Source organism: Streptomyces sp. NPDC057010 (genome assembly GCF_042673805.1).
Lineage (GTDB): Bacteria > Actinomycetota > Actinomycetes > Streptomycetales > Streptomycetaceae > Streptomyces.
Map to the genome: position 1 here is coordinate 36762 of NZ_JBHUSC010000002.1, position 111880 is coordinate 148641.

The window sequence follows — 111880 nt, forward strand, 5'->3', positions numbered from 1 at the left end:
GACTGGCGCTGCTCATGGCGGCCCTCCGTACGGCGAGGTCGTACGGCGGAGGCCGCCGCGGAGCCGGAGGCGGAGGCCGCCGCCGAGGCGCAGGCCGCCGCGAAGCCGGAGGCGGAGGCCGCCGCCGAGGCGCAGGCCGCCGCGAAGCCGGAGGCGGAGGTCGCCGCCGAGGCGCAGGCCGCCGAGGCGGAGCCCGAGCCTGCCGCCGAGGCCGCGCCGGAGGCGGACGCCGAGGCGGCGTCGGAGCCGTCGGCCAAGGCCGGCGAGGCCGGGGCCGAGAGCGCCAAGTAGTCCGTACCGCACCGGAACGGCCGGTCCCCCGCTCGGGGGGCCGGCCGTTCCGGCGTTCGGGGCCCGGCCGTCAGGCCTGGCCGGAGCCGGAGGTGCGGTTGCCGCGCAGCACGGCGAAGCCCAGCCCCGCCGCACCCACCGCGGCCATGCCGCCGCCCGCGGCGAGCAGCACCGGGGTGTCGCCCTTCGGCGGGGTGACCCCCTCCGCGCCGGCCTTCACGCCGCCCTTCGGCACGACCCGGTCGGCGACCGGCTTCTTCGGCTGCTCCTTCGGGCCCACCGTGTACTTCTCGATCAGCCGGCCGTCGAAGCCGTACACCCAGCTGCTCCCGCCGCCCTTGCCGTCGATGACGACGAACTTCACGCGCTTGCCGTCCCGGACGAGCTTGTACGTCCAGCCGTCGTTCAGCGTGCTCGGACGCTTCAGGTCGATCGTGCCGAGGGCGTACCCGTTCGGCATGGAGATCTCGACCCGCTTGCCGTTCGGGCCGTCGACCAGCTTGGCGATCCGCCCGTCGGGCATGGTGATCCGGACCGAGCTCTCCTTCTTGACCTCCGGCTTGACCGGCGGCTTCGGCTTGTCCGCGCCCTCCATCCACGAGGTCACGGTGCCGTTCGGATGGAGCACGACGTGCAGGCCGTTGTTCTGCCCGTACGCGGCCCCTCCGCCCGTGCTGACGAGCGTGTCCAGCTTGGTGGAGCCGGCGAAGATGTCGGCCTCGAAGTGGTTGTCGGCGATCTTGTAGACCTTGGCGACGGACCCGTCCGCCAGCTTCACCGTGGTGACGTACGCGCGAACGCCGTGGCCCGGCTTGACCGGCGGCTTGACGGGCGGGGTCGTCGGCGGCACGGACGGGTCGACCTCGGGCTTGACCGGCGGCTCGACCGACGGGTCCACCGACGGCTGCTCGACACCGGGCAGCACCTGCGGCTCCGGCACGGTCGGGGAGTCCGCGAAGGCGGACCCGACCGGAACGGCCAGGACGGCGGCCGCACCGGCGACGACGGCTGCGGTACGGAGGGTGGTACGGCGGGTGCTGCGCATGACGGGGCTCATCTCGTGCTGTGCGGTGGCGGGGTGGCTACGGATACGAAGCTACGGACCCGATATGTGCGTAATCCGTAGGGAACGTAACGAAGAGCCCCAGACTCCGGCACAACCACGTAAACCGGACTCGACCCGCCCATCGCCCCGGGGTGGGGACAACCCCCCGGGGTTCCCCTAGGGGATGTCACAGGTCAGCCGCAAAGGCCACGAATCCGGCCGCCCGGCCACCGGGCCCCGCCGGAGCAGGTACTTTCGATCACGTGGCTGGATTCAGGATCGGACGGGGCCGGGACAACAACCGCACCCCGCAACAACCCCCGCGGCAGCAGCCGTACGGACAGCAGCAACCGCCGCAGGCGCCGTACGGGCAGCAGCCCTACCCTCCCGCAGGCCCGCCCCCGCAGCAGCAGTGGCCGCAGCAGGGCGCCGGTGGCCACGGTGAGCCCGAGTACTTCGACCCGTACGGTCAGCAGCAGCACGCGCCGCAGCCCCCGTACGGCCACGGAGGCGGCGCGGGCCCCGGAGGCCACGGGAGCTACACCAACGACAACAACCCGGGCCACACTCAGGTCTTCGCCGTCGGCGAGGACCCGTACGGCCAGGGCGCGACCTACCAGGCGGGCGCGGCGGCGGCCGCCCCGGCCGGCCCGCGGCTGCCGTGGAAGGAGCTGCTCCGCGGCATCGTGACGCGGCCGGGTCAGACCTTCCTCCAGATGCGCGACCACTCCGTCTGGGGGCCGGCGCTGACCGTGACCTTCCTCTACGGGCTGCTGGCGGTCTTCGGCCTCGACGACGCCCGCAAGGACGTCATCAACGCGACCCTCTCGAAGGCCGTCCCGATCGTCCTGTCGGCCGGCGTGGCCTTCCTCATCTGCGGCCTGCTCCTGGGCGCGGTCACGCACACCCTGGCCCGCCAGCTGGGCGGCGACGGGGCCTGGCAGCCGACCGTGGGCCTGTCGATGCTGGTCATGTCGCTGACGGACGCCCCGCGCCTGGTCTTCGCCGTGTTCCTGGGCGGCGACAACGGACTCGTCCAGGTCCTGGGCTGGGCCACCTGGGTCGCGGCCGGCTTCCTCTTCACCTCGCTGATCGCGAAGTCCCACGACCTGCCGTGGCCGAAGGCGCTGGGCGCCTCCGCGATCCAGCTGATCGCCCTGCTGTCGATCATCAAGCTGGGCACGATCTAGGCGCCTGCCGCCCCGCCGACACGGAAAGGCCCGCCGCGCAACACCGCGCGGCGGGCCTTTCCATGCATGCCGGGGGGCTCAGGCGTCGAGGACCTGGCCCTCACGCTTCACGACGGGCGGCTCGACGGACCACGGGAAGTTGATCCACTCGTCGGTCTTCTTCCACACGTACTCGCACTTCACGAGGGAGTGGGACTTCTCGTAGATGACGGCGGACCGCACCTCGGCGACGTGACCCAGGCAGAAGTCGTGGACGAGCTTCAGCGTCTTCCCGGTGTCGGCCACGTCATCGGCGATGAGGACCTTCTTGTCGGTGAAGTCGATGGCCTCGGGCACGGGTGCCAGCATGACCGGCATCTCCAGGGTGGTGCCCACACCCGTGTAGAACTCGACGTTCACCAGGTGGATGTTCTTGCAGTCGAGCGCGTACGCCAGGCCGCCGGCCACGAACACCCCGCCCCGGGCGATGCTCAGGATGATGTCGGGCTCGTAGCCGTCGTCGGCGATGGTCTGCGCGAGCTCCCGCACAGCCCGCCCGAACCCCTCGTAGTCGAGGTTCTCTCGTACTCCGTCACTCATGCTTCGTGCCTCACCTGGGTGCGGTGGAAGTTCTGGAAGGAGCGCGAGGCGGTCGGGCCGCGCTGCCCCTGGTACCGGGACCCGTACCGCTCGCTGCCGTACGGGAACTCCGCGGGCGAGCTGAGGCGGAACATGCACAGCTGCCCGATCTTCATGCCCGGCCAGAGCTTGATCGGCAGCGTGGCGAGGTTCGACAGCTCCAGGGTCACGTGCCCGGAGAACCCCGGGTCGATGAACCCCGCGGTCGAATGGGTCACCAGCCCCAGCCGGCCGAGACTGGACTTCCCCTCCAGTCTGGAGGCGATGTCGTCGGGCAGCGAGATGACCTCGTACGTGGAGGCGAGCACGAACTCACCGGGGTGCAGGATGAAGGCCTCGTCCCCCTCCGGCTCCACCATCCGGGTCAGGTCGGACTGCTCGACCGCGGGGTCGATGTGCGCGTACCGGTGGTTCTCGAAGACCCGGAAGAACCGGTCGAGACGCACATCGATGCTGGAGGGCTGCACCATCGACTCCTCGAACGGGTCGATGCGAACCCGTCCGCTGTCGATCTCGGCCCGGATGTCTTTGTCAGAGAGAAGCACGTCCCGAGGATACGCAGAGCGCGCGGGCCACCCCCAATCGAGAGCGGCGCCCGCGCGCCCGTCCGCTGTCTGCGCTACCGCTTGACCGCCGGCCCCACGGGCACGGCCTGCCGCAGCCGCGCGCACCGCGGACACCGCAGCAGCCGCCCGGGGCCGATCCGGCCGGCACCGAGGTGCTGCAGCGGGAAGGAGGCGGTATTGAATACGTGCCCTTCGGCACAACGGACGACGGTGTGCTCCATCGAGTCCCTTTCCCCAACGAGCGATACTGCGACGAATCGCCACATTAGGGGATGATCGGGACCTGCTCCAGCCGCCGCTCCGCACCCACACGGTACGCCCCAACTCCCGCACCCACACGCCCCGGTGCACCCCGCACACAACAACGACCCCGCGGCAAATTCACCGGGGGTCGATCATGAGGTAGAGTGAGCAACGATACGGATCCAGGCATCTGGACGACCGTGCGGATGTAGTTTAATGGTAGAACATGAGCTTCCCAAGCTTATAGCGCGGGTTCGATTCCCGTCATCCGCTCTTGATAGAAGGCCCAGGTCAGCGACCTGGGCCTTCGTCATTGTCTAGACCTCCCGAGGCCTGTCATGCCCTCCACGTGCCCCAACTCCGGCGAACGCCCTGGCCGGAGGCCCTTTGGCGCACCACATGCACCACGCGGGCAGATTGCTGTCTCGGATTGCGAGACGCATTGCAAGTGATCCGCGTCACAATCCAGCGCGGATTCACGCATTCACCATCCAAAAGGCAGCAGCCAACCGCCGCCCCAGGAGCGTCAGTTAATGAAGCCGGACCGAGCGCCCGCCCGCCGCGCCGCACGCCAGGGGCGGACCAGGCCCGACCCCGAGGGCAGGGCCCGGCGATTCAGTAGATGATCACGAATAGCGACCAACTGGTGACCTGTTGTCAGTGGCGAGTGCTTTCATGGGTCGGTTACGCAGGGAGGCGTAACGCGACTGTGAGGGGGATGCATCTGTGCCCTGGATCAATGACTACGTGCGGTCGGACGGAACCCCGGTCAAAGGACACGTCCGGCTCCCGGCCGGCGCACGACGCGAGACCACACTGCTGGGCCTGTTCGTGATCGGAGCGTTCATCCTCGGCAACGGCACCACGACCGCGGGGGCGGGTGTCGGGACCGGGCAAGAGTTACCCCGGCCGCAGTCGACGGTGGTCTACCCGATCAAGTGGCCGGCCTGGGAGAAGCGGACGCAGCCCCAGCCGACACCCACTGTCTCCTACCCCATCGTCTTCCCCAGCACGGGAAGCGAACGGTGACCCGGCGCCCGCCCGTGAGGCGGCGCAGGCGCAGTGGACCCACGCGTCGCCGCAGGAACTCGGGCTCGGAAGGCTTGGTCTTCCTCGGGCTCGTTGGACTGGCGGCCGTCAGCCTGATCGCGGCGCTCCTTAACTGGCTGGCCGCCCGCCCATGGCTCGTGGCCCTCCTACTCCTGGCCGCAGCCGGCGCAGGCGGCTGCTGGCTACTGCGACGACAGGAGGTAGCCCGCTGGGAACAGGTGCGTGCCCAGGGCCTGCGCTACGCCGTCGAGCACCTCGACAGCCTCCACCACAACGACTTCGAGTTCGCCGTCCGGGACCTCATGCACCGCGACGGCTGCACCGATGCGATGAAGGTGGGCGGACGGGGTGACAACGGAGCAGACGTAAAGGCCACCGACCCCTACGGCCGCCGCTGGGTGATCCAGTGCAAGCACCGCAAGGCCGGCTGGTCCGGATCCGCGGTCGGCACCCCCGACCTCCAGGTCCTCAACGGCACCGGCCGCCAGATACACGGCGGCGACGTCCTCGTCATGCTCACTAACGGCCGCTTCTCCAAGCCCGCCCTCGACTTCGCCAAGTCCCAGCGCCTCCACCTCGTCGACCGCCACCTCCTCGCCCAGTGGGCCACCGGATCCCGCCCCCTGTGGGAACTCCTCCACTCCGTCCCACCACCCCGCAAGCCTGCCTCCCTCTCCTGACCACAGGGAGAGGGACAGCGCGATCGCCTCGACAGGCCGGGGCGTGGATACACCGATGGGGCCAGGCACGGCGTGCCTGGCCCCATCACGGGGACCTCCCGGGCGGTCTCGGGGACCAGCGTCCTCTCGTACGCGGCGGCGACTGCTGCATCGCCACGGTGCGCTCATTCCAGGCCGGTGGCTTCGAGGTGGGCAAGGAAGGCAGCGATAAGCCGGGGCCGTGTCACTTCGGGAACAGTGGCGTCAGGCAGATCCTCTTCCAGCCCCCACGCGGTGTTGAACGTCATCGCCACACCTTCCGGGACGACGTGCTCCCGGAGCCAGCCGACGAAGTTCGCAGCCGCCTGGGCGGTGGAGTCGAGGATCGAGATGCCTTCCGGCTGGACGCGTGCGTACCCTTCGAGCTCTTCGCCGTCGAGGGTGATGCCGTAATGCATGGCCGAGCCTCGGATCTGCCCGCCCTCCTGGATCCGGATGAACTCGTCCGGATCGCGCTCCAGGAGCCTGGCCTTCAAGCTGTCATAGGTCAGTCCCCAGGTCTGCCCCTCTATGGGGGTGAAGACGTACATGGTGCGCAGTTCGGCGAGCTGGGACGCGTCCACGGGTGTACTCCTTGGCGGTGCAGGGTGGGTCAGGGAACGTAGCGGGCATAGCCCTTGACGCCGTATGCCGCCATCATCACGCGCCAGTAGGCGACGGAGTCGGGATTGTTGGTGACCGTCTCCACTCCGCGCATCTCGGTGTTGCGGGGGTCGTTCAGTGCGGCAGCGTACTTCTGCAGCTCGTTCCGGTCGGGGTCGAAGAGGAACTCCTTCTTGCCTGTCTGGTGATTGGCGCGGAGTTCATCGAGTGACCGGTAGCACTTCTTGCCCGGGTTGTTGACGTATTTGGCCTCAACGGCCATCCCGTCGCTGTCGCGGAAGCCGTCGACCATCAGCGTGGTGCCCTTGCCGGTGCCGGGGGCAATAGGGACTTCGTACTCGGGATAGCCGGCCACGCGCAATTGATAGGCGACCTCGGCGGGCCTGCCGCCCGAGACGTCGCCCGCACGCAACGAGTTCAGCCAGGTCTGGAAGTTCTGCTGCTGCGGTGGCGTGAGGGGAGGGAACCGCGGGTTGGGCGGCGTCGGTGGCACTATCGGCTGGACCCGAGGCCCATTCGCGGGGCGGTACGCCACCGGGACAAGGAGGGGCGTACGGACGAGGGGCGCCAGGAAAGGCGGCAGCGATGGCAGGAAGCCGCCGCCTTCGGGCTGTGGCATGGGGACGCGGGCCCGCGAGCTGTCCATGGCGGGCGGGATCTTGCCCAGACTCGCGATGCGCATGTCGCCGGAGACCAGCTCGTGCAGCCCGCCGTCATGGCCGTCGCCGCCAAAGCGGGCGCGGTCCCAGGGGAGCAAGGTGTCACCCATGATGGGATTCGACTGTTCGGGGATGCGCTTCGATGCCGTTTCCACGTGGTCCGCGTACGCCTCACACGCGTTGGCGATCATGCGGCAGGCGGTGGGGAGGTTCGCCATCAGAGTCTCTTCGCCACCCACTTCGCTGGGTGGCGGCGTCTTTCCCACGAACAGGTTGAAGAACTGCTCCACCGCGGTCGCCGTCTCGCCCTGTTGGTTGGCGGTTGCGGTCTTCCATGCTGTCCCTGAATCCCAGTAGGCGTCTTCAAGGACCTTGGCGGCCGAATTCCAGACAGCTGCTGTCTTGCGCAGCTTGTCGCGTTGCCCGTGGAAGCGTTTGTCGAGCAGGTACTGGTCGGTCCAGCTCGTCTCGCCGACGACCTCGGGAAGGTCCTCGGCCTTGTGACTGGCACGTGGGTTGCAGTCCGGGCCGGACGGCTGCGGGCCGATACCGGGGGCGGCCGGGCTCTGATCGAGGAACGACGCAGCGATCTCACTGTTCTGCCGGACGAAGTCCTCGGCGGCCTTGAGAAGGGTACCGGCTCCGTTCGCCATGACTTGGTGCGCGCGGCCCGCCGAGGCAAACACGGTCGCCACCGCCGGCTTGTACACAGCAGCGAAAGCCCGCCCGGCGCCGTCGTCCCCCGCCATCCCACCATGCTGGCTCAGCTCGGTGAAGAGCAGGCCCACCATGTCGTAGATGAGGTCCCGGAGATCCACCATGGACCATGACGCGTTGACGAAGTTCTCTGTCCGGTGTTCCAGCTCCAAGGCTCCCCCTCCTGGTGCCTGACGGCTCTGGAACCGTACACGTGTGCTCTGCCCAGCCCCTGGCGCCGGGATGGGTTTCCGCCATCCCGGCCCAGATCATCAGGCTTCGCGGACCTGCCTCGGCGAGGGCTTCGCCTTGTCACGGGCTGCTCGGACCCGCGCGTCGATGCCCCCTGCGACCTCCTGCTGACGTTCGTCGTCGGAGTGCTGGTAGACCATCGCGGCCTTCTCCGAGGACTGGCCCGCGCGGACCATCGTGTCCTTGAGCGTCGCGCCGGACTGCGTCGACAGGGTGTGGCCCGTGTGGCGCAGGTCGTAGCCCCGGAAGCCTTGCAGCAGTTCCTCGCCCCGTTCATGGAGCAGCTCACCACGAAGAACCTCGGCAATGCCGTCGAGCTCATGACCGAGGGCGAGAGGGTCGAATTCGAGCGGCTGCTTGGCCTCATGATCGAGCCCCCTCGCCGCTTCACCGCGTACACCTTCTGACCAACGCTGCCCGCCGGGGCCAACGCATTTCAGCGTTGGCCCCGGCGGCATGTACGCATGTTCGTGCGGCTAGACCTGCGCACTCCTGGCCTCTCGCCGCCGCGCCACGTAGCGGAGCAGGGCCCAGATCGCGGAAGTTCGCTTTCCTCCGCGATCAGTACCGGGACTGCCTTCACCGCGCGGGCTTCAAGTACACGCTCCACTTCGAGATGGTGGACGAAGGCGGACGGCTTCTGTACTTGATCTTCGGCACCAAGAACGACAAGGGTCTGGAGAAGATGAAGGACGCCATGTGGGGAGTCGACCCCAACCACGGCGTCCGCTACCGCGACCCCAAGGACCCCGACCAGCAGCAGCTTGAACTGGAGTGGGACCCGGACACCGCAGCACTGCGCCGGATCCTTCGAGAGCACGTCGCTGCCGCACCCGAGGGCCTGACGATCACAGAACTCCAGCGATTCACGCTCCTCGAAACCGTGTACCGGCCAGCCCAGGTGATCAGTTCGGTCCGTCAGCTGCGCGACTCCAAGGCTGTCGCCACAGACACCACTCGCGTCACACGCACGACGCTCGTGCTCCCGCCTCAGGCCAAGTCCAGTCAACCGCCGGAGCAGGACGGGTTGTGGTGAGATGACCACCGCGTACTTGCGGGAGCAATCCGACTCCAAGCACAGCCTTCAGGGATGACGGCTCGCAGGGGACCGGACCGATCCGATCACCGCTGGATGCGCCACCGCGACGGGCGTGCCCCCACCGTGCCCTTGAAGGCGGTCAACAGCGGTCAGAATCGGGGCACGGAGAGCCCGCGAAACCTGCTCGCTCGGTCCTGTTTACGCAGGTCAGAAGCCTTTTCGATGCGTTCCGCGCAGTACATTCCCAAGCTTATAGCGCGGGTTCGATTCCCGTCATCCGCTCTTGAAATAAGGCCCAGGTCAGCGACCTGGGCCTTATTCATTGTGGCCCCACCCGTCGCGGGGCCGGCGCCGCCATCGCGCTCAGTCTCCGGGAACGACGAGCCCCGACTCGTACGCCACGATCACGAGCTGCGCCCGATCGCGTACCCCCAACTTCCCCATGATCCTGCTCACATGGGTCTTCGCCGTGAGGGGACTCAGGGCCAGCAGGTCGGCGATCTCGGTGTTGTTGAGGCCCCGCGCCACGAGGGTGAGGACTTCCCGTTCCCGCGCGGAGAGCGGGTCGAGGACGGTGGGGGTCGGGGTGGGGTCGGGGGTGCGCAGGACCCGGGCGATCAGTCGGGCCGTCGGACCCGGTGAGAGGAGCGATTCGCCACCGGCCACCGTGCGGATGGCGGCCAGGAGGTCGGCCGGCCTGGTGTCCTTCACGAGGAAGCCCGAGGCCCCGGACCGTAGCGCTTCGACGACGTTCTCATCGGTGTCGTACGTCGTGAGGACCAGGACCTTCACCCCTGCCAGGTCTTCGGCGGAAGCGATGAGCCGGGTCGCCTCGATGCCGTCGGTGACCGGCATCCTGATGTCCATGACGACCACGTCGGCCCGCTCGGAGTGGGCGAGTTCCACGGCTTCGCGTCCGTTGCCCGCCTGTCCGACGACCGCCATGTCGGGAGCCGACTCGATGAGCATCGCGAAGGCGGACCGTACGAGTGTCTGGTCGTCGGCGAGCAGCACCCGGATGACGCGGTCGTGCCCGGCGGGTGGTGTGGTCACGCGGATGCCTCCAGGGAATGGGGTGCGATCGGCAGACTCGCCGCGACTTCGAAGCCACCGCCGGAGCGGGGGCCCGTCCGCAACGTCCCGCGGACGCTGCGGGCCCGCTCGCCCATGCCGATGATGCCGAAACCCGGGGCGGGGGAGTCCGGTCCAGGGCCTCTGCCGTCGTCACTGACGGTGACCAGGAGAGACCCGTCAGCCGCCGCCACCCGGACCTGGACGGTGGTGTCGGGGCCCGCGTGGCGGACTGCGTTGGTCAGCGACTCCTGGACGATCCGATAGGCGGCGGCCCCTACGGCCGGCGGGACGTGGACCCCATCGGTGTCCAGGGTGAGTTCCGCCTCGGCCGCACGGACCAGGTCGGGCAGCCCGGCGAGGTCCGGCAGCGGCCCGCGCTCGTCGGCACGGAGCACGGTCAAGGTGGTACGGAGCTCCGCGCGTGCCTCCCGGCAGGTGTCGGCGATGGAGTCCAGCGCCTCGGCGATCGCCGCCCGGTCGAGCCGGTCCGGGTCGACGGCGAGGACATGGGCGGCGACCGAGGTGCGGACACCGATCAGCGTGATGCTGTGGGCCAGCAGGTCGTGCAGGTCGCGAGCGATCCGCAGACGCTCCTCCGCGATCTTGCGGTCGGCGTCCTGTCCGGCCCGGGCGCGCTCCTCGGCCAGGTACCTGCGGTAGTTGCGGACGGCGACGCCGAGTACGAGGGCCGCCACCAGCCAGCCGGAGGTGCGCAGTACGTCCAGGGCGCGGTGGACGCCGTTGGACGACATGGCGGTCACCGCGAAGCCCACGACGCACGCGCCGACCGTCACCGTCCGGCGGACGGTGCCGGTGACGGCCATGGTGTACAGGGCGAGCATGCCGGCCGGCACGGGGGCGGCGTGGGCGTTGTCGAGCAGTTGGTACGGGGCGATGCAGGCGACCACCGCGATCAGCACCCCGAGCGGATGGCGCCGCCGCCACACCAGGAGCAGGGTCCAGCAGGCCAGCAGCGTCCAGCCCGGTGCGTCCGGCCTCAGCGCGGTGTCGGCGTACGCCATGACCGCGGAGAGGGTTCCGACACCGGCCGCGATCACCGCGTCGTTCCGCGTCCGGTGCGGGGCCGCCAGGGGGTCCTGGTGCAGTACGCGCAGCACGTGCTCGGCCCCGCTCGGAGGTTCCTTCACTTCTGCCATCCGGACATCGTCGCTCTCATCTGCGATCGCCGACCAGTGCCGGGGTGGGCCCGGCAACGAGGGTCGAGGTGCCGGAGGCCCGGCCCGGCCACCACACCCTGCGGCCGAGCAGCACACTGGCGCTGGTCACCAAGTACGTGCGGACCAGGAAGGTGTCCAAGATCACCCCGATCGCGACGACCGTGCCCATCTCGACGAACATCACCAGTGGCAGCGAGGCGAGCACCGCGAAGGTCGCCGCCAGGACGATCCCGGCCGAGGCGATCACTCCGCCGGTGCTGCGGAGCGCGATCAGCGCGGCTTGCCTCGGCTCGGCGCCGCCCCGGGTCTCCTCACGGGTTCGGTGCATCAGGAAGATGCCGTAGTCGACGCCGAGGGCGACCAGGAAGACGAAGGTCAGCAGAGGCAGCCCCGGATCGACGCCGGTGAAGCCGAACAGCGGGCCGAAAACCAGTCCGCCGATGCCCAGCGCCGCGCCCCACACCAGCACGACGGCGGCGACCAGGAGCAGCGGGGCGACCAGGCTGCGCAGCAACAGGATGAGGACGAGCAGCACCGCGGCCAGGACCAGCGGGATGACGATCAGGCGGTCGTGGGAGTTGGTGGTGGCCAGGTCGAGTTGCCGGGCGCTGGCGCCGCCCACGTGCGCACCGTCGAGTTCGGCCCGCAGCCGTTCGATGGTTGCGGTCTCCCCCGCGGACTCCGGTGTGGAGCCGGCGGTGACGGCGATCTCGGTCCAGCCTCCGCCGCTGCGGCCCCGCTCGGCGCTCGCGACACCTTCGACGGACCTGGCCACGGCGAGAATCCGGTCGGCGGCGTCGGTGGGCGCCATGACCTCGATGGGCCGACTGCTGCGATCCGGGAAGGCCTTGGCCAGTGCTCCCATGGCAGCGATCGACTCGGGCTTGCTGGTGAAGCTGTCCTCCCTCTTGAGGGCGCCGGGCAGGTTGAGCACTCCGAGCGCCAGCGCGCCGAGCAGTACGACTCCCGTCACGAGCACGGCGACCGGCCGCTTGCCCGCCGAACTCCCCATCGCGGCGAAGACGTTCGGTCCACGCTGCTTGGGTTCGCTGCCGTAAACGGGAATCAGTGGCCAGAACACCCGCCGTCCGAGCAGCACCAGGACCGCCGGCAGCAGCGTCATCATCGCGACCAGCGCGCACAGCACGCCCACCGCTCCGACCGGGCCGAGGCCACGGATGTTGTTGAGGTCGGCGGCGAGCAGACAGGCCAACCCCGCCACGACGGTCCCACAGGAGGCCAGCACGGCCGGCCCGCAACCGTGCAGCGCGGTGCGCATCGCATCGTACGGAAGCGGCGTGCGGCGGAGTTCGTCACGGTAGCGGGCTACGAGCAGCAGTGCGTAGTCGGTGCCGGCGCCGAACACCAGGACCGTCATGATCCCGGCGCTCTGGCTGGTCACGGTGAGGCCGAAGCCGGAGGCAAGCCCGTACACGGCGGCCCGCGCGCAGACGGCCCCCGCCCCGACCACCACCAGCGGCACCAGCCAGAGCACCGGGCTGCGGTAGGTGAGGATCAGGAGCAGGGCCACCACCAGGCCGGTCGCCAGCATCAGCGTCCCGTCGATGGAGCCGAACACCTCCTTGGCATCGGCTTCGACAGCGCTGTCGCCGCCGACCCACACGGCCAGCCCGTCGGTGCCGCGCGCGTGGGCCCGTACGTCCTCGACGAAGGCCTTCTTCGCGGCGTCGTCCGTGCCGGGCGCGGCCGTGGACACCGCGTACATGAGAGTGGTGCCGTCTGCGGATGGAACGCCGGGCCCTCGGAGGGTCGCGCCGAAGTCCCGGGGATCCTTCGACGTGGCAAGCAAGGCAGGGGACTTGGCGGAGCCGGTATCCGTGGTACCCGCCGGGACCGTGACCGCCGCGATCTGCCGTTCGGCGGCGTCCCGGTCGGCGGCGGTCAGCCCGCCGTCGCGGTGGTAGACGAGCAGCACGCTGGTCGCCTCGCCACCGGGCAGCTCCTCCTGGAGCCTGGCCACCTGCGTCGAGTCGGCGCCCGACGGCAGATAGTCCGCCGCCCGGTCACGCTGGACGTCCGCGAGCCTGCCCGCGAACGACCCTGCGACGGCGATCACGATCACCCACAGCGCCAGTACGCCCCACGGAACCGCCCGGCGGCGTCGCCCTGTTCGCGCTGTTCGCCCTGTCTGCCCCATCTCGGGCCCCTCCGCATGGACTCGGACCGGCGGCCCCGATGGCCCGCCCGGTTGCATCCAGCGTCCCGTCTTCGACGCGCCGCCCCGTCACACCGACGCAGGAGATCACGCCTACTCCCCCGGGTGTCCCGGACCCTCCCGTACTCCCCCGGGAGTAACGCTGCGCGTCATCGCGGGGGAGCGCGCCTGCTGCTGTCCCGGGCGGACGGCGTCGCCTCCTGCGCCAACAGGGCGTTCCCGGCGTGCCATAACGTGCCAGTGGGGGCGGTAACCAGCGGTCAACAGGGGGCGCGCCGAAGCAACCGCAACGGCACCACCAGCACGCCGCATCCACCATCTCGTCGAGGCGGCGGCGCATCGGACTTGGCCTCGCCGGGCGCGCTTCCCTGCTGGTAACCATGCTCGGCCTGACCACCGTGATGCAGTGGAAAGCGTCGGCCGCGAGACGCTGTCCACCTACACCGGCCCCATGCAGCCTGTTTCCTTCTCCCGTATCGCTCTACTACGACCGGAGAAATGATCCTTACGCCGTTCGGTTCGACGCGGGTCCAGAGATTGGGATTCGCGGATCGTCGATGTCGACCGCGATCTCGACCCCCGAGGTGGAACTAAAGGTAGCGATGTTTCCGGACAGCTGAATCCGATCAAATGGATTGGATTCCATAAAGAACATTGCCCAGACCAACGCACGGTCAACGGTCAAACGTGCAACGAACCCCTCCGAACCGTACGAACCCTCGCCGCCCCACAGCAGGCCCCTATCTCCCAGGTCGACAGCGGCAAGCCCATCGACCGAAGACACCCAGGACGGATCGCCTGCCAGCATCTCATTGAGATCGAAGGGGGCGAGCACCGTGAAACCCATCGGTGCGGCGCGGTCGAGGGCGACATCGTAAGAGTGCCCGTCGGCGTAGTGAAGTGCGTCCTTGATGGGAAGCTCAAAGTCTTCCCACAGGCCCTCGATCGTGGTCATCTATTCTTACACTTCCCGTTGCGCACGTGCTCTGGCCTCTCCTGGAGCCCAGTCGGGGGAACTGGCCCACCTAGTTCATTTCTGTTCCGCGAAGAATTCATGCGCCTCTTGAATTGGTCCGCCCAGGTCCGTCCGGTCGTCGAATCAGGGTGAACTGCGTTCGGGTCGACGCGCTCGATGATTACCGGCCTACCCACTTCGCGCGCCGCGTCAAGCCTTCGGTTGTCGTACGACACCAGCTGACGAGTTGATGTCTTCGGGGTTGGCCCTCTGTTCCATTCCGGCAACCCGTGTGGGCGTCGCCGGCGGACCGCCAACGGACTGCGCGCGGCCATACGGGCCTCACCATCGGGCGCTATGAAGCGGGACACGACCGTCAAAAACCGGAATACATTGGGCAACACCCGCCACCTACAACCTCGTTGGGTGAGAGGTGGCACACCGCCGACCCACGTGAGGACGTCTCGGGCACCCTCACCAGGTCGGTGGATCCCGCTTCCCCATGCCCGTAACGACGGACGAAGGAGGACGAGATCACGCCTGCTCCGATGACTTGAACCGATGCCGCTTGCACTCGCAAAGTAACCTCGCCGACGTCTCCGGCGAGGTCAGCGAGAGGCGAGCCGGGCGCTCCGAGAGGCGCTTCGTACCGCGTACGTTGACCCACCGGTCTCGGGAGGCCGGTTGCCTGGTGCTACCCCCGGGCCGCACCCTCGGAAACAGCTGTGGCACTCAGCCGACGTTCATGGTGCCTCGCGGCACGTCAGTTTGATGCCGCTCCCCGTGCGGGCGTGGCGGCAGGGGTGAAGATACGGTCCAGGTGATGGCCGAGCACCGCGATCGCCGACTCCGGGCTCCGCTGGCCCACGAGGATGCTGGTGCCCATGGTCGCCGCCATCGCGAGCAGGCTGATCGCCTCGGTGCGCGCGTCGGCGTCCGGGTCGGCCAGGCCGGCCCCCTGCGCCTGCGCGAGGAGTCCGGTCATGGCGTTCTCCGCGGCGTCGGGGTTGTCGATGAAGGGCTGGGCGGCCAGCGCCTGGTCGGTCACCGACAGGATCGCGTACGAGCTGTACAGCAGGTGGAAGGTGCGGCTCTCGTCGTCGGTCGGCAGCGAGGCCAGCAGGAGGGCTTCGATGGTCGCGCGCGGGCCGGGGTCCGGGCCGACGGCGGCCAGGCGGGAGCCCACCCGCGCCGTGAAACGGCCGGTCAGGTGCTGGAGTCCGTAGAAGAGCAGCTTCTCCTTGGTCTCGAAGTAGTACTGCACCAGCCGCAGCGACACCCCGGCCTCCGCGGCCACGTCGCGCATGCCGACGGCATGCAGCCCGCGCCGCCCCGCGACCCGGATGAGCGCCTCGGCGATCTGGGCGCGCCGCTCCTCGTGATCCACACGCTTCGGCATGTTCCCGTGTCTCCGCCCGTCGATGGGGGCTCGCGCTCCGCTGCCCCCGAACACCTTCATGATACCGATGTACCACATTGGTGGTACGGTCGTACCACGAAGAATGGATCTTCCCAGGAGGTGCCGCCGTGCCCGAGAACACCGCCCGCGTACGCCGCGATGTCGGCCGCTACGTCAGCGACGCCCTGCGCGACCGCTACTTCGCCGCCGCCGACGTCCTCTTCGCGATGGGCGCGCCGGTCCGCTCCGAGACGGACGTGGAGACGAGCTTCGGCACCACCCACGTCTACCGGTACGGTCCCGCGGACCCCGCCGCCGAGTCCCGGACACCGATCGTCCTGATCCACGGCGCCGGTTACGGCTCGGCCATGTGGTACCCCAACACCCCCGGGCTCAGCCTCGACCGCCCCGTCTACGCCCTCGACACCCCCGGCGACGCGAACCGCAGCATCCACCGCGAGCCCATGTGGCAGCCCGAGCGCGCCGCCCAGTGGATGGACGAGGCCCTCGACGCCCTCGGACTGGACCGGGTCCACCTCGTCGGCTCCTCCTACGGCGGCTGGCTCGTCCTCAACCAGGCCCACCGGCGGCCCGGCCGGCTCGCCTCGGTCACCGCCCTCGACCCCGGCGGCCTGGAGAAGGTCGGCCTGCGCTTCTTCGCCTGGGTCTTCGTGAGCCTCTTCGCCACCTTCGCCCCGAAGGCGCTGCGTCCCCGGCTCGCCAAGTGGCTGGACCAGCCGGTGATCGCCGTCCCCGAGATGCGCACGTGGATCCAGCTGGGCGCCCGCGCGTACCGGATCCGCCGCCCCGCACCCCTGCCGCTCGCCGAGGACGCGCTGCGATCCATCCGGACCCCGCTCTACGTCGTCATGGGCAAGCACAGCCTGCTCGTGCACCCCAAGCGCCAGCTGGAACGCGTACCGCGCCTCGTCCCGGGAGCCCGCGCCGAGATCATCACCGCGACCGGCCACGGCCCGCAGATCGACCACCCCGACGTGGTCAACGCCCGGATGCTGAGCTTCATGGAGGACGTCGACTCCCTCGACCCCGCCACGGTCGGCGGCGCGTAGGGCTACGACAGGGAGCAACGCCGCCAGCGTGCGTTCAGTCCAGGCCGAGGGCTTCGAGGTGGGCGAAGAACGTCGCGACCAGCCGAGGGCCTGTGACGTCAGGGACCGGCTCGTCCGGAGCGTCCTCCTCAATGCCCCAGCCGGTGTTGAAGGTCACGGCCTTGTCCTGAGGCACGACCTGGTCCCGGAGCCAGACGACGAAGTTCGCCGCTTCTTGCGCGGTGCACTTCTTCACCGCCACCCCACCCGAGCGGGAGCCCTTCGCCGAGCAGGTCGGGGAACGGGCCATGGCCTGCCGTCCGATCGGCCTGACAGGGGGTGGTGTGCGTTGTCAGGGGGCTGTCAGCGGGGGGCGGCATCGTCAGGGGCGTCGAGAACGGCGGGGACCTGACGAGGAGTTGTGGGACATGGGGTACGCGATCCGGGCCGAGGGGCTGGTCAAGAAGTACGGCGGCTTCACCGCGCTGGACGGGGTCGACCTGGAGGTTCCGGCCGGCAAGGTCGTCGGGGTCCTGGGGCCCAACGGGGCCGGGAAGACCACCACCGTGCGCATTCTGGCGACGCTGATGCGGCCCGACGGCGGGCACGCCACCGTCGGGGGGCACGACGTCGTCAAGGACCCGGTCAGGGTGCGGCAGCTGATCGGGCTCACCGGGCAGTACGCCTCCGTGGACGAGACCCTGTCCGGCGCCGAGAACCTGGTGCTCATCGGGCGGCTGCTCGGCCTGTCCCGGCGCGATGCGAAGGCGCGGGCCGCCGGGCTGCTGGAGGACTTCTCCCTCGCCGAGGCGGCCAGCAAGCCGATCGCCACCTTCTCCGGCGGCATGCGGCGGCGGCTGGACCTGGCCGCCTCGCTGGTCGGCCGGCCCCAGGTGCTCTTCCTGGACGAGCCCACCACCGGCCTGGACCCGCACGCCCGGCAGGAAGTCTGGGACGTCGTCCGGGACTTGGTGGACGGCGGGTCCACCGTGCTGCTCACCACCCAGTACCTGGAGGAGGCCGACCAGCTCGCCGACTCCATCACCGTCTTCGACAAGGGCCGCAAGGTCGCCGAAGGCCGGCCCGGTGAGCTCAAGCGCCGTGTCGGCGGGCAGATCCTCCAGGTCCGGCCCACCGTGGCCGCCGATGTGCCGCTGGTCGCCGGGATGCTGGCCGAGCTGACCGGGCACGCCCCCGCCCAGGACTCCGGCGTACTGACCGTGCCGGCCGACGACCCGCTGGTCGTCGCCGCGGTCGCCCGCCGCCTGGACGGCGCCGGCATCACCGCCGACGAACTCGGCCTGCGGCTGCCCAGCCTGGACGAGGTCTTCCTCGCCCTGACCACCGAAAACCAGCCCGTCGCCGCCTGAGCCCCTGACTCTCCCGAGAGGACCCCGTCATGAGCACCCACACCCTCGGTCCCGGCCGCATCGGCCTCGCCCAGACCGCCCGGCACAGCCTCGCCCTCGCCGGCCGCGGCATCAGCAGGTTCATGAAGTCGCCGATCCAGCTGGTCGACGTGATCCTCACCCCGGTCATCAGCCTGCTGATGTTCGTCTACCTCTTCGGGGAGGCCATGTCCGGCGGCGACACCGACGGCTACCTGCGGCTCGTCACCCCCGGCGTCATGGTCATGGCCGTCTTCCAGGCCAGCGTCGGCATCGGCGCCTCCCTCTGCGCGGACGCCAGTACCGGGATCTTCGACCGGTTCCGCAGCATGCCGATCGCCCGCTCCAGCCCCCTGATCGGCGCCGTCCTGGCCGACATCGTCCGCTACGTCGCCTGCCTGGGCACCCTGGCCGTCCTCGCCCTGGTCATGGGCTACCGCGTAGAGACCGGCCCCGTCGCCTCGCTCGCCGCGCTCGCCCTGCTCATCGGCTTCGCCCTCGGCTTCTCGTGGATCTCCGTCTACCTCGGCATGCTGATCAAGAACCCCGCCTCCGTGCAGGGTCTGATGACCATCCTGATCCTGCCGCTCACCTTCGCCAGCAACGTCTTCGTCCCCCGCGACACCATGGCCGGCTGGCTGCGGGCGTGGTCCGACGTCAACCCCGTCTCGCTGGTGGCCGACGCCGTACGCGGCCTGCTCAACGGCGGTCCGGTCGCCGGCTCCCTGGCCGGCACCTTCGCCTGGACGGCCGGCGTGATCGTGGTCTTCTTCCCGCTGGCCATGCGCGCCTACCGCAAGAACGCCGGATGAGGCGGAGACGACGAGCCCCGCAGGGTCTCCGCCTCCAGCCACCGCAGCGCGTCCTCACGGGAGTACGCGGCCCCCGCCTCGAACGCCGCCTTGAAGCCCTCCTCGCCCAGCACCGCCACGATGCGGTCGACCAGCTCGCGCCACTCCGGCTCCCCCCAGTCGAAGGCGCCGCGCATCACCTGGCTCATGCCGAGCGACATGGCCCCCTCCTCGGGCGCGCCCTCCAAGGTCCGCAGGCCCCCGAGCAGCTCGGCCACCCAGGCGAGCGCGGCGCCCGCACCCTGCCCGAGCAGGGCGCCTGCCGCCTCGGGCAGCAGGGCCCTGGCCCGTACGGCGTCCCCCTCGGCGAGCCGGTTCTCGATGCGGGTGCTGACGATCAGGTCGCGGGCCGTCTCCCTGAGGGAGGGGCGCCGGGCGCTCAGCGCCTCGAGACGGTCCAGGGTCGCGTCGGACCGCACCAGGTCACCGGCCCTGCGGTGCACATTGGCCAGGCCCACCAGGATGTTGGCCTCCAGGCGCAGCTGTCCGCGCTCGCGGGCCTGCCGGTGGGCGGCGTGCAGATCGCGGAAGGCGCCCGCCAGGTCGCCGCTGCGCCGGCGCTCGCGGGCCAGCCGGGCCTTGCTGAGGTAGAGGTAGTCCTCGGTGCCGAGCTCGGAGCTGAGGGCCACGGTCCGTTCGAAGGTGGCGATGGCCTGGGGGTACTCGCCGCGCAGGGAGTGGTCGCGGCCGACCGGGAACAGGCTCATCACGAGCCCCCAGCGGTCTCCCACCTCCTCGAAGCCGCGCAGGGCCTCGATACGGGACTGCGCGCCGGTGACCAGGTCGCCCTGTTCGGTGAGGGCGAAGTCCCGTGCCAGGTGGGCACTGGCCCGCACCCAGGGGTCGGGCGAGTCGAGGGGATCCCGCTCCGCGGCCGCGCCCGGCTCCGACGCGTCCGCGGAGAAGGAGACCCGGGACATCCGCAGGAGCAGCAGGGCCGGATGGAACTCGCGGGCCGTCGCCGACTCGCCCTCGGCGGACGTACGCCCGGCGGCCTCGGGCAGGTGCGTGTCGAGCCGGGTGCTCATCCCCCTGATCCCCCAGTACCAGAACATCGCCCTGGCGAAGCGTGCGGCCAGGTCACCGTCCCCGGCGTCGACGGAGCGCAGCGCGAGGACGAGGTTGTCGTGCTCGGCGTCGAAGACCTCGATCGCGCGCAGCTGTTCGCCGGTGCGCAGACGCGGCTCGTGTTCCTCCGCGAGGGCCAGGAAGTAGGCGGTGTAGCGCCGGATGACGGCATCCCCGGGCTCGGCGGCGGCCAGCTGCCTGACCGCGTACGCCCGTACCGTCTCGAGCATCCGGTAGCGCGGCTCGGCCGCCCCTTCCTCGACGGCGGTGACCAGCGACTTCTCGACCAGGGCGTCCAGGAGGTACGGGATGTCGGCGGCCGGGAGCGAGGGGTCGGCGCAGACCGCTTCGAGCGCGGGGACGGTCGCGCCGCCGGGGAACACCGACAGTCTGCGGGCGAGGATCCGCTCGGGTTCGTCGAGCAGGTCCCAGCTCCACTCGACGAGCGCGAGCAGGGTGCGCTGGCGGGGCAGGGCGGTGCGGCTGCCCGAGGCGAGGAGCCGGAAGCGGTCGTCGAGGCGGCGCGCGATCTGCTCGACGCCCATCGAGCGGAGCTTCGCCGCGGCCAGTTCGAGGGCGAGCGGCATCCCGTCGAGCCGCCGGCAGACCTCGACCACGGCGTCGAGGGTCGAGTCGTCGAGCGTGAAGTCCGGCCGGACCCCGGCGGCCCGGTCGACGAAGAGGCGGACGGCGGGCGACTGCGCGGCCTCGGCGGGCTCCGGGGATCCCGTCGGCACGTCGAGGGGCCCGAGGTGGCACAGCGACTCGCCGGTGATGGCGAGGGCCTCGCGGCTGGTGGCCAGGATCCGCAGCTCCGGTAGCTGGTCGAGGAGTTCGGCGGCGAGTTCGGCGGCCGCCTCGACGAGGTGCTCGCAGTTGTCGAGCAGGAGCAGGGCGTCGCCGCTGCCGAAGAGCGCGGCCATGCGCTCGACCGGGGTGGCCCGCCGGCCCGGCCCGGTTTCGTACAGGCCGCCGTCGGTGGAGCCGAGGGCGCCGAGTACCGCGTCGGCGAGCCGGTCCGGTGCGCTCACACCGGCGAGCGGGACGAACCAGACCCGGCCGCGCGCGTGGGCACGGTCGCGGGTGGCCGCCTCGAGGGAGAGCCTGGTCTTGCCCGCGCCGCCGGGGCCGACGATGGTGACGAGCCGGCCGTGGCTCAACTGGGCCGCGAGCCGGTCCAGTTCGCCGTCGCGGCCGACGAAGCTGGTGAGCCGGGCCGGGAGGCGGCTCGGGGCGGCCTCGGCGCGCTCGGCGGGGGTTTCCAGCTCGCCCCGCAGCAGCGCCAGATGGATCTCGCGCAGCTCGGCCGAGGGATCGACGCCGAGTTCTTCGCCGAGCCGCTCGCGTATCGCCTCGTACACCGCGAGGGCGTCGGACTGCCGTCCGGCCGCGGACAGCGCCCGCATCCGCAGACCGGCGACCCGTTCGCTCAACGGGCGCTGCGCTCCGGTGGCTTCGAGGTCCGCGAGCACCTCTCCGTACCGTCCGAGCCGTAGCTCGGCATCGCAGTGGTCCTCGGCCGCGGCGGCCCGCAGGTCGTGGAGCCGGGTCGCCACGGGCCCGGCGAACGGTGCGTCGAGGACGTCGGCGAGGGCCGCGCCCCGCCACAGCCCGAGCGCCGCGCCGAGCAGCGAGGCGGCCTCGCCGGCCCGCCCGGCCGCGAGCTCCCGCCTGCCCCGGGCGGTCAGGTCCTCGAAGCGGTGGACGTCCACGTCCTCGGCCCGCACCGAGATCCGGTAGCCGCCGGAGGCGGACTCCACGGCCGCGGAGCCGCGCAGCGCCCTGCGCAGCCGGGACACCAGCGCCTGCAGCGCGTTGGCCGCGTCGGAGGGCGGCTCCTCCCCCCACAGGCCGTCGACGAGCGAGTCGGCGGCCACCGGGCGGCCCCCTTCGAGGGCGAGCCTGGCGAGGAGCATCCGCAGCCGTACGCCACCCACCTCGACCGGAGTCGCATCGTCGGCGTACACCTGAACCGGTCCCAGCAGTCCTACGCGCACCACGGCGCCCTCCCCCTCGAGACCGACCGGCCCCCCGTGTCGATCAACCTCAAACGCCGGGCCAGCATCACCCACTTGATCCGGCCGGTAAAGCCCGAACAACCATGTGACCCGGGTCACACCGCCGGATGCGGGTGCGACCGATGAGTTGCGGGCGCCGCCGGCGTCTACCCCTGCGCAAGCAACCGGGCGGACAAGAGGAGCGGATCCACATGCGCATCGTCATCAGCGAGTTCATCAGCCTCGACGGCATCGTCCAGGCGCCCGGCGGCCCCGAGGAGGACACCGACGGCGGCTTCGCACACGGCGGCTGGTCGCACCCGTTCTTCGACCCGGAGGTCATGGGCGCCTCCATCGGCGAGGCCATGAACACGACCGACGCGCTGCTGTTCGGGCGCCGTACGTGGCAGACGATGGCCGCGGCGTGGCCGGAGCGGGCCGGCGACCCGTTCGCCGACCACATGAACTCCGTCAGGAAGTACGTGGTGTCCGAGACCCTCGGCGAGTCCGACCTGACCTGGAACAACTCCTCCCTCATCCTCGGCGACAAGGCCCTCGCGCGGATCCGGGAGCTGCGCGGGGGCCCCGGCGGCGACCTGTCGGTGCTCGGCAGCCCCACCCTGGTGCGCGCCCTCCTCGCCGAGGGCCTGGTCGACGAACTCCGGCTGATGATCATGCCGGTGCTCCTCGGCGGCGGGAAGACGATCTTCCCGGAGGACGGCGCCCTGCGCACGCTCGAACTGGTCTCGACCGCCGTCGCCGCCACGGGGACCCAGGTCTGCACGTACCGCCCCGTCGCCGGCTGAGCCGGGAATCAGGGCTCCAGCTGGTCGGTGAACCGCTTCAGCGCCTTGGCCCCCCGCGGGTCCAGCAGCGGCTGCAGGGCCCGGTCGACCAGCCGTACGCCGGGGACGCGCAGGGCGCCGAAGAACGCGAAGCGGGTGCCCTCGCCCTCCGGTACGGCGGCCAGGCCGCCGAGCACGAACCGGCTCTGCATGAGGCACCAGCCCGGCTTCAGGGAGATGTCGAAGCGCGCCCGCATGCCCAGCGGGCTGCGGGCCCTGGCTTCGAGGCGCTCCCCGTCCCCGTCGGCTTCGCGCGCGGTCACGGTGAAGGCGCTGATGTCGGTGATCAGCCGGGGCATCTGGGTCTCCAGGTCGGAGGCGAGCGCCCAGACCCGGTCGAAGGGTGTCGTGAGCAGGTGGTCCGCGAAGGACGCGCCGGGGGTGGTGCGGGCGATGACCCGCAGCCTGCGGACGGCGTCGAGTTCGGCCACGGGCCAGGTGTCGTTCATCGTGCCCATGCCTTCCGGAAGTTGCGGCGCGCCCGGAACAGCCGGGTCCGTACGGTGGGTTCGGGCACGCCGAGCAGTGCGCTGACGGCATGCTCGTCGAGCCCTTCGAGGTCCCGCAGGACCAGGACGGCGCGGTGCGCCGGGGTGAGCCGCGACAGCACGTCCCGTACGTCGGCGGCGAGCTGGGGGTCGTCGCGCGCGGGGACCTCGTCGAGCGGGTCGGCGACCGTACGGGCGCTCGCGCGGGCGATCCGTACGGCCTCCCGTACGGCGATCACCCGCACCCAGCCGAACAGCGCGGTGGGCTCTCGGAGTTGGCCGATGCTGCGGAAGACGACGATCAGCGCCTCCTGGGTGGCGTCCGGCCCGTCCTGGAGCGCGATCGGCCCGCACAGCCGCCCCACGTAGGGGGTGAGGAGGTCGAGGAGCTCCTGAACGGCCATCCGGTCGCCGCGCTGGGCGGCCCGTACGAGCGCCGCGTGGTCCGCCTGCCGCTCGGCTGCCTGCGTGGCGCCGGTCACCGCTGACCGAGGCGGGTGAGGAAGGGCGTCACCGTGTCGACGAAGGTGTTTTTCCCGGGCTCCGCGAACAGCGGGTCCAGGTGGGTCATGGCCGGGTTCTCCGCGTACGTCGCCGAGGTGATCCGCGACTGCTCCACGACCCAGCGCGCGGCCGTGTTGGCGGTGCCGTGCGTCAGCCCGGTCTGGAAGGAGTACAGCGGTACGTCGATCTCCCGGGTGTGGCGGAGCCGCAGGCCCAGCCCGCGCGCCACCTCGGTGTCGGCGAAGGGGTCGGCGGCCTGGAGGTCCAGGGTGAGCCGGTTGGGCCAGTACCACTGCCAGACGGAGGGGGCCGGGCCGGCCAGCGCGCCGGCCAGGGCGGTCGGGGAGGTGAAGGCGGGATTGATGCTGACGTCCGGGACCAGCGGGTGGCTGACGTAGAGCCATTCGAGCAGGCCGGCGTTGGTCACCTCGCCCGGCGGGCGCAGCCAGTCCGGCAGCTGTGCGGCCAGCGTCGAGGGCCGGTCCGGGGCGGCCACCGCGTAGGCGCCCGCCAGCTGCTGGAGGATCGGGTACGTCTCGGGCCGGCCCATCGCGGCCGACTCGTCGAAGACCTCGCCGGCGGCGATCCGGGCCCGCCAGGCGTCCGCCTGGCCGGCGCTCACCCGGTAGGTGATGCCCTCCCCCGCGAACGCGTCGTGCACCCCGCCGTCGATCATGACGAGGCCGGACAGGTCGCGGTAGCCGGGCCGGCCGTCGAAGTCCCAGCCGGCGTAGGCGAGTGCGGTGGTCGCGCCCCAGGAGTGCCCGCCCAGGACCACCTGGCGGCGTCCGCCGTCCCGCGCGGCGAGGACGACCTCGCGCAGGTCCGCCAGCTCGACGGCCAGCCCCCACTCGCCGACGTACGGCACGCTCTGCGGGGTCTGGGCCCGGTAGTGCCCGCCCAGGTAGTGCTCGGCGGCGCGCTCCACCGGGCGGCGGAAGCCCTCCAGGTCGGCGAGGTCCTGCTCGCGGCGGTCGACGACCCACACCTGGGTCTCCGGCAGCCGGCCGGCCAGCTCCCGGGCCAGCGGGGCGAGACTGCCCGCCGCGGCGAACTGGCCGGGGGCCAGCACCAGGACCTGCCGGGCGCGGGTGGAGCCGACCTTCAGCACGTGGACGCGGTCGCGTGCCGCCGGGCCGGGCGCGTCGGCCCCGGCCATGGTCACGTAGGCCTCGCGCACGTCACCCGGCCGCCCTGCCGGGGCGGCCGCCGCCGGGGCGGCGGCCACGGCGAGCACCAGCCCGGTGGCGACCGCACGGAACAGGCTCCTGGCCGGGCCCGCACCCGTCCGCCGTGGAACTCTCATCGCTTCCTCCTCGTGTTCGTCTCGTGCAGGAAGAGGAACCGGCCCGCCCGGACATTCCCCGTGAGCTGCGTCACGTGTCCGCGCTCCCCTGTCCGGGCGGACCGGAGTTCTGTGCCGGTCAGAGACCGGTGAGGTGCTCCGGCCGGACAGGCGTCCGGTTGAGCTCCAGGCCCGTCGCGTTCCGGATCGCCGCGACGACCGCCGGGGTGGACGACAGGGTCGGGGCCTCGCCGATGCCGCGCACTCCGTACGGCGCGTTCGGGTCCGCCAGTTCGAGGTAGTCGACCGGGATCGTCGGCGTGTCGAGGATCGTCGGGATCAGGTAGTCCGTGAAGGAGGGATTGCGCACCTTCGCGGTCTTCGGATCGACGATGATCTCCTCCATCACGGCGACGCCCAGGCCCTGGGTGGTGCCGCCCTGGATCTGGCCGACGACGGAGAGCGGGTTGAGGGCCTTGCCGACGTCCTGGGCACAGGCCAGTTCGACGACCTTGACCAGGCCGAGCTCGGTGTCGACCTCCACCACCGCGCGGTGCGCGGCGAAGGAGTACTGCACGTGGCCGTGGCCCTGGCCGGTGACCAGGTCGAAGGCCTCGGTGGGGCGGTGGCGCCACTCCTCCTCGACCTCGACGGCCTCGTCCTCCAGGACGTCCACGAGCGTGGCGAGGACCTCGCCGCCGTCGGTGACGACCTTGCCGCCCTCCAGGTGCAGTTCGGCCGTGGCCCACGCCGGGTGGGAGGCGCCGAACCTGCGCCGGCCGATCTCCAGGACCTTCCCGCGGAGGATCTCGCAGGAGTTCTTGATGGCGCCGCCGGTCATGTACGTCTGGCGGCCCGCGGAGGTCGAACCGGCCGAGCCCACCTGGGTGTCGGCCGGGTGGATGGTCACCTGCGTGACGCCGAGCTCGGTACGGGCGATCTGCGCGTGGATGGTGACGCCGCCCTGGCCGACCTCCGCCATGGCCGTGTGGACCATCACGACGGCCTCGCCGTTGATGACCTCGATGCGCACCTTGGCGGTCGAGTAGTCGTCGAAGCCCTCGGAGAAGCCGACGTTCTTGATGCCGACCGCGTAGCCGACGCCCCGCACGATGCCCTCGCCGTGGGTGGTGTTGGACAGACCGCCCGGCAGCGCGCGGACGTCGGCGCCGTCGGTGGTCTCCCACTGCCGCTCCGGCGGCATAGGACGCTCCTTGACGCGGCGCAGCAGCTCGGCGACCGGGGCGGGCGATTCGACGGGCTGGCCCGTCGGCATGAGCGTGCCCTCCTCCATGGCGTTCTTCTGGCGGAGTTCCACCGGGTCCATGCCCAGCTTCGCCGCGAGCTTGTCCATCTGGGCCTCGTACGCGAAGCAGGCCTGGACGGCGCCGAAGCCGCGCATGGCGCCGCAGGGCGGGTTGTTGGTGTAGAGGCCGATCGCCTCGATCTCGACGTCGTCGATGACGTACGGGCCGACGGAGAGGGAGGCGGCGTTGCCGACGACCGAGGCCGTGGACGACGCGTAGGCGCCGCCGTCGAGCACGATCTTGCACTTCATGTGCGTGAGCTTGCCGTCCTTGGTGGCGCCGTGCTCGTAGTAGAGCTTGGCCGGGTGCCGGTGGACGTGCCCGAAGAAGGACTCGAAGCGGTTGTAGACCATCTTCACCGGCTTGCCGGTGCCCAGCGCGAGCAGGCAGGCGAGGATCTGCATGGAGATGTCCTCGCGACCGCCGAAGGCGCCGCCGACGCCGGCCATCGTCATGCGCACCTTCTCCTCGGGCAGGCCGAGGACCGGGGCGATCTGGCGCAGGTCGGAGTGGAGCCACTGGGTGGCGCAGTACAGGTCGACGCCGCCGTCCTCGGCGGGGATGGCGAGGCCGGACTCCGGGCCGAGGAAGGCCTGGTCCTGCATGCCGAAGGTGTACTCGCCCGTGACGATGACGTCGGCCCGCTTGGCGGCCTCGGCGGCGTTGCCGCGGATCACCGGCTGGCGGTGGACGATGTTCGGGTGCGGGACGTGCCCGGAGTGGTGGTCGTCGCGGTTCTCGTGGACGAGTACGGCGTCGGGAGCGGTCGCCGAGGCCTCGTCGGTGACGAGGGGCAGCTCCCGGTACTCGATCTTGATCTTCGCGGCGGCGCGGCGCGCGGTCTCCGGGTGGTCGGCGCCCACCAGCGCGACCGGCTCACCGTGGTGCCGGACCTTGCCGTGGGCCAGGACCGGGGTGTCCTGGAACTCCATGCCGTAGTACTTCATCGGGGCCGGCAGGTCGTCGTAGGTCATGACGGAGTAGACGCCGTCCATCGCGAGGGCCTCGGAGGTGTCGATGGACACGATCTCGGCGTGCGCGACCGTGGACCGCAGGATCTGCCCCCAGAGCATGTCCTCGTGCCACATGTCCGAGGAGTAGGCGAACTCGCCGGTGACCTTGAGGGTGCCGTCCGGGCGCAGCGTCGACTCGCCGATGCCGCCCTTGGTGTGCTTCTGGGTGACGTTGGCGGGGACGCCCGTGGTGGTGCCAGCCATGCTCAGACCACGCCTTCCTGGAGTCGTTGGATGCGTAGAAGTAGACCGAGCGATCCGGCCGGCGAGGCAGTCACCGAACCCACAGAACCGGCTTCTCCGTCGTCTGTGGACCACCGTGCTTTCCCACCGTCTCACGCCTGTGAACTGCGATGATGTGCCCTTCGGAAGAAGATTGACCTCTTGGGGGCGTGAGAGGGTGTCGGCCATGCGGCTACGTGAACTCCTCGACGAGCTGGGCCTGTTCCTGCTCGTGGGCCAGGACCGGGACCCCGGCGGCGACGCCCGGGACCGGGCCGTGCGCGCCGTGCTGACCACCGACCTGGCCGACCCCGGCCGCTTCCTCGCCGGCGGTGAACTCGTCCTCACCGGGCTCGCCTGGTGGCAGGAGGACGGGGACGCCGAGTCGTTCGTACGCGTCCTGGACCGGGCGGGCGTCGCGGCCCTCGCCGCCGGCGAGGCCGAACACGGGCACGTCCCGGACGACCTCGTCCGCGCCTGCCGGCGCCACGGCCTGCCCCTCCTCGCCGTACACCCGGACATCTCCTTCTCCACGATCACCGAATACGTCCTGGGCCGGCTGCACCGCGGGCGCGTCGGCACCCTCACCGACCTGGTCGAACGCCATCGGCGGCTGCTCACCGGAGAGGGTTTCCCGGATGCGGTGCTGGAGCTCCTGCAGCAGAGCCTCGGCCTCGACGTGCGCGTCCTGTCCGCGACCGGACGCCAGGTCGCCGGGGCCCGCCCCGCGCTGCCCGCCAGGACGGCGGTGGCACTGGCCGGGAGGTACCTGGCCGCGCGCCGTGCGGGCGGGGCCGCTCCCCACCGGGTCACGGTCGGGGAGCGGCACTACGCGCTCGTGCCGGTACGCAACCCACCCGACCCGTCGGCTCCGTCGGACGCGCCGCAGGACGCCGCCGAGCTGGGCGACTGGCTGCTCATCGTGGAGGCCGATCCGTCGAACCGGCCACCGCCGGACGCCGAACTCCTGGACCGGATCGTCGAACTGGTCGCCGACGCCCGCTCCGCACACGAGCGGACGAAGGCGGCGCTGCACGACCTGGCCCGCCGCGCCCTCGACCTGCTGGACAGCAGCGTCCCGGCGCAGGAGATCCCCGTCCGGCTGCGCGGCACCGCGCAGGGCGTCGTCAGCGGGCAGGACACTTGGCCGCGCTGCCAGTTCGTGGTCGCCAGGGGCGAGCGGCGCGGCGCCGGCCCCCTCCCCGCGGCGGCGCTGCGCGTGCTCCTGGAGGAGGCCCTGATCCGGCCGGACGGCCCGGTGCCGGTCTCGTCGCAGGACATCGCCTCCACGGTCGACGGCGACCAGGCCGTCCTCCTGGTCCTGGTGCCCGACCCCACGGGCGCGCTCCCCGGACCGGCCCTCGACTGCGCCGCCCTGCAGCGGAGGCTCGCCGCGGTACTCGCGCGCTGGCTCGGCCCGTCGGGCAGCGTCTTCGTCGGCCTCGGCTCCCCGGTGGCCGCGCCCGAGCACGGCCGGCGGGCGCTGGAGGAGGCCCGCAACGCCCTGCGCGTCGCCGCCGAAGGACCGGAACGGGTGAACGTGCGCGGCCCCGACGACCTCACCTCGCACGTGCTGTCGCTGCTGCCCCTCATCCCGGCCGAGACCCGCCGCGCGTTCGCCGCCCGCCTGCTCGGCCCCCTGCGCGACCACGACCGGCGCCACCGGACCGACCTGCTGCGCACGCTGGAGGAGTTCCTGGAGCAGGACGCCTCCTGGACCGCGTGCGCCGCCCAACTGCGCCTGCACGTCAACTCGTTGCGCCACCGCATCGACCGCATCGAGCAGCTCACCGGCCGGGATCTGGCCCGGCTCGAAACCAGACTGGACTTCCTCGCGGCCCTGCGGTGCGACCGGTCCGCCGGCCGGTGAGGAGCGGCCGCCGGCACCATTCATATGCTTTTCCGGCACGCATATCGATTACCGCTATCGGTGCGAAATGAGCATGAATTCAGCCGTTTGCCGATTTTCCCGTGCTACGGTTCCGCCACATTCATTCCGAAGGAGAATTCAGATGGCTTCCGGCACGGTGAAGTGGTTCAACGCGGAAAAGGGCTTCGGTTTCATCGAGCAGGAGGGCGGCGGCGCCGACGTGTTCGCCCACTACTCGAACATCGCCACCACCGGCTTCCGTGAGCTCCAGGAAGGCCAGAAGGTCACCTTCGACGTCACCCAGGGCCACAAGGGCCCGCAGGCCGAGAACATCGTTCCCGCCTGATCACGCACGGGGGGCGGGCCCCGCGGTCTTCACCGCCGGGGCCCGCCGCAGTTGCTAGAGTGCCTGCCCATGTCGATTCCTGATGACCTGCTCATCGATATCGCGGCCAAGGTCGAGTCGGAGCAAACCAATCAGATGTCCCTCACGGTGGTGGTCCACGGCGCCGTCATCACCGGCCGCCTCGCCCCCGAGAGCGTCTGGCGCCAGCGCGTGGCCGAGGTCCTTCAGGACTCCGCCCGACTGGGCCCGTTCGCCGAGGTCTTCAGCGCCTCGGGACCGGCTGCCGACGCCCCTTCCCATCTGCACTTCCACGTGGCGCGCATCCTCCAGGGCACCCTCGGCATCCCCGAGACGGGCGGCATGTACCGGATCGCGATCCAGGACGTCGACGCCTGGACCGTCGGGGACTTCAGCTACTCCGACCGGTAGTCACCGCCGCTCCCCCGCCCCCGCCCGGCCCCCGCTCAGCCCTGCCTGAGGTCCTTCAGGGCGGTGTTCAGCTCCAGGACGTTGACGCGGGGTTCACCCATGAAGCCCAGGGTGCGACCCTGCGTGTGCGCGTCGACGAGCCGCCGCACCTCGGCGACGGGGAGGCCGTTGAGCGAGGCCACCCGGTGGACCTGGAGGTCGGCGTAGGCCGGGGAGATGTGCGGGTCGAGGCCGGAACCGGAGGAGGTGACGGCGTCGGCCGGGACCTGTGAGACCTTCGGGGCGTAGCCGGGGACGGTGTTGTCCTTCAGCACCTTCGCCTTGGCCTCCTCGACCGCCTTCACCAGATCGGGGTTGTCCGCCGCCTTGTTGGAGGCGCCGGAGAGCAGCAGCTCGTACTGCGTGTTGACGCTGTTCCTGCCGAGCCCTGCCGAAGGGCGGGGCTGGAACCAGTGCAGGTCGTCCCCGTAGCTCTGCCCGATGAGGGCGGAGCCGACGACCCTGCCGCTCCCGTCCTTGATCTCGGAGCCGTTGGCCTTGCCGCCGAACGCGGCCTGGGCGATGCCGGTGACGGCGAGGGGGTAGAGGACGCCGCACAGGACGGTCAGCACGAGCAGGGCGCGCAGGCCGGCGCCGAGGAGGCGGGCGGTGTTCGTGACGGAGTTGTTCATGGCGGGTCACCCAATGCCGGGGATGAGGGAGATGAGCAGGTCGATGAGCTTGATGCCGATGAACGGGGCGATGAGGCCGCCGAGTCCGTAGAGGGCGAGGTTGCGGCGCAGCATCCGGTCGGCGCTGGTCGGCCGGTACCGCACGCCCTTGAGAGCCAGCGGAACCAGGGCGATGATCACGAGCGCGTTGAAGACGACCGCCGACAGGATCGCGGACTGCGGGGAGTGCAGGCCCATGACGTTGAGCTTGTCGAGGCCCGGGTAGACCACGGCGAACATGGCCGGGATGATCGCGAAGTACTTCGCGACGTCGTTGGCGATGGAGAACGTGGTCAGGGCGCCCCGGGTGATGAGGAGCTGCTTGCCGATCTCGACGATCTCGATGAGCTTGGTCGGGTCGGAGTCCAGGTCCACCATGTTCCCGGCCTCCTTGGCGGCCGAGGTGCCGGTGTTCATCGCCACGCCGACGTCCGCCTGGGCGAGGGCCGGCGCGTCGTTCGTACCGTCGCCGGTCATCGCGACGAGCTTGCCGCCCGCCTGCTCCCGCTTGATGAGCGCCATCTTGTCCTCGGGAGTGGCCTCCGCGAGGAAGTCGTCGACGCCCGCCTCCTCGGCGATGGCCCTGGCCGTGAGCGGGTTGTCACCCGTGATCATGACGGTCCTGATGCCCATCCGGCGCAGTTCGCCGAAGCGTTCGCGCATGCCCTCCTTGACCACGTCCTTGAGGTGGACGACACCGAGGACCCGGGCGCCCCCGCCGTCCTCCACGGCGACCAGCAGCGGCGTACCGCCGGCGGAGGAGATGGCGTCGGTGAGCACCTGCGCGTCCCGGGCGACCCGGCCGCCGCGTTCCTCGACCCAGGCGACGACGGAACCCGCCGCCCCCTTGCGGACCTTGCGGCCGTCGACGTCCACGCCCGACATACGGGTCTGGGCGGTGAAGGCGATCCACTCGGCGTGCGCGAGCTCGCCCTGCCGGCGTTCGCGCAGCCCGTACGCGTCCTTCGCGAGGACCACGATGGAGCGGCCCTCGGGGGTCTCGTCGGCGAGGGAGGACAGCTGGGCGGCCTCGGCGAGTTCGGCCGCCGTGGTGCCCTTGACCGGGACGAACTCGGAGGCCTGGCGGTTGCCGAGGGTGATGGTGCCGGTCTTGTCGAGGAGCAGCGTCGACACGTCACCGGCGGCTTCGACGGCTCGCCCGGACATCGCGAGCACGTTGCGCTGGACCAGCCGGTCCATGCCGGCGATGCCGATCGCGGAGAGCAGCGCGCCGATGGTGGTCGGGATCAGGCAGACCAGCAGCGCGGCCAGCACGATCATCGACTGCTCGGCGCCCGCGTAGACCGCGAAGGGCTGGAGGGTGACGACCGCGAGGAGGAAGACGATCGTCAGCGAGGCCAGCAGGATGTTGAGGGCGATCTCGTTGGGGGTCTTCTGCCGCGCGGCGCCCTCGACCAGGTTGATCATGCGGTCGATGAAGGTCTCGCCGGGCCTGGTCGTGATCTTGATGACGATCCGGTCCGAGAGGACCTTCGTGCCGCCGGTGACGGCGGAACGGTCGCCGCCCGACTCCCGGATGACCGGGGCGGATTCGCCGGTGATGGCGGACTCGTCGACGGAGGCGACGCCCTCGACGACATCGCCGTCGCCGGGGATGACGTCGCCGGCCTCGCAGACCACCAGGTCGCCGATACGGAGTTCCGTGCCCGGTACCCGCTCCTCCGCGGGGCCGTTCAGCCGCCGGGCGACGGTGTCGGTCTTGGCCTTGCGCAGGGTGTCGGCCTGGGCCTTGCCGCGGCCCTCGGCCACGGCCTCCGCGAGGTTCGCGAAGACCGTGGTCAGCCACAGCCAGGCGGTGATCGCCCAGCCGAACCAGTCCGTCGGGTCGGCCAGCGCCAGCAGGGTGGTCAGTACGGAACCGACCTCCACCACGAACATCACCGGGGACTTGACCATCACCCGGGGGTCGAGCTTGCGGACCGCGTCCGGGAGGGAGCCGACCAGCTGCTTCGGATCGAAGAGACCGCCGCCGACCCGGCCCTGCTCCGGCTCCGTGCGGCCGGTCGGGGCGTCCTGGTGGGGCGCGCGGGTGGGGGTGATGGTGCTCATGAGGCGAGCCCTTCGGCAAGCGGACCCAGCGCGAGGGCCGGGAAGTAGGTGAGGCCGGTGACGATGACGATGGTGCCGACGAGCAGACCCGCGTAGAGCGGCTTGTCGGTGCGCAGGGTGCCCGCGGTTTCGGGGACCGGCTGCTGCTGCGCCAGCGAGCCCGCGAGGGCCAGGACGAAGACCATCGGCAGGAAGCGGCCGAGGAGCATGGCCAGGCCGGTGGTCGTGTTGAACCACTGGGTGTCGGCGTTCAGGCCCGCGAAGGCGGAGCCGTTGTTGTTCCCGGCGGAGGTGTAGGCGTAGAGGATCTCCGAGAAGCCGTGCGCGCCGCCGTTCGCCATCGAGTGGGCGGGGGTGGGCAGGGCCATCGCCGCGGCCGTGAAGCCGAGGACCACCGCGGGGGTGACGAGGATGTAGCAGGCGGCGAGCTTGATCTCGCGGGTGCCGATCTTCCGGCCCAGGTACTCGGGGGTGCGGCCGACCATCAGGCCCGCGATGAACACCGCGATGACCGCCATGATCAGCATGCCGTAGAGGCCGGAGCCGACACCGCCGGGCGCGATCTCGCCGAGCTGCATGCCCAGCAGCTGGATGCCGCCGCCCAGGCCCGTGTACGAGGAGTGGAAGGAGTTCACCGCGCCGGTCGAGGTCAGCGTCGTGGCGACCGAGAAGATCGCGGAGGCTCCGATGCCGAAGCGGGTCTCCTTGCCCTCCATCGCGCCGCCCGCGGCCTGGAGCGCCGGGCCGTGGTGGGCGAACTCGGTCCACATCATCAGCGCGGTGAAGCCGAGCCAGATGGTGGCCATCGTCGCGAGGATCGCGTAGCCCTGCCTGACCGAGCCGACCATGCGGCCGAAGGTGCGGGTCAGCGCGAAGGGGATGAGGAGGATCAGGAAGATCTCGAAGAGGTTCGAGAAGGGGGTCGGGTTCTCGAAGGGGTGCGCGGAGTTGGCGTTGAAGTAGCCGCCGCCGTTGGTGCCGAGCTCCTTGATGACCTCCTGGGAGGCGACGGCGCCGCCGTTCCACTGCTGGGTGCCACCCGTGAACCGGCCGACCTCGTGGATGCCGGCGAAGTTCTGGATCACCCCGCAGGCGACCAGGACGACCGCGCCGATCACCGCGAGGGGGATCAGGATGCGGAAGGTGCCGCGGACCAGGTCGGCCCAGAAGTTGCCGAGTTCGCCGGTGCGCGAGCGCGCGAAGCCCCGTACGAGGGCGACCGCGACGGCCATGCCGACCGCCGCCGAGAGGAAGTTCTGCACCGCCAGGCCGCCGGTCTGCACGACGTGGCCCATGGCCTGTTCACCGGCGTACGACTGCCAGTTGGTGTTCGCCACGAACGACGCGGCGGTGTTGAAGGCCTGGTCCGGCTCGATGGAGGCGAAGCCGAGGGAGCCGGGCAGGCTGCCCTGCAGGCGCAGGAGCAGGTAGAGGAAGAGGACGCTCACGGCGGAGAAGGCCAGCACCGAGCGCAGGTAGGCGGGCCAGCGCATCTCGGCGTCCGGGTTGGCGCCGACCGCCTTGTAGATCCACTTCTCGGGCCCGTAGTGCTTCTCCGAGGAGTAGACGCGGGCCATGTACTCGCCCAGCGGGCGGTAGGCCAGGGCCAGTGCGGCGACGAGCGCGAGCAGCTGGAGCACCCCGGCGAGGACGGGACTCATCGGGGCTCAGAACCTCTCCGGGTACACGAGGGCCAAGACGAGATAGCCCAGCAGGGAGACGGCGACCAGCAGGCCGACGATGTTCTCGGCGTTCACAGCTTGGTCACCCCCTTGGCGACGAAGGCCACCAGCGCGAAGAGCGCGAGCGTGGTGACGACGAAGGCCAGATCGGCCATCGTGAGCTCCCGGAGGTGCGAGGGACGTGTTTCGGACACCTCCGAGTGGAACGCCGTTTTTCCCGCCGACGGGCCCCTTTGACGCCTCCCATACGCCCGGGACGGCTCCTTTGACGCATCCCTGACGGAAACCGCTGAGGGCGGATCTTCGAAGAGATGTGGGGGTACGTGGCGGTTCGTCCGGGTATATCACCTGGGACAGCGCGACGACGCACCCCCGGGCCCGCACCCCTGCCCCCCGGGGCCGCACCGTCGGAGGAGCGCAGGCCATGCACCGTACAGACCTCACAGACGTGACGACCCACGAGGCCAGAACCCTGTCCGTGTCCCTGTTCCGGAGGCTGGCCGAGCTGAAGGAGGGCAGCGCGGAGTACTCGTACGTCCGCAACACCCTCGTCGAGCTCAACCTCAGCCTCGTGAAGTACGCCGCCCGCCGCTTCCGCGGCCGCAGCGAGCCGATGGAGGACATCGTCCAGGTCGGCACGATCGGCCTGATCAAGGCCATCAACCGCTTCGACCCGGAGCGCGGGGTGGAATTCACCTCGTTCGCGATCCCGACGATCACCGGCGAGATCAAGCGGTTCTTCCGGGACACCAGCTGGGCCGTGAAGGTCCCGCGGCGGCTCCAGGAGCTGCGGATCGACACGGCGAAGGCGCACGACGCCCTGGAGCAGGAACTGGGCCGCGAGCCGACGGACAGCGAGCTCTCCTGCCACCTGCACGTCACGCCCGAGGAGCTGTCGGAGGGGCGGAAGGCGGCGTGCGCGTACTCCGCGCGCTCCCTGGACGCGCCGGCGCAGGAGGACGGCGGCGATCGCGAGACCTACGCGGAGCGGTCCTCGATCGGCGAGGAGGAAGAGGCGTACGACCGCATCGAGTGCCTGGAGTCCCTCAAGCCGATGCTGGCGGGGCTGAGCGAGCGGGAGCGGACGCTGCTGACGCTGCGGTTCGGTCAGGAGCTGACACAGACCGAGATCGGCGACCGGCTGGGCCTGTCCCAGATGCACGTGTCCCGCCTGCTGACCCGGACCCTGGCCCGCCTGCGCACCGGTCTGCTCACCGACGACGAGACGGACGGTACGGCGCCGCCCGCCCCTGCGCGGGCCGCTAGCCCGACGGGGGCAGCGGGTGGCGGGCAGGTACCTCCAGCCAGACCGTCTTGCCGGGCCGGCCGTCCGCGGAAGGCACCGAGCCCCAGCTCCGCGCGAGCCGTTCCAGCACGATCAGCCCGTGCCCTCCCGGCAGCGCGCGGTCGCCGGGTGCCCGTCGGCGCGGGTGCTCGGGACTCCCGTCGCTGACCTCTACGCGCAGCACCTCGGGGGTGTGCCGCAGCACCAGTTCGTGGGGGCCGCCGGCGTGCAGGCAGGCGTTGGTCACCAGCTCGGAAACCAACAGCAGCACGTCGTCCTCGGCCTCCGGCCATCCGGCCCGCCCCGCCCACTGCCAGTCCGCCAGTGCCCTGCGGGTGAAGTCCCGGCAGCGGCTCACGACCCCGGTCGTGGCGCCGCCCAGGACCAGCCGCCGCGTCTGCTCGGTCACAGGGCCTCCCGCCTCCTCGGCCGACGAGGCCCATCCTAGGGCTCCGGCCGTCACTCGACCCTTCCTGAAATTCCACATCTCGGAAATCAACTTCCGCGATACGGCAAACACCCGGCGGCTGCCCTGGTCAACGCCGCATACGCGCCGCATACACGACCGGGGACGTCCTGACCGTCGACGGCGGACGCCACATCGTCCGAGTCCGGCATGCGGGACGTGCCCCGAAGGCGCCCCCGGATCCACATGCCGGACTACTACCCTCGTTTCATGAATGCAGAGTCCGACGCCCTCGCCGCAGTGAAAGCCGCCGACCGGAAGCACGTCTTCCACTCCTGGTCGGCGCAGGAGCTCATCGACCCGCTCGCCGTGGCCGGGGCCGAAGGCTCGTACTTCTGGGACTACGAAGGCAACCGCTACCTCGACTTCTCCAGCGCCCTCGTCTACACCAACATCGGCTACCAGCACCCCAAGGTCGCCGCGGCCATCGCCCGGCAGGCGACCGAGCTGTGTACGGTCGCGCCCGGCTTCGCCGTGGACGCCCGCTCCGAGGCGGCCCGGCTGATCGCCGAGCGCACCCCCGGCGACCTGGACAAGATCTTCTTCACCAACGCCGGGGCCGAGGCCGTCGAGAACGCCGTACGCATGGCCCGGCTGCACACCGGCCGGCCGAAGGTGCTGTCCGCGTACCGCTCCTACCACGGCGCCACCTCCACCGCGATCAACCTGACCGGCGACGCCCGCCGCTTCGGCAACGACTCGGCGACCGCCGGGGTCGTGCACTTCTGGGGGCCCTTCGCCTACCGCTCGCCCTTCTACGCGACGACGCAGGCCGAGGAGTGCGAGCGCGCGCTGCGCCACCTCGAGGACACCATCGTCTTCGAGGGCCCGCAGTCCATCGCCGCGATCATCCTGGAGACCGTCGGCGGCGCCCCGGGCGTGCTCGTGCACCCGGACGGCTACCTCGCCGGCGTGCGCGCGCTCTGCGACCGCTACGGCATCGTCTTCATCCTCGACGAGGTCATGGTCGGCTTCGGCCGCACCGGCGCGTGGTTCGCCTCCGAGCACTGGGACGTCACCCCCGACCTGCTCTGCTTCGCCAAGGGCGTGACCAGCGGATACGTGCCGCTCGGCGGGGTCGCCATCTCCGGCGCCATCGCCGAGACCTTCGCCCGCCGCCCCTACCCGGGCGGCCTGACGTACTCCGGGCACGTGCTGGCCTGCGCGGCCGCCGTCGCCACGATCAACGTCATGGAGGAGGAGGGCATCGTCGAGCAGTCCGCCCGCACCGGCGCCGAGCTGCTCGGCCCCGGGCTGCACGCGCTCGCCGAGCGGCACCCCTCGGTCGGGGAGGTCCGGGGCCTGGGCACCTTCTGGGCCCTGGAACTCGTACGGGACCGTGCGACGCGGGAGCCGCTGGTCCCGTACAACGCCGCCGGGGCGGACAACGCGCCCATGGCCGCCTTCGGCGCCGCCTGCAAGAAGGGCGGGCTCTGGCCGCTCCTCGCCGGGAACCGCATCCACGTCGCGCCGCCGTGCAACATCGCCGCCGACGATGTCGCCAAGGGGCTGGAGGTCCTCGACGAGGCCCTCTCGGTGGCGGACGCGCACATGGTCTGACCTGCGTGAATGGAGGGTCGCCCAATCCGTGGGTGCCTGTCTTGGATGTTCCGCGCCATTACGAACACCACGTGAACATGCTGAAATCCGACAGAGCACCTACGGACCGGGATGCACGTCAGTCCCGGGGCGGTCCTCCGTGACCGAACGGCGGGGAGCGGGCCGACCGCTGGACGCCGGGCGTACGGGATCCAGTCAGCCGGACTCCGTGTACCCGAAGGAATACAGCCATGAGCAAGCACGTCCTGGCACAGAACCAGTACGGCAAGGCCGAGAACCGCATCGTCAAGGTCACCCGCAAGGGCAACGACGGTTCCTGGCACGAGATCCGCGACCTCAACGTCTCGGTCGCGCTCCGCGGCGAGTTCCGCGACGTCCACCTCACCGGTGACAACGCCAACTGCCTGCCGACCGACACCACCAAGAACACGGTGTACGCCTTCGGCAAGGAGCACGGCATCGAGTCCCCCGAGGCCTTCGGCATCCTGCTCGCCAAGCACTTCGTCTCCTCGCAGCAGCCGATCCGCGAAGCGCAGATCCGCATCGAGGAGTACGCCTGGGAGCGCATCCCGGTCCCCACGCGCAAGGAGCAGCACTCCTTCGTCCGCAAGGGCCAGGAGGTGCGCACCGCGCAGATCACCTACAGCGAGACGACCGGCCTCCAGGTCATCTCGGGTCTGAAGGACCTGACCGTGATGAACTCGACGAACTCCGAGTTCCACGGCTACATCAAGGACAAGTACACGACCCTCCAGGAGGCGTACGACCGCATCCTGGCGACCAAGGTCACCGCGCGCTGGGCGCACTCGGCGCTGGCCGCGGACGACACCTCCTACGACTGGGACCAGTCGTACAAGAAGGTCCGCAAGAACATGCTGGAAGCCTTCGCGGAGACCTACTCGTACTCCCTGCAGCAGACCCTGAACCAGATGGCCGAGCGGGTGCTCGACAACTGCCCCAAGGTCAACGAGGTGCGCCTCAACCTCCCCAACAAGCACCACTTCCTCGTCGACCTGGAGCCCTTCGGCCTCAAGAACGACAACGAGGTCTACTTCGCGGCGGACCGCATGTACGGCCTCATCGAGGGCACCATCCACCGTGACGGTGTGCAGCCGGTGATCGCGACCTCCGACTGGATCGTCGCCTGACCCGCTGCCACCGCAGCCCAGTTCGGCCCGGACCGCGTCGCGGGGTCCGGGCCGTTCTGCTGCCCGTGGAGTTCCGGCGGCCTACTCCGGCCGGCCCACGAGGAGGTTCCAGCGGCCCGAGCGCCCGGTGAGGGTGGTGACCGACCCCGGCCGCACGTCCAGACGCCAGAAGGCCGCGGCGGGCAGCTCCAGGGCGTGCACCACGGCCGCCCGTACGACGGCCTGTTCGACCTCGGCCCGGTGGGTGGCCGCGGCCAGGCCGTCCAGTTCCGCCCCGACGCGGGCGATCAGCGCCTCCACCGACTCCCCGCCGGGCGGCGCGTAGCGGGGATCCGTCAACCAGGCGTGTACGCCGGCCGGGTCCGCCTCGGCGACCTCGTCCAGGGTCCGGCCCGCCCACTCCCCCGTGTCGAGGCCGCGGAAGCCCTCGTACGCCGGGCACGGCTCCCCGTGGCCGAAGCGAACGGCGGGGGTCTGCGCGGCCTGCGGGGGTCTCACCAACCGGACTCGTACCAAAGGGGTCTTCATAAGGGGAGCGTAAGCGCGGTACGGTCTCGGACGACATAACTAAATGACGACGTACGACGGAAGCATCGGTGAGAATCCGGCACGGTCGCGCCACTGTGAACCCTCCCGGAAGGGGGAGGCAAGTCAGACCCGCCACCGTCGTCGCGAGCACCACTGACCGGGACGCGTGTTCCCTCTGGAGGTTCTGCCATGGCCCACTCCGCCGTGCCCGCTTCGGCTCCTGCCGTCACACCCATTTCGCTCTCCGCGCTCGCCCCCTGGGCGGCCTTCGTCGCCGTCCTCACGCTCGTCCTGCTGTACTTCGTCGGCATCGAACAGGGTGCCACCGCGGTCTTCCAGGGCGAGAACGTCCACGAGTGGCTGCACGACGGACGCCACCTCCTCGGCTTCCCCTGCCACTGATCCCGCCTCTGCCTCCGCAAGGGATCGACAACGTGAACACTCTCTCCCCGCGCGTGCTGCTGGTCCGGGGCATGCTCGCCGGCCTGCTGGCCGGCGTGGCCGCGTTCCTCGTCGCCTACCTCCTCGGTGAGTCCAAGGTCGACGCGGCGATCGCCATCGAGGAGGCCGGCCACCTCGCGGCCGGCCACGACCACGGCGCCGAGGACGCCCCGGTCAGCCGGGCCCTCCAGGCCACGGCCGGCCTCGGCACCGGTGTCCTGCTGTACGGGGTCGCGCTCGGCGGCATCGCCGCGCTCGTCTTCTGCTTCGCCCTGGGCCGTATCGGCCGCTTCGGCCCGCGGGCCACGGCCGCGCTGGTCACCGGGGGTCTGTTCGTCACCGTCACGCTGGTGCCGTTCTTCAAGTACCCCGCCAATCCGCCGGCCGTCGGAGACCCCGACACGGCCGCCCGGCGGACCGCCCTCTACCTCCTGATGATCGCTCTGAGTGCGCTGCTCGCGGCGGGCGCACTGATCGTGGGCCGCAGGCTGGCCCCGAAGCTCGGCAACTGGAACGCATCGGTCGCCGCCGGTGCGGTCTTCGTCCTGACCGTCGGGATCTCGTACGTGGCGCTGCCCGGCATCAACGAGGTGCCGGAGGACTTCCCGGCCGCGCTGATCTGGCAGTTCCGCCTCGCGTCCCTGGCCATCCAGGCGGCACTGTGGACGACTTTCGGCCTCGCCTTCGGGCATCTAGCCGAACGCGCCCTTGTGCCGGCCGCCGCACCCAAGGAGGCTGTTCAGCCGACCAGTTGATGAAGAGGGGGCCGGTGGTACATGCCGACGGCGATACGGGAATGGCGTGGCTGGACGGGCGCGGGCCCGTTCTGGCTGAGCTCGTTCCTGCTGCTCCTGGCCCCCTTCACCGCGATCACGCTGTTCGGCCAGATCGGCGTGATCGCGGCCTTCGCCGCCCTGGGCGGCCTGGCCCGCCACCTCTGGTTCGGCGACTACGGCCACCCGGCCGTCCACCTCGCGGCCGCCCTGATGGGCGTGGCGGCGGCGACCCTGATCGCGGTATGACCGCGCCGGGTGCGCGACCCCGCCACGGCGTTGCCGTCTCACCCGTTCGGGCGTAAGCGCCCCCGGCCCCGGGCCGCCCTGGGCGAACCGCTGTCAGCTGCGAAGACTTCCCCCTCGTGCGACGACACGCCCGTGACGCCCCGTCAGCCCTGCGTGTTTCACGGAGTGCGGACGGGCAGTGGAGGTGTCCACTGCTCACATGACCCGGCCGCACGAGCCGGACAGGAGGGAATCGCATGCCTCGCGCCTCGGGGGAACCGTCCAGCGGTGGCTGGGGGAAGGTGGCCGTCGTTCTGACGGTGGTTCTGCTGGCCACCGGAATCGGTGTGTTGCTCCGCACCGAGGGCGCCAAGCCCGTGGCCTCGGCCACGGACGACGCACTGCCCTCGCGGGCACTGGGGCTGTCCGACCACCGCCGTCTCGTGCGGCAGCTGGAGGAGTCCGGCGAGCACCGCCCCGGCCAGGGCGCCCGCTCGCCCCGGACGGCCGCCGGTCCGCTGCGGGGAGCCGCGCAGCCGCTGCGGGCCGCGCCACCGCTGCGGCTGCGCATCCCGAGCCTGGGCATCGACGTACCGCTGGCGGCCGGCGAGCACGAGGAGGCCTCCTGGGACGCGGGCACTCCGGCACCGGGCGCGGCGGGCACCGCCGTGATCAGCGGATCGGGGCTGCGCCTGACCGGGCTCCAGCGGGGCCGGACCATCGAGATCCCGCGCGCGGACAGCCGTACCGCCGTGTTCACCGTCGTACGGATCTCACCCGGCAAGGCCGGCGGCCGGGAGGACCGGGCCGGGCGGGCCCAACTGCGGCTGATCGGTGGCGAAACCGCCGTGCTCGCCCGGCTGACGGGACAGCGGCGGGGCCGCTGAGCGTCAGCCGTGGGGGGTGAGTTCGTCCCCCGGTCGGGGGCTTCTCGTGATCGGTCCGGGAGTGGCCCGGCGTGGCGGGGCAGACCCCTCGCATGAGCGGGAGGCAGCGCGCACGGACGGCACTGACCAGGGCCCTGACGATGGCCTGCGTCGTGCTGCTGTGCGTGTTCGGTGCCGGTCCGGCGGCCGCGATGGCCGCCGATTCCCGGCCCTCCTCCACCGCGCCCGCCGAGCCGACCGAGGGCCAGAACGACCCCGGCCCCGCCGACCCCGAGGTACGGGCCGCCGTACGGACGGTCCTGCGCGGGGTGCTGCCCGGCGTACGGCGGACACCGCTCCCGGTGTTTCACGTGAAACAGCCGGACCCTGCGCCGTGCGCGCCCCCGTCGGAGACGGCCGAACCGGCGCTGTCCCTGCGGGCGGTGCGGAGTGTGGTCCTGCGCTGCTGAGAAGGCCGAGCAGCGCAGACCCCCACACCCCCTTGAGCACCGTGAGGTTTCGCCATGCCCATCGACCCGTACGCCGCCCTGAACGCCATGCTCCGCGCCGAGGCCGCCCGTTTCACCCCGCCGGTCCGCCGGCCCGATCCGGCGGAGGCGGCGGAGTCCGCCGGGTCGGCCGCGTCCACCGCGTCCGAGTGCGAGCCGGAGAAGGCCGCGCGCCCCGCTCCCGCGGACTCGGCCGCGTAGCCCGGACGTGAAGGGGCACCGGTTCCCGCGCCCCTCGGCAACGGAGAGTGGTCACGTGAGGTTCGACCACGGGGCGCGGGAACCGGCGCCACTGACAGTCTCCGCCGGGCGGCCTACCGGCCGCTTCGGGCAGAGGTACCGGCTCGGCCCGGCCGAAAGTACCGCCGGGCCGGGCCGAAGGTCGCCGCCTCAGTCCTCGCTGGTGTAGTAGCGGTAGAACGCCACGCCGCCGACGCCCAGGGCCACGAAGAAGCCGATCACGGTCGCCCGGAGCACGGACGAGTTGGTGAGGCTGTGCAGGTAGCCCACGGCGATGCCCGCGAAGACCCCGTACGCCGTGGCGTGCAGTTCGCGGTTCATCCGGGGGCCGATGCGGGCCAGGGCGAACATGCAGGCGGCGAAGAGGACGCCGCACAGGATCCCGTAGAAGACGTTTCCGGCGTCGACGGGGCCCATCTGGCGCTTGATGAAGGCGGCCCAGACCCCGTAGACGAGTCCCATGAGCAGGGGCCTGGCGTAGGCGCTCTTGCCGAGGTGGGTCATGTCCGCCATCTGCCGGTGCTGCCGCCGCGGGGCGGTGGGTGCCGCATGTGCCATGACGGGCTCCTCTCTCCCATCATCCAGGGCACACCCGGCGCCCCCGGGCGGCAAGTGGATCACCCGCGCACGGCGACCGCGTCGATCTCGAAGAGCATGCCGGGCAGGGCGAGGGCGGTGCGGAGGTTGGCGAAGGCCTGCTCGCGCACCGGAAGGCCTCCTCGGGCCCCTCGACCGCGGGGGCAAGGGCGACGCGTCATCCACCCGCCCGCAGCAACACCGCTGGCGTGCGGGCCCGTACCGGTTTTCCCTGGTGACGTGCGCACCATCCTGTCGGCGGTTCTCATCGTGCTCGTGGCCCTGCTGGTGCCCGCGAGCGCCATCGCCTACTGGGCCGACCGCGAGCTGGGCGACGCCGACCGCTACACCGCCGCCATGTCCCCCCTCGCCCGCGACCCGGCCGTGCAGGGGGTCGTCGTCACGCAGGTGGGCCGCGCCCTGTCCGACCAGATCGACGCGGGCCCCTTCCAGGTCGGGGTGGACGCCCTGCTCGAAGAGGCCCTGCACTCCTTCGCCGGCACCCCCGCCTACCGCACCGCCTGGGACGCGGCCAACCGCGCCGCCCACGCCGCCTTCCTCGACGCGCTCACCACCGGCCACGGCGACGCCCTCACCATCGACCTCGCACCCGTCATCGACCAGGTCAAAGGGGAACTCGTCGACGACGGCGTGCCCTTCGCCGACCGCATCCCGGTGACGCACTTCTCCGTCAAGGTCATGGAGTACGACAACCTGGGGGCGCTCCGAAGGTGGTTCCGCATGCTCCAAGTCGCCGGCATCTGGCTCCCCGTACTGACCGTGGTCCTGGCCGCGGCGGCCATCGCGGTCGCCGTCCACCGGCGGCGCGCCGTCATGGCCACCGGGCTGGGCCTCGCCATCGGGGCCGGACTGCTGGGGATCGCCGTGGACGTGTGCCGCCGGCTCGCCCTCGACGATCTGCCCGCCGACATCGACCGGCGGGCCGCCGGAGCCGTGTACGACGCGCTCACCTCGTTCCTGCGCACCACCGCCTGGGTGGTGCTGGCCATCGGCCTCGCCGCCGCGCTCGGCGCCTGGCTGATGGGCCGACTGCGCCGCACCCCATAAGCTCGGAAGGTACCAACGCACGCGGAACGACGCAGAACGACGCAGAAGAACGCAGAACGCAGAAGAACCGATTCCCAAACGGCGGCACGGAAGCGGAATGAGCACCGAACAGATACCGTCCGGGCGAAGCGGGAACCATCCGCTGGCGCCGCCCGCCTGGCTGCTGCAAGGACTGCGGCCCAGCACCGCGCCGATCCCCTGGGCCGCCGTACTGCGCGCGGCGGTGGCACTGGCCGCGCCCCTCGCCGTCGGATTCGCCCTGAACGAGCCCGAGTACGGTGCGCTCGTCTCGATGGGCGCCCTCTCCGGGGTCATCGGCGACACCGCCGACGCCTACCGGATGCGGATCCTCAACATCGCCGTCCCCCAGCTCTTCGGCGCCGTCGGCGTCGCGCTGGGCACCCTGGTCTTCGGGCACGGCTGGCTCGCGGTCGGCGCCCTCACCCTCATCGCCCTGATCTCCGGGATGATCTCCTCCATCGGCACGGTGGCCTCCGTGTCCGGGCTGCTGTTCCTCCTCAACGCCGTGGTCGGGGCCGGGCTCCCGCTGCCCCGCCCCTGGTGGACGGCCCCCCTGCTGCTGACCGCGGGCGGGCTGTTCGTCCTCGTCCTCACCCTGCTCGGCTGGCCGCTGCGCGGCCGGCAGCCCGAGCGCGCCGCCGTCGCCGCCACCTACCGGGCTCTGGCCGACACCCTGGAGGCCGCCGGCGGCCCCGCCTACGAGGAACGCCGCCACCAGGTCACCCAGGCGCTGAACCAGGCCTACGACCTGGTGCTCGGCCGGCGGGCCCGGGTGCACGGCCGCAATCCCTCCCTGGTGCGGATGCTGGCCCAGCTCAACGTGGTGATCCCGCTGGTGGAGGCGGCTCCCGCCGCGCACCTGCGCGGCCGGCCGCTGCCGCCGCAGATCCCGGCGGCCGTACGGGACCTGGCGACCGCCGTCGAGGAGGGCCGCACCGGTACCCCCGTCCTGGACCTGCCCGCACCGCACACGCCGGCCGAGCGGGCCGTCGACTCGGCCCTGCGGCACGCGGCGACGATCGTGCACCTCGCCGAACCCGACCCCTACAACGTCGACGACCGGCTCGGCCGGCCCGCCGCCCTGCGGGTCCGGGCCCGGCGCGCGGTGCGGGACATGATGATGTCCGGGGCCTCCTGGCGGTACGGGCTGCGCCTGGCCCTGTGCATCGGCCTGGCCCAGTCCCTCGTCTCCCTCGTCGAGGTCGAGCGGTCCTACTGGGTCGCGCTGACCGTCACCTTCGTCCTCAAGCCCGACTTCGGCTCGGTGTTCTCCCGGGCCGTGCTGCGCGCACTGGGCACCGCGGCCGGGCTGGTCATCGCCGCCGCGGTGCTGTCCGAGGTACCGCGCGGCTGGTGGGACGTGCCGGTGATGATGCTCCTGGCCGCCCTGATCCCCGCCTTCTCCGCCAAGGGGTACGCCTTCCAGACCGCGGCGATCACCCCGGTGATCCTGCTCCTCTCGGACCTCCTCAACCACCAGGGCTTCGACCTGATCCGTCCCCGGCTGCTGGACAGCCTCATCGGCTGCGCCATCACCCTCCTCGCGGGCTACCTGCTGTGGCCCGAGAGCTGGCACACGCGGATCGGGGACCGGCTCGCGGACACCGTGGAGGACGCGGCGCGGTACGTGGAGCGGGCGTTCGGCGCCGATCCGGAGACGGAGGCGGAGCTGCGTGCGGCCCGCGTGGCCCGGCTGGCCGCGAGGCGGCGGATCTACCGCGACCTCTCGGGGGTGCGCAGCGAGTTCCAGCGGGCGCTGACCGAGCCGCCGCCCACGGGGGCGCGGGCGGCGGCGTGGTGGCCGCTGGTGGTCGCCGTCGAGCGGATCGTCGACGCGACCACCGCCGCCCGCGTCCGCGTCAACCACGGCGCCGACCCGCCCTCCGCGGCGGAGGTCGCCTCCGTCACCGCCCAGCTCCGCGGCCTGGCGGAGGCGGTCCGCACCAGCACCACCCCCGCCGGCGCGCCGGCGCCGTCCCCCTCCGCCACCTCCGGCGTCCTCTCCCCGCTCCGCCAGGAGGTGACGGCGGCCCAGGCCCTGGCCCACCCGACCTGACGGGACTGCGCTCCGGACCCCGCGGCGGCCGTCGCCCGGATGGGTCTGGGGTCGCGCCCCCGCCGCGGGAGCGGGGGAGCATCGGAGCATGCGCATGCGCAGCCCCCGGCCCCTGGCCGGAACCGCCCTCGCCGTCGCCCTCGTGGCAGCGACCGGCTGCGCCGACGTCCAGGGCCTGCGCAGCCAAGGCGACCTCGGCACCGTGCACGCCCCCCAGAGCCTGTGGAAGGACATCCGCCCCGCCCCGCCCGACCCAGGACAGAAACCCGGCACCGCCGCCGTCATCCCGGGCCTCCCCAAGGTCGCCAACCTCAGCATGCGCGGCGTGCGGGCCGTGGACGTCCTGCGCGCCGACGTCACCGCCGCCGTCGCCCAGGACCGCGGCACCGGCCGCCTCGTCGACCCCCGCGCCGTCCAGCGGATCGCGCTCTGCACACAGGCTGTGGACGGCGGCCCCGACTGCCCGGTGCGCCCCGGCGTCCTGCACGACCTGACCGGCAACGGCAGGGAGGAGCTGATCACCGCCCTCGACATCGACGGCCGCCTCAGCGAGCTGCGCGTCTACACCGTCCAGGACGACGGCTCCATCGCCCGCGTCCTGTCCCGCCGCGCGGTCCTGGAGGGCGTGGAGGTGGCCGCCGAGCACCTGGCGGTCCGCGAGCCCACCTCCAACCCCACGTACGTCGCCGTCTCCGACTACGTCTGGGACCCGAAGGCCGGGATCATGAACCTCTCCCAGCTCACCCTGGACGACTGCCCCGCCCTCTCGGACACCTCCGCCACCGGGCACGGGCCGCGATGCGCGCGCTGAGCAGCCTGCGCTGGAAGATCGCCCTGACCACCACCCTGGTCTGCTGCGCGGTCGCCGCCGCCCTGGGGATCCTCGTCCACAACGTGGTCGCCCGGCAGATCGTCGGAGAGGTCCGCAGCAAGGTGAACACCGAACTCGACCACGCCCTCGGCCACTACGAGTACGGCACCACGCACGGCGACGTGAACATCGCCCTCGATCCGCCCGACCTCCCCCGCCCCCTGCGCGACCTGGTCGCCCGCGGCGACACCGGCAGCATGGTCGGCGAGCACGGAGGCAAGCCCGTCATGTGGGCGGCCGCCCCCGCCGACCGGACGGCCCTCGCGGTCTGGATCCCGTACGAGAACACCCGCGACCGGCTGCGGGACATCGACACCGCGATCCTGGCCTCCTCGGCGCTCGCGGCCGGAGTGGTGGCCCTGGCGGGCCTGTTCCTCGCCAACCGGATCAGCCGGCGGCTCGCGACCACGGCCGCCGTGGCCCGCCGGATCAGCGCCGGGGACCTCGACGCCCGCGTGGACTTCCCCGCCGACGGCGGCATCGAGGACACCCGGCCCGCCCGTTCCCGGGACGAGGTACGGGACGTGGCGCAGGCACTGGACTCGATGGCCGGGTCCCTCCAGGACCGGCTGGAGGCCGAGAAGCGCTTCACGGCGGACGTCGCGCACGAGCTGCGCACCCCGCTCACGGGCTCGCTGGCCGCGGCCGCGCTGCTGCCTGAGGGCCGCCCCAAAGAGATGATCAAGGACCGGCTGGACGCCCTGCACCTGCTCACCGAGGACCTGCTGGAGATCTCCCGGCTGGACTCGGGCGTCGAACGGGCCGACCTGGCCCGGGTGGAGCTCGGCCGGGCCGTACAACGGGCGGTCGCCGGGACGGGACTGGCCGCCGAGGTCACGGTGGTCCGGGACGCGACGGTGCTCACCGACCGGCGCCGGCTGGACCGGATCCTGGCCAACCTGCTGGCCAACTCGCACAAGCACGGCCGGCCGCCCGTCGAGGTGACCGTGGAGGGCCCGCTGATCGTGGTCCGCGACCACGGGCCCGGCTATCCGCCCGAGCTGATCGAGCAGGGCCCGCAGCGGTTCCGCACCGGCGATCCCGGCCGGGGACGCGGCCACGGCCTGGGGCTGACGATCGTGGCCGGCCAGGCGGCGGTGCTGGAGATCGCGTTGAGCTTCACCAACGCCCCCGACGGGGGCGCGGTGACCACCCTCCGGCTCCCCGTCGGCAGGCTCCACGCCTGAGGGGCATGTTTCACGTGAAACATGCCCCTCAGGTCAACTCGGGCTCAACCGGTCCGGTCAGACACCGATGTTGCGGCCGTCCTTGCGCCAGACGGACACGACCGCCGGGCGGACGATCTTGCCGGGGCCGTCGGGCCACACCGACTGCGGCTTCTCGACGGACGCGCGGTCGATCTCGCCCGGGTGCTGGACGGCGACCAGGACGCGCTTGTCCTGGACCAGCGGGCCGCAGGTCTCCGCGCCGCGCGGCACGGTCAGGAACTGCTTCAGCTCACCGCGGCGCTCACCGGCGGTCGCGACGCCGAACAGGCCGTCGTGGGAGCCGAGCTGGTTGCCGTCCGTGGAGATCCACAGGTTGCCGTGCGGGTCGAAGGTCACGTTGTCCGGGCAGGAGATCGGGCTGACCTTGTCCTTCGGGAAGCCCGCGAAGTAGGTCGCCGGGTCCTTCGGGTCACCGGCGACCAGGAAGAGGCGCCAGGCAAAACCGTCGCCGGCCGGGTCGTCGAAGTTCTCGGCGAGCTCCAGGATCTGGCCGTGCTTGTTCAGGTTGCGCGGGTTGGCCTCGTCCGCCCCGGCCTTGCCGGGCTTGCCGCGGTCGGCGTTGTTCGTCAGCACGACGTAGACGCGGCCGGTGCGCGGGGAGGGCTCGATGTCCTCGGGGCGGTCCATCTTGGTGGCGCCCACCTTGTCGGCGGCCTGGCGCGTGAAGACGTAGACCTCCTCGGCGGTCATGCCCTCGACGTGCGAGACGTTGCCGGACGCCGAGGCGGTGGCCAGCTTGATCCACACGCCGGAGCCGTCGAACTCGCCGTCGGAGGGGAGCTTGCCGGAGCCGTCGATCTCGGCGGCCGGGGCGTCACCGGTGAGCTTGGCGACGTAGAGGGTGCCCTCGTCGAGCAGCGTGAGGTTGTGCTCCTTCGCCGCGCGTGAGTTGCCCTTCTTCATCTGCTTCGAGGAGACGAACTTGTAGAAGTAGTCGAAGCGCTCGTCGTCGCCCATGTAGACGACGGGGCGGCCGTCCTCGGTCAGGCGGGGCTGGGCGCCCTCGTGCTTGAAGCGGCCGAGCGCGGTGCGCTTGCGCGGGGTGGAGTTCGGGTCGTACGGGTCGAGCTCGACGACCCAGCCGAAGCGGTTGACCTCGTTGGGCTCCTGCGTGACGTCGAAGCGCTTGTCGAACCGCTCCCACTTGCGCTCGGTCTCGCCGGTGGTCACGCCGTAGCGCTTCAGGCGGGCGGCCTGGACCGGGTCGGTGACCTTGCCGGCGTTGGCGAAGTACTGGTTGATGTTCTCCTCGCCGTGGAGGGTGGTGCCCCACGGGGTGGTGCCGCCGGAGCAGTTGTTGAGCGTGCCGAGGACCTTGGTGCCGGTCGAGTCGGCGGAGGTCTTCAGCAGGGCGCTGCCCGCGGCCGGGCCGGTCAGCCTGAACTCGCTGGTGGCGGTGAGGCGGCGGTTGAGCTGGTGGCGGGTGACCGCGGTCAGCTTGCCGCTGCGGTGGTCCTCCTGGACGACGACGACACCGAGGCCGTGCGCGGCCCAGGCGATCTCGACCTGCTCGCGGGTCGGGTTGGCCGGGTCGTAGCCCTTGAACATGAGGTTCTCGTCCGTGTACTCGTGGTTGGCCACGAGCAGCTGCTGGCGCTCGTACTCGCCGCCGAGCGGGAGCAGGCTCAGGAAGTCGTTGTTGTACCCGAACTGACCGGCCTGGGCGGCGGCGCTCTGCTTGTCGGAGTTGAAGGCCGGAGCACCCTTGACGATCGGGTCGCCCCACCGGATGACCACGTTCTGGTCGTGACCCTCGGGGACGGTGACCTTGTCGTCGGTGTTCGGCGCGATGGCCTTGAAGCGCAGACCGCGGGCGGCCTCGCCGCTCTTGCCGGCGGCCTCGGCCTCGCCGGCCGGGGTGGCGTTGGCGGTCTGGCCGGGGCCGCTGAGGGCGACGGCGGTACCGGCCGCGGTGGCGACCGTCACGACGGCGGCGGTACGCAGCATCGAGCGGCGGGAGTAGGCGCGGGCTATGACATCGCCCACGTACTCGTTGTCGCTGGTGTTCGGCACCTCGTGGAAGCAGGCGTCGCCACAGCGGTAGCGGCAGGTGAGAGCGGAACGGCCGCCCCCATGCGGGTTGCCGATGAGCGGCAGGAGCTTGCGCACGAGTGTCCTCCGAGTAGCTGCATGAGCGCCGACAACGTGTCGGAATCGATCCAGCGCGACGGTAGGCCCGGGTTGCGCCGGGGCGGCGGCGGAGGGATGAACGCACGATGAACCCGGCACGTCGGAGGGGCAGTTCGGTGGGCGGTGCGGGTGGGGTGGACGGCCGGACGCCACGAAAGGCGCCCCTGCCGAAGTTCCAGCCGGGCGGCCGATAACCTTACGTGTCCACTCTGGGCAGGGATCATCCGCGCAGCACGGACAAATGACGCACGCACTCATGCGAAAGGCCTGGCCCATGGGTATTCGGAGCTTGTTGCGCAAGGTGTTCGGACGGTCGGCGGATTCCGTTCCGGAGACGTCGGACGCCCCTTCTGCGGCCCTGCCGAGCCAGACGGAACGCACCCCGCTGGACGCGGCGGCCGAGCTGGTGGCGGCGTCCTTCGACAACCCCACCGTTCCGCCGCAGTCCACGCCGCGGGACCGCGAACCCGGTACGGTCCTCACGGCCCCGGCCCCCGACCCGGCCCCGGCACCGGCCGCGGACCCCACGGTCCCGGAAGCCCGTCGCCCCGTCCCGGCGACCCCCGCACCGGAGCCCGAGCCCGCGGCCGCGGCCCCCGAGGCCGAGCCGGAGGCACAGCCCGAGGCCGTCGAGGCCGAGGTCGCCGCCCCGGAGCCGGAGCCGGTGGCCGCCGAGGCAGAGGCTCCTGCCGAGGACGCCGAGGCCGAGGCCCCGGCCCCGACGCCGGTGGCCGCCGAGGCGGAGACTCCTGCCGAGGACGTCGAGCCCGAGCCCGTGGCCGTGGCCGCCGAGGCCCCCGCGCCGGAGGTGCAGGACGAGCCCGAGGTGGAGCTCGTCACCGCCGCCGAGCCGGAGCCCGTGGTGGCCGAGGCCCCGGCGGAGCCGGAGCCCGAGCCCGAGCCGGAGCCGGTGGCCGCCGAGGCCGATGCCGCCCCCGCGGCGGAACCGGAGCCGGAGCTCGCGGAGCCGGAGGGGCCCGCGCACAGCGCCGCGGGCGTTCGGCGGCGGGCGCCCGGCGTGGCCGGGCCCTACAAGGCCGCCGGGCAGGTACTGCGGGGCAAGGGGAAGGCCGGGGCGCGCGCCAAGGTGTACCTCGTGCTGGACCGGTCCGGCTCGATGCGCGGCTTCTACAAGGACGGCAGTGCCCAGCACCTCGCCGATCACGCCCTCGCCCTCGCCGCCCACCTCGACGACGCGGCGACCGTGCACACGGTGTTCTTCTCCACCGAGGTGGACGGGACCGCCGAACTGACCCTGGACGACCACGAGGGCTGGGTCGAGGCCCGGCACGCCGAGCTCGGCCGCATGGGCCGCACCAGCTACCACGTGGCCGTCGAGGCCGTCGTCGAGCGCTACCAGAAGGACGGCGGCGAGGGCCCGGCCCTGGTCGTCTTCCAGACGGACGGCGCCCCCGACAACCGCCAGCCGGCCCGCCAGGCGATCACCGACGCGGCCACCGCCGCCCCCGGCATCCACTGGCAGTTCGTGGCGTTCGGCGACCACGACTCCAAGGCCTTCGACTTCCTGCGCAAGCTGGACGCCGAGAACGCCGGCTTCTTCCACGCCGGCCCGGCCCCCGCGGAGCTGACCTCCGCCGCGCTCCTCAAGGGCATCCTCGAGCGCTTCTGAGCAGGGAAAAGCGGAAGGGCCCGGGATCGAGGATCCCGGGCCCTCCCGCCGTCCGTGTGGCTCGCGCCTAGCGCGCGGCGTCCGGGTGGACGGCCTCGGCGATCGGCTTCGCGTCCGCCGCCTTCGTCTCCACCGGCTTGCGCAGCGCGATGTTCAGCTCCCGCAGACGGGTCTCCTCCAGCACCGTCGGCGCGCCCATCATCAGGTCCTGCGCGTTGCCGTTCAGCGGGAAGGCGATGGTCTCGCGGATGTTCGGCTCGTCGGCCAGCAGCATGACCATGCGGTCCACGCCCGGGGCGATGCCGCCGTGCGGCGGGGCGCCGAGGCGGAACGCGCGCAGCATGCCCGCGAACTCCCGCTCGACCGTCTCGGCCTCGTAGCCGGCGATCTCGAAGGCCTTCAGCATGACCTCGGGCTCGTGGTTGCGGATGGCACCCGACGACAGCTCGATGCCGTTGCAGACGATGTCGTACTGCCACGCCAGGATGTCGAGCGGGTCCTTCTCCTCCAGGTCCTTCATGCCGCCCTGGGGCATGGAGAAGGGGTTGTGCGAGAAGTCGATCTTGCCGGTCTCCTCGTCCTTCTCGTACATCGGGAAGTCGACGATCCAGCAGAAGCGGAAGACGTTCTCCTCGAAGTGGCCGGCGCGCTTGGCGGCCTCGACCCGGACCGGGCCCATGATCTTGGAGACCTCGTCGAACTCGCCCGCGCCGAAGAAGACGGCGTGGCCGGGGACCAGGCCCAGGCGCTCGGTGAGGACCTTGACGTTCTCCTCGGTGAGGAACTTGGCGATCGGGCCGGTCAGGGCACCGTCCTCGCCGACGCGGACCCAGGCCAGGCCCTTGGCGCCCAGCGACACCGCGAAGTCGCCCAGCCCGTCGAAGAACTTGCGCGGCTGCGCGGCGGTGTCCGGGACGGCCAGGGCACGCACGTGCTTGCCGGCGAACGCCTTGAACTCCGAGCCCTCGAAGACGTCGGTGATGTCGACGAGCTCCAGCTTGGCGCGCAGGTCGGGCTTGTCGTTGCCGTACTTCAGCATCGACTCGCGGAACGGGATCCGCGGGAACGGCGAGGTGACCTCGCGGCCCTTGCCGAACTCGGTGAAGATCTCCGTCATCAGCCGCTCGATGGGCTGGAAGACGTCCTCCTGCTCGACGAAGGACATCTCGACGTCGAGCTGGTAGAACTCGCCCGGCGAGCGGTCGGCGCGGGCGTCCTCGTCGCGGAAGCAGGGCGCGATCTGGAAGTACCGGTCGAAGCCGGAGATCATCAGCAGCTGCTTGAACTGCTGCGGGGCCTGCGGCAGGGCGTAGAACTTGCCCGGGTTCAGGCGGGACGGGACGACGAAGTCACGGGCGCCCTCGGGGGAGGTCGCGGTGAGGATCGGGGTCGCCATCTCGTTGAAGCCGAGGGCCACCATCTTCGAGCGGATGGAGGCGATCACGGCCGAGCGCAGCATGATGTTGCGGTGCATGCGCTCGCGGCGCAGGTCGAGGAAGCGGTACTCCAGGCGCCGCTCCTCGTTCACACCATCGTCGGTGTTGATGGTGAAGGGCAGCGGGGCGGCCGCGCCGAGCACCTCGACCTCGGCGGCCTCGATCTCGATCTCACCGGTGGGCAGCTCGGGGTTGATGTTCTCGGCGCCGCGCGAGACGACCTTGCCGTCGACCCGGACCACCGTCTCCTTGGAGAGCTTGTCCAGGGCCTCGGCGGCCGGGGTGCCGGGCCGGGCGACCAGCTGCGTGATGCCGTAGTGGTCGCGCAGATCGATGAAGAGGATGCCGCCCAGGTCTCGACGATTGTGCAGCCAGCCGCTCAGCCGGACGTCGGTGCCGACGTCAGAGGCGCGGAGCTCGCCGCAGGTGTGGGACCTGTACCGATGCATCAGTCATCCAGTTCTTCGCGATACCAGGGTGGATTCAACCGTCCCAAGGTTACCGTCCGGGCGGAGCACCGCGCTGGCACGCCCGGAGCGGGCGCCGAACAGGCACGTCGGTGGGATGACCTGTAAAGATGACCGGGTGCGCACCGAGGACGTCCTGACCGCCATCGCGACGGGCCTGTGGCGATGGGACAACGCCTCCGGGACGGTCACCCTCGACAGCGAGGCCGCCCGGCTCCTCGGGCTGCCCGCGGAGCCCGTGGTGCTCCCGGAGGTCGCCGTGCGGTCGCGGTTCCACCCGGTCGACTGGAACGAGATCAACGGCATCGTCAACCTGGCCGTCGCCGAGGACACGCTCGCCGAGGCCCGGCTGCGGATCATGGACGAGGACGGGCGCGTCCTGCGGACCGTGCGCAGCCGCTCGAAGCCGCTGGAGAACCGCGCGCCCGACGGCCGCCTCGACTACGAGCTGATCGGCACCATCCAGGAGATCGCCGAGCCGCAGCCCGGCACCACGGCCGCGCACACCCCGATCACCGGCGACTGGCGGCGCTCCCGCGAGGCCTTCCTGCTCGACGCGGGGCGGGCGCTGGCGGAGGCCCGTTCGACGGCGGAGGTGCTGCGGGTCGCGGCCTCGCTGTCGATGCCCGGTTTCAACCCGGACGGGCTGGCCGTCTTCGGGGTGTCCGGGGACCGGCTGTCGATCATCGGGCACCACGGGCACGACGCCGGGGACGAGAGCCCCTTCGCGGACATGCGGCTGGAGACGGACTACCCGGCCGCGGAGGTCGTCCGTACGGGCCGGGCGATCTACCTCCCCAGCCCCGAGGACTACAAACGGCGTTTTCCGGTCACCTGGCCGCTCGCCCAGCGCTTCGGGCGGGTCTCCTGGGCCTTCCTGCCCCTGATCGTGGCCGGGCGGACGATGGGGGCCTGGATGGCCGCCTTCAAGCACCCGGTGTCCTTCTCCCCCGACGAGCGGTCCGTCCTGACGACCGTGGCCCGGATGCTGGCCCAGGCGCTCCAGCGCGCGGGCGTGGCCGAAAGCGAGCGGGAACTCACCACCGGCCTCCAGCGGTCGATGATGCCGCAGCTCGGCCCCGAGATCCCCGGCATGCAGATCGCGGCCCGGTACGTCCCGACCGGCGGCGGGCTCCAGGTCGGCGGCGACTGGTACGACATGATCCCGCTGCCCTCGGGACGGTTCGCCCTGGTCATCGGCGACGTACAGGGCCACGACGTGCGCGCCGCCGGGCTGATGGGCCAGCTGCGGATCGCGGTACGGGCGTACGCCTCGGAGGGCCACCGCCCCGACGCCGTGCTCTCCCGCGCCTCCCGCTTCCTGGCCGGCATCACCGATTCGTACGAGGACGCGGACGACCCGAGCCCGCGGTTCGCGACCTGCCTCTACGTGGAGTGCGACCCCCGGACCGGCATGCTGGAGGTGGCCCGCGCCGGCCACCCCGACCCCGCGATCCGCATGACGGACGGCACCGTCCTGATGCGCCCCACCGCGGGCGGCCTCCCCCTCGGGATCGTCCCCGACACCGACTACCCCACCACCCGGTTCACCCTGGAACCCGGCGAAACGATGATGCTGTGCACCGACGGGCTCATCGAGACCGGCGGGCACGACCTGGACACCGGCTGGGCGCGGCTGCGCGCCATCCTGGAGTCCGAGCCGGAGGAGTCCGCCGCCGGCGCGGAGCCCGGGCACCTGGAACGGCTGGCCGACCTGCTGGTCCAGGCCGTCCACGGGCCGTCCTCGCACCACACCACCGGCCCGCTGGCCGACCGCCGCGAGGACGACATAGCCGTGGTGCTGCTGTGCCGCGAGGGCGAGGGCTGCGGCTGCGGCACCCCGCTGCACCCGGCCCGGCCGGCCCGCCGCACGATGCTGACGGTGGCCCAGGCCGAGCCCGAGCGGATCGCGGGCGCGCGCCGGCACATCCGGGAGCTGCTGCACGACTGGGCCGACGAGGAGCAGGTGGACTCGGCGGTGCTGATGGTCTCCGAGATGGTGACGAACGTACTGATGCACACCGACGGCGACGCGCTGCTGGTCGCGGAGGCCGTGGGCGAGCTGGGCGCGCGCCGGCTGCGCATCGAGGTCGCGGACGCGAGCGACGAGCTCCCGCACAAGCGGCACCCGGGCGAGATGGCCTCCAGCGGTCGCGGGGTGCTGCTGATGGAGATGCTGGCCGACACCTGGGGCGTGGACCCGCAGGGCGAGGGCAAGTCCATCTGGTTCGAGCTACGCGAACAGTCGAAGCCGTAGACCTCGGGCGGCCGGCAGGCGAATCCAGCCCCGCCGGCGTTTGAGGCGCGGGATCCGGGGCGGAGCCCCGGCCACGGCGCCGCACGCGACTTGGCGTCAGGGCGGCTCGCGGGCCGCGTGGTTGGATGGCCGCATGCCGAACTACCCGCTTCCCGAGCCCGTGCGCCGGCTGGCCGCCTGGTGCGTCGTCTTCCTGCTGGTCACCGGGGTGGTCGCGGTGCTGGTCTGGCTGTGCGCCACCTTCAAGACCGCCGTCACGCCCGTTCTGCTCGCCCTGCTGGGGACGGCCCTCCTCGGGCCCATGCACCGGCGCCTGATCCGCATGAGGGTGAACCGCTCCGTCGCCGCCGCGCTCACCTGCCTCGCCGTCGTGGCGGTCGTCGGCGGGGCCTCGTACGTCGTCGTCGCCGCGCTCATCGACACCGGCGACCAGATCGTCGCCTCCCTCAAGCGGGCCGGGCAGGACCTCGCCGAGCACTTCGGGGCGGCCGGCACCTCCCTGGAGGACCTCGCCGCCAACGCCAAGGAGCTGCTGGCCAAGTTCGGCGGCACGGCCGCCTCCGGCGTCATCACCGGCCTCAGCGTGGTCGGCGAGATGATCGCCACCGCCGTCCTCGCGCTGCTGCTGATCTTCTTCTTCCTGCGGGACTCCGACCGCGCCGCCGGCACCCTGCGCTCGCTCGCGCCGCAGGCCACCGGGGACGCCCTGGAGGCCATGGCCCGCCGCGCCTTCGAGGCCGTCGAGGGGTTCATGCGCGGCACCACCTTCATCGCCGCCATCGACGCCGTCTGCATCACCATCGGCCTGCTGGTGCTGCGCGTGCCCGGCGCGGTCGGGCTCGGCGCGCTCGTCTTCGTCGGCGCCTACATCCCGTACCTCGGCGCCTTCATCTCCGGCGCCGTCGCCGTCCTCGTCGCCTTCGCCGACCGCGGCTGGGCCATCGGGCTGTGGGCGCTGGGCGTGGTGCTCGCCGTACAGGTGCTGGAGGGGCACGTGCTCCAGCCGATGATCCAGAGCCGGACCGTGCAGATGCACCCGGCCGTGGTCATGCTGGCCATCACCGCCGGGGCCGGGGTCGCCGGGATCCTGGGGATGCTGCTGGCCGTGCCGCTGACCGCCGCGGCCTTCGGCATCGTGTCGGAGCTGCGGATGCGGTACGCCGCCCAAGCGGGGCCCGGGCCCGTGGGCCCCGCCTAGAGCGTCCTCGCCGTGGCCGTCAGTCCTCGTCGGCCTCGCCCGTGCCCCGGTGGCCCAGGCCGGTCCGCGCGGTCGTCGGGATGGTGCCCAGCCGGCCCGCCTGGAAGTCGTCGAAGGCCTGCTGGAGCTCGTGCCGGCTGTTCATGACGAACGGCCCGTAGTGCGCCATCGGCTCCCGGATCGGGCGGCCGCCGAGGAGCACGACCTCCAGGTCCGGGGCGTTGGAGTCCTGGGACTCGTCCGCCCGCAGCGTGATCGAGCCGCCCTCGCCGAAGACGGCCGTCTGCCCGGTGTGGATGGGCCGGCGGTCCGCGCCGACCGAGCCGCGGCCGGCCAGTACGTACGCGAGGGCGTTGAAGTCCTCGCGCCACGGCAGGGTGATCTGCGCACCCGGGGTGACGGTCGCGTGGATCATCGTGATCGGGGTGTGGGTGATGCCCGGGCCCTGGTGCCCGTCCAGCTCGCCGGCGATCACGCGGAGCAGGGAGCCGCCGTCCGGGGTGGACAGCAGCTGGACCTGGCCGCCGCCGATGTCCTGGTAGCGCGGGGGCATCATCTTGTCGGACGCCGGGAGGTTCACCCACAGCTGCAGGCCGTGGAAGAGCCCGCCGGACACGACGAGGGCCTCCGGCGGGGCCTCGATGTGCAGGAGGCCCGAACCGGCGGTCATCCACTGGGTGTCACCGCCGTTGATGACTCCGCCGCCGCCGTTGCTGTCCTGGTGGACGAAGGTTCCGTCGATCAGGTACGTGACGGTCTCGAAGCCGCGGTGGGGGTGCCAGGGGGTGCCCTTGGGCTCGCCCGGCGCGTACTCCACCTCGCCCATCTGGTCCATCATGATGAACGGGTCGAGGTACTGGTAGTTGATCCCCGCGAACGCGCGGCGCACCGGGAATCCCTCGCCCTCGAACCCACCGGGAGCGGTGGTGACGGCCAGCACCTTGCGCGGCACGGCCGCCTGCGGCTCCGCCACGCGGGGGAGCGCCAACGGGTTCTCAACAGTCACTGCGGGCATGGTCAGGACCTCCTTCTGCTCCGAGTTTAGTTGAAACTCGAACTTTCTGCCACACCGCACAGAACAGAAGGGGCCCCGGGAGAATTCCCCCGGGGCCCCGATGTGCCTGATCTGCGGTTACGGCGTGACGACGACCGAGTTGATCGGCGTGAGGTCCACCCACCACAGGTCGTCCTGGTTCATCGTGTAACAGGTCCCCGTGCCGTTCCAGCCGGTGCAGAGCTTGAACTTCCAGCCCTCGGTCTGGTTGTTCTTCACGTAGTGCCAGTTCACCTGGCCGCTCAGGTTGTAGGCCCCCCGGTTCCGGTACTGGTGGGTGGGGCCGGTACCGAGGGCGGCGCCCGCTCCCCATATGCACGCGTTGCCGGACCGGCAGCCGTAGAAGTCCTGGTCCGACGCGGACGCCGGCGAGGCCGCCAGGACCCCCGTGCCCAGCGCCATCACCCCCGTGGCCGCGACCGCCGCGAGCTTCGTGCGCATCGACGTACGTGACATCGCAGTCTCCCTCTCAGTAGGAGCGGGCTTCCCCCCGCACCACCGATACTCGGCAGCCGCCGGCACGGGCGCGATGCTTTCGGTCGTCGCCGAAACGTTCGGCCGCCGGGGCAGCCGCCGGAACGTTCAGCCGCCGCTGTGCAGCAGGTCCACGCCCAGCCCCGTCACCGAGTGCAGGACCGCCTTGCCGTCCCGCCGGGTGGTGATCAGGCCGGCCGCGCGCAGCGTGCGGGTGTGCTCCGAGACCGACGGGAGGCTGATGTCGAGGTCCCGGGCCAGCTCGCTGGTGGTGCGCTGCTGGACCAGCAGCTGGAGCACGGCCGCCCGGGTGCGGCCGAGCAGCGCGTCGAGCGGACCCTCCGCCGGGCTCCGGGTGACCAGCGGGAGCGGGGTCAGCGCCGGGTACATCAGCAGGTACGCGCCCGCCGTCCCCTCCGGACCCTCCGCCACCAGCGGGCGGCCGGTCCAGAACGGCGAGGGCATCAGCGTCAGCCCGCGCCCGCCGAGCCGGACCTCGTAGTCGGGCTTCACGTCGACCTCGAAGGCGCTCCCCGACCAGGCCGCCGCCGGGTGCGTGCTCGCCAGGCACGCCTTGATGCCGTGGGCGGCCAGCAGCCGGGCGCGCCACGCCACGTCGGCCTGGAAGGACTGCCGGATGCGCGGCCACTCCGGGGCGGCGAGCACCTCGTACGCGGACCGGATCGCGCCGTCGAGCTGGTCCCACGCCTCGCGGTCCTGCCTCCACAGCGCGCGCAGCCAGGAGGCGGAGCCGGGGGCCCTGGCGGCGGTGCGCCCCAGCTGCTCGGGAGTGAGCAGCGGGCCCGCCTCCCGTACGGCGGCCAGCCCCTCCTCCAGGGTGCGCGAGTAGGGCTCCACGAACTGCGGGTTGTCCCCGTCCGGGCGCAGCAGGTCCAGCAGCGGCCGCACGCGGGCGCCCGGCAGCTCCCGGGCCGCGTGACCGCGCCAGCGGCCGAAAATCGCCTGCTCGTCCCGGCGCTGGCTGGCGACGAGGGCCATGGCCAGCTCCACCAACGGCAGCGGCTCGCTCGCGAAGGTGACGTTCAACAGGTCCTCGGTCGTGAAGTGCACCCTCAGCATCTCGACCGCCCCCCGTCGGATCCCCCGTCAGACCTCGGCCGGAGGCTCAGCCGTACATGCGGCGCATCGCGAAGTCGACCATCTGCTCGACCGCCTTCGCGTCGAAGACCATCCGGTGGTCGCCCTCCATGTCGAGGACGAACCCGTACCCGGTCGGCAGCAGGTCGATCACCTCCGCGCCGGTGATCACGAAGTACTTGGACTCCTTGCCGGCGTACCGGCGCAGCTCCTTGAGCGTGGTGAACATGGGGATGACCGGCTGCTGCGTGTTGTGCAGCGCCAGGAAGCCCGGGGTGTCGCCGCGCGGGCAGTAGACCTTCGAGGTGGCGAAGATCTGCTGGAAGTCCTCGGCGGACAGGGAGCCGGTGGTGAAGGCCCGTACCGCGTCGGCGAGCGACGGCGGCGAGGGCTCGGGGTAGAGCGGCTGCTCGCCGTACCCGCCGCCCATCTGCTGCGGGGGCGCGTACTGCTGCCCTGCGCTCACGTTCTGGTCGTAGCCGTACATGGGGCGAAGCCTACCGACCGGCCCCCGCCCCCAGAGCCGCAATCCCGCCACGCTTGACGCTGGTCACAGTCGGCGGAAGGGGTTGCGTCTTATTACCCGTGGGTAGCATCATGACATTACCGATTGGTATGTACGAGGAACCTGTCTCCCCGAGCCTTAACGGAGCCGTCGCCATGGGGCACTACAAGTCGAATCTCCGCGACATCGAGTTCAACCTCTTCGAGGTGCTCGGCCGCGACAAGCTGTACGGCACCGGTCCGTTCGAGGAGATGGACACCGAGACCGCCAAGAGCGTCCTGTCCGAGCTCGCGCGGCTCGCCGAGAACGAGCTGGCCGACTCCTTCGCGGACGCCGACCGCAACCCGCCGGTCTTCGACCCGGCCACCAACACCGCGCCGGTCCCGGCCTCCTTCAAGAAGAGCTACGAAGCCTTCATGGACTCGGAGTACTGGCGCCTGGGCCTGCCCGAGGAGATCGGCGGCACCACCTCGCCCCGCTCCCTGATCTGGGCCTACGCGGAGCTGCTGCTCGGCTCGAACCCGGCCATCTGGATGTACTCCTCAGGCCCGGCGTTCGCCGGCATCCTCCACGAGGAGGGCAACGAGGCGCAGAAGAAGATCGCGCAGATCGCCGTCGAGAAGCGCTGGGGCTCCACCATGGTCCTCACCGAGCCGGACGCCGGCTCGGACGTCGGCGCCGGCCGCACCAAGGCCGTCCAGCAGGAGGACGGCTCCTGGCACATCGAGGGCGTCAAGCGCTTCATCACGTCCGGTGAGCACGACATGGAGGAGAACATCCTCCACTACGTCCTCGCGCGCCCCGAGGGCCACGGCCCGGGCACCAAGGGCCTCTCGCTCTTCCTCGTGCCCAAGTTCCACTTCGACTGGGAGACCGGCGAGCTGGGCGAGCGCAACGGCGTCTACGCCACCAACGTCGAGCACAAGATGGGCCTCAAGGCCTCCAACACGTGCGAGATGACCTTCGGCGACCAGCACCCCGCCAAGGGCTGGCTGATCGGCGACAAGCACGACGGCATCCGCCAGATGTTCATGATCATCGAGTTCGCGCGCATGATGGTCGGCACGAAGGCCATCGCCACGCTCTCGACGGGCTACCTGAACGCGCTGGAGTACGCCAAGGAGCGCGTGCAGGGCCCGGACCTGGCGAACTTCATGGACAAGACCGCGCCCAAGGTCACCATCACGCACCACCCCGACGTGCGCCGCTCCCTCATGACGCAGAAGGCGTACGCCGAGGGCATGCGCGCCCTCGTCCTCTACACCGCCTCCGTCCAGGACGCGATCCAGGTCAAGCAGGCCGCCGGCGAGGACGCCTCCGCCGAGATCGGCCTGAACGACCTGCTCCTGCCGATCGTCAAGGGCTACGGCTCGGAGCGGTCGTACGAGCAGCTCGCCCAGTCCCTGCAGACCTTCGGCGGCTCCGGCTACCTGCAGGAGTACCCGATCGAGCAGTACATCCGCGACGCCAAGATCGACACCCTCTACGAGGGCACCACGGCCATCCAGGGCCAGGACTTCTTCTTCCGGAAGATCGTCCGCGACCAGGGCGCCTCCCTGAACGTCCTCTCCGAGACGATCAAGAAGTTCCTGGCCGAGGGCCCCGGCGGCGAGGACCTCGCCCCGGCGCGCGACGCGCTCGCCAAGGCCGCCGTCGACCTGGAGGCCATCGTCGGCCAGATGATCGTCGACCTCACCGCCACCGGCGAGGACGTCAAGAACATCTACAAGGTCGGCCAGAACACCACCCGCCTGCTGATGGCCTCCGGTGACGTGGTCGTCGGATACCTGCTGCTCAAGGGCGCTGCCGTCGCCGCCGAGAAGCTCGCGGGCGCCTCCGCCAAGGACGTGGCCTTCTACACCGGCAAGATCGCCGCCGCGAAGTTCTTCGCCGCGCAGGTCCTGCCGGGCGTCTCGGTCCAGCGCGCGCTGGCCGAGAGCGTCGACAACTCCCTCATGGAGCTCGACGAGGCCGCCTTCTAAAGCCGTACGCGGTGTACGAACCGACGGCCGGGCCCTCCCGCACGGGGGCCCGGCCGCCGGTGCGTGCGGGCGGCCACAGGGCCCTGTCCTGCGGTTTTCCCCCGATGTCAGTCGTTCATGGGACGCTCGTACGCATGAGTCCACAGGATCAGCACGGCAGCAGGGGGTACTCCGTCCCCACCGGGCGCCCGTACGCCCTCAAGGAGCTGCAGGCGAGCCTGGGCAGCCTCGGCGACCACCTGCGCGAGCTGTACGACGGCGCCCACCCCGCCGAGTACGACAGCATCGCCGACGCGCTGTACGTGGCCTTCCAGACGGCCGCCGGACTGGCCCCCGCCAAGAGCTACACCGGCTGCCCCGAACACCCCAACGGCGCCCTCGACCCCGAAGCCCCCGAAGGCTGGGGCCGCTGCCTCATCTGCAACGACCGCCGCCGCCTCGGACTGCGCCGGCACGGCGGCCCGGCCGCCGGCCCCGCCGGGGAGCAGCGCCGCCTCGGCTACCCGGTGCCGGAAGGCCCGTACACGCTCCAGCTGCTGCACACGTACCTGCGCACCGTCGAGGACCAGCGCTTCCACCTGGGCCTGTCCTCGCCCGCGGAGGACTTCGTCCGCATCGCCGACGACCTGCACCGCGCCTTCATCGTCGCCCGCGAACTGTCCCGCCCCCGCAACGCCTCCGGCTGCTCCGAGCACCCCGGAGCCCCCATCGACCCCGACGCACCCCCCGGCGAGGCCTGTATCTTCTGCGCCGGACGCAAGAGACGCGCGCAGCGCTCCGCGCAGACCCCGGAGATGCTCCCGCGCATCCGCCGGGGCGAGCGCAGGCAGCTGCACCGCCGATTCGAGCGCCCGCCGGGCTGAGGATCGACGGGACCGCCGAACCCCAGGCGCGGCACCGGTCCTCCCGGCTATCCGCCGCAGTCCGGCCATGGCGAACACGACCGTCGTTAAGGTGAACCACATGAGCTCTCCCGCCCGCTTCGACCGCGGCCACACCGACGATCTGATGACCTTCCTGACGGCCAGTCCGTCGCCGTACCACGCCGTGGCCAACGCGGCCGAGCGGCTGGAAAAGGCAGGCTTCAGGCAGTTGTCGGAAACGGACGCCTGGGATGCGGGCACCGGGGGCAAGTTCGTGCTCCGCGGCGGCGCGCTCATCGCCTGGTACGTCCCCGAAGGCGCGGCGGCGCACACCCCGTTCCGGATCGTCGGCGCCCACACCGACTCCCCCAACCTGCGGGTCAAGCCGCTCCCGGACACCGGCTCCCAGGGCTGGCGGCAGATCGCCGTCGAGATCTACGGCGGAACCCTGCTCAACACCTGGCTCGACCGCGACCTCGGCCTGGCCGGGCGGCTGACCCTGCGCGACGGCACCGAACGCCTGGTGAATGTGGACCGTGCCCTGCTGCGCGTCCCCCAACTGGCCGTGCACCTGGACCGGTCGGTGAACACCGACGGCCTCAAGCTCGACAAGCAGCGCCACATGCAGCCGATCTGGGGCCTGGGCGAGGTCCAGGAAGGCGACCTGATCGCCTTCCTCGAAGAGGAAGAGGGCCTGCCGCAGGGCTCGGTGGCCGGCTGGGACCTGATGGTCCACTCGATCGAACCCGCCGCCTACCTCGGCCGCGACCGCGAACTGCTGGCCGGCCCGCGCATGGACAACCTGCTGTCGGTGCACGCGGGCGTCGCGGCGCTCGCCGCCGTCTCCTCCGCCGGGAAGCTCGACCACATCCCCGTACTGGCGGCCTTCGACCACGAGGAGAACGGCTCCCAGTCGGACACCGGCGCGGACGGCCCGCTGCTGGGGAACGTGCTGGAACGTTCAGTCTTCTCGCGCGGCGGCTCGTACGAGGACAAGGCCCGCGCCTTCGCCGGCACCATCTGCCTGTCCTCGGACACCGGCCACGCCGTGCACCCCAACTACGCGGAACGGCACGACCCCTCACACCACCCCCGCGCCAACGGCGGCCCGATCCTGAAGGTCAACGTCAACCAGCGCTACGCGACGGACGGCAGCGGCCGCGCGGTGTTCGCGAGCGCCTGCGAGCGGGCCGGCGTGCCGTGGCAGACCTTCGTCTCCAACAACTCCATGCCGTGCGGCACCACGATCGGCCCGATCACCGCCGCCCGCCACGGCATCCAGACCGTGGACATCGGCGTCGCGATCCTCTCGATGCACAGCGCCCGCGAACTGTGCGGCGCCGACGACCCCTACCTCCTGGCCAACGCCCTGGTGGCCTTCCTGGAGGGCTGATGCCCACCCCCGCCGACGCCCGGCCCGCACCGGGCCCCGGCCTGTCGGGCGCGGAGCTGCTCCGCTGGTACTGGACCCTGGCGGAACTCACCGCCCTGGCCAGGGAGACGGGCGTACCCGCCGGCGGCGGCAAGGCGGCGCTGACCGAGCGCCTCGCCGCGGCCCTCGACGGCCGTCCGCTGCCGCCCCCGCCGGCCCGGCGCCGGCCGGGCGGCGCCGGGCAGCTGGCCGCGCCGGTCGACGGGGACAGCGTCATTCCCGAGGGCCAGCGCTGCAGCCAGGTGCTGCGCGCCTGGTTCCGGGAGGAACTGGGCCCGTCCTTCCACTTCGACGCGTTCATGCGGACGTACATCGCCGAGAACGCGGGCCGCACCCTCGCCGACGCCGCACGCCACTGGCGGGAGACGCGGACGGAGGCGGCCCGCCCGCAGGAGATCGGCGCCCAGTTCGAGCTGAACCGCTTCCTGCGGGACTGGCACGCCGCCCACCCGGCGGACAGCCGCGCCGACGCGCTCGCGGCCTGGCACGCCCACCGGGCACGGCCCCGGAGCTAGGCGGTCTCCTCGTCCAGGCCGGCGAGGACGAGCGGGAGCCGCTTCGCCCCGCCGGCGGTGACCTTCACCGGGACTCCCCAGTCCTGCTGGTGGACGTGGCAGGCCGGGTACTCGTTGTCCGGGTCGTCGTCGCAGGACGCCGCCATCGCCGAGACGTGCAGGACGCCCTCGGTGACGTCGTCCGCGAGGACCAGCTCCCGGAAGAGGTCGGTCCCGGGGCCCTCCCCGGCCGCGAGCAGCCCGGGCGGGGTCGAGGAGACCAGCAGGCGCGTCGACGGCCCGTAGCGGGTGTCGAGCTTCTGCCCGCTCGGCGCCCGGAACACCACGTCGAGGCGGAGCGTGCCGGCCGCCACCTCGGTCGCGGCCCGCTGCGTGCGGTGCGCGACCGCGTCGACCCGTACGGCCTCCTCCGGGAGCCGCAGCCGGGTCAGGCGGTGGCGGGCCGACTCGACGACCACGATGTCGTCCCCGGCGAGCACGGCGTCGCTCGGCTCGCGCAGATCGGTGGCCAGCGTCGTCACCTGCCCCGTCGCCGGATCGAACCGGCGCAGCGCGTGGTTGTAGGTGTCGCACACCGCGACCGAGCCGTCGGGCAGGGCGGTGACCCCGAGCGGGTGCTGGAGCAGGGCCTGGCCCGCCTCCCCGTCCCGGTGCCCGAAGTCGAACAGCCCGGTGCCGACGGCCGTGTGCACGACCCCCTCGGTGTCGATCCAGCGCAGCGCCGAGGTCTCCGAGTCGGCGATCCACAGCCGGTCCCCGGCGGCGGCGAGCCCGGAGGGCTGCGCGAACCAGGCCTCGGCGGCCGGCCCGTCGTGCAGGCCCTCGTTGGTCGTACCGGCGGCCACCTCGACGGTGCCGCTCTCGGGGTCGTACGTCCACAGCTGGTGGACGCCGGCCATCGCGATCCACACCCGGCCCTGCCACCAGGCCACGTCCCACGGCGACGACAGGTCCACCTCCAGGGCGGGCCCGGAGGTCGGCGAGCCCTGCCACCACTGCCGCCCGGTCCCGGCGACGTGCTCGATCGCACCGGTGGCGGGGTCGTAGGTGCGCAGCGAGTGGTTGACGGTGTCGGCGACGATCACCTTCCCGTCGGGCAGCAGCGCGAGGCCCTGCGGCTCGCGGAACTCCCCGCTGCCGATCCGCCGCACGACGCTCTCCCCGTCGGCGGCCAGCTCCACGAGCTGGTGCCGCGTCGAGTCCGACACGAGGAGGTTCCCGGAGGGCAGCAGGAGCGCCTTCCCGGGGAACCGCAGATCGGTCGCCACCGGCTCGGGCGCCACGTACGGCCCGTCCCCGCGCCGCAGGGTGCCCTTGGCCTCGTGCTCGGCCTCCAGCTCCTCGACGAGCCGCGCGATGGCGTGCGCGTGCCCCTCGCCGGCGTGCTGCGCCACGATGTACCCCTCGGGGTCGATCACGACGAGCGTGGGCCAGGCCCGTACGGCGTACTGCTTCCAGGTCGCGAGCTCGGGATCGTCCAGCACGGGGTGGTGCACCTCGTACCGCTCGACGGCGTCCACCACGGCGGCGTGGTCGGCCTCGTGCACGAACTTCGGCGAGTGCACGCCGATGATCACGACGGTGTCCCGGTGCTTCTCCTCCAGCTCGCGCAGCTCGTCGAGCACGTGCAGGCAGTTGATGCAGCAGAAGGTCCAAAAATCTACGACAACGCACTTACCTCGCAGGTCGGCGAGGGTGAGCTCTTTACCACCGGTGTTCAGCCAGCCGCCCTTGCCGATCAGCTCGGGGGCACGGACACGGGCACGGCGGGGCGCGGGCGCGGGGGTGGGCGCCGGGGCAGCATCGTTCATCCTTCAAGCTTGCCATCCGCGGATGAACGCCCGGTCACGCCCGTACGAAGCGGGCCGCGGGTCAGCCGCGGGAGTAGGAGCCGATGCCGACCAGGCAGTAGACGTACTGGTTGATGACGGCGCCGTTGAGCGTGTAGCGGTGGGAGAAGGCGTACTCCGTCTTCGGGTAGTCGTCGCAGCGGTTCATGTCGGAGGTCATCGGGATGCTCGCGATCACCCGGTAGTGGGCGTCGGAGGCCGAGCAGGAGACCTCGTCCACGTCGTCGACGCGCTGCGCCGTCTCCGAGTCCGGGAGGGTTCCGTTGAGGCAGGTGCCCTTGTCGTACGGGCTGGGGGCCGGGGCCGCCTCGGTGGTCGCGGGCTGCGTCGCGGCGGGGGTGGAGCGGTACGAGGGGCTGTAGGACGGGGCGCTGTAGGAGGAGCTGTAGGACGGGTACGGGGACGGCGAATACGAGCTTGCCGACGGGCTGGACGTCGAGGAGGCGGAGTTCTTGTGGTCGGTGTCGCCCCCGGAGCCGATCACCACGAGCCCGACGATCACGGCCACGACGAGCCCGACGCCCACCAGGCATCCGGCGGCGCCCTTCTTGGCCGGCTGTCCGGGCTGCGGCGGGCCCGCGGCGCCGGCCGGCGGCCAGCCCGGGACCTGGGACTGCACCTGGGTCTGGGGCTGGGTCTGGCCGAGGAACGGGCTCGGGGTCGGCGCCGGCGCCGGAGCGGACGGGCTGGACGCGCCGGCCACGCGGATCCGTGCCAGCACCTCTTGGCCGCCGACCCGCGCCCGCACCAGTTCGCCGTCCCGCGTCCCGGACGGAATCCGCAGGCGGGCGGGCCCGGTCGGGAGGGTGACGGTCAGGATGACACCGTAGGTGGCCTGATCGGGAGTGATCGTCAAGTCGAGTTCCTGCGACGACACCGGATGCTCCTAGAGGCGTAGGGGGCGCGAGCCGCCGGACGGACCTCCTCGAAGTGTGCCCCTGCCGTCCGGGCTGACGCAGGTATTCCGCCGAGATCGGCAGGCCAACTCCGGGGCCGCAGGCGCTAGTCGAAGAGGGCGCTCAGGCGCGGGAGGCGGGCGGCGGTCTCCTCCGTGTCGTCGAAGTCGAAGTCCCAGGCGGGGTCCAGGGGCGGGTAGCGGATCGTGAAGGAGTCCGCCGGGAGCTCACGGCCCGTCGCGGACTCGTAGGCGCTCCAGGCGATCGAAAGGGCCTCCTCGTCCGCCAGCTCCAGCCCCTCCACCGCGGCCTCGCGGACCGCGGGGAGGTCCGCGAGGGAGTCCGGGTCGGCGAGGGCCGTCTCGAAGGCCGCCCGGCCCTGGGTGAGGAGCCAGCCGCGGAAGTAGTCGAACCCGTCGTCAGAGCAGCCGCCGTTGATCACGTACGCCGCGGCCCAGAGCGGGCTGCGGTAGGACTCCGCCAGCAGGTCCCACACCACCTGCTGGGCCTCGGCTATCTCCGCCTCCGGGCGGTCGGCGAGCAGCTGCGCCGCGCGCTCCGCCACCCGGTCGTCCGCCACCGCCGCGCGGGCCGTCTCGATCAGCTTCCAGAAGGTCTGCTTGTCCATGCCGGGAGCCTCGCACCCGGGTCTGACATCAGGACAGGAAGCTGTGGAGGGAGCCCGTGAGCGCGGTGACGAACGCGTCCTGGGTCTGCGTCGGGAGGAGGTCCAGGGAGAGGTAGGGGTTCAGGTCCTCCAGCTCGACGAGGAGCAGTTCGCCCGAGGGCGCCCGGCAGGCGTCCACGCGCTGGATGCCGTGGCGCAGGGTGTTCCACGCGATGAAGGTGCGGGCGAAGTCCAGGTCCGCGGCGGTCGGTTCGTAGGGCCGCAGCTCCCAGCGGCGGGCCGGGTCGGGGGCATGGAGCGCGTACTGGAAGGCGTCGTCGACGAAGTAGAAGGACACCTCGTACGCGAAGTCGATGCGCGGCTGGATGAGGACCTCCCCGGCCGGGCCGGTCGGGGTCGCGGTGAAGGTGAGGCCGATGGAGTCCGCGCCCTGCTTGGGCTTGACCGCGTAGGAGGGGACCTGCGGCAGCTCCGCGAGCCGGGCCGGGTCGTCGACGGTCGGGATGACCGGGTAGCCGGCGGCCGTCAGGTCGAGGAGGTACTGCTTGCCCGCCATGTCGCCGCGCCCGGTGAGCGGGTTGTAGACGCGGGTCCCGGCGGCGAGCGCGGCGGCGCGGAAGGAGTCGTACGCCTCCTGGTAGTGCAGGACCGGGCCGCTGTTGCGGACGACGACGGCGTCGAAGCCGCTGCCCAGGAGGGCTTCGGCGTCCCGCGGATGGCACAGGGCGAGCGCGAAGTGCTCCCGCAGGCGGGAGGTGAGGAATATGTCCTCGTCGCAGTACCGGCGGCCGCGCGCCGGGTACGCCAGGTCGGTCACGTAGAGCAGAGGCATGCCGCAAACCTATCGCGGGCACGGATCAGCGCATGAAATACCTCGTACGGGACAAACTGCTGGCCGTCGGCGACGACTACTGGATCGAGGACGAGGACGGCCGCCATGCCTTCCTCGTCGACGGGAAGGCGCTCCGGCTCCGGGACACGCTGGAACTCAAGGATCCGGACGGGCGGATCCTGATCACCCTGCGGGAGAAACTGTTCGGCTTCCGCGACGCGATGACGCTGGAGCGGGACGAGCGGCGGCTCGCGGTGATCCGCCGCAAGCGGCTGTCGCTCCTGCGCAACCACTTCCGGGTCACCCTGGTCGAGGGCACCGAACTCGACGTCAGCGGGCGGATCCTGGACCGGGAGTTCAAGGTCGAGTACGAGGACGAGCTGCTCGCGCTGATCTCGCGCCAGTGGTACCGGATCCGCGAGACGTACGCGGTGGACGTGGTCCGGGAGGACGCGGACGCGGCGCTGCTGATCGCGGTCGCGGTGTGCGTGATCCGGATGGCGGAGAAGGAGCGCGGGGACGGCTGACGGCAGGAGCGCCCGGGGCGGCGGGGGCGGCGGCGGGCTCGTCCAACGCCGAAGGGGCGGAACGGCCGGCGCTCCGCCCCGCGCCCCGCACCCCGCGCCTCACACGCCGGGTTGCGGCCCCGTTACCGGGTCGGGGGGCGCAGGCCCAGGACGCGGTCCTTGAGGGCCGGGAACTGGTCGCGGGTGTCGGTGACCTTCGCCGGGTCGAGGTCGACCGTCAGGACGGCCTCGCCGGGGCCCGCCTCCGCCAGGACCTCGCCCCAGGGGTCCACCACCAGGCTGTGTCCCGCCTGCTCGACGCCCGCGTGGGTGCCGGCCAGCCCGCAGGCGAGGACGTAGGACTGGTCCTCGACGGCGCGCGCCCGGTTGAGCAGGGTCCAGTGCGCGCGGCGCCGCGCGGGCCAGCCGGCGGCGACGACCATCGTGGTGGCCCCGGCGTCGACGAGCCCGCGGAACAGCTCGGGGAAGCGCAGGTCGTAGCAGGTGGTGATGCCGAGGGTCTGCTCCGGCAGTTCCACGGTGGTCAGGGTGTCGCCCGCGGCCATGAGCACGGCCTCGCCCTGGTCGAAGCCGAAGCGGTGGATCTTGCGGTAGGTGGCGGCCAGCTCTCCCGCCGGGGAGAGGACGAGGGTGGTGTTGTAGAGCGAGCCGTCGCCCGCGCGCTCCACGACCGAGCCGGCGTGCAGCCAGACGCCGGCGTCGCTCGCGGCCTTGGACATGGCCTCGTAGGTCGGGCCGTCGAGCGGCTCCGCCTCCGTCTCGAACTGTTCGTAGGCGAAGGCCCCGACCGTCCACAGTTCGGGCAGTACGACGAGGTCGGAGCCGGCCTGCTCCCGTACGAGATCGGCCGCACGGGCCCGTCGGGAAGACACCGACTCGCCCTCATTCACTGCGATTTGGATCAGCGAGGCGCGCACACTACCACCGTCCTGGCGTTCAAGCCGTCAACTCGGGCCTACGATCGTCACACGAAAGCACTGCCGGGGTGCTCACCGGCAGCGTAGTTTTGGAATCCGAGTCTCCGAAGTCCAGAGCTTCCAGAACGCGCCACTGAACAGCACGCGAGGGGTCCCGTTGACCGTCCATCCCAGCCTCCAGCCCTATGCCGACGCGTGGACGCATTCCATCGAGGCGATATCCGAGCTGGTCCTCCCGTTGCCGGAGGGCGAGTGGAACCGGGCCACGCCGTGCCCGGGATGGTCGGTCCGTGACGTCGTGTCACACATCATCGGCATCGAATGCGAGCAGCTCGGCGACCCGCGGCCGATCCACACCGTGGCGCGGGACCTGCGGCACGTGGTGGACGAGTTCAGCCGGTACATGGAGGTGCAGGTCGACGTACGGCGCCACCACACCGCGCCGGAGATGACCTCGGAGCTGGAGTACACCGTCATCCGGCGCTCGCGGCAGCTGCGGAACGAGAAGCGGGATCCGGCCACGCTGGTGCGGGGGCCGCTGGGCGACCAGGTGACGCTGGAGCACGCGCTGCGGCTGCGGGCGTTCGACGTGTGGATCCACGAGCAGGACCTGCGGGCGGCGCTGCGGGTGCCGGGGAACTGGGACTCGCCGGGGGCGTACGTGGCGCGGGACATCCTGCTGGCCGGGCTGCCGAAGGTGGTCGCGAAGCGGGCGGCTGCGCCCGCGAACTCGGCGGTGGTCATCGACGTGCACGGCCCGCTGGAGTTCATGCGGACGGTACGGGTGGACGCGGAGGGCCGCGGGACGCTGGACAAGGCGCCGTCGCTGGGGCCGGCGGTCTCGCTGACGCTGGACTGGGAGACGTACGTGCGCCTCGCGGCGGGTCGGGTCCGGCCGAACGCGGTGGCCGACCGCGTGAAGGTGGAGGGCGACGCGGAGCTGGCGGACGCCATCCTGGCCAACTTCGCGGTCACCCCCTAGTCCGACTTCGCGGTCACCCCCTTGTCCGGCTCCGCCGTAGCCCGCGCGGCGCGGGAGCGGGGCCGGAAAGCCCCGGTTCCGCGGCCTGCTGGGCGGGGATCGTGATCCGCGCCTGCGCCGCCGCCTCGCGGGCGAGGGCCCGTGGCCGCAGCCGCAGGATCTGGGCGATGCCGAGCGCCTCCAGGACGAACACCGTCGAGAAGGCGATGCGGTAGTCGTCGCCGGTGGCGTCCAGCAGGACGCCCACCGCCAGCAGCGTGGTCATGGAGGCCAGGAAGCCGCCCATGTTCGTGATCCCGGAGGCGGTGCCCTGCCGTTCGGCCGGGTTGGCGGGGCGGGCGAAGTCGAAGCCGATCATCGACGCCGGTCCGCAGCCGCCCAGGACCAGGCACAGGGTGACCAGCAGCCACATCGGCGCCCGGTCCCCCGGGTAGGCGAGGACGGAGCCCCACAGCAGCGCCGTCAGGCCCACGGTGCCCAGGGCCAGCGGGATACGCGAGGACTGGCGGCGGCCGACGATCTGGCCGTAGACCAGCCCGAGCGCCATGTTCGAGGCGACCACCAGGGTCAGCAGCCCGCCCGCGGTGCTCCGGGACAGCCCCTGCGCCTCGACGAGGAACGGCATGCCCCACAGCAGCAGGAACACCATCGCCGGGAACTGGGTGGTGAAGTGCACCCACAGGCCCAGCCGGGTGCCGGGCTCCGCCCAGGACTCCCGGATCTGGCGGCGCACGAAGCCCCCGCCCCCGCCGCCGCGCACCACCGGCGCGGGCTCGTGCCCCTCCGGGTGGTCGCGCAGGAACAGCACCAGCGGCACCAGCACGACCAGCCCCGCCGCAGCGCTGCCCGCGAAGGCCGGCACCCAGCCGACCTCGTGCAGTACGGGCGCCAGGACCAGCGTGGAGACGAGGTTGCCCGCCATCCCGACGAGCCCGGCCAGCTGCGCCATCAGCGGTCCGCGCCGCGCCGGGAACCAGCGGGTGCCGAGCCGCAGCACCGAGATGAAGGTCATCGCGTCGCCGCAGCCCAGCAGGGCCCGCGCCGCGAGGGCCATCCCGTACGAGGGCGAGAGCGCGAAGCCGAGCTGCCCGACGGTGAAGAGCACGGCGCCGAGCGTCAGCACCTTCTTCGTGCCGAGCCGGTCCACCATCAGGCCGACGGGGACCTGCATGCCCGCGTAGACCAGCAGCTGGAGCAGCGAGAAGGTGGCGAGCGCGGAGGCGTTGACGTGGAAGCGGTCGGCGGCGTCGAGCCCGGCCACGCCCAGGCTGGTACGGAAGATCACCGCGACGAAGTAGACGGCGACGCCGATGGCCCAGATGCCGAGTGCCCCGCGGCCGCCGGGCGGGTCCTTGGGGAGCAGGATCGCGCTCACCGGGCGTCACCGCGCATCAGGGTGCCGACCCGGCCCAGGTGCGCCCGTACGCTCGCGGCCGCCCGGTCGGCGTCGCCCGCCCGCAGCGCGGCGAGGATCTCCCGGTGCTCGGCGAGGTTCTGCGCGACGCGGTCGGGGTGGGCGTGCATGACGGCGACGCCCATCCGCAGCTGCCGGTCGCGCAGCTGGTCGTAGAGGCGCGAGAGGATCTGGTTGCCGGCGTGCCGGACGATCTCGGCGTGGAAGCAGCGGTCCTCTACCGCGAAGGCCGCCAGGTCGCCGCTGTCCGCGTGCCCCTCCTGGGCCCGCAGCAGCTCCTCCAGCCGTGCGAGCAGCGCGGCCGGCGCGGGGACGGCCCGGCGTACGGTGAACTCCTCGACCAGCAGCCGGGTCTCGACGACATCGGCGATCTCCTGCGCCGACACGGGCAGGACCAGCGCGCCCTTCTTGGGGTAGAGCCGGATCAGCCCCTCCGTCTCCAGGCGCAGCAGGGCCTCGCGCACCGGCGTGCGGGAGACGCCCACCGCCTCGGCGACCTCGCCCTCGGTGAGCAGCGTGCCGCCTTCGTAGCGGCGGTCGAGGACGCCCTGCTTGATGTGCCGGTAGACGCGGTCGGCGGCGGGTGGTGCGGGGGCTGGCTGGGCTGGCATGCGCACAGCATAGATACATGTCGGATACACCAGTGTCCCGTCTCAGCATCCGGGACCGCCGGAAATCGGGCCGGTGACGGTGACGTCGAGCACGAACTCGTCGTACGGGGCCTCCTGCGGGTAGGGCGGGCGGACCTGCGCGAAGCGGATCCGGGCCCGCCCGCCGGGCGCGCGGCCGCGCACCACGTAGGTCCGGTCGACGGTCGCGCCCGGCAGCGCCGGCCGGGCCGTGGGCGGCGGCCGCTCGGTGACCTCCACCGCGTCCTCGTCGCCCGTGACCCGCCAGGTCCACACGTAGCCGCGGGCCCCGCGCCCGGTGAGCCGCAGCTCGTACGGTTCGCCGGGGCCCAGGACCACGCTGCGCACCTCCACGGCACTCCTCTCAGGCCGGGCCGATCACCGCCCCCTCGTGCCAGCCCGCGCCGTCGCGCCAGTAGTGCTGGAGCAGGCGGTCGGTGCGCAGGACGACGACTTCCAGGTTGAACCCGAAACTGCCCTGGAGCATCCCGGTGACGGCCAGCACGTCGTGTCCGAAGACCGCGCTGCGGCTCCAGGCGGCGCCGCCCGCGTTGCCTCGCCACCAGTGCTCGACGCGGCCTCCCGCGACGGCCACGCACAGCTCGTAGTTCCCGGCGGTGTCCTCGTCCGCGGCCCCGTACTGCCCCTCGATCAGGCAGGGCGCGGAGACGGCCGCCGTGCCGCTGCCGAAGACCTCGCCGGGGCGCCAGGCGAAGCCGTTCGCGTCGTCGCGCCACCACAGCTGCATCCGGCCGTCGGTGCGGGCGGCGACGAGGTCGAGGTGGCGGCTGCGGGTCTGGACGAGGGCGGGGCCGTAGTGGGCGATGCCGGAGGCGAAGCGGCCGCCGTCGTTCCAGGTCCAGGGGGCGCCGTTGATCCGCCACCAGTGGTTCAGGCGGCCGTCGGCGGTGCGGACGACCACCTCGAAGTTGCCGGGCTTGCCGTAGTCGCTCTGGATGAACGCCGGGGTCGAGCCGACGGCCGCGTCGCCCCCGCCGAAGGCGCCGCCGTCGCGCCAGACGCCCGCGGACTGCTCGTAGTACCAGTGGCGCAGCCGGCCGCCGGTGGTCACGTGCAGGGACTCCATGTTCCGGTTGTAGGTGGTCCCGGTGAAGGCGGGCTGGCCGGATGCGTCGTTCGCGAAGGTGCCGGCGCGGGCCCACGCGAAGGGGGCGTCGCCCTCGCGCCACCAGTGCCGCAGGCTGCCCGCCCCGCCGGTGGCGAGGAGCTCGAAGTTGCGGTGGGCGCGGCCGTTGCCGCTCTCGTAGACGTTCCCGGTGTGCAGGCGGCGCTTGCTCCACGGGTCGATGTTGGTGCCGCGCAGGCCGCACTTGGCCCAGTAGTCGATGTTGACCTCGCCGTAGGCGATCCGGCCGTAGCCCCCGACGTGGTAGCCCGTGCCCCAGGAGTTCTTGAACAGCCAGCAGCCGGCCGCGTCGTCGTACCCGACGATCAGCACGCAGTGGCCGCCCGCGAGATGGTCGCTGGTGCGGTGGTAGACGCCGGCGCCCAGGCCGAAGAAGTCGTCGTAGACGTCGAAGCAGGCGGTGAGCGGGCCGACGGTGTCGAGCCAGACCTTCTGCTGCTCCACGTCGCCGAGGCGGACGTAGTCGGTGATGCGGACGGTGCGGCCCGAACGGTCCCAGCTGGGCGTGTACTCGGCGCGCCAGGCGTCGCGGCGGGAGGCCGGGAGGCCGGCGGGCGGGGTGCTGTACGGCCAGCAGTCCGGGTCGGCGAGGCCCCCGTTGGTCTTGATCCAGTCCAGGGCGGTCTCGGGGTTCGAGCCCTGTCCGCAGGTGAAGCGGAGCCCGTCGTGGACGTCCCCTTCGGAGCGTTCCGCCCAGACGTCGTGCTCTATGCGGGCCATGGACTCGACCAGGCCGGCGGCGCCGAAGGCCCAGCAGGAACCGCAGGGGTTCTGATCCTTGACCTTGGTGATCCAGGGCCAGCCCCAGCGGTTGCGCCAGTCGACGGCGGCGGGACGGGCCGCCGTGGGCGTGGGCGCGGTGGTCGCGTCCCGGCCGGTCGCGTCCCGGGTGGGCAGGAGGCCGTGTGCGGCCCTGCGCCGGGTCAGGTGCGGGTTGCCGCTCGCGTGCCCGATGAGGGAGCGCAGGTCGACCTCCCGTACCGCCTCGGCGGGCGTCAGGTTGGCGCCGGGCTCCAGGCCGAGCGAGGGCCGGGGCACCGGCTCCTCGTCGGCCAGGTGCTCGATGACCGACCACCGCGCCCCCTGCGCCACGAGCCGCGCCCGCAGCTCCCCCACCGTCTGGACAGACTCCTCCGGCATCGCGGCCCCCCAGCTGCAACCGTACGGATCCCAGCGCCCGAACCCGGGGAGCGTCCCCCCGGCGCCCACCCCCGTCAAGGGGGTCCGCGTGGTAGCGCGGGGGCACGGGGGGCTCGCGGCTACGGGACCGGCAGCGGGACCGGGAGGGGCGGGAGCGGCAGACCCAGCCCGGTCAGCAGGGCGACGAGCGCGGCGATCAGGCTCGTGACGACGTCGGTCGCCTTGCCCTTGGCGTCGGTGGAGCAGCCGCACGGCCCGGCGACCTTGGTGAGGCCGTCGAGGGCGGCCTTGAGCTTGTCGATGGCGTCCGTGACCGCGTCCATCCGGACGACGGCGGTACGCGAGGCCGGGCCGGCGGCGGCCGGGGCCGACACCGGCAGCGGGACCGGGACCGGGACCGGCGGCTTGACCGGCAGGGCGGGGGCGGGCGCCGGGAGGTCCACGGGGGGCTTGACCGGCAGGTCGGGGGCCGGCACCGGGAGGTCCACCGGTGGCTTGACCGGCAGGTCGGGGGCCGGCACCGGGAGGTCCACCGGTGGCTTGACCGGCAGGTCGGGGGCCGGCACCGGGAGGTCCACCGGTGGTTTGACCGGGAGGTCGGGGGCCGGCACCGGGAGCGGGAGCGCCGGGGTCGCCGGCAGTTTCTTCTTCAGGTCTTCGAGGGCCGCGTCGATCTTCGCCTTGAGGGCGTTCAGATCCGCCTCCGGGATCTTGCCGTCGACCGACTTGAGCACCGCCTCCAGCAGGTCGGTGACGGGCTTGAGCAGCCCGCCGAGCGCCCCCAGCGCCTGGACCTGGGCGAGCAGCGCCTCCGTACCGGGGACGGCCTTGCCGGCAACCGGGGCCGGCGGCTGCTCGGGGGCGTTGGTGGCGCTCGCGAGGCCGGGGGACGCGGCCAGCAGGGTCACGCAGAGGGCGGCGGGGACGGTGTAGCGGATGAAGCGGTGCAACGGATCTCTCCTGTCGGGTGTCCGGCGACGGGGAACGGGTGTGACATGGGACGTGTCCCCACCTACTCACCGACAGCCCGTCACCTCCCGCAACCCGAACCCCAGTTGGCCCGGCCCCGGACACGCCGCGCAACTGGCGTACGTACTCCCCTGACCTGCGCGGACATGTCACCCGGAAGTGATAGCCCGTCAAGTTGCCCCGAGGTGAGCCCGCGACTGCACCGGGCGCCCTCCCCGGTGCTGTCCGATCCCGTCGATGTACGCCCTGGCGGGCACCCCGGGGGGCCGAACGACCGCCCCAAACGACCGGCCTCGGCACCCCCCGAGGCGTCAGCGGCCTCCGCCGCTGACGCTGCGAGGTCCTCACGCCGAGTACCGCGACGGCCGCTCAGCCACCTGCTCAGGGCTGACGTCCTCCACCGTCATGTTCCCGGTCCAGAGCTGATCCCGATTGCAGTACCCACCCAGGCCGACCCGCCTACCACCACCGACCTTCCACACCGCCTGCGGAAGTCTGACGATCACGTCACTGCCGCAGATGAAGGCTCGGTTGGCCTGCGCCATGATCCACCGGGCATGCTCGGCCTCCCCCTCAGTCGGCCGGCACATGCTGCGCGCCATCTCCCACAACCGCCGCCACTCGACACCGGGAGTCAGCGGCCCGACCAGGGCAACCTCCCCCAGCCTCCGCTGATCAAGCGAGTGAGTCGCGTACCCGAAGACAACCCCGAACATTGCAAACACCACGACCCTCCCGCACCCGCACTCCACCGGTGGGTGCCCGGCTCAACAACAGCCGCCGTCACCACAGCATGCGGGCTGATTACAGTCGGCCGAGGTCCCCCACAACGCTTCGTCCACCGCAAACCCGGCAGCCTTGATCCGCTCCGCGACGGACACCATGAGCGGCCGCGTCCGGACCTTGGAGTTCGGCGCGTGGTGCACGAAATAGCCGAACTGTTCTTCGCACCACGTCGCGTACTCCTGGGTGTGGAGCATGAACGTGTGCCAGCCCGGGTCGACGATCTGCGAGGGGGCCATGTCGAAGGCCCGCCCGTCACCCATGACCTTGAGAAAGGCAAGGGCCTGATCCATCACCCGCCGCGCCACGGCCGGCTCCTGCCCGTACTCACCTGCGCAGAACACACACAGTTTCTCGAACAGCTCGGGACTCACAAGGTCCCTCCCGTGCTGCAAGGAGACTGGATTTTCCAGCATCGTCGTCACAGCAGATTCCTCTCTATCGACGGACGGGGCCGCTACCCGGGCATTCGTGGTGCCGGTAGACGGTGACCGCCGAGGCCGATGTGCGGTCGCCAGTTCCTCGGAGTACGAATTCCAGGGACTTGATGGGCCGTCGGCAGGCGCAGCATTCGTGCCCGGGTGCGTAGGTCAGGTACTCCCACATGTCCCGGTCGAAGCGCGGGGCTTTCGCCTTCGCCTTCGTTCTCGCCATGTCGCACCCCTCACGGTCGCTATCGCTCGGGGCCATCCTTCACCGCTCAGCAGCGGCCAACCGGGATCATGTGCGTCATGGACTAAAGATCACCGGAGGGCACTTGCGCAGGCCCGGAGAAAAGCCCGTGCGTCATCTCCGAACAGGGCCCGGGCCTCAAGGTGCGAGAACTCCTCAAGGTGGCTCATGACATCCCGCGGGTCTCGGAAGACCATGACCCCAGTGGACAGTTCGACCGTGGCGAGGCGGTCGTCGTACACGGTGAACGTGTTCAGCGGCGCGGGGCCGATCGGCACTGTCAGGGGAAGGACACCGAACCGCACGTTCGGCAGGTGCGTGAGCGAGGTCAGATGGTCGATCTGCACCGCGAGCGCGTCGGGACCGACGAGGGGCCAGCGGACGGCTTGCTCAGTGACTATGAACGTGAATCGCTTGGAGCGGTCGTAGAGGATCCGCTGTCGTTCCAGCTTCCTGGCGATCGTCTTGGAGTGATCACCTGAGATGTGCGCGAGGCTGGCCCTCACGTACTCCGGTGTCGAGAGCAGGCTGGTGATCATCGACAGGAGGAAGAACCGGATCTCGGTCGACGACGCTTCGAGGCCGGCCAGCTCCAGCTGCTTCTTGTCCAGTCCCTTGCGCCGCATCCCCCGCGCGCCTTGCCATTCCGTATTGGCCAGACGGGCCAGGATCATGACCTGCGCGACGAGTGTGGGGGGCGCGTCACAGGCCCGAAGGAGTTGTTCCACGTCCACGAGGGACGGGCGGACCTTCCCGTTCTCGATCCGGCTGACCTTCGACTGGGACATGTTGCAGCGGGCGGCGGCCCGGGCCCCTGACAGCCCGGACCGTTTGCGCACTGCCTTCAGCAGGGCCGCCAGCTCCTCCCCGGACCGGCCCAGATCCTCTGGTTCGACACTCACCTGGCGATGTACTCCAGGAAGGGCACAGACGCTGCTACGGCGATGCGCTGGTACTCGACGAACGGGGCAGGATCGCCCTCGTACAGTTCGCGACTGATCTGCTTGCCGTCCGGTTCGTAGTGCATGAGAACGATCGTGGAACGGTCGAACATCCAGAAGTCTTCGACGCTCGGCAGCGGGTTCGGTTGGTCGGTGATGTCGAGGATGCGGACGTCTTCCCCCGCCGAGGCCTGGTGCAGGTAGTACCGCTCGAACTCGAACCGCAGGTAGTCACTCAGCGGCTTGGTAACGATGTGCACGCGGCCGACATTGCGGGTGCGCACCATCTCCGTCCATGAGTCCTCGTACGGGCCGGGAAACCGGGCTCCGGCCTTGAAGGCGGCGAACTCCTTCGCTTCCTGCGGTACGAGGTACTGGGGCAAGGTCTCAAGCCGCCAGGCTTCCGTCTGGAAGGTCTTGAACTTCGCAGCCCAGTCCTCACCATCCAAGAGCACGGAATGCCTCCCTGAGCACTGCCTCGGGGATCTCGACGAGTCCCTCGCCGTGCGGCGGGGTGAAGGCTGCGGACAGGTCGCCCTGGACGATGAACGAGCCGGACGCAGTCCGGTAGACGTTTGGGCAGTCGCCCTGTCCGCACTCGCCGTTTCCGTTGCCTGTGAGTCGGGTCAGTTCCTCACGTGCCATGTGGAGCCCCCTCGATGTCAGGCCCCCGCTGGGCCTGATGACCATGACCGTACGGACGGACCGGCGCGGCCGTCCATGCGCGGACGCGACTATGCACGTCTTCGCATAAAGAGGGGGCACCGTGCCGTCCCGGTACCGTGCGGAGCTTCCGTCAGCGGGGCGCCCCGAGGAACGTCGCCCACGCGGTGTCGGTCATCCGGATGACCGGGCCGGCCGTCTGCTTGCTGTCCCGGACCGCCACCGTGCCGGGCACGTTCGTGGCCACTTCGACACACTCCGAGCTGGTCGCGTTACCGCTGAAGCTGGACTTCACGAACTCGAATTGGGTCATGTGACTACATACCTTTGCTGATGGCCTCGATCAGACTCACGGAGTCTCGTGGTGCAAGACTCAGCCGTGCCAGGCGGTCGAACAACCGGATATACGTCTCGTTCCCGTCCGCCCCCTCCATCCACACAGTAGACGCGACGCCCTCCGCGTATCCAACGTCCAGGGCCCCCGGCTCCGCGAAGGACATCAGGCTGAACGAACCGGCGAAGCCGGGGTGGGCCCCTACGCGGAACGGCAGCACCTGCACGTTGACGTTCGGCAGTCGGCACATCTCCCACAGGTGGCCGAGCTGCGCCCGCATCACGTCCGGACCGCCGGTTTCCTGGCGCAGGGCGCCCTCCCACACCACGGCATGGAACTCGAGCGGCTCGTCGCCCCACAGCCGTTCCTGCCGCTTCATCCGGGACGTCACCATCACCTCGATCTCGTCGGGGTGGGTCCACGAGTCGGAGCTGACCCCCAGCGCCCGGACGTAGTCCGCGGTCTGTAGCAGCCCCGGAATGAGCGCCAGCTGCCAGCTGCGGATGTGCGTGGCGACATCCTCCATGGCGACGTACTCGGCCAAGCCGCCCATCGTGGGCACGTGTTGCCACCAGCCCTTGGCTTTGCGGCGTTCCCGGTCCAGCCGGGCCAGGTCGAGCAGTCCGCTCACGAACCGCGCGTCCGTCACCCCGTAGAACTCGCACAGCACGCGGATGTCCGGGTCCCGCATGGGCACCCAGCCGCTCTCCATCTTCACGATCTTCGTCGACGTGGCGCTGATGTGCTGCGCCGCCTGGAGTTGCGTCCTGCCCGCCGCCGTACGCAACTTGTGCAGCTCACCGCCAAGTCGGCGCCCCAGCACCGTCGACGTCCGGTTGCCCTGGCCCTCACGTGTTCCACGGTTCACCGGCCCAGTCTCGCGCCCACGCGGCCCGGCGTCGACAACGTAATCCGTCTGGGGAAGATATTCCCCGAACCGCTTGCTCCCGCAGCTGGGACACCCCTACCGTCGGTGACGAACTGCTCACCGCGCAGCGGCAGTTGGCGGAAGTGCACCGGGCTGCCCACACGGCACCGGCATGCCACCGCCCGCACAGGAGGTGCAGAGCCATGGACGAGCCGATTCGGTACGACGTGCGGAACTACCCGCCCCGGCAGGACTCGGTGCCCGCGGCCCGGCGGCGGGCCGCCTGGCTGGCGGTGGCGTGGGGGCAGCCCGGGCTCGCGGCCGATGCGGCGCTGCTGACCAGCGAGCTCACCACCAACGCCGTGCTGCACGGGTCCGTCGAGGACCGGTACGTACGGGTCGAGCTGCGGCTCACGGGAGCAGTGCTCCGGATCGAGGTCACCGACCCGAAGGGAGAGCGGCGCCCGGAGCCGCGGATCGCCGCCGACGACGAGCAGTACGGCCGGGGGCTGCAGATCGTGGGGGCACTCTCGCAGCGGTGGGGGGCCTCGGAGCGGGTCGTCGGGAAGACCGTATGGGCCGAGCTGGCCGGCCGGGGGCCCCGTTAGGCTGCTCCGCATGCATGGCTGGATTGCGCCGAGCCCCATCGAGCGGGAGCTGTACGAGAGCAAAGCGCGCGGTGACTGGGCGGCGTACCTCGACGCCCTCGCGCGCGCCGAGCTGTTCATGCCCCAGCCCCGCGCCCTCGTCGACGCCGACCCGCGGTACGCCCGGTTCCTCCCGACCCCCGACGGCAGGAGCCTCGCCGTCTACACCCGCGGGATGCTCCCGGCGCCCACCCCCGACACCGTCTTCCTGCGCCAGAGCCTCGCCTGGTTCGCGAACGCCTGGGACCACCGCGACCCCGCCCACCTCGCCGTGAACCCCGGCAGCCCCGCCGAGGCCTACCTCACCACCACCCCCGCCGACCGCGCCCGCTGGCGCGCGCACTGGGACACGGTCACCACCTGGGGTCTGACCCCGAACGCCGTGCACGCCCTGCACACCGGCGGCCCCCTGCACGGGCCGGTGGCGCACGGACTCGCCGTCGGAGCGCACCTCGCCGTCAGCAACGGCGAGTTCTGGAACGCCCTCGCCTACCACGGCAGCGGCTACACCCGTGAACGCGACCGCATCCGGGAGTCGTGGGGCATCACGGACGCCGCGGGCTGGCTCGACGTCCTCCAGCGCATGCTCAACGCCGAGATCGTCAGCCCCGTCTGGGAGTTCGCGCTGCGCGTGCGCCGGATCCTCGTCTCCGACTTCGCCGGCCCGGTGGACGTGGAGCACTGGCGGCACGCCGCCGAGACCAGCCTGCGCCGCAGCGCGGAGCGCTCCGCCGAGCCGCAGCTCACCCCCGACGGGGTCACGGTCGCGCAGCCGCGCCCCACCGCCGAGGTCGAGGGCGAGATCACCGGCGTGCAGCGGCTCATCGGCCGTATCGCCCGCTACGAGCAGCGCTTCCGGGCGGACGGCCTGCTCCCCGCGGAAGGGTTCGTGCGCTCGGTCGAGGCCTGGGACATCGGGCGGGCCTCGCAGATGGCCCGGTGGGGCGTCGGCACCCGGTACGGGACCCTGGAGGACGCCGAGCGCGCCGTCCTGCGCGCGGGCGAGGCCGCACGCGGCACGTACCGCTCCTGGGAGGACTTCTCCGCCGGGTACCTCCTCGGCCGGTGCCTGCACTTCGACGAGGAGGAGTTCGGCGAGTGGTACGACACCTCCCTCGCCACCCACCTGACGCTGACGACCGACCCGGCCAGCCCGTGGCTCAACATCCCCTGGGCGACGTGACGAAGACGTGTCGGGCCTGACGCACTCCGGACGGAGTCTGTCGCCGCCAACTAGCCTGAGACGTATGTCTATTGAGCTGAACGAGACCGTACGAGGGCTCCTCGACGCCCCGCACCCCGCCGTGCTCTCCACCCTCAACCCCGACGGAAGTCCGCAGAGTTCGGTGGTCTGGGTGACCCGTGAGGGCGGGGACCTGCTGATCTCCACCGAGCAGGGCCGCCGCAAGGAGCGCAACATCGTCCGGGACGGGCGCGTCGGCCTGACCGTGTTCGACCTGGCCAACCCGTTCCTGTACGCCGAGATCCGCGGCAACGCCACCGTCAGCGAGGACGCCGGGCGGGCGGTCACCTCCCGCATCGCCGAGGAGTACCTGGGGCCGGAAGGCGCCAAGGAGTTCTCCAAGGCCCCGCCGGAGCAGGTCCGCGTGGTCGTCCGCATCACCCCGACCAAGGTCCTCGGCAACGCCGCCAAGTAGGACCGACGAGCCGGAGCCCCGGCCCCCGCGGTGTGCGGGAGCCGGGGCTCCGTGGTTCCGCCGGCTTCGGCTAGCCCTGGGTGAAGTACCCGAGCAGGTCCGTGATCACGTGCGTCGAACCGCCCCACGGGCCGTTGTAGACGCTGATCTTCCCGTCGTTGACCGGGGTCGTCACGTGGTTCGGGATGGTCAGACCCGGCAGCGTGTTCAGGCTGCTCGCCTCCGGGCGGGCCGACCCGAAACCGTACGCGGTCAGGTAGCCCGCGCCGGTGCTCTCGGTCGCCGTCAGGTTCAGCACCGCGCCCACCGCGCCGGCCGGCACGCCGGGCACCGTGGTGGTGGCGCCCGCGGCGAGCTTCCCGGTCGCGCGGGTGTCCGCGAGGCGCTTCGGCACGACCGGCGTGAACAGGGCCTTGCCGTCCTTGCCGTAGTAGCCGACCGCGTCCACGATCAGGTGCGCGGAACCGGAGTGGTTGTACAGGGTGATCGTGCCGTCCGCGCCGACCGGCACGATGGCCTGGTTCGACTTCGCCTTGCCGGGCTCCGGGTTCAGGTTCGACACCTCGGGGCGCTTCGCCGGATCCGGGTAGGCGGCCACGTACGAGAGGGACGTGGCGTCCGTGCTGGTCAGGTTCACCGCGACGGCCTTGGCATCCGCCGGGATGCCGGCCACCCCCGCGACCTTGACCGTACGGGTCGTGCCGCCGGCCACCGCGCCGCCCGTGTTGCGGGTGTCCACGAGCCGGGCCGGGGAGACGGGGCTGAACTTCTGGCCCGCGTTGGGCTGGTAGTAGCCGACGAAGTCGACGATCACCTCGGCCTGTCCGGCGTTGAGGTACAGCCAGACGTAGCCGTCCTTGTCGACGGGAACGGTCACCGTGTTGGACACGGTGCCACCCGCCCGGGCGTTCAGGTTCGAGGTCGTCGGGCTGTCCTGGCGGACCGGCGACACGTTGAGGAAGGCGTCCTGCGTGACACCGGTGAGGGTCACGTTGACGACCGCCGAGGCCATGGCCCCCGAGGTGACGTTGCCCGACGGGTGCAGGCCGACCGGCATGCGCACGGGGGTGGGCACGCCGCCGCGCAGTGTGCCGCCGTTGACGCGGCTGTCCTGCAGGCGGAACGGCGTGGTGGCCACGTACCCGGACTGCGCGTAGTCCACGCGCACGGTCTGGGTCTTCGTGGACGTGCCGCCCTTGACGTCCCGGAGCTTGACCGTGGCCTTGTACTCGCCCGGCTTCGCGTAGGTGTACTGGACGGTGCTGAGGCCGTCGCGCGCCTCGGTCGTGCCGTCACCCGGGAGCACCTCGATCCGCTCCACCGGCCACGGCGTCGCGGAGGCCGACGCGTCGAAGGCGACGGTGAGCGGGGGGAGGTGCTGGATCGGGTTGTCCGAGGTCGGCAGGACCGGTGTGGCGGTGAAGGCCGCCGTCAGCGGGCCCGCCGGGGTCGCCTTGGTCGGCTTCTCGGTGGAGACCGTCCGGCCGGCGCCGTTGACGGCCGTCACGTTGACCACGTAGTCGCCCGGCTTGGCGTAGACGTGCGTGGCGAGCCCGTGCGCGCCGCCGCCCTGCGGGGTGACGACCGGCGGCGTGCCGTCGCCGAAGTCGACGTGGTAGCTCATCGCGGTGGGCCACCGGCTGTCGGAGACGGCCTGCACCTCCACCGTGGTCCCGACCGGCGCCCAGGTCTGGTCGAGGTTCATCCAGACCTGGCTCAGGCCGTCCTGGGACTCCTGCGCGCCGCGGTCGATGAACCCGCCGTTCCTGCCGGTGTTGGGGACCCGCGGGTCGTCCGCGGTCGGGTCGCCCTCCAGGTCGCTGGGCAGTACGCCGGGGGCCGTCGGGTCGCCGGAGTCGATCGTGGGGGACCCGTCCATCGTGCCGACGTCCGCCGACGACGGGGTGATGATGTCGTGCGCGCCCTGGCCGGTGGCGGCCGAGAACGCCGCCGGGTCCCTGTAGGCGGCGCCCGCCCACCGGTACGGCGTCACCGGGTGCATGGGCATGTCGGTGATCAGGTTGTAGTCGGCGCGGGTGCCGGCCGTGGCGCTCGCCCCCACCGCGATGCCGTTGCTCGCGCCGGTGCACGCGGCGTTGTAGGCGGACTCGAGCAGGTTGTTGAACAGCGCGGCCCCGGTCGAGGTGCCGCTGACCGAGACCGACGCCTCGCAGCCGCCGTAGAGCGAGTTGTTGGTGACGGCGGTGTCGGGCGCGTCCACGACGGCGACCGCGGGCCGGCCGATGCCGGAGACCATGTTGCGGCCGAGCACGGTGCGCTGGGATCCGCCCTCGATCCGGACACCGGTCAGGCGGCTCCGGGTGATGCGCACGTCCCTGCTCCCGTCGGTCACCACGAGGGAGTCGAGCCTGCCCCTGCCGGCGCGGGACCGGTCGATCTCCACATCGGTGGAGTGGCTGACCTGGACGCCGCCCTGGGCGAACAGGCCGCGGAGCACCACGTGGGAGGCGTCCCTGACGGTCAGCAGCCTGCTCAGGTGCGTCAGGGGGTCGCCGCCCTCCACCGGGTCGACGACGAAGGAGATCGGATTGCCCGGTGCGCCGGAGCGGTCGATGGTGACCGCCTCGTCGTAGTACGCGCCCGCCTTGATCCGTACGGTCTGGCCCGGCTTCACCACGCCGGCCGCGGCCGAGACCGTGCAGTACGGGACGGCCTGCGTGCCGGCTCCGGTGTCGGAGCAGTTCGAGCCGTTCAGGTTGTTGACGTAGAGGCTGGTCGGGGTCTCGGCGGCCGCGGCGGCGGGCAGGCCGAGGAGGGTGACGAGGCCTGCGGTCAGCAGGACCGTCGTGCGGGTGGGACGCACCAGGAGGGTTTCCTTCGTGAAGAGACGACGTGGGGCCACGAAGGATGCTGCGGCGCCGCACGACCGGTGGACGTCCTGCTCCCCAGCGACAGTCGGGCGCACGCGACCCCCCGCGCACGGGCCTCATCATCCATGGTCCGAAACCCGATGTCACGCGGTATTGATCTACGGCAGCCGCGGCCGTACGACAGCCCACGCGTCGACCGCCGCCGCCAGGGGATCGGCGTCCCGGAGATGGGGGCGTACGGAGGCCAGGGAGGCGATCAGGACCTTGATGCGGCGCAGGTGCGCGATCCGGGGCAGCGGGAGGTCGCGCCAGCCGCGGGCCTCCGCGGTGGCCTCGGCCGGGGTCAGGTCGAACAGGTCCAGCACCTCCCGGCACAGGGCGGCCGGGTCGCCGCCGCGCTCGGGGCCGAACGTCCGGATCAGATAGGCGCGGGCGTGGGCCAGCTCGCTCCACCAGGCCAGCTCGTCCGTACCCTCCACCGCCGCGCAGCGGTGGGTCGCGGTCACCGCCACCCGGCCCCAGCGCAGCCGGATCCCCTCCGGCAGCCGGTCGTTCTGCATCCGTCCCCCGGCCAGGACACGCAGGGTCCGCGGCAGCGGCTCGTCCGCCAGCGGGGGGTCGGTGGCCAGCCAGTCCTCCAGCTCCTCCAGGGTGTGCCCGTCGGGCGGTACGGAGGTCAGGACCTGGCCGCGGGTGAGGAGGGCGACCACGGCGCCCGTGAGGTGGACCTTCGCCACGTGCCCGGCGTCGAAGGAGCCGACGCTGCGCCCGTACCACTCGATGCGGCGCAGCCCGACCCGCAGCTCCCCGGCCGCGAAGACCTGCCCGGCGCGGGCCACTCCGCCGACGCAGCGCACCACGCACACGCCGCCGGTGGCATCGGCTTCCTCGACGGAGTACACCTGCAATTCGGCGATGGACACCCCGCGCCCCCTTCTCCCCTGCCTCAGGCGGGAGGCTACCGCCCCGGGGCGTTCACCCCTCCCCGGGTTCCAGGACGAGGCGGATCTCCGTCACTTCGTAGCCGGCGCGGTCGAAGGCGGCCGCCATCGGGACGTTGACGGTGTCCGTGGTCGCGGTGATGCGGTCGGCGCCCTCCGCCGCCTGGAAGCGGGTGATCTCGCCCAGGATCTCGTCGATCAGGCCCTTGCCGCGCTGTTCCGGTACGACGCCCAGGTAGCCGACGTTGCGGTGGTACGGGGTCGCGGAGGGAATGGCCATGCCCGCCAGGGTGCCGTCGGGCAGGTGCGCGAGGCGCCACCAGGAGCGCTCGCCGGGGCAGTCGTTGTAGAACTCGAAGTCCTCGCGGGCCAGCTGCTCGGCGTCCATCGTGCGCAGTTCGCCGATGGTGGCCAGGTCGAGGCTGCCGTGCGACAGCCGGACGAAGGCGTCCAGGAACTCCTCGTCGGTGCCCTCCCGGAAGACGAGGCGCCCGGTGGGCTCCGGGATCCCGGCCGCCGGGGTCCACTCGTAGCGCAGGCGCTCGATCTCCCGGGTCAGCCCGGTCGCGTGCGCGGCCTGCCGGCGCCAGCCGACGGCCGCCGCCAGCTCCGCGTCGGCCTGCCAGCCGCGCGGCAGGGACAGGTTGTAGAGCGGCAGCGTGCCGAAGGCGGCGTGGCCGGCGGCGAGGAGCCCGGCGGCCAGCGCAGCCGGGTCGGCCACGGTGGACCGCACCTGGAGGCAGTCGAGCGCGATGGGCCGGGCGCTGTCGGCTCGCCCCCACCACAGGGCGCGGGCGAGCACCTGCCCGTCCTCGTCCTCGGCGAACCAGATCCACTCGGGGCGCAACCGGTTCCCGGCGAGCTCCTCCCGGATCTTGTCGGCGGTCAGGGCGGGGACGGGGCCGTCGGCCGGGTAGGCCAGGGCACGGTCGATGTCGGCGGGGTCTGCGGTGGCAGCGCGAAAGAGCATCCGGCGATGATCACACGCCCACCCCACCCTGACCAGGCCTTTTCCCGGAGCTCGCAGCTCAGCGCCAGGTGTTGGTGTCCACGATCTCGCCGGTCTCCAGGTCGATGCGGCCCTGGAAATCGCCCGCGTTGCGCGTGACCATGACCAGGAGCGGCCGTCCGCCCTGCGGGAAGGCGGTGTAGAAGCCGTGCACGTCGTCCGGGTCGGCCGGCAGGTCGCGCGGCGGGTGCAGCCGGAACCGCTCCGTGCCGTCCGCCCGGTAGACCACCGCGTTGTCCGACGGGGTGAAGGGTGCGCCGTTGATCGCTTCCACCACCAGGACGAACGTGTCGCCGTTCTCCTGCCACGCCATGACGTCCTGCGGGGGCTTCTCGTACCGCTGCTCCACGTCTCCTGCGGGGCCGCTCCACCGTACGGTGGTGTTGCCTTGGGTCCAGGTGACCACGACGTCGGGCTGTTCTTCGGTCACTTGGGGATCTCCGTGGGTGGGCCGACTGGGATCAGCCGGGCTCGGTCTCCGAATTCCATGATCTCTATTTGGGTCCCGCCGCCGGGCAGATGGCCCAGCTTCGGGTCCACCTGGGGTCCGATGATGCTCTCCTGAACGAGGATGGGGTCACCGTCCGAGATGCGGTATCGCTGCAGGAGCGAGACGTCGTCCTTCCAGTCGGTGCGGACGGCCAGCTGGTCCCGTACGAACTGCTGGTTGGGGACGTCGTCGAAGGTACCGAACCCGCCCGGTCGGGTCTGGCCATGCGAGATCACCATGTTGAACTCCTCGCCCGGCTGGGCGAAGCGCGCGACGATCGGTGACCCCTCCAGGTGCGGGGGCTCACGCCTCGCCGGGGGCAGGGCCTTGCGTTCCGCGCCCTCCTCCGTGCACGGGGTGAGGCCCAGCGGGTCCGCCCACACGAGCGGGTTCGTGACGTAGGCGACCGGATTCGGGGACGGTGCGAGGCCCAGCGGGTCGGCCGTCAGGTAGCGGGCCGTCTCCGGGTCGTAGGTGCGGAAGTAGTTGTGGTGGAGGCCGGTCTCCGGGTCGTGGTACTGGCCCGGGAAGCGCAGCGGGGTGTAGGCGGAGGCGTCCCGGTTCCAGCTCGTCGTGCCCCAGACCGTCGAACGGGTGCGCCAGGCGACCTCCCCCTGCTCGTCGATCAGCTCAGTCGGTGTGCCGACCAGGTCCGTGACGATGGCGAAGAAACGGCTGTCGATCTCCTCCTGCGAGGCCTGCGAGGCCTGCGACACCCGGTGGATGGTCTCCACCTGGGTGAGCGGGTGCATGCCGGAGTGCGTCCAGCTGAGCGTGACCTCGTGCGGGTTGCCCGCCGAACGCGTCGTCTGCTCGACCAGGATCGGACCGTCCCACGTGAAGACGGTCTCCTCCACCACCTCGTCCGGGTTCGCCGATGTTTCACGTGAAACATCGATCCCCGCCAGCCGCTGCTTGGCGGCGCGGCGCCCCATCGCGTCGTAGCGGTAGCGCCACCGCGTCCCGTCCGGGGTGGTCACCTCCGTCAGCCGGTCGTCCGCGTCCCACGTGTAGTGCCAGGTGTCCGGCTTCCGGGAGAGCCGGGTCTTCTGCCGCAGGACCACACGGCCCTGGGCGTCGTGCTCGTAGCGGACCCGGCCCGCACGGGTGATCCGCGTCCCGGTGTAAGCGCGTTCACCGGCGGCCTCCACGCCCAGCGGCTCCGGCCAGGCGGCCGAGGTCTGGTTGCCCGCCTCGTCGTAGGCGTACCGCTCCGACCAGGAGGCGGCGTCCACGGCGGTGACCCGGGAGGCCGAGTCCAGGGTGAAGGTTCGCGGCCCCGTCATCTCGTCGTCGATCGCCAGCAGATTGCCGTCGGCACGGTAGCTGTAGCCGCGGCGCACCAGGGTCCGCTGGTCCGAGCCGGTGATGTGCCGGGTGGTGAGCCGGCCGACCGCGTCGAAGGTCTGGTGGAGCTCCGTGCTGTCGCCGATGCGCCGCGTCAGTTCACGGCCGGCCGCGTCCCGCTCGAAGGTCAGCGTCCGTCCCGAGGCGGTGATCTCGGTGCAGTGGCCGCCCTCGTCGTACGTCCAGCGGGTCTGCGCCCCTGTGGGGGTGTTCATGCCCACCGGCCGGCTCAGCGCGTCATACGCGTAGCGGACCGTACGGCCGTCCACCTGCTCCTCGACCAGTCGCCCGTGCCGGTCGCGGATGCGCATCAGCCTGGTGCCGTCGGAGGAGACCGCCGCCGCGGGGAGGTCGAAGACGTCGAACTCGAAGGTTGCGGTACCGGTGGGAGAGTCCTTGCGGATGATCCGGCCGAGCACGTCCCGCTCGTACGTGATCTCCTCGCCCAGCCCGTTCACCCGTGAGCGCAGGCGCCCCGTCGGGTCGTGGGCGTAGGTCAGCGTCAGGCCGTCGAAGTCCGTCTCCGAGATCAGCCGGCCCGCCGCGTCGTACACGTACTCCCAGGTCAGACCCTGGGGATTGCGTACGCCCGTCAGCCGCAGCAACGCGTCGTAGGTGTACTCGTGCCGTACGCCGTCGGGCCCGGTCCGGGCCGCGAGCAGGTCGAAGTGGGTGTACTCGAAGCGGGTCACCCCGCCCGCCGGGTCGGTGAAGGAGGTGCAGTTGCCCTCGCCGTCGTACGTCCACACCGACTCGGCGCCGTCCGGGGCCACCCGTCGGGCGGGCCGCCCCTCGGGTGTCCACTCCATGGCCGTCACCCCGCCGAGCGGATCCGTCACGCGCACCGGGCGCCCGAAAGCGTCGCGCTCGTACCGGGAGGTGGCGCCGAGGGGGTCCGTGATGGTGAGCGGCAGACCGGCCGCGTCGGTGGTGAAGCGGGTGACGGCGCCCAGCGGGTTGGTCACCGTGACCACGTGGCCGCGTTCGTCGTAGCCGAAGGTGGTGACGGCACCTGCCGAGGTGGTCAGCGACGTGCGGTTGCCGCGCTCGTCGAAGGTCTGGCGGACGACCGTGCCGTCGGCGTTGGCCACCCGTGCCGGCAGGCCCAGTGCGTCGTACTCGGTGCCGGCGGTGCGGCCGTCGGGACGGATCGAACGGGTGATCCGCCCTGCCTCGTCGTATTCCTGCCGGGAGGTGGCGCCCAGTGCGTCGGTACGGCTGATCACGCGCCCGGCGCTGTCGTACTGGTAGCGGGTGACCGCCCCGAGCGGGTCGATCTCGGCGACGACACGGCACCGCTCGTCGATCACGTAGCGGCGGGTGTGCCCGTCGGCGGTGGTGACCGCGGTGACGCGGTGGCCGGTCTCCGGATCGCGGGTGTCGTAGTCGAGGGTGAGCGCGAGGTGGCCCTCGGTCCCGCCCTGCGCGACACAGCGGTCCTGGTCGTCGTAGGCGTAGTCGTAGCGGCTGCCGTTGGTGTCGGTCCAGGAGGTGATCCGTCCGCGCTCGTCGTAGACCAGGCGCAGGGGCAGGCCGGAGGAGTTGGTGACCTCGGTGAGGTTGCCGTCGGTGTAGCCGTACGCGAGGACGCGCGGGCCGCCCGTCAGGTGGAGGGCGGTGATGCGGCCCTCGGCGGTCTCGAAGCGCAGGTGGTAGCCGCCGGAGTGGGCGATGCCGAGCGGGGTGCCGGCAGCGTCGTACTCGAAGGTGACGAGGTTGCCGTTGCGGTCTTCCAGCTGGGCGATCGGCGCGATGCCGTCCTCTTCGCCGTCCTGGCCGGGAGCCGGAGAGAAGCGTCGGATCCGGCCCGTCGCAGGGTCGGTCACCGTCCAGTCGCCGTCCGGCGTGCGCTCCAGCGGGTGGCGCGGTCCGGTCGCGGGGAGCACCGGGACACCCGGCGCCGGGTGCGGGTAGGCGACGATCAGCCCGTCCTCGCTGACCAGGACGACACCCTCGGCGTCGATCTCCAGGTGCTGGTCGACGGTGGAGGCCCAGGAGGGGCCGAACCAGCGGCCCGCGCCGTAGCCGGACTCCGCGCGGCGGCTGAAGACCAGGGGGAGGGTGCCGGGCAGCACGAGGTCGGTCTGCGGCAGGTACATCCGTCCGGTCGCCAGGTCCACCGGGTCGGTGTGGCCGGTGGTCTTCTCCCCGTCCGGGGTGTTGTGTGTTGCGGGGCCGTCGCCGTCGAGTGCCTTGCGGCCCGGGCCGGTCGGGATGTCGTCCGCGAGTTTCGCGACCGAGGCGCCCTTCTTCAGGGCGCCCAGGCCCTTGGTGCCGATCAGTTCCGGGAGCATCTTGCCGATGCCCTCGGACGGGTCCTTCATGAACTCGTCGAGCATCTGCTTGCCCGCGCCCATGGGGTCGTTGACCGCCACGGTGAGGCCCGCGACCGTGGAGTTGAGGCTCGTGAGGTACTCGGCCGGGTGCGTGAGGTTGTACGGGTCCATCGGGTTGACGGAGCGGACGAAGTTGACGAGCCCGGCCGTGCCCTTGACGACACCGCCCGCCAGGTGCGTCTTCGCTATCTCCAGATAGTCCAGGCCGTCGCCCAGCTGCTGGGCGTACGAGGGCTTCGGCGGGGCGGCGTCCCGGGCGGCGCGCACCGCGCTGCGCACGCTCTCGGCGACCTCGTTGCGCTGGCGGCGGGCGTCGTCCAGCTTGTCCTGCGCCGCCTTCGCCATGGAGGTGCCCGGGTCGGTGAAGTCGCCGGGCTTCGGCGGCAGCTGGTCCTTCTTCGCCTTGACCGCGTCGTTGTAGGTGTCGACCTGCTTGTTGTAGGCCTTGCGGGCGTCCTCGGAGGCCTTCTTGGCCTTGTTGTAGTCCTCCAGGGCCTCCTTCGCCTTGCCCTGCGCCCACTCCACCGTCTCCGCGAAGCGGCCCATGGCCTCGGCGGCCTTGCCGAAGTTCTCCGCGGCCTTGAACCAGCGCGGCGGCTCCTTCGCGATCGACTCGCGGTAGGCGTCGGCCGACTTCCCCTTCAGGCCGTCGCCCTCCAGGCCCTTCAGGCCCCGGCCGACCTGCTCGAAGGAGGACTTGAAGTCGTTCAGGTGCGAGACCTGCGCACGGATCTTGGAGACGCTGCCGTAGACCAGCTTCTTCGGGTCCTCGGTCTGCCCCAGCTCCATCTCGGCGACGTCTGCGCCCAGTTGGTTGGCGGCCGACCGGCTCTTGTCGCGGATCCAGTCGCCCGCCTCGTCGAGGCCGACGTCCTCCGCCAGGTCGGCCGTCTTGTCGCCGAGCCACTCGATCCCGTCGCCGACCTTCTCGGCGCCGTCCTCGACGACGTCCTCGACGACGTCCGGTACGAAGTCCCGCCAGCCCATCAGTTACCGTCCCCGTTCGCCTGGTCCAGGAGGTCCTTCAGCGAGCCGATCTTCCCGCTCGACTTCAGCTTGTCCCCCGTGTCGGACCAGGTCTGCTTGATGTCCTGCGCGCCCTTCTGGAAGGACTCGGCGCTGTAGTCCGGCTTGTAGACGTCGGCGCGGAAGATGTCGTCCCACGACTTCTTCTCGATCTCGTCCTCGCTCGCGTGCGGGTTGCCGTACGCGGCGTTGGCGGCGACCTTGAACGCGCCCTGGATGTACTGGTCCTCCTCCCACACCGTGCCGGCCGCGATGCCCAGGTTCCCCGCCAGGGCGCTGGCGTTCTGGATGAGGCTGCGCACGCCCCACTCCCAGCGCTCGCAGAAGTCCTCGAAGTCCTTTGACAGGCCCATGTGTCCGGCCTCCATGCCGGTCATGGACAGGTCCTCGAAGCCCGACCCCATGGACGCGCCGCCCGCGTCCCCGCTCTCGCGGAGCTCGGCGATGGCCTTGCGCAGGCCGTCCTGGATGTTCTTGACCGCTGTCGGCGAGACCTCGAGGTCCCCGTTGCCCGCCATCAGACGGTCACCTCCTGTGCGTCCACGGCCTGTGCGTCGGGGACGATGCCCACGACCGGCGGGAAGAGCATCGAGCCGTCCTCGTCCGCCACGTCCACGGCCACCCCGGTGGGGCCGTCCACCGTCGGGATCACCTCGTCGAGGAGCCGGGCGCCGAGGATCGCGAGGTACTCCAGCTCCTGATGGGCCGGGAGGCCGCGCACCTGCGCGAAGCGGGCCAGGGCCGCCTCGTCCGTGAAGGCCTGGATCCAGCGGACGCCGCCCTGCCACCCCGACATCAGCCCGCCCCCGTCCCCGTCGGACAGCGGTACGAGGAGCACCGCGCGGCGGAATTCACCCAGCAAACGGCCCGAATGCCCCGATCCACCGCGCATGGCGGCAATTTCCTCGGTCAGTCCCACGCCTGTCGCCCCCGTTCCCGGGCGCGATCGGCCGCCCCCGATTCGCACACGTTACTCAGGCAGGAAACAGCGCGGCACTCGGGGCCCCTACGACCGATGGCCGGCCTCCTGGAAGGAGGCCGGCCATCGGGGTGGTGCGTCCGTACCCGCTACGACCAGGTGACGAGGCGGCGCGGGTGTTCCAGGACCGCCGCGATGTCGGCCAGGAACTTCGAGCCGAGCTCGCCGTCGATGAGCCGGTGGTCGAACGACAGGGCCAGGGTGGTGACCTGACGCGGCTTCACCTTGCCCTTGTGGACCCACGGCTGGAGCTTGATCGCGCCGACCGCGAGGATCGCGGACTCGCCGGGGTTCAGGATGGGCGTACCGGTGTCGACGCCGAAGACGCCGACGTTGGTGATGGTGATGGTGCCGTTCTGCATGTCGGCCGGGGAGGTCTTGCCTTCGCGGGCCGTGGCGACCAGCTCCGACAGGGCCGTCGACAGCTCGCCGAGCGTCTTGGCGTGGGCGTCCTTGATGTTCGGGACGATCAGCCCGCGGGGGGTGGCCGCCGCGATGCCCAGGTTGACGTAGTGCTTGAGCACGATCTCCTGGGCCGCCTCGTCCCAGGACGCGTTGACGTCCGGGTTGCGGCGGATCGCCACCAGGACGGCCTTGGCGATGAGCAGCAGCGGGTTGATGCGCAGGCCCGCCAGGTCCGGGTCGTCCTTGAGTTCCTGGACCAGCTTCATCGTCCGGGTCACGTCGAGGGTGATGAACTCGGTGACGTGCGGCGCGGTGAAGGCGGAGCCGACCATGGCCTGGGCGGTGACCTTGCGGACGCCCTTGACCGGGATACGGGTCTCCCGCTCGGCGGCCGGTACGGACACCACCGCCGCCGGCGCCTCGGCCTGGACGGCCGGAGCCGGAGCCTGGGCCGGAGCGGGCGCCGCCTGCGGGGCGACGGCCGCCGCGGCGGCGGCGTGCACGTCCTGCCGGGTCACGACCCCGCCGTCCCCGGTGGGGACCACGACGGCCAGGTCGATCCCGAGGTCCTTGGCGAGCTTGCGCACCGGCGGCTTGGCCAGCGGGCGCTCCCCGGCCGGCTGCGCCGGGACGGCGGCCGGAGCGGGAGCCACGGGAGCAGCCGGGGCCGCCGGGGCAGCCGCCGGGGCGGTGCCGTTCTGCGCGGGCGCGCCCGCGACCGCCTTGCGCGGGCGGCGCTTGGTGGAGGCGGTGGAGACCCCGTAGCCGACGAGGACGGGCTGGCGCCCCTCCGGGGCGGCCTCCTCGGCCGCATCGGCCGGAGCCGCCTCCTGCACCGGAGCCTCGGCGGCGTCGTCGCCCTCCGTCCGCACCGAGATGATCACCTGGCCGACATCGACCGTGGTGCCCTCCTCGAAGAGGAGCGCGTGCACGACCCCGTCGAAGGGGATCGGCAGCTCGACGGCGGCCTTGGCCGTCTCGACCTCGCACACGACCTGGCCGTCGGTGACGGTGTCACCCGGCTGGACGTACCACTTGAGGATCTCGGCCTCGGTGAGGCCCTCGCCCACGTCGGGCATCTTGAATTCGCGGATCGTCATGAACGTGGCTCCTCAGTACGCCAGCGAGCGGTCGACGGCGTCGAGCACCCTGTCCAGGCCCGGCAGGTACTCGTCCTCCAGGCGGGCCGGCGGGTACGGTGCGTGGAAACCGCCCACGCGCAGCACCGGCGCCTCCAGGTGGTAGAAGCACCGCTCCGTGATGCGGGCGGCGATCTCCGCGCCCACGCCCAGGAACACCGGGGCCTCGTGGACGACCACGAGCCGGCGGGTCTTCTCCACCGACGCCTGGATCCCGTCGAAGTCGACCGGGGACATCGAGCGCAGGTCGACGACCTCCACCGACTTGCCCTCCTCGGCGGCCGCGGCCGCCGCCTCCAGGCAGACCTTCACCATCGGGCCGTAGGCAGCCAGGGTGATGTCCGAGCCCTCGCGCGCCACGCGCGCCTTGTGCAGCTCGTAGGGGATGGCCTCGACATCGACCTCGCCCTTGTCCCAGTAGCGCCGCTTCGGCTCGAAGAAGATCACCGGGTCGTCGCTGAGGATCGCCTGCTGGAGCATCCAGTAGGCGTCGCTCGCGTTCGACGGGGAGACCACCTTCAGGCCCGCCACGTGCGCGAACAGTGCCTCCGGGGACTCGCTGTGGTGCTCGACCGCGCCGATGCCGCCCGCGTACGGGATGCGCACGACGACCGGGAGCTTGATCTTGCCGAGCGCCCGCGCGTGCATCTTCGCGAGCTGCGTGACGATCTGGTCGTAGGCGGGGAAGACGAACCCGTCGAACTGGATCTCCACCACCGGCCGGTAGCCGCGCAGCGCGAGCCCGATGGCGGTGCCGACGATGCCCGACTCGGCGAGCGGGGTGTCGATGACCCGCTCCTCGCCGAAGTCCTTCTGCAGGCCGTCGGTGATCCGGAAGACACCGCCCAGCTTGCCCACGTCCTCGCCCATGATCAGGACCTTGGGGTCCGTCTCCAGGGCCTTGCGCAGCGACTCGTTGAGCGCCTTCGCGATCGACATCTTCTCGATGGCCATGGTGGTCACTCCCCACCCTCGAAGGACGCGAGGTAGGCCGCGAACTGCGCGCGCTCCTCGTCGACGAGCGCGTGCCCGTCCGCGTAGACGTTCTCGAAGATCGCCATGGTGTCCGGGTCGGGCATGGCGCGCACGGCCTCGCGGACCCGCTTGCCCAGCGCCTCGCTCTCGGCCTCCAGCTCGGCGAAGAAGGCCTCGTCGGCGCCGCCGGTGGCGAGCAGGTGGGCCTTCAGGCGCAGGATCGGGTCCTTCGCCTCCCAGGCCTGCGTCTCCTCGTCCCGCCGGTACTTGGTCGGGTCGTCGGAGGTGGTGTGCGCGCCCATCCGGTACGTGAACGCCTCGACCAGCGTCGGGCCCTCGCCGCGGCGGGCCCGGTCCAGGGCCCAGCGGGTCACGGCCAGGCAGGCCAGGACGTCGTTGCCGTCGACGCGGACGCCGGGGAAGCCGAAGCCCTGGGCGCGCTGGTAGAGCGGCACGCGCATCTGGCGCTCGGTCGGCTCGGAGATCGCCCACTGGTTGTTCTGGCAGAAGAACACCACGGGGGAGTTGTAGACGGCCGAGAAGGTGAACGCCTCGGCGACGTCGCCCTGGCTGGACGCGCCGTCGCCGAAGTAGGCGATGACCGCGGAGTCCGCGCCGTCCTTGGCCACACCCATCGCGTAGCCGGTCGCGTGGAGCGTCTGCGAGCCGATGACGATCGTGTACAGGTGGAAGTTGTTGCTGTTCGGGTCCCAGCCGCCGTGGTTCACACCGCGGAACATCCCGAGCAGGTTGGTCGGGTCGACCCCGCGGCACCAGGCCACACCGTGCTCGCGGTAGGTCGGGAAGACGTAGTCGTCGTCGTTCAGCGCCCGGCCGGAGCCGATCTGCGCGGCTTCCTGGCCGAGGAGCGAGGCCCACAGGCCCAGTTCGCCCTGACGCTGGAGCGCGGTCGCCTCACCGTCGAAGCGGCGGGTGAGCACCATGTCGCGGTACAGCCCGCGCAGGTCCTCGGTGGTGATGTCGGCGACGAAGGGGGCGAACTCGGCGTTCTCCGCGTTTTCGACGCGGTCCCCTTCGGGCGTCAGCAGCTGTACGAGCTGAGGTTCGGCGTCCTGCGTCTGCGCGGTGGCAGCGGCGGGCTTGGCGGCGTTGGCCGCGCCTGCCGCCCGCTTGGTGCCGCTGCTGCGTCGCGGCTTGCGCGCGGCAGTGCTCTCCACGGTCACGTGTGCTCCTCCGTCGGTCCGGCACCCGGGTTCTCCGGGGTCCAGTGCGGCTCACCTGACTCTGTACCCGCGCACGGGGTGGGTGCGCGCTGTGTACGGATTCAGGCGTGACAAGGGTGCCCCGGCGAGTGCCCTGCGCAATGCACGTTACCCAGTGCGCCGCATTACTGCGAAACCCCGTTTGACCTGCGATTTTGCTTGGATATCCAAGTAAATCCACGGAAGCGGGAACAACCACTGGTCACAGCCTTGCAGGGGGCCGGAACACCGGCACGTTATCCCGGGTAACTCCGGCAGGGAAGGGGTGAGTGTGTGAAACTGACTTCGTGCGCGAAGACGGAAAAATCAAGGTATTCCTCCTGGACGACCACGAAGTGGTACGTCGGGGTGTTCACGAGCTGTTGTCGGTCGAACAGGACATCGAGATCGTCGGCGAGGCCGGTACGGCCGCCGACGCCCTGGTCCGGATCCCCGCCACCCGTCCCGACGTGGCCGTCCTCGACGTCCGGCTGCCGGACGGCAGCGGAGTGGAGGTCTGCCGCGAGGTCCGCTCCCAGAACGAGGACATCAAGTGCCTGATGCTGACCTCGTTCGCCGACGACGAGGCGCTGTTCGACGCGATCATGGCCGGCGCCTCCGGCTACGTGCTGAAGGCGATCCGCGGCAATGAGCTGCTCAGCGCCGTACGGGACGTGGCGGCGGGCAAGTCCCTGCTGGACCCGGTGGCCACCGCGCGGGTGCTGGAGCGGCTGCGGGACGGCAAGAACGGCAAGGGCGACGACCGGCTGTCCAACCTCACCGACCAGGAGCGGAAGATCCTCGACCTGATCGGCGAGGGCCTGACCAACCGCGTCATCGGCGAACGCCTGCACCTGGCCGAGAAGACGATCAAGAACTACGTCTCCAGCCTGCTCTCCAAGCTGGGCATGGAGCGGCGCTCCCAGGCCGCCGCCTACGTCGCCCGCCTCCAGGCCGAGAAGCGCGCCTGACCGCTCCCCGCGCGGAGCGGTGACCCTGCGTGACGCCCCGTGGCCGCCCGTTGCCTCGGGGTGCGCCGTTTCATTCGGGACCAACGTCCCCGATCATCGGGGCGGGCTCCTCTTTCCCGGCAGCGTGTCGGTACCGGACAGTGGACGGCATGTCGCCAGAGGAACTCCACGCCATCGAACTGCTGGGCCGGGTGCCGTACGGCCGGGTGGCCACCAGCATGCGCGCGCTGCCCTTCCTCGCCCTCGCCCGCCACATCGTGGTGGCCGGCAAGGTCGTGCTGAGAATGCACGCCGGCTTCGGCCATCACCAGGCCTGCAACGGAAGCGTCGTGGCGTACGGGGCCGACAACTTCAACTCCCGTGACGCCCGGTTGTGGTCGGTCCAGTTCACCGGGACCGCACAGATCGTCGAACCGACCACCGCCGAACTGGAACTCTTCGGTCCGGGTCCGCATTTCGTGGACGGTGAGGTCTTCGACCCCGTCTACATGCGCATCGAGCCCCAGTTCGTCACCGTGCATTCCCTGGCCGGGAATCCGGACCGGCACTACCAGCACGCGCTCTGACCGGCCGAAAGGCGGATACGGGGACGGGCCCGGCGGAATTGGATTCCGCCGGGCCCGTCCCCGTAGGTCACTCACCGTCGACGATGTTCCCGCTGCCCGGCTCCCCGGTCCTGGTCGGAGGCGGCGTCTGCGTGGCCGACTTCGTCGGCGTGGGCGACGTGGACTTCGACGCGGACGCCGAGGCCGACGCCGATGCGGAGGCCGACTCGGAGGCCGACGCCGAGGCCGTCGGGCTGTAGCTCTGCGACCTGCTGCGGGTCGAGGTGGGCGGCGCGAAGGTGGGGCTCTCGTCATGGCTCGACTGGGACGACGAGGGCTCCGGGGAGGCCGAGGCGCTCGGCTGGCCGCTGGAGCTCGAGACCGGGGCCGTCGGGCTCTTGTGGTTCTCGTTGCCGCCCACGCTCTGGACCGCGTAGGCCACGCCCGCCGCGACCGCGACGATCGCGAGCACCGCGAACAGCCACATCTTCCAGCGGCTGCCGCCCCGGTCCTCGTAGCCGTCGTAGCCGCCGTTGTGCCCGTTGTGGCCGTGGCCGCCCCCGCCGGGGAAGGCAGTGCCGTCGTCCGGGTTCAGCGGCGGCACCATCGGCTGCTGGAACTGCGAGGTGGAGGCGTTGGAGACGTACTTCTGCTGACCGCCGGTCCCGCCCACGGGCATGGCCGTGGTGGCCGCCGCCCCGCCGCGGCCGTGCGGCAGGGCCATGGTGACCGGGCCGGTGTTCCAGGTTCCGGTGTTCGGCCCCTGGTCGTGCAGCATCTGGAGCGCGTACTGGACCAGCCCGCGCATCTCCTCGGCGCTCTGGAACCGGTCGTCCGGGTCCTTGGCCAGCGAGCGCATGACCAGGCCGTCGAGCTCCTGCGGGATGTGGTGGCCCTCCGGCAGCTGCGAGGGCGGCACCGGGGCGTCCTGGACGTGCTGGTAGACCACCGACAGCGGGGTCTCACCGGTGAACGGGGGCCGCAGCGCGAGCAGTTCGTACAGCAGGCAGCCGGTCGCGTACAGGTCGGAGCGGTGGTCGACGGCCTTGCCGAGGGCCTGTTCGGGCGACAGGTACTGCGGGGTGCCCATGACCATGCCGGTCTGGGTCATCGTCGACTGCGCGCCGTGCAGGGCGCGCGCGATGCCGAAGTCCATCACCTTCACCGCGCCGGTGTCGGTGATGATGACGTTCGCCGGCTTGATGTCACGGTGCACGATGCCGTGCTGGTGCGAGTACGCGAGCGCTTCGAGGACGCCCGAGGTGATGATGAGCGCCTGCTCGGGGCCGGGGGCCTCGGCGCTGATCAGCAGGTCGCGGATGGTGCGGCCCTCGACGAGCTCCATCACGATGTACGGGACGGTGTTCGGGCCGACCTTGTCCTCGCCGGAGTCGTACACGGCGACGACCGCATGGTGGTTGAGCCCCGCGACCGACTGCGCCTCGCGCGTGAAGCGGGCCTTGGACACCGGGTCCTCGGCCAGGTCCGCGCGCAGCAGCTTCACCGCCACGGTACGGCCCAGCCGTACGTCCTCGGCGGCGAAGACCTCGGCCATGCCGCCCCGGCCCAGCCGGTGCGTCAGCCGGTAACGGCCGTCTCCCACCAGGCCGCCGGCCCCCCAGTGCGAAGGGTCCTCGGCCATCCCGGCGCCGTTTGCCTCGGGTTCGGGTGCCATCAGTCCTCGCCGTCGTCTCTCTTGGCCGCCGCTCAGCGGTAGGTCTCTTCCCAGTGCTCCGGTGAACGCTACAGCCTCGGAACAGGTCGCCGTTCGGACATGGGCGCCCTGTGCCCGTGTGGTCACGGAACGGGCACCTGGCTTGACGTGTGCTTGCCCTCCGGCAGACTGGGCGCGACATCAGCAGCTCGAGGGGAAGCAACAGTCATGAGCCAGGACGGCACTCAGGGCCGGTACGCAGGCGGTTCCCTGGCCCGCGGCCGTTACCAGCTACGGGATTTGCTCGGTGAGGGCGGCATGGCCGCGGTGTACCTCGCGTACGACACCGCCCTCGACCGCCAGGTGGCGATCAAGACCCTGCACACCGAGCTGGGCCGCGAACAGTCCTTCCGCGAGCGCTTCCGGCGCGAGGCCCAGGCTGTAGCCAAACTGTCGCACACCAACATCGTGTCCGTGTTCGACACGGGCGAGGACGAGTTCGACGGCGCCGTCATGCCGTACATCGTCATGGAGTACGTGGAGGGCAAGCCGCTCGGCTCCGTGCTCCAGGCCGACATCGCGCAGTACGGCGCGATGCCGGCGGACAAGGCGCTGAAGGTGACGGCCGACGTGCTGGCCGCGCTGGAGACCAGCCACGAGATGGGGCTCGTCCACCGCGACATCAAGCCCGGCAACGTGATGATGACCAAGCGCGGCGTCGTCAAGGTGATGGACTTCGGCATCGCCCGCGCCATGCAGTCCGGCGTCACCTCGATGACGCAGACCGGCATGGTCGTCGGCACCCCGCAGTACCTGTCGCCCGAGCAGGCGCTGGGCCGCGGCGTCGACGCCCGCTCCGACCTCTACTCGGTCGGCATCATGCTCTTCCAGCTCCTGACCGGGCGGATCCCGTTCGACGCCGACTCGCCGCTGGCCATCGCGTACGCGCACGTGCAGGAGGAGCCGGTGGCTCCGTCCTCCATCAACCGGTCGGTGACCCCGGCGATGGACGCGCTGGTGGCGCGGGCCCTGAAGAAGAACCCGAACGAGCGCTTCCCCACGGCCGCGGCCATGGGCGACGAGATCGCACGGGTGCTGGCCGCCGGGCAGACCGGGGCTCCGGTCATCGTCCAGGGCGCGCCCACGGGCGGCAGCGGCGCGGGCGTGGGCTCGGCCGTGTTCCCGCCGGTGGACTCCGGCTTCCAGGCGCCGCCCCCGTCGGTGCAGCAGCCGTACCAGTCCCCGTACGCGCCCACGCCGGCGCCGCAGCCGCAGCAGCACGCGCAGGGTGGCTACGCCTACCCGCACACGCCGCCGCCGGTGCCGCAGCAACAGCAGCAGCCGTACGCGCCGCAGACCCCGCCGCCGTACACGATCTCCCCGGCGGCCACGAGCGGCCAGGGCGGTTCGGGCGGGGGCAGCGGGGCCGGCAAGAAGAACACGCCGGTGATCGTGGGTGCGATCGTGGTGGCGCTGCTGGCCGTGGGCGGCCTGATCGCGGCGCTGAACATGGACGACGGCAAGAAGGACAAGGGCTCCTCGAACAGCGCGGGCCCGGGGGCGTCGACGGCGGCCTCGGCCAAGGCCGGGTCCAAGGGTCCGGACCGCACGCGCACGATCGACGCGTCCAAGTGCAAGGAGCCGGCGAAGCACTTCAGCGAGGCCGGCAAGTACCAGGCGCCGGACTTCAAGTACAAAGACGTGATCTCCGTGAAGGCCTGCATCCAGGCCTCCGGCGGCAAGTACGACGTCGTCGAGAAGGACGAGGCCGTGTGGGGCAAGGACACGGTGATCGACCAGACCCCGAGGGCCGGCGAGAAGATCGAGAAGGAAGGCACGACCTACACGCTGATCGTGTCGACCGGCAACCCGGAGTAGGAGCGGGAGCCGCCGCACTGCGCCAGACCGGCATCCCGGGCACCCCGATGGGGCGCCCGGGATGCCGCTTTTGTCCCTTTGTGTAAATCTGAGCGGAACATCGTGGTCCCCGCTCGGACTTCGCCCGGCGGGACCCCCAGGGACGGGAGGGGCACCCCGTGATCCAGGGCTTCCGCGTGATCCAGGGCTTCCGCCCGCCGCGCCGGCTCGCCTGTGCCGCGCTGGTCGCCGCCGCGCTGGTCCCCGCGGCCTCCGTCTGCGCCGTCCCCCTCACCCCGGGCCACCGCGCCGCGCCGCCCGCCGCCGCCGCGCCGGGCGTCGTCGTACGGGACGATCCCGACCCCGACCTGGACCTGGACCTGGCCGGCAGCGCCGCCGGGGCCGGGCGGGAGCGGCCGGGCCGGCCCGCCGGCGCGCCCGCGAACCCGGAGATGCTGGTGGCCTCCCGCCCGCTGACCGCCGTACGGCCGCGCACCGAGACGCAGCCGCCGGCCCCGCCCCGGGTCTCCCCCAGCCCGCACGAGGTGGTCAGCGCCTTCGGCACCGAGCCCAACGAGCGGGCCGCCGACCTGGCCGCGCACATACTGCCGCTGGGCACCGGATTCGCCCTGATGGGACTGGGCCTGGGCTACCTGGGCATGCGGCTGCGCCGGGGTCTGTGAGCCCCGCCCCACCGGGCGCCTCCCCCTCGCGGCGTACGCCTGTGGATGGTTGCCGAGCGTGAGCATACTCGGTATACATACTCGGTATGTCGATCCGTCACGGGCTTCTCGCCCTGCTGGAACGGGGTCCTCGGTACGGCTCGCAGCTGCGCACCGAGTTCGAATCCCGCACCGGCTCCACCTGGCCGCTCAACGTCGGGCAGGTGTACACCACCCTCGCCCGCCTGGAACGCGACGGCCTCGTCGCCCCGGACGGCGAGGACGCCGCCGGCCACACCCTCTACGCCATCACCGACGACGGGCGCACCGAACTGCACGAGTGGTACGAGCGCCCCGTCGACCGCGCCAACCCGCCCCGTGACGAGCTGTCCATCAAGCTCGCCATGGCCGTGGGCGCCCCCGGCGTCGACATCCGCGCCGTCATCCAGGCCCAGCGCCACGCCACCATCAAGGCGATGCAGGACTACACCCGGCTCAAGGCCACCGCGCTCGCGGCGGTCGAGAGCGGGCAGTCCCGCGAACGCGACGACGTGGCCTGGCTGCTGGTACTGGAGCAGCTGATCTTCCAGACCGAGGCCGAGGCCCGCTGGCTGGACCACTGCGAGGCCCGGCTCGTACGGCTCTCCCTGCCGGCCGACGGGAGAGCCGCCGCGCCCGCACCGCCCCCGGCCGCCGCCACCGCCACCGGCACCCCGGCCGAAGCCGGCGCCGACAGCGTCCCGGCCGCCGACCCGGCCACCACCGCCCGAGCCCGTACCGCCCGCACGCGGCGGGGCTGACCCTTCAGGGGGACCTTCCATGCCTGACCAGCGCCACGACCGCCAACCCGTACTGCAGTTGGACCAGCTCGTCCGCACCCACGGCAGCGGAGCCACCGAGGTGCACGCCCTGCGCGGCATCAACCTCTCCGTCTTCCCCGGCGAACTCGTCGCCGTCATGGGCCCCTCCGGCTCCGGCAAGTCCACGCTGCTCACCCTCGCCGGCGGCCTCGACACCCCCACCGGCGGCCGTGTCGTCGTCGAGGGCACCGACATCACCACGGCGAGCCGCAAGCAGCTGGCCGCGCTGCGCCGCCGCAGCATCGGCTACGTCTTCCAGGACTACAACCTGATCCCGGCCCTCACCGCCGCCGAGAACGTGGCCCTGCCCCTGGAACTGGACGGCACCGCCGCCCGCAGGGCCCGCGCCGCCGCGCTCGCCGCGCTGGAGGAGATGGGCCTGGGACAGCTCGCCGACCGCTTCCCCGACGAGATGTCCGGCGGCCAGCAGCAGCGCGTGGCCATCGCCCGCGCCCTCGTCGGAGACCGCCGCCTGGTCCTCGCCGACGAGCCCACCGGCGCCCTCGACTCCGAGACCGGCGAATCCGTCCTCGCCCTGCTGCGCTCCCGCTGCGACGCCGGCGCGGCCGGGGTCCTCGTCACGCACGAGCCGCGCTTCGCCGCCTGGGCGGACCGCGTCGTCTTCCTGCGTGACGGCAGCGTCGTCGACGAGACCCTGCGCAGCGAGGCCGACTCCCTCCTCTCGGGGCAGGCGGCCCGCCCGTGATCTCCTGGTACCACTCCTGGATCGCGGCGATCCGCATAGCCCGCCGCGACGCCTGGCGCTCCAAGGGCCGCAGCGTCCTCGTCCTCGCGATGATCGCCCTGCCGATCGTCGGTGTGAGCGCGGCCGACCTGACGATGCGCAGCGCCGAACTCTCCGTCGAGCAGGACCTCCAGCGCCGGCTGGGCGCCGCCGACGCCGAGCTCAGCCTGTCCCGCATGAACGTGCCGATCTACCAGTCCCCCGACGGGGACCGCTCCGCGCCGGTCGGCGGCTACGACTCGTACGAGCCGCCCAAGGACGAGAACCCGCACCTGCTGCCTCAATCGCTCCCGGCGGGCGCCGAGGTCGTCAAGGACACCACCGGACACGCCAAACTGCGCACCACGCACGGGCTCCTCGACACCGAACTGCGCGAGATCGACACGCACAGCCCGCTGGTGGAGGGCCGGTTCACGCTCGTCCGGGGCCGGCTGCCCGAGGCGGCCGGCGAGGTCGTCGCCACCACCGCCTTCCTGAAGGAGTCCGGCTACTTCGTCGGTTCCAGCGTCAATCCGCGGGGCACGGACCACGAGTACAAGGTCGTGGGCGCCTACGAACTGCCCAGCTCGCTCAAGTCGCTGCAGCTCATCGCGCAGCCGGGCACCCTGCTCACCCCGCTCGACAAGGCCCTGCAGGCCGCCGGGGCACCCGGGGTGCGGGCCGACGACGCGTACCTCGTGAAGGTCGGCGGCGCCGATGGTTTCACGTGGAACATGGTCAAGGAGGCCAACACCAAGGGCGTGCTCGTCATCTCGCGCGCCGTCACCCTGCACAAGCCCGCCGACTCCGACGTGCCGCTGTACCGGCAGGAGCCCAAGGACCAGTTCTCCCGCGGCTCCACGAACGCGGTCGAAATGGCCGTCCTGGCCACCGTCGTCGGTCTCGCCATGCTGGAGATCTGCCTGCTCGCCGGGCCCGCCTTCGCGGTCGGCGCCCGGCGCTCGCGCCGCCAGCTCGGGCTCGTCGGCGCCAACGGCGGCGACCGGCGGCACATCCGGGCCATCGTGCTCTCCGGCGGGCTGGTCATCGGCGCCGCCGCGGCCGTCACCGGCACCCTCATCGGCATCGGTCTCACCCTCGGGCTGCGGCCGCTCCTGGAGGAGTACCTCGGGCTGCGCTGGGGCGGGTTCGAGCTCCGCCCGCTGGAGCTCGCCGCCATCGCCCTGCTCGCCGTGGTGACCGGCCTGCTGGCCGCCATCGTCCCCGCCGTGACCGCCTCGCGGCAGACCGTGCTGGCCTCGCTCACCGGGCGCCGCGGCGTCCGGCGGGCCAACCGGGTGCTGCCCGTCCTCGGCCTGATCGCCGTCGCGGGCGGCGCCGCCATCGCCCTGTACGGCACGGTGTCCGAGACGGGCTCCCTGGTCGTCGCGGGCGGCAGCGCCATCGCCGAGCTCGGCGTGGTCGCCCTCACCCCGGTCCTGGTCGGCCTCTTCGGGCGGGTCGGGCGCTGGATGCCGCTGTCGCCGCGGCTCGCGCTGCGCGACGCCGTCCGCAACCGGGGGCGTACGGCGCCCGCCGTGGCCGCCGTCCTGGCCGCCGTGGCCGGCACCGTCGCCGTGGCCACGTACCAGCACAGCAAGGACGTCCAGGCCCGGCACGAGTACACCGCCGACCTGCCGCACCACTCCGGGGTGATCTCGGTCGCCGACAACAGCTCCTACAAGGACGTACCGGCCGTGCGCGAGGCCCTGTCCAGGGAGTTCCCGCTGTCCGTACGGGCCGATGTGGACCGCCTGGTGGTCGGGAAGCCGGGCTGCGACACGTACTCGAACGAGACCGGCTGCGGGCGCGCCGAGATCATCGTGCCCAAGGAGCAGCGCTGCCCGCTCCACGAGTCCGCGCACGGACCCGCCGACTTCAGCCCCGAGCAGGCCAAGGAGCTGCGCAAGGACCCGCGCTGCGTGCAGCCCCGGCACCAGAACTACGTGGAGAACGACGCGGTCGTCGCCGACGAGAAGCTGCTGACCGCGCTGGCCGTGACCGACCCCGGCGCCGTGGCCGCCCTGAAGTCGGGCAAGCCCGTGTCCTTCGACAAGCGGAACGTGAAGGACGGCAAGGTCACCATCCGGCTCATCACCGACCCCGACGCGGCCGACGCCGCGCGCGGCAAGGGCACGGAGACGCCGGGCGAGGACAAGGTCCTGCCCGTCCACCAGGTGCCGGAGGACGTCAACGGGTGGGGCCTCAAGCTCGTACTGCCCGCCGCGACCGCCAAGGCCGCCGGGCTGGCGACGGCCCCGTACGGCGCGTACTTCGCGCTCGACGGCATGCCGGGCAGCGAACAGCGCCAGCAACTGGACGGCGCCCTCGACACGATGGGCGTGGACGCCCAGGTCAAGATCGAGCAGGGCTACCAGCAGGAGAACAGCATCGAGGTGCTCGCCCTGACCCTCTTCGCCGGCCTGGTCACCATCGGCGCGGCGGGCATCGCCACCGGGCTCGCCCAGGCCGACGCCGAAGCCGGCCTGAAGACCCTGGCCGCGGTCGGCGCACCGCCGCGGGTGCGGCGCACGCTGAGCGGCTTCCAGTGCGGGGTGATCGCCCTGATGGGCGTCCTGCTGGGCTCGGCGGCCGGCATCCTGCCGGCGGTCGGTCTGCGGCTCGTCCAGGAGCGCGAGACGGCGCGGTTCCTCGAGCGGGCCGTCTCGATGGGGTACGAGTCCGCGGGCACGGAGCTCTATGTGCCGATCGCGATGCCCTGGGGGACCCTCGTCGGACTGCTGGTCCTCGTCCCGCTGGGCGCGGCGCTGCTGGCCGCACTGGTCACCCGTTCGAGCGGTGCGCTGGCGCGGCGGGCTGCGGGCTAGTCCGGGCGGGCCGGCCGCTCCACTCGGGCCGATCCCGGTGCCCCCGTACAGGTTGGATCACGCCTGTACGGGGGCACACCGTGTGAGTACGAAGGTGTGCGAGAGAATGACGGCATGGAGATGCCGAGGAGTGAACGGTCGCAGGACAGTCCCCCGCACGTCCTGATCGTGGGACAGGACGGGATGGCGGTCGGCGGCGCCGATGACGAGTCGCGCGAGGTCCCGGTGACGGAGATGGTCGAACAGCCCGCCAAGGTCATGCGGATCGGAAGCATGATCAAGCAACTCCTGGAAGAGGTACGCGCCGCGCCCCTCGACGAGGCGAGCCGGGTCCGGCTCAAGGACATCCACGCCGCCTCCGTCAAGGAGCTGGAGGACGGCCTGGCCCCGGAGCTCGTGGAGGAACTGGAGCGCCTGTCCCTGCCGTTCACGGAGGAGGCCATCCCCTCCGAAGCGGAACTGCGCATCGCCCAGGCGCAGTTGGTGGGCTGGCTGGAAGGCCTCTTCCACGGCATCCAGACGGCCCTGTTCGCGCAGCAGATGGCGGCGCGGGCCCAGCTGGAACAGATGCGCCGCGCACTCCCGCCCGGCGCCCCCCACGACGACGAGGACGGCGGACACGGCGCCGTCCGCTCGGGTCCCTACCTCTAGCCGACCGTTTCGGCAGGATGAAGGCGGGCCCGGATCACGCCCAGCGTGGTCCGGGCCCGCCTTCGTCGTGCGGGCGCGGCCGTGGCTCTTGAAGGGAACCGGAATTCCAGGTGAATACCTTGAAGCGCACCTTCCAGTCGCTGGCGGTGCGCAACTTCAGGCTGTTCGTCCTCGGGCAGGTGTTGTCCGCCACCTGCACCTGGATGATGGTCATCGCCCAGGACTGGCTGGTGCTGGACCTGTCGGGGGACTCGGGCACCGCGCTGGGCGTGGTGACGGCGATGCAGTTCGCGCCCGTGCTGCTGCTGACGCTGTACGGGGGGCGGCTGGCGGACCGGTACGACAAGCGGCACCTGCTGATCCTCGCGAACCTGGCGGCGGCCGTCCTCGCGCTGGCGCTGGGGCTGTGGGTGCTGATCGGGGAGGTGCAGCTGTGGCACATCTGGCTGTTCGCGCTCGCCCTCGGCACCGTGAACTCCGTCGAGGCGCCCACCCGCATCTCCTTCGTGAGCGAGATGGTGGGCAGCGAGCTGCTGCCGAACGCGTCGGCGATGAGCGCCGCGTACTTCAACGTCGCGCGGGTGGTGGGGCCGGCCGTCGCGGGGCTGCTCATCGCCCGCCTCGGCGTCGGGGCGGTGGTCGTGGTCAACGCCGTCAGCTACCTGGCGACCGTGGTCAGCGTGGTGCTGATGCGGCCCTCGGAGCTGCACCGGGCGGCCGCGCGGCCGCGCCGGGCCCGGGTCGTGGACGGGCTGCGGTACATCGGCCGGCGCCCCGACATCGTGCTGCCGATGGCCCTCGTGGGCGTGCTCGGCCTGGTCGGCTACACCTTCCAGCTCACCCTGCCCCTGCTGGCGAAGACGGAGTTCCACACGGACTCCACCGCCTTCGGGCTGCTGAGCAGCGCGCTCGCGGCCGGCTCGCTGCTGGCCGCCTTCGTGACGACGGCCCGGCGGGGGCGGCCGACGGCCCTGGTCGTGGCGGGCTCGGCGCTGGCGTTCGGCGCCCTGGAGGCCGTCACGGGCCTCGCCCCCGACCTGCCCACGGCCTGTCTGCTCCTCGGGCTGACCGGCTTCGCGATGATGTACTTCGCGCAGGCCTCCAACCATCGCGTCCAGCTCGGCTCGGACCCCCGCTACCGGGGCCGGGTCATGGCCCTCTACACCCTGGTCTTCCAGGGCACGACCCCGCTGAGCGCGCTCCTCGCCGGGCGGCTCGCCGAGCACTGGGGCGTCCGCTGGGTGCTCTACGCGGGCGGCCTGGTCTCCCTGGCCGCGGCCGTGGCCGCGCTGGCCGCGGGCCCCTTCGTCGCGCGGATCGCGGTGCCCGAGGAGCCCCCGGAACCCTCCGCCCGTCCGGCGGACTCCCGGTCCGGCGGATAAACGGCAGGTAAGTGGGGATCCCCGCAGGGGACATGGCCGCCGCATACTCGGGGCATGAGCTACGACGCGATCGTGCTGGCCGGCGGCGGCGCGCGGCGGCTCGGCGGGGCCGACAAGCCCGCGCTGAGCGTCGGCGGCCGCGCCCTCCTCGACCGGGTCCTCGACGCCTGCGCGGACGCCGGGACCACCGTCGTGGTCGGCGGCCGCCGGGGGACCGCGCGCCCGGTGCGCTGGGCCCGCGAGGAGCCGCCCGGCGGGGGCCCGGTGGCCGCGCTGGAGGCCGGGCTGCGGCACACCACGGCCGAGCTGGTCCTCGTACTCTCCGCCGACCTGCCGTTCCTGGACCGGGAGACCGTACGGTCGCTGCTCGACGGGGTCGGGGCCGCCGAGGGGGCCCTGCTGCGGGACCCCGATGGCAAGGACCAGCCGCTGGTCGCCGCCTACCGGGCCGAGGCGCTGCGCCGCGAGATCGCCCTGCTCGCCACCGAGCACGGCCGGCTGACCGGGCTCCCGCTGCGCGGTCTCACCGCCGAACTGGACCTCGCCCGCATCGCGGCGCACCCACTCGCCTCCTTCGACTGCGACACCTGGGACGATCTCGCCGCCGCCCGCGCCCGGATCAGGGAGCATGGAACCGTGCTGGACCAATGGATCACCGCCGTCAAGAACGAGCTGGGCATCGACCTCCCCGTCGACGTCAAGTCCCTGCTCGACCTCGCCCGTGACGCCGCCCACGGCGTCGACCGGCCCGCCGCCCCCCTGACCACGTTCCTCGTCGGCTACGCG

106 protein-coding genes, 1 tRNA gene and 2 pseudogenes (1 of these 109 running past the window's edge) are annotated in these 111880 nt (G+C 71.6%); 49 read left to right on the forward strand and 60 right to left on the reverse strand.

Annotation, left to right across the window (positions count from 1 at the left end):
* Window positions 1-291: hypothetical protein (locus ACFTXQ_RS02675; protein ID WP_382635184.1), on the forward strand; the 291-nt coding region annotated here is incomplete at its 5' end.
* 70 nt (window positions 292-361) lie between these two features.
* Here the strand turns inward: ACFTXQ_RS02675 and ACFTXQ_RS02680 are convergent.
* Window positions 362-1336, reverse strand: coding sequence for a hypothetical protein (locus ACFTXQ_RS02680; RefSeq protein WP_382635186.1), 975 nt, complete (start codon window positions 1334-1336; stop codon window positions 362-364).
* 263 nt (window positions 1337-1599) lie between these two features.
* Between ACFTXQ_RS02680 and ACFTXQ_RS02685 the strand changes: the two genes are divergently transcribed.
* The gene (locus tag ACFTXQ_RS02685) at window positions 1600-2526 is read left to right on the forward strand and encodes a Yip1 family protein (RefSeq protein WP_382635188.1); all 927 of its coding nucleotides are present in this window, start codon (window positions 1600-1602) and stop codon (window positions 2524-2526) included.
* Window positions 2527-2604: 78 nt separating this feature from the next.
* Here ACFTXQ_RS02685 and ACFTXQ_RS02690 read toward each other — a convergent pair whose 3' ends face one another.
* The 3 genes from ACFTXQ_RS02690 to ACFTXQ_RS02700 all read right to left on the reverse strand — a co-directional run bounded on the left by ACFTXQ_RS02690 (window position 2605) and on the right by ACFTXQ_RS02700 (window position 3976).
* On the reverse strand, window positions 2605-3105 hold the full coding sequence (locus tag ACFTXQ_RS02690) for a phosphoribosyltransferase (protein WP_326588922.1): 501 nt from the start codon (window positions 3103-3105) through the stop codon (window positions 2605-2607).
* The gene (gene dcd / locus ACFTXQ_RS02695) at window positions 3102-3689 is read right to left on the reverse strand and encodes a dCTP deaminase (protein ID WP_272259275.1); all 588 of its coding nucleotides are present in this window, start codon (window positions 3687-3689) and stop codon (window positions 3102-3104) included. Before dcd ends, ACFTXQ_RS02690 begins: the two co-directional genes overlap by 4 nt.
* Window positions 3690-3763: 74 nt before the next feature.
* Window positions 3764-3976: a hypothetical protein gene (locus ACFTXQ_RS02700; protein WP_382635190.1), complete on the reverse strand. Its 213-nt coding sequence runs from the start codon at window positions 3974-3976 to the stop codon at window positions 3764-3766.
* 179 nt (window positions 3977-4155) lie between these two features.
* Between ACFTXQ_RS02700 and ACFTXQ_RS02705 the strand changes: the two genes are divergently transcribed.
* From ACFTXQ_RS02705 to ACFTXQ_RS02715, 3 genes are all read left to right on the forward strand, one after another.
* Window positions 4156-4226 (forward strand) — tRNA-Gly (locus ACFTXQ_RS02705).
* Between the two features lie 453 nt (window positions 4227-4679).
* Window positions 4680-4982: a hypothetical protein gene (locus tag ACFTXQ_RS02710; protein ID WP_382635192.1), complete on the forward strand. Its 303-nt coding sequence runs from the start codon at window positions 4680-4682 to the stop codon at window positions 4980-4982.
* Window positions 4979-5683: a restriction endonuclease gene (locus ACFTXQ_RS02715; RefSeq protein WP_382635194.1), complete on the forward strand. Its 705-nt coding sequence runs from the start codon at window positions 4979-4981 to the stop codon at window positions 5681-5683. Before ACFTXQ_RS02710 ends, ACFTXQ_RS02715 begins: the two co-directional genes overlap by 4 nt.
* Window positions 5684-5847: 164 nt before the next feature.
* Here ACFTXQ_RS02715 and ACFTXQ_RS02720 read toward each other — a convergent pair whose 3' ends face one another.
* The 3 genes and pseudogenes from ACFTXQ_RS02720 to ACFTXQ_RS02730 form a co-directional block, all read right to left on the reverse strand.
* Window positions 5848-6285, reverse strand: a complete 438-nt coding sequence (locus tag ACFTXQ_RS02720) for a hypothetical protein (protein WP_382635196.1) — start codon at window positions 6283-6285, stop codon at window positions 5848-5850.
* A gap of 29 nt (window positions 6286-6314) precedes the next feature.
* On the reverse strand, window positions 6315-7853 hold the full coding sequence (locus tag ACFTXQ_RS02725) for a restriction endonuclease fold toxin-2 domain-containing protein (RefSeq protein WP_382635198.1): 1539 nt from the start codon (window positions 7851-7853) through the stop codon (window positions 6315-6317).
* Window positions 7854-7952: 99 nt separating this feature from the next.
* A pseudogene (locus tag ACFTXQ_RS02730) lies at window positions 7953-8186 on the reverse strand (site-specific integrase); the annotation flags it as partial.
* On the opposite strand from ACFTXQ_RS02730, the gene ACFTXQ_RS02735 reads away from it, so the two are divergent.
* Window positions 8157-8339, forward strand: coding sequence for a hypothetical protein (locus tag ACFTXQ_RS02735; protein ID WP_382635794.1), 183 nt, complete (start codon window positions 8157-8159; stop codon window positions 8337-8339). The pseudogene ACFTXQ_RS02730 and the gene ACFTXQ_RS02735 overlap by 30 nt on opposite strands.
* Window positions 8340-8548: 209 nt before the next feature.
* On the forward strand, window positions 8549-8968 hold the full coding sequence (locus ACFTXQ_RS02740; RefSeq protein ID WP_382635200.1) for a hypothetical protein: 420 nt from the start codon (window positions 8549-8551) through the stop codon (window positions 8966-8968).
* Window positions 8969-9334: 366 nt separating this feature from the next.
* On the opposite strand, the gene ACFTXQ_RS02745 is transcribed toward ACFTXQ_RS02740, so the two are convergent.
* The 5 genes from ACFTXQ_RS02745 to ACFTXQ_RS02765 all read right to left on the reverse strand — a co-directional run bounded on the left by ACFTXQ_RS02745 (window position 9335) and on the right by ACFTXQ_RS02765 (window position 15753).
* Complete coding sequence (locus ACFTXQ_RS02745; protein WP_382635201.1) at window positions 9335-10024, reverse strand: response regulator; 690 nt, start codon at window positions 10022-10024, stop codon at window positions 9335-9337.
* Window positions 10021-11202: a sensor histidine kinase gene (locus ACFTXQ_RS02750; RefSeq protein WP_382635203.1), complete on the reverse strand. Its 1182-nt coding sequence runs from the start codon at window positions 11200-11202 to the stop codon at window positions 10021-10023. The genes ACFTXQ_RS02745 and ACFTXQ_RS02750 overlap by 4 nt, the downstream gene beginning before the upstream one ends.
* A 16-nt stretch (window positions 11203-11218) precedes the next feature.
* Complete coding sequence (locus ACFTXQ_RS02755; RefSeq protein ID WP_382635205.1) at window positions 11219-13381, reverse strand: MMPL family transporter; 2163 nt, start codon at window positions 13379-13381, stop codon at window positions 11219-11221.
* 523 nt (window positions 13382-13904) lie between these two features.
* Entirely contained in the window at window positions 13905-14354 is a 450-nt protein-coding gene (locus ACFTXQ_RS02760) for a hypothetical protein (protein WP_382635207.1), read from the reverse strand.
* Between the two features lie 763 nt (window positions 14355-15117).
* Window positions 15118-15753 (reverse strand): TetR/AcrR family transcriptional regulator, encoded by a 636-nt coding sequence (locus tag ACFTXQ_RS02765; protein WP_382635209.1) that lies wholly within the window; start codon window positions 15751-15753, stop codon window positions 15118-15120.
* A 128-nt stretch (window positions 15754-15881) separates the two neighbouring features.
* Between ACFTXQ_RS02765 and ACFTXQ_RS02770 the strand changes: the two genes are divergently transcribed.
* Window positions 15882-16823: an alpha/beta fold hydrolase gene (locus ACFTXQ_RS02770; RefSeq protein ID WP_382635211.1), complete on the forward strand. Its 942-nt coding sequence runs from the start codon at window positions 15882-15884 to the stop codon at window positions 16821-16823.
* A 34-nt stretch (window positions 16824-16857) separates the two neighbouring features.
* On the opposite strand, the gene ACFTXQ_RS02775 is transcribed toward ACFTXQ_RS02770, so the two are convergent.
* Complete coding sequence (locus ACFTXQ_RS02775) at window positions 16858-17112, reverse strand: hypothetical protein (RefSeq protein ID WP_382635213.1); 255 nt, start codon at window positions 17110-17112, stop codon at window positions 16858-16860.
* A gap of 118 nt (window positions 17113-17230) precedes the next feature.
* Here ACFTXQ_RS02775 and ACFTXQ_RS02780 point away from each other — a divergent pair, with 118 nt between their 5' ends.
* Together ACFTXQ_RS02780 and ACFTXQ_RS02785 are read left to right on the forward strand one after the other, a co-directional pair.
* On the forward strand, window positions 17231-18172 hold the full coding sequence (locus ACFTXQ_RS02780) for an ATP-binding cassette domain-containing protein (protein WP_382635215.1): 942 nt from the start codon (window positions 17231-17233) through the stop codon (window positions 18170-18172).
* A gap of 29 nt (window positions 18173-18201) precedes the next feature.
* Window positions 18202-19002 carry an ABC transporter permease gene (locus tag ACFTXQ_RS02785; protein WP_382635217.1) on the forward strand — a complete coding sequence of 267 codons (801 nt, stop codon included), beginning with the start codon at window positions 18202-18204 and terminating at the stop codon, window positions 19000-19002.
* Here ACFTXQ_RS02785 and ACFTXQ_RS02790 read toward each other — a convergent pair.
* On the reverse strand, window positions 18981-22109 hold the full coding sequence (locus ACFTXQ_RS02790; protein ID WP_382635219.1) for a BTAD domain-containing putative transcriptional regulator: 3129 nt from the start codon (window positions 22107-22109) through the stop codon (window positions 18981-18983). The genes ACFTXQ_RS02785 and ACFTXQ_RS02790 overlap by 22 nt on opposite strands.
* Window positions 22110-22318: 209 nt before the next feature.
* Here ACFTXQ_RS02790 and ACFTXQ_RS02795 point away from each other — a divergent pair, with 209 nt between their 5' ends.
* On the forward strand, window positions 22319-22912 hold the full coding sequence (locus ACFTXQ_RS02795) for a dihydrofolate reductase family protein (RefSeq protein WP_382635220.1): 594 nt from the start codon (window positions 22319-22321) through the stop codon (window positions 22910-22912).
* 8 nt (window positions 22913-22920) lie between these two features.
* On the opposite strand, the gene ACFTXQ_RS02800 is transcribed toward ACFTXQ_RS02795, so the two are convergent.
* The 4 genes from ACFTXQ_RS02800 to ACFTXQ_RS02815 all read right to left on the reverse strand — a co-directional run bounded on the left by ACFTXQ_RS02800 (window position 22921) and on the right by ACFTXQ_RS02815 (window position 27752).
* Entirely contained in the window at window positions 22921-23409 is a 489-nt protein-coding gene (locus tag ACFTXQ_RS02800) for a hypothetical protein (protein ID WP_382635222.1), read from the reverse strand.
* Window positions 23397-23921, reverse strand: coding sequence for an RNA polymerase sigma factor (locus ACFTXQ_RS02805; RefSeq protein WP_382635224.1), 525 nt, complete (start codon window positions 23919-23921; stop codon window positions 23397-23399). The genes ACFTXQ_RS02800 and ACFTXQ_RS02805 overlap by 13 nt, the downstream gene beginning before the upstream one ends.
* Window positions 23918-25249: an alpha/beta fold hydrolase gene (locus tag ACFTXQ_RS02810; RefSeq protein WP_382635226.1), complete on the reverse strand. Its 1332-nt coding sequence runs from the start codon at window positions 25247-25249 to the stop codon at window positions 23918-23920. Before ACFTXQ_RS02810 ends, ACFTXQ_RS02805 begins: the two co-directional genes overlap by 4 nt.
* A gap of 118 nt (window positions 25250-25367) precedes the next feature.
* Window positions 25368-27752, reverse strand: a complete 2385-nt coding sequence (locus tag ACFTXQ_RS02815) for a xanthine dehydrogenase family protein molybdopterin-binding subunit (protein WP_382635228.1) — start codon at window positions 27750-27752, stop codon at window positions 25368-25370.
* A gap of 205 nt (window positions 27753-27957) precedes the next feature.
* Here ACFTXQ_RS02815 and ACFTXQ_RS02820 point away from each other — a divergent pair, with 205 nt between their 5' ends.
* The 3 genes from ACFTXQ_RS02820 (at window position 27958) to ACFTXQ_RS02830 (ending at window position 30415) form a co-directional block, all read left to right on the forward strand.
* On the forward strand, window positions 27958-29640 hold the full coding sequence (locus ACFTXQ_RS02820) for a PucR family transcriptional regulator (RefSeq protein ID WP_382635230.1): 1683 nt from the start codon (window positions 27958-27960) through the stop codon (window positions 29638-29640).
* Window positions 29641-29782: 142 nt separating this feature from the next.
* Window positions 29783-29986 (forward strand): cold-shock protein, encoded by a 204-nt coding sequence (locus ACFTXQ_RS02825; RefSeq protein WP_382635231.1) that lies wholly within the window; start codon window positions 29783-29785, stop codon window positions 29984-29986.
* 69 nt (window positions 29987-30055) lie between these two features.
* On the forward strand, window positions 30056-30415 hold the full coding sequence (locus ACFTXQ_RS02830) for a hypothetical protein (RefSeq protein ID WP_382635233.1): 360 nt from the start codon (window positions 30056-30058) through the stop codon (window positions 30413-30415).
* A gap of 35 nt (window positions 30416-30450) precedes the next feature.
* Here ACFTXQ_RS02830 and kdpC read toward each other — a convergent pair whose 3' ends face one another.
* From kdpC to ACFTXQ_RS02855, 5 genes are read right to left on the reverse strand one after another with little or no spacing between them, the layout of a single operon-like run.
* A complete protein-coding gene (gene kdpC, locus ACFTXQ_RS02835) occupies window positions 30451-31086 on the reverse strand; it encodes a potassium-transporting ATPase subunit KdpC (RefSeq protein ID WP_382635235.1) in 636 nt (211 codons plus the stop codon).
* Window positions 31087-31092: 6 nt separating this feature from the next.
* Entirely contained in the window at window positions 31093-33195 is a 2103-nt protein-coding gene (gene kdpB / locus ACFTXQ_RS02840) for a potassium-transporting ATPase subunit KdpB (protein ID WP_382635237.1), read from the reverse strand.
* Window positions 33192-34856: a potassium-transporting ATPase subunit KdpA gene (gene kdpA, locus ACFTXQ_RS02845; RefSeq protein WP_382635239.1), complete on the reverse strand. Its 1665-nt coding sequence runs from the start codon at window positions 34854-34856 to the stop codon at window positions 33192-33194. The genes kdpB and kdpA overlap by 4 nt, the downstream gene beginning before the upstream one ends.
* Before the next feature lie 6 nt (window positions 34857-34862).
* Window positions 34863-34952 (reverse strand): K(+)-transporting ATPase subunit F, encoded by a 90-nt coding sequence (gene kdpF / locus ACFTXQ_RS02850; protein ID WP_328619610.1) that lies wholly within the window; start codon window positions 34950-34952, stop codon window positions 34863-34865.
* Window positions 34949-35071, reverse strand: a complete 123-nt coding sequence (locus ACFTXQ_RS02855) for a hypothetical protein (RefSeq protein ID WP_382635241.1) — start codon at window positions 35069-35071, stop codon at window positions 34949-34951. The genes kdpF and ACFTXQ_RS02855 overlap by 4 nt, the downstream gene beginning before the upstream one ends.
* A gap of 119 nt (window positions 35072-35190) precedes the next feature.
* On the opposite strand from ACFTXQ_RS02855, the pseudogene ACFTXQ_RS02860 reads away from it, so the two are divergent.
* Window positions 35191-36096, forward strand: a pseudogene (locus tag ACFTXQ_RS02860) (SigB/SigF/SigG family RNA polymerase sigma factor); the annotation flags it as partial.
* Between the two features lie 43 nt (window positions 36097-36139).
* On the opposite strand, the gene ACFTXQ_RS02865 reads toward ACFTXQ_RS02860, so the two are convergent.
* Window positions 36140-36721 carry an ATP-binding protein gene (locus ACFTXQ_RS02865; protein ID WP_382635243.1) on the reverse strand — a complete coding sequence of 194 codons (582 nt, stop codon included), beginning with the start codon at window positions 36719-36721 and terminating at the stop codon, window positions 36140-36142.
* Between the two features lie 117 nt (window positions 36722-36838).
* Here ACFTXQ_RS02865 and ACFTXQ_RS02870 point away from each other — a divergent pair, with 117 nt between their 5' ends.
* Both ACFTXQ_RS02870 and pucL read left to right on the forward strand, forming a co-directional pair.
* A complete protein-coding gene (locus ACFTXQ_RS02870) occupies window positions 36839-38188 on the forward strand; it encodes an aspartate aminotransferase family protein (protein WP_382635245.1) in 1350 nt (449 codons plus the stop codon).
* 230 nt (window positions 38189-38418) lie between these two features.
* A complete protein-coding gene (gene pucL, locus ACFTXQ_RS02875; protein WP_382635247.1) occupies window positions 38419-39336 on the forward strand; it encodes a factor-independent urate hydroxylase in 918 nt (305 codons plus the stop codon).
* An 81-nt stretch (window positions 39337-39417) separates the two neighbouring features.
* Here pucL and ACFTXQ_RS02880 read toward each other — a convergent pair whose 3' ends face one another.
* Window positions 39418-39834: a histidine phosphatase family protein gene (locus ACFTXQ_RS02880; RefSeq protein WP_382635249.1), complete on the reverse strand. Its 417-nt coding sequence runs from the start codon at window positions 39832-39834 to the stop codon at window positions 39418-39420.
* A 219-nt stretch (window positions 39835-40053) separates the two neighbouring features.
* On the opposite strand from ACFTXQ_RS02880, the gene ACFTXQ_RS02885 reads away from it, so the two are divergent.
* The 6 genes from ACFTXQ_RS02885 to ACFTXQ_RS02910 all read left to right on the forward strand — a co-directional run bounded on the left by ACFTXQ_RS02885 (window position 40054) and on the right by ACFTXQ_RS02910 (window position 42882).
* Window positions 40054-40266: a CbtB-domain containing protein gene (locus ACFTXQ_RS02885; RefSeq protein ID WP_382635251.1), complete on the forward strand. Its 213-nt coding sequence runs from the start codon at window positions 40054-40056 to the stop codon at window positions 40264-40266.
* Between the two features lie 32 nt (window positions 40267-40298).
* Window positions 40299-41060, forward strand: coding sequence for a CbtA family protein (locus ACFTXQ_RS02890; protein WP_382635253.1), 762 nt, complete (start codon window positions 40299-40301; stop codon window positions 41058-41060).
* A gap of 21 nt (window positions 41061-41081) precedes the next feature.
* Entirely contained in the window at window positions 41082-41327 is a 246-nt protein-coding gene (locus tag ACFTXQ_RS02895) for a hypothetical protein (protein ID WP_382635255.1), read from the forward strand.
* Between the two features lie 236 nt (window positions 41328-41563).
* Window positions 41564-42193 (forward strand): hypothetical protein, encoded by a 630-nt coding sequence (locus ACFTXQ_RS02900; RefSeq protein WP_382635257.1) that lies wholly within the window; start codon window positions 41564-41566, stop codon window positions 42191-42193.
* Window positions 42194-42285: 92 nt separating this feature from the next.
* A complete protein-coding gene (locus tag ACFTXQ_RS02905) occupies window positions 42286-42642 on the forward strand; it encodes a hypothetical protein (protein WP_382635259.1) in 357 nt (118 codons plus the stop codon).
* A gap of 54 nt (window positions 42643-42696) precedes the next feature.
* Entirely contained in the window at window positions 42697-42882 is a 186-nt protein-coding gene (locus tag ACFTXQ_RS02910) for a hypothetical protein (protein ID WP_382635260.1), read from the forward strand.
* 189 nt (window positions 42883-43071) lie between these two features.
* On the opposite strand, the gene ACFTXQ_RS02915 is transcribed toward ACFTXQ_RS02910, so the two are convergent.
* Entirely contained in the window at window positions 43072-43479 is a 408-nt protein-coding gene (locus ACFTXQ_RS02915) for a hypothetical protein (RefSeq protein WP_382635262.1), read from the reverse strand.
* Window positions 43480-43737: 258 nt separating this feature from the next.
* Here ACFTXQ_RS02915 and ACFTXQ_RS02920 point away from each other — a divergent pair, with 258 nt between their 5' ends.
* From ACFTXQ_RS02920 to ACFTXQ_RS02935, 4 genes are all read left to right on the forward strand, one after another.
* Entirely contained in the window at window positions 43738-44565 is an 828-nt protein-coding gene (locus ACFTXQ_RS02920; RefSeq protein WP_382635263.1) for a hypothetical protein, read from the forward strand.
* 97 nt (window positions 44566-44662) lie between these two features.
* On the forward strand, window positions 44663-46642 hold the full coding sequence (locus tag ACFTXQ_RS02925; RefSeq protein ID WP_382635265.1) for an FUSC family protein: 1980 nt from the start codon (window positions 44663-44665) through the stop codon (window positions 46640-46642).
* A gap of 88 nt (window positions 46643-46730) precedes the next feature.
* On the forward strand, window positions 46731-47453 hold the full coding sequence (locus ACFTXQ_RS02930) for a hypothetical protein (RefSeq protein ID WP_382635266.1): 723 nt from the start codon (window positions 46731-46733) through the stop codon (window positions 47451-47453).
* Window positions 47441-48700, forward strand: coding sequence for a sensor histidine kinase (locus ACFTXQ_RS02935; RefSeq protein ID WP_382635268.1), 1260 nt, complete (start codon window positions 47441-47443; stop codon window positions 48698-48700). Before ACFTXQ_RS02930 ends, ACFTXQ_RS02935 begins: the two co-directional genes overlap by 13 nt.
* Window positions 48701-48757: 57 nt before the next feature.
* Here the strand turns inward: ACFTXQ_RS02935 and ACFTXQ_RS02940 are convergent, their stop codons facing one another.
* Entirely contained in the window at window positions 48758-50851 is a 2094-nt protein-coding gene (locus tag ACFTXQ_RS02940; protein ID WP_382635270.1) for a PhoX family protein, read from the reverse strand.
* Window positions 50852-51146: 295 nt separating this feature from the next.
* Between ACFTXQ_RS02940 and ACFTXQ_RS02945 the strand changes: the two genes are divergently transcribed.
* Window positions 51147-52502 carry a VWA domain-containing protein gene (locus ACFTXQ_RS02945; RefSeq protein ID WP_382635272.1) on the forward strand — a complete coding sequence of 452 codons (1356 nt, stop codon included), beginning with the start codon at window positions 51147-51149 and terminating at the stop codon, window positions 52500-52502.
* Window positions 52503-52569: 67 nt separating this feature from the next.
* On the opposite strand, the gene aspS is transcribed toward ACFTXQ_RS02945, so the two are convergent.
* Window positions 52570-54387 carry an aspartate--tRNA ligase gene (gene aspS, locus ACFTXQ_RS02950; protein ID WP_382635274.1) on the reverse strand — a complete coding sequence of 606 codons (1818 nt, stop codon included), beginning with the start codon at window positions 54385-54387 and terminating at the stop codon, window positions 52570-52572.
* A gap of 136 nt (window positions 54388-54523) precedes the next feature.
* On the opposite strand from aspS, the gene ACFTXQ_RS02955 reads away from it, so the two are divergent.
* The gene (locus tag ACFTXQ_RS02955) at window positions 54524-56662 is read left to right on the forward strand and encodes a SpoIIE family protein phosphatase (RefSeq protein WP_382635769.1); all 2139 of its coding nucleotides are present in this window, start codon (window positions 54524-54526) and stop codon (window positions 56660-56662) included.
* A 133-nt stretch (window positions 56663-56795) separates the two neighbouring features.
* Window positions 56796-57860 carry an AI-2E family transporter gene (locus tag ACFTXQ_RS02960; RefSeq protein ID WP_382635276.1) on the forward strand — a complete coding sequence of 355 codons (1065 nt, stop codon included), beginning with the start codon at window positions 56796-56798 and terminating at the stop codon, window positions 57858-57860.
* A gap of 19 nt (window positions 57861-57879) precedes the next feature.
* Here ACFTXQ_RS02960 and ACFTXQ_RS02965 read toward each other — a convergent pair whose 3' ends face one another.
* The 4 genes from ACFTXQ_RS02965 to ACFTXQ_RS02980 all read right to left on the reverse strand — a co-directional run bounded on the left by ACFTXQ_RS02965 (window position 57880) and on the right by ACFTXQ_RS02980 (window position 60973).
* Complete coding sequence (locus tag ACFTXQ_RS02965) at window positions 57880-58875, reverse strand: pirin family protein (RefSeq protein WP_382635278.1); 996 nt, start codon at window positions 58873-58875, stop codon at window positions 57880-57882.
* Between the two features lie 117 nt (window positions 58876-58992).
* A complete protein-coding gene (locus tag ACFTXQ_RS02970) occupies window positions 58993-59370 on the reverse strand; it encodes a hypothetical protein (RefSeq protein ID WP_382635280.1) in 378 nt (125 codons plus the stop codon).
* A 126-nt stretch (window positions 59371-59496) separates the two neighbouring features.
* The gene (locus ACFTXQ_RS02975; protein WP_382635281.1) at window positions 59497-60459 is read right to left on the reverse strand and encodes a helix-turn-helix domain-containing protein; all 963 of its coding nucleotides are present in this window, start codon (window positions 60457-60459) and stop codon (window positions 59497-59499) included.
* Window positions 60460-60514: 55 nt separating this feature from the next.
* Complete coding sequence (locus ACFTXQ_RS02980; RefSeq protein WP_382635282.1) at window positions 60515-60973, reverse strand: SseB family protein; 459 nt, start codon at window positions 60971-60973, stop codon at window positions 60515-60517.
* Window positions 60974-61146: 173 nt separating this feature from the next.
* On the opposite strand from ACFTXQ_RS02980, the gene ACFTXQ_RS02985 reads away from it, so the two are divergent.
* The 4 genes from ACFTXQ_RS02985 (at window position 61147) to ACFTXQ_RS03000 (ending at window position 65783) form a co-directional block, all read left to right on the forward strand.
* Window positions 61147-62973: an acyl-CoA dehydrogenase gene (locus tag ACFTXQ_RS02985; RefSeq protein ID WP_382635771.1), complete on the forward strand. Its 1827-nt coding sequence runs from the start codon at window positions 61147-61149 to the stop codon at window positions 62971-62973.
* A 134-nt stretch (window positions 62974-63107) separates the two neighbouring features.
* On the forward strand, window positions 63108-63836 hold the full coding sequence (locus ACFTXQ_RS02990) for a hypothetical protein (RefSeq protein ID WP_382635283.1): 729 nt from the start codon (window positions 63108-63110) through the stop codon (window positions 63834-63836).
* 100 nt (window positions 63837-63936) lie between these two features.
* Window positions 63937-65229: a M18 family aminopeptidase gene (locus ACFTXQ_RS02995; protein ID WP_382635285.1), complete on the forward strand. Its 1293-nt coding sequence runs from the start codon at window positions 63937-63939 to the stop codon at window positions 65227-65229.
* The gene (locus tag ACFTXQ_RS03000) at window positions 65229-65783 is read left to right on the forward strand and encodes a DUF6434 domain-containing protein (protein WP_382635286.1); all 555 of its coding nucleotides are present in this window, start codon (window positions 65229-65231) and stop codon (window positions 65781-65783) included. The genes ACFTXQ_RS02995 and ACFTXQ_RS03000 overlap by 1 nt, the downstream gene beginning before the upstream one ends.
* Here ACFTXQ_RS03000 and ACFTXQ_RS03005 read toward each other — a convergent pair.
* The 4 genes from ACFTXQ_RS03005 to ACFTXQ_RS03020 form a co-directional block, all read right to left on the reverse strand.
* Window positions 65780-67594: an NHL domain-containing thioredoxin family protein gene (locus tag ACFTXQ_RS03005; protein WP_382635288.1), complete on the reverse strand. Its 1815-nt coding sequence runs from the start codon at window positions 67592-67594 to the stop codon at window positions 65780-65782. The genes ACFTXQ_RS03000 and ACFTXQ_RS03005 overlap by 4 nt on opposite strands.
* Window positions 67595-67655: 61 nt before the next feature.
* Entirely contained in the window at window positions 67656-68510 is an 855-nt protein-coding gene (locus tag ACFTXQ_RS03010) for a hypothetical protein (RefSeq protein ID WP_382635290.1), read from the reverse strand.
* Between the two features lie 125 nt (window positions 68511-68635).
* Window positions 68636-69157: a DUF4240 domain-containing protein gene (locus ACFTXQ_RS03015; RefSeq protein ID WP_382635292.1), complete on the reverse strand. Its 522-nt coding sequence runs from the start codon at window positions 69155-69157 to the stop codon at window positions 68636-68638.
* 28 nt (window positions 69158-69185) lie between these two features.
* Window positions 69186-69989, reverse strand: a complete 804-nt coding sequence (locus ACFTXQ_RS03020; protein ID WP_382635294.1) for a hypothetical protein — start codon at window positions 69987-69989, stop codon at window positions 69186-69188.
* A 32-nt stretch (window positions 69990-70021) separates the two neighbouring features.
* Between ACFTXQ_RS03020 and ACFTXQ_RS03025 the strand changes: the two genes are divergently transcribed.
* Window positions 70022-70516 (forward strand): LURP-one-related/scramblase family protein, encoded by a 495-nt coding sequence (locus ACFTXQ_RS03025; protein ID WP_382635296.1) that lies wholly within the window; start codon window positions 70022-70024, stop codon window positions 70514-70516.
* Between the two features lie 122 nt (window positions 70517-70638).
* Here the strand turns inward: ACFTXQ_RS03025 and ACFTXQ_RS03030 are convergent, their stop codons facing one another.
* Window positions 70639-71433, reverse strand: a complete 795-nt coding sequence (locus tag ACFTXQ_RS03030; protein ID WP_382635297.1) for a carbon-nitrogen family hydrolase — start codon at window positions 71431-71433, stop codon at window positions 70639-70641.
* A 157-nt stretch (window positions 71434-71590) separates the two neighbouring features.
* Between ACFTXQ_RS03030 and ACFTXQ_RS03035 the strand changes: the two genes are divergently transcribed.
* Window positions 71591-72415, forward strand: a complete 825-nt coding sequence (locus tag ACFTXQ_RS03035; RefSeq protein ID WP_382635299.1) for a maleylpyruvate isomerase family mycothiol-dependent enzyme — start codon at window positions 71591-71593, stop codon at window positions 72413-72415.
* A 13-nt stretch (window positions 72416-72428) separates the two neighbouring features.
* On the opposite strand, the gene ACFTXQ_RS03040 is transcribed toward ACFTXQ_RS03035, so the two are convergent.
* From ACFTXQ_RS03040 to ACFTXQ_RS03095, 12 genes are all read right to left on the reverse strand, one after another.
* The gene (locus ACFTXQ_RS03040) at window positions 72429-73790 is read right to left on the reverse strand and encodes a nitrate/nitrite transporter (protein ID WP_382635301.1); all 1362 of its coding nucleotides are present in this window, start codon (window positions 73788-73790) and stop codon (window positions 72429-72431) included.
* Window positions 73787-74440 carry a GntR family transcriptional regulator gene (locus ACFTXQ_RS03045; RefSeq protein WP_382635303.1) on the reverse strand — a complete coding sequence of 218 codons (654 nt, stop codon included), beginning with the start codon at window positions 74438-74440 and terminating at the stop codon, window positions 73787-73789. Before ACFTXQ_RS03045 ends, ACFTXQ_RS03040 begins: the two co-directional genes overlap by 4 nt.
* 42 nt (window positions 74441-74482) lie before the next feature.
* The gene (locus ACFTXQ_RS03050) at window positions 74483-74812 is read right to left on the reverse strand and encodes a protease inhibitor I42 family protein (RefSeq protein WP_382635305.1); all 330 of its coding nucleotides are present in this window, start codon (window positions 74810-74812) and stop codon (window positions 74483-74485) included.
* 10 nt (window positions 74813-74822) lie between these two features.
* The gene (locus ACFTXQ_RS03055) at window positions 74823-76745 is read right to left on the reverse strand and encodes a C1 family peptidase (protein WP_382635307.1); all 1923 of its coding nucleotides are present in this window, start codon (window positions 76743-76745) and stop codon (window positions 74823-74825) included.
* A 119-nt stretch (window positions 76746-76864) separates the two neighbouring features.
* A complete protein-coding gene (locus ACFTXQ_RS03060) occupies window positions 76865-77695 on the reverse strand; it encodes a hypothetical protein (RefSeq protein WP_382635309.1) in 831 nt (276 codons plus the stop codon).
* Window positions 77696-78058: 363 nt separating this feature from the next.
* Window positions 78059-78430 (reverse strand): hypothetical protein, encoded by a 372-nt coding sequence (locus ACFTXQ_RS03065; RefSeq protein WP_382635310.1) that lies wholly within the window; start codon window positions 78428-78430, stop codon window positions 78059-78061.
* A 51-nt stretch (window positions 78431-78481) separates the two neighbouring features.
* The gene (locus tag ACFTXQ_RS03070; RefSeq protein WP_382635773.1) at window positions 78482-78913 is read right to left on the reverse strand and encodes a glycine-rich domain-containing protein; all 432 of its coding nucleotides are present in this window, start codon (window positions 78911-78913) and stop codon (window positions 78482-78484) included.
* A gap of 327 nt (window positions 78914-79240) precedes the next feature.
* A complete protein-coding gene (locus ACFTXQ_RS03075; protein WP_382635312.1) occupies window positions 79241-80071 on the reverse strand; it encodes a helix-turn-helix domain-containing protein in 831 nt (276 codons plus the stop codon).
* On the reverse strand, window positions 80068-80565 hold the full coding sequence (locus ACFTXQ_RS03080; protein WP_382635314.1) for a DUF6879 family protein: 498 nt from the start codon (window positions 80563-80565) through the stop codon (window positions 80068-80070). Before ACFTXQ_RS03080 ends, ACFTXQ_RS03075 begins: the two co-directional genes overlap by 4 nt.
* A complete protein-coding gene (locus ACFTXQ_RS03085) occupies window positions 80549-80755 on the reverse strand; it encodes a hypothetical protein (RefSeq protein WP_382635315.1) in 207 nt (68 codons plus the stop codon). The genes ACFTXQ_RS03080 and ACFTXQ_RS03085 overlap by 17 nt, the downstream gene beginning before the upstream one ends.
* Window positions 80756-80906: 151 nt before the next feature.
* On the reverse strand, window positions 80907-81086 hold the full coding sequence (locus ACFTXQ_RS03090; RefSeq protein WP_382635317.1) for a DUF397 domain-containing protein: 180 nt from the start codon (window positions 81084-81086) through the stop codon (window positions 80907-80909).
* Window positions 81087-81090: 4 nt separating this feature from the next.
* The gene (locus ACFTXQ_RS03095) at window positions 81091-81975 is read right to left on the reverse strand and encodes a helix-turn-helix domain-containing protein (RefSeq protein ID WP_382635319.1); all 885 of its coding nucleotides are present in this window, start codon (window positions 81973-81975) and stop codon (window positions 81091-81093) included.
* Between the two features lie 203 nt (window positions 81976-82178).
* On the opposite strand from ACFTXQ_RS03095, the gene ACFTXQ_RS03100 reads away from it, so the two are divergent.
* The 3 genes from ACFTXQ_RS03100 (at window position 82179) to ACFTXQ_RS03110 (ending at window position 84280) form a co-directional block, all read left to right on the forward strand.
* Window positions 82179-82583: an ATP-binding protein gene (locus ACFTXQ_RS03100; RefSeq protein ID WP_382635321.1), complete on the forward strand. Its 405-nt coding sequence runs from the start codon at window positions 82179-82181 to the stop codon at window positions 82581-82583.
* Window positions 82584-82593: 10 nt separating this feature from the next.
* Window positions 82594-83805 (forward strand): DUF1266 domain-containing protein, encoded by a 1212-nt coding sequence (locus ACFTXQ_RS03105; protein ID WP_382635323.1) that lies wholly within the window; start codon window positions 82594-82596, stop codon window positions 83803-83805.
* Between the two features lie 64 nt (window positions 83806-83869).
* On the forward strand, window positions 83870-84280 hold the full coding sequence (locus ACFTXQ_RS03110) for a PPOX class F420-dependent oxidoreductase (RefSeq protein ID WP_382635324.1): 411 nt from the start codon (window positions 83870-83872) through the stop codon (window positions 84278-84280).
* Between the two features lie 70 nt (window positions 84281-84350).
* Here ACFTXQ_RS03110 and ACFTXQ_RS03115 read toward each other — a convergent pair whose 3' ends face one another.
* From ACFTXQ_RS03115 to pdhA, 10 genes are all read right to left on the reverse strand, one after another.
* On the reverse strand, window positions 84351-87104 hold the full coding sequence (locus ACFTXQ_RS03115; protein WP_382635326.1) for a PKD domain-containing protein: 2754 nt from the start codon (window positions 87102-87104) through the stop codon (window positions 84351-84353).
* 165 nt (window positions 87105-87269) lie between these two features.
* Window positions 87270-88034, reverse strand: coding sequence for a hypothetical protein (locus ACFTXQ_RS03120; RefSeq protein ID WP_382635328.1), 765 nt, complete (start codon window positions 88032-88034; stop codon window positions 87270-87272).
* A gap of 52 nt (window positions 88035-88086) precedes the next feature.
* Complete coding sequence (locus ACFTXQ_RS03125) at window positions 88087-89022, reverse strand: GNAT family N-acetyltransferase (RefSeq protein WP_382635330.1); 936 nt, start codon at window positions 89020-89022, stop codon at window positions 88087-88089.
* 58 nt (window positions 89023-89080) lie between these two features.
* Entirely contained in the window at window positions 89081-89491 is a 411-nt protein-coding gene (locus tag ACFTXQ_RS03130; RefSeq protein ID WP_382635332.1) for a hypothetical protein, read from the reverse strand.
* The gene (locus ACFTXQ_RS03135; protein ID WP_382635334.1) at window positions 89488-94221 is read right to left on the reverse strand and encodes a putative T7SS-secreted protein; all 4734 of its coding nucleotides are present in this window, start codon (window positions 94219-94221) and stop codon (window positions 89488-89490) included. The genes ACFTXQ_RS03130 and ACFTXQ_RS03135 overlap by 4 nt, the downstream gene beginning before the upstream one ends.
* Window positions 94221-94778 (reverse strand): hypothetical protein, encoded by a 558-nt coding sequence (locus tag ACFTXQ_RS03140; protein ID WP_382635336.1) that lies wholly within the window; start codon window positions 94776-94778, stop codon window positions 94221-94223. The genes ACFTXQ_RS03135 and ACFTXQ_RS03140 overlap by 1 nt, the downstream gene beginning before the upstream one ends.
* Window positions 94778-95152: a hypothetical protein gene (locus ACFTXQ_RS03145; protein ID WP_382635338.1), complete on the reverse strand. Its 375-nt coding sequence runs from the start codon at window positions 95150-95152 to the stop codon at window positions 94778-94780. Before ACFTXQ_RS03145 ends, ACFTXQ_RS03140 begins: the two co-directional genes overlap by 1 nt.
* Window positions 95153-95328: 176 nt before the next feature.
* Window positions 95329-96744: a dihydrolipoamide acetyltransferase family protein gene (locus ACFTXQ_RS03150; protein ID WP_382635340.1), complete on the reverse strand. Its 1416-nt coding sequence runs from the start codon at window positions 96742-96744 to the stop codon at window positions 95329-95331.
* 12 nt (window positions 96745-96756) lie between these two features.
* Entirely contained in the window at window positions 96757-97737 is a 981-nt protein-coding gene (locus tag ACFTXQ_RS03155) for an alpha-ketoacid dehydrogenase subunit beta (RefSeq protein WP_382635342.1), read from the reverse strand.
* A 5-nt stretch (window positions 97738-97742) separates the two neighbouring features.
* Complete coding sequence (gene pdhA, locus ACFTXQ_RS03160) at window positions 97743-98942, reverse strand: pyruvate dehydrogenase (acetyl-transferring) E1 component subunit alpha (RefSeq protein WP_382635344.1); 1200 nt, start codon at window positions 98940-98942, stop codon at window positions 97743-97745.
* Window positions 98943-99268: 326 nt separating this feature from the next.
* On the opposite strand from pdhA, the gene ACFTXQ_RS03165 reads away from it, so the two are divergent.
* A complete protein-coding gene (locus ACFTXQ_RS03165; RefSeq protein ID WP_382635346.1) occupies window positions 99269-99931 on the forward strand; it encodes a response regulator in 663 nt (220 codons plus the stop codon).
* Between the two features lie 149 nt (window positions 99932-100080).
* Entirely contained in the window at window positions 100081-100497 is a 417-nt protein-coding gene (locus tag ACFTXQ_RS03170; protein WP_382635348.1) for a pyridoxamine 5'-phosphate oxidase family protein, read from the forward strand.
* Window positions 100498-100564: 67 nt separating this feature from the next.
* On the opposite strand, the gene ACFTXQ_RS03175 is transcribed toward ACFTXQ_RS03170, so the two are convergent.
* Window positions 100565-102151, reverse strand: a complete 1587-nt coding sequence (locus tag ACFTXQ_RS03175; RefSeq protein ID WP_382635349.1) for a protein kinase — start codon at window positions 102149-102151, stop codon at window positions 100565-100567.
* A 207-nt stretch (window positions 102152-102358) separates the two neighbouring features.
* On the opposite strand from ACFTXQ_RS03175, the gene ACFTXQ_RS03180 reads away from it, so the two are divergent.
* From ACFTXQ_RS03180 to ACFTXQ_RS03215, 8 genes are all read left to right on the forward strand, one after another.
* Complete coding sequence (locus ACFTXQ_RS03180; RefSeq protein ID WP_382635351.1) at window positions 102359-104008, forward strand: protein kinase; 1650 nt, start codon at window positions 102359-102361, stop codon at window positions 104006-104008.
* A gap of 158 nt (window positions 104009-104166) precedes the next feature.
* Window positions 104167-104670 (forward strand): hypothetical protein, encoded by a 504-nt coding sequence (locus ACFTXQ_RS03185; protein ID WP_382635353.1) that lies wholly within the window; start codon window positions 104167-104169, stop codon window positions 104668-104670.
* A gap of 86 nt (window positions 104671-104756) precedes the next feature.
* Entirely contained in the window at window positions 104757-105449 is a 693-nt protein-coding gene (locus ACFTXQ_RS03190; RefSeq protein WP_382635354.1) for a PadR family transcriptional regulator, read from the forward strand.
* 19 nt (window positions 105450-105468) lie between these two features.
* On the forward strand, window positions 105469-106215 hold the full coding sequence (locus ACFTXQ_RS03195; protein ID WP_382635356.1) for an ABC transporter ATP-binding protein: 747 nt from the start codon (window positions 105469-105471) through the stop codon (window positions 106213-106215).
* On the forward strand, window positions 106212-109061 hold the full coding sequence (locus ACFTXQ_RS03200; RefSeq protein ID WP_382635358.1) for an ABC transporter permease: 2850 nt from the start codon (window positions 106212-106214) through the stop codon (window positions 109059-109061). Before ACFTXQ_RS03195 ends, ACFTXQ_RS03200 begins: the two co-directional genes overlap by 4 nt.
* Before the next feature lie 114 nt (window positions 109062-109175).
* Window positions 109176-109712 carry a bacterial proteasome activator family protein gene (locus ACFTXQ_RS03205; protein WP_382635360.1) on the forward strand — a complete coding sequence of 179 codons (537 nt, stop codon included), beginning with the start codon at window positions 109176-109178 and terminating at the stop codon, window positions 109710-109712.
* A gap of 110 nt (window positions 109713-109822) precedes the next feature.
* Window positions 109823-111094, forward strand: a complete 1272-nt coding sequence (locus tag ACFTXQ_RS03210; protein ID WP_382635362.1) for an MFS transporter — start codon at window positions 109823-109825, stop codon at window positions 111092-111094.
* 54 nt (window positions 111095-111148) lie between these two features.
* Window positions 111149-111880, forward strand: partial view of an NTP transferase domain-containing protein gene (locus ACFTXQ_RS03215; RefSeq protein ID WP_382635364.1) — the 5' portion only. It continues 141 nt past the right edge of the window; only the first 732 of its 873 coding nucleotides appear in the window; it begins with the start codon at window positions 111149-111151; its stop codon lies off the right edge, out of view.

What these genes read in the sequence shown, in the direction of transcription:
- ACFTXQ_RS02700 (WP_382635190.1), bottom strand. Translation starts at nt 3,976, where the DNA reads ATGTGGCGATTCGTCGCAGTATCGCTCGTTGGGGAAAGGGACTCGATG.
- ACFTXQ_RS03150 (WP_382635340.1), bottom strand. Translation starts at nt 96,744, where the DNA reads ATGACGATCCGCGAATTCAAGATGCCCGACGTGGGCGAGGGCCTCACC.
- ACFTXQ_RS02830 (WP_382635233.1), top strand. Translation starts at nt 30,056, where the DNA reads ATGTCGATTCCTGATGACCTGCTCATCGATATCGCGGCCAAGGTCGAG.
- ACFTXQ_RS02995 (WP_382635285.1), top strand. Translation starts at nt 63,937, where the DNA reads ATGAGCTCTCCCGCCCGCTTCGACCGCGGCCACACCGACGATCTGATG.
- ACFTXQ_RS02945 (WP_382635272.1), top strand. Translation starts at nt 51,147, where the DNA reads ATGGGTATTCGGAGCTTGTTGCGCAAGGTGTTCGGACGGTCGGCGGAT.
- ACFTXQ_RS03070 (WP_382635773.1), bottom strand. Translation starts at nt 78,913, where the DNA reads ATGCTGGAAAATCCAGTCTCCTTGCAGCACGGGAGGGACCTTGTGAGT.
- ACFTXQ_RS03015 (WP_382635292.1), bottom strand. Translation starts at nt 69,157, where the DNA reads ATGGACAAGCAGACCTTCTGGAAGCTGATCGAGACGGCCCGCGCGGCG.
- ACFTXQ_RS02690 (WP_326588922.1), bottom strand. Translation starts at nt 3,105, where the DNA reads ATGAGTGACGGAGTACGAGAGAACCTCGACTACGAGGGGTTCGGGCGG.
- ACFTXQ_RS02965 (WP_382635278.1), bottom strand. Translation starts at nt 58,875, where the DNA reads ATGCCCGCAGTGACTGTTGAGAACCCGTTGGCGCTCCCCCGCGTGGCG.
- ACFTXQ_RS02970 (WP_382635280.1), bottom strand. Translation starts at nt 59,370, where the DNA reads ATGTCACGTACGTCGATGCGCACGAAGCTCGCGGCGGTCGCGGCCACG.
- ACFTXQ_RS02740 (WP_382635200.1), top strand. Translation starts at nt 8,549, where the DNA reads ATGGTGGACGAAGGCGGACGGCTTCTGTACTTGATCTTCGGCACCAAG.
- ACFTXQ_RS02765 (WP_382635209.1), bottom strand. Translation starts at nt 15,753, where the DNA reads ATGCCGAAGCGTGTGGATCACGAGGAGCGGCGCGCCCAGATCGCCGAG.
- ACFTXQ_RS02985 (WP_382635771.1), top strand. Translation starts at nt 61,147, where the DNA reads ATGGGGCACTACAAGTCGAATCTCCGCGACATCGAGTTCAACCTCTTC.
- ACFTXQ_RS03085 (WP_382635315.1), bottom strand. Translation starts at nt 80,755, where the DNA reads ATGGCACGTGAGGAACTGACCCGACTCACAGGCAACGGAAACGGCGAG.
- ACFTXQ_RS02925 (WP_382635265.1), top strand. Translation starts at nt 44,663, where the DNA reads ATGAGCACCGAACAGATACCGTCCGGGCGAAGCGGGAACCATCCGCTG.
- ACFTXQ_RS03195 (WP_382635356.1), top strand. Translation starts at nt 105,469, where the DNA reads ATGCCTGACCAGCGCCACGACCGCCAACCCGTACTGCAGTTGGACCAG.
- kdpB (WP_382635237.1), bottom strand. Translation starts at nt 33,195, where the DNA reads ATGAGCACCATCACCCCCACCCGCGCGCCCCACCAGGACGCCCCGACC.
- ACFTXQ_RS02915 (WP_382635262.1), bottom strand. Translation starts at nt 43,479, where the DNA reads ATGGCACATGCGGCACCCACCGCCCCGCGGCGGCAGCACCGGCAGATG.
- ACFTXQ_RS03125 (WP_382635330.1), bottom strand. Translation starts at nt 89,022, where the DNA reads ATGCTCTTTCGCGCTGCCACCGCAGACCCCGCCGACATCGACCGTGCC.
- ACFTXQ_RS02930 (WP_382635266.1), top strand. Translation starts at nt 46,731, where the DNA reads ATGCGCATGCGCAGCCCCCGGCCCCTGGCCGGAACCGCCCTCGCCGTC.
- ACFTXQ_RS02885 (WP_382635251.1), top strand. Translation starts at nt 40,054, where the DNA reads ATGGCCCACTCCGCCGTGCCCGCTTCGGCTCCTGCCGTCACACCCATT.
- kdpA (WP_382635239.1), bottom strand. Translation starts at nt 34,856, where the DNA reads ATGAGTCCCGTCCTCGCCGGGGTGCTCCAGCTGCTCGCGCTCGTCGCC.
- ACFTXQ_RS02775 (WP_382635213.1), bottom strand. Translation starts at nt 17,112, where the DNA reads ATGGCCCGTTCCCCGACCTGCTCGGCGAAGGGCTCCCGCTCGGGTGGG.
- ACFTXQ_RS03145 (WP_382635338.1), bottom strand. Translation starts at nt 95,152, where the DNA reads ATGCGCGGTGGATCGGGGCATTCGGGCCGTTTGCTGGGTGAATTCCGC.
- ACFTXQ_RS02870 (WP_382635245.1), top strand. Translation starts at nt 36,839, where the DNA reads ATGAATGCAGAGTCCGACGCCCTCGCCGCAGTGAAAGCCGCCGACCGG.
- ACFTXQ_RS03105 (WP_382635323.1), top strand. Translation starts at nt 82,594, where the DNA reads ATGCATGGCTGGATTGCGCCGAGCCCCATCGAGCGGGAGCTGTACGAG.
- ACFTXQ_RS03110 (WP_382635324.1), top strand. Translation starts at nt 83,870, where the DNA reads ATGTCTATTGAGCTGAACGAGACCGTACGAGGGCTCCTCGACGCCCCG.
- ACFTXQ_RS02825 (WP_382635231.1), top strand. Translation starts at nt 29,783, where the DNA reads ATGGCTTCCGGCACGGTGAAGTGGTTCAACGCGGAAAAGGGCTTCGGT.
- ACFTXQ_RS02820 (WP_382635230.1), top strand. Translation starts at nt 27,958, where the DNA reads ATGCGGCTACGTGAACTCCTCGACGAGCTGGGCCTGTTCCTGCTCGTG.
- ACFTXQ_RS03005 (WP_382635288.1), bottom strand. Translation starts at nt 67,594, where the DNA reads ATGAACGATGCTGCCCCGGCGCCCACCCCCGCGCCCGCGCCCCGCCGT.
- ACFTXQ_RS02810 (WP_382635226.1), bottom strand. Translation starts at nt 25,249, where the DNA reads ATGAGAGTTCCACGGCGGACGGGTGCGGGCCCGGCCAGGAGCCTGTTC.
- ACFTXQ_RS03190 (WP_382635354.1), top strand. Translation starts at nt 104,757, where the DNA reads ATGTCGATCCGTCACGGGCTTCTCGCCCTGCTGGAACGGGGTCCTCGG.
- ACFTXQ_RS02990 (WP_382635283.1), top strand. Translation starts at nt 63,108, where the DNA reads ATGAGTCCACAGGATCAGCACGGCAGCAGGGGGTACTCCGTCCCCACC.
- ACFTXQ_RS02865 (WP_382635243.1), bottom strand. Translation starts at nt 36,721, where the DNA reads ATGCGGCGCGTATGCGGCGTTGACCAGGGCAGCCGCCGGGTGTTTGCC.
- ACFTXQ_RS02980 (WP_382635282.1), bottom strand. Translation starts at nt 60,973, where the DNA reads ATGTACGGCTACGACCAGAACGTGAGCGCAGGGCAGCAGTACGCGCCC.
- ACFTXQ_RS03180 (WP_382635351.1), top strand. Translation starts at nt 102,359, where the DNA reads ATGAGCCAGGACGGCACTCAGGGCCGGTACGCAGGCGGTTCCCTGGCC.
- ACFTXQ_RS02905 (WP_382635259.1), top strand. Translation starts at nt 42,286, where the DNA reads ATGAGCGGGAGGCAGCGCGCACGGACGGCACTGACCAGGGCCCTGACG.
- ACFTXQ_RS02785 (WP_382635217.1), top strand. Translation starts at nt 18,202, where the DNA reads ATGAGCACCCACACCCTCGGTCCCGGCCGCATCGGCCTCGCCCAGACC.
- ACFTXQ_RS03100 (WP_382635321.1), top strand. Translation starts at nt 82,179, where the DNA reads ATGGACGAGCCGATTCGGTACGACGTGCGGAACTACCCGCCCCGGCAG.
- ACFTXQ_RS03025 (WP_382635296.1), top strand. Translation starts at nt 70,022, where the DNA reads ATGAAATACCTCGTACGGGACAAACTGCTGGCCGTCGGCGACGACTAC.
- ACFTXQ_RS02895 (WP_382635255.1), top strand. Translation starts at nt 41,082, where the DNA reads ATGCCGACGGCGATACGGGAATGGCGTGGCTGGACGGGCGCGGGCCCG.
- ACFTXQ_RS02900 (WP_382635257.1), top strand. Translation starts at nt 41,564, where the DNA reads ATGCCTCGCGCCTCGGGGGAACCGTCCAGCGGTGGCTGGGGGAAGGTG.
- ACFTXQ_RS02760 (WP_382635207.1), bottom strand. Translation starts at nt 14,354, where the DNA reads ATGACCACGATCGAGGGCCTGTGGGAAGACTTTGAGCTTCCCATCAAG.
- ACFTXQ_RS03205 (WP_382635360.1), top strand. Translation starts at nt 109,176, where the DNA reads ATGGAGATGCCGAGGAGTGAACGGTCGCAGGACAGTCCCCCGCACGTC.
- ACFTXQ_RS03000 (WP_382635286.1), top strand. Translation starts at nt 65,229, where the DNA reads ATGCCCACCCCCGCCGACGCCCGGCCCGCACCGGGCCCCGGCCTGTCG.
- kdpC (WP_382635235.1), bottom strand. Translation starts at nt 31,086, where the DNA reads ATGAACAACTCCGTCACGAACACCGCCCGCCTCCTCGGCGCCGGCCTG.
- ACFTXQ_RS02935 (WP_382635268.1), top strand. Translation starts at nt 47,441, where the DNA reads ATGCGCGCGCTGAGCAGCCTGCGCTGGAAGATCGCCCTGACCACCACC.
- ACFTXQ_RS03170 (WP_382635348.1), top strand. Translation starts at nt 100,081, where the DNA reads ATGTCGCCAGAGGAACTCCACGCCATCGAACTGCTGGGCCGGGTGCCG.
- ACFTXQ_RS02795 (WP_382635220.1), top strand. Translation starts at nt 22,319, where the DNA reads ATGCGCATCGTCATCAGCGAGTTCATCAGCCTCGACGGCATCGTCCAG.
- ACFTXQ_RS03155 (WP_382635342.1), bottom strand. Translation starts at nt 97,737, where the DNA reads ATGGCCATCGAGAAGATGTCGATCGCGAAGGCGCTCAACGAGTCGCTG.
- aspS (WP_382635274.1), bottom strand. Translation starts at nt 54,387, where the DNA reads ATGCATCGGTACAGGTCCCACACCTGCGGCGAGCTCCGCGCCTCTGAC.
- ACFTXQ_RS03090 (WP_382635317.1), bottom strand. Translation starts at nt 81,086, where the DNA reads ATGACCCAATTCGAGTTCGTGAAGTCCAGCTTCAGCGGTAACGCGACC.
- ACFTXQ_RS03020 (WP_382635294.1), bottom strand. Translation starts at nt 69,989, where the DNA reads ATGCCTCTGCTCTACGTGACCGACCTGGCGTACCCGGCGCGCGGCCGC.
- ACFTXQ_RS02910 (WP_382635260.1), top strand. Translation starts at nt 42,697, where the DNA reads ATGCCCATCGACCCGTACGCCGCCCTGAACGCCATGCTCCGCGCCGAG.
- ACFTXQ_RS03055 (WP_382635307.1), bottom strand. Translation starts at nt 76,745, where the DNA reads ATGCCGGAGGAGTCTGTCCAGACGGTGGGGGAGCTGCGGGCGCGGCTC.
- pucL (WP_382635247.1), top strand. Translation starts at nt 38,419, where the DNA reads ATGAGCAAGCACGTCCTGGCACAGAACCAGTACGGCAAGGCCGAGAAC.
- ACFTXQ_RS02755 (WP_382635205.1), bottom strand. Translation starts at nt 13,381, where the DNA reads ATGGGGCAGACAGGGCGAACAGCGCGAACAGGGCGACGCCGCCGGGCG.
- ACFTXQ_RS03135 (WP_382635334.1), bottom strand. Translation starts at nt 94,221, where the DNA reads ATGGGCTGGCGGGACTTCGTACCGGACGTCGTCGAGGACGTCGTCGAG.
- ACFTXQ_RS03175 (WP_382635349.1), bottom strand. Translation starts at nt 102,151, where the DNA reads ATGGCACCCGAACCCGAGGCAAACGGCGCCGGGATGGCCGAGGACCCT.
- ACFTXQ_RS02780 (WP_382635215.1), top strand. Translation starts at nt 17,231, where the DNA reads ATGGGGTACGCGATCCGGGCCGAGGGGCTGGTCAAGAAGTACGGCGGC.
- ACFTXQ_RS03045 (WP_382635303.1), bottom strand. Translation starts at nt 74,440, where the DNA reads ATGCCAGCCCAGCCAGCCCCCGCACCACCCGCCGCCGACCGCGTCTAC.
- ACFTXQ_RS02815 (WP_382635228.1), bottom strand. Translation starts at nt 27,752, where the DNA reads ATGGCTGGCACCACCACGGGCGTCCCCGCCAACGTCACCCAGAAGCAC.
- ACFTXQ_RS03140 (WP_382635336.1), bottom strand. Translation starts at nt 94,778, where the DNA reads ATGGCGGGCAACGGGGACCTCGAGGTCTCGCCGACAGCGGTCAAGAAC.
- ACFTXQ_RS02800 (WP_382635222.1), bottom strand. Translation starts at nt 23,409, where the DNA reads ATGGGCACGATGAACGACACCTGGCCCGTGGCCGAACTCGACGCCGTC.
- ACFTXQ_RS03065 (WP_382635310.1), bottom strand. Translation starts at nt 78,430, where the DNA reads ATGTTCGGGGTTGTCTTCGGGTACGCGACTCACTCGCTTGATCAGCGG.
- ACFTXQ_RS02960 (WP_382635276.1), top strand. Translation starts at nt 56,796, where the DNA reads ATGCCGAACTACCCGCTTCCCGAGCCCGTGCGCCGGCTGGCCGCCTGG.
- ACFTXQ_RS02680 (WP_382635186.1), bottom strand. Translation starts at nt 1,336, where the DNA reads ATGCGCAGCACCCGCCGTACCACCCTCCGTACCGCAGCCGTCGTCGCC.
- ACFTXQ_RS02750 (WP_382635203.1), bottom strand. Translation starts at nt 11,202, where the DNA reads ATGGCAGAAGTGAAGGAACCTCCGAGCGGGGCCGAGCACGTGCTGCGC.